The sequence below is a fragment of the Alteromonas sp. IB21 genome (assembly GCF_016405965.1).
Taxonomy (GTDB): Bacteria; Pseudomonadota; Gammaproteobacteria; order Enterobacterales; family Alteromonadaceae; genus Alteromonas.
In genome coordinates, this window is record NZ_JAEFCD010000003.1 from 115,344 (window position 1) to 205,156 (window position 89,813).

General features: G+C 44.3%; 87 protein-coding genes and 1 tRNA gene (1 of these 88 only partly in view). 42 read left to right on the forward strand and 46 right to left on the reverse strand.

All coding sequences use genetic code 11. The features are described from left to right. The 3 genes from hutU to JC525_RS03685 form a co-directional block, all read left to right on the forward strand. Positions 1-444 carry the 3' end of a urocanate hydratase gene (hutU, locus tag JC525_RS03675; RefSeq protein ID WP_233094955.1) on the forward strand. It extends 1,320 nt beyond the left edge of the window, so 444 of the gene's 1,764 nt are visible here — the last part of the coding sequence; its start codon lies beyond the left edge, outside the window; it ends in the stop codon at positions 442-444. A 2-nt stretch (positions 445-446) separates the two neighbouring features. Continuing rightward, positions 447-2,030, forward strand: coding sequence for a histidine ammonia-lyase (hutH, locus tag JC525_RS03680; RefSeq protein ID WP_198814572.1), 1,584 nt, complete (start codon positions 447-449; stop codon positions 2,028-2,030). 116 nt (positions 2,031-2,146) lie between these two features. Then, positions 2,147-2,626: a CreA family protein gene (locus JC525_RS03685; protein ID WP_198814652.1), complete on the forward strand. Its 480-nt coding sequence runs from the start codon at positions 2,147-2,149 to the stop codon at positions 2,624-2,626. Positions 2,627-2,824: 198 nt separating this feature from the next. On the opposite strand, the gene JC525_RS03690 is transcribed toward JC525_RS03685, so the two are convergent. Together JC525_RS03690 and JC525_RS03695 are read right to left on the reverse strand one after the other, a co-directional pair. Next, on the reverse strand, positions 2,825-3,592 hold the full coding sequence (locus tag JC525_RS03690) for a MipA/OmpV family protein (protein WP_198814573.1): 768 nt from the start codon (positions 3,590-3,592) through the stop codon (positions 2,825-2,827). A 109-nt stretch (positions 3,593-3,701) separates the two neighbouring features. Continuing rightward, the gene (locus JC525_RS03695; RefSeq protein WP_198814574.1) at positions 3,702-4,355 is read right to left on the reverse strand and encodes a sulfotransferase family 2 domain-containing protein; all 654 of its coding nucleotides are present in this window, start codon (positions 4,353-4,355) and stop codon (positions 3,702-3,704) included. A 320-nt stretch (positions 4,356-4,675) separates the two neighbouring features. Here JC525_RS03695 and JC525_RS03700 point away from each other — a divergent pair, with 320 nt between their 5' ends. After that, on the forward strand, positions 4,676-5,545 hold the full coding sequence (locus tag JC525_RS03700; protein ID WP_198814575.1) for a hypothetical protein: 870 nt from the start codon (positions 4,676-4,678) through the stop codon (positions 5,543-5,545). Between the two features lie 119 nt (positions 5,546-5,664). Here the strand turns inward: JC525_RS03700 and JC525_RS03705 are convergent, their stop codons facing one another. Then, complete coding sequence (locus JC525_RS03705) at positions 5,665-7,257, reverse strand: ABC-F family ATPase (protein ID WP_198814576.1); 1,593 nt, start codon at positions 7,255-7,257, stop codon at positions 5,665-5,667. A gap of 527 nt (positions 7,258-7,784) precedes the next feature. On the opposite strand from JC525_RS03705, the gene JC525_RS03710 reads away from it, so the two are divergent. The 4 genes from JC525_RS03710 (at position 7,785) to JC525_RS03725 (ending at position 10,780) form a co-directional block, all read left to right on the forward strand. After that, positions 7,785-8,165, forward strand: a complete 381-nt coding sequence (locus JC525_RS03710; protein WP_159118486.1) for a PA2779 family protein — start codon at positions 7,785-7,787, stop codon at positions 8,163-8,165. 4 nt (positions 8,166-8,169) lie between these two features. After that, positions 8,170-9,099, forward strand: a complete 930-nt coding sequence (locus JC525_RS03715; RefSeq protein ID WP_198814577.1) for a PA2778 family cysteine peptidase — start codon at positions 8,170-8,172, stop codon at positions 9,097-9,099. Between the two features lie 96 nt (positions 9,100-9,195). Then, entirely contained in the window at positions 9,196-9,600 is a 405-nt protein-coding gene (locus tag JC525_RS03720) for a hypothetical protein (protein WP_198814578.1), read from the forward strand. A 73-nt stretch (positions 9,601-9,673) separates the two neighbouring features. After that, positions 9,674-10,780 carry a mechanosensitive ion channel family protein gene (locus tag JC525_RS03725; RefSeq protein ID WP_198814579.1) on the forward strand — a complete coding sequence of 369 codons (1,107 nt, stop codon included), beginning with the start codon at positions 9,674-9,676 and terminating at the stop codon, positions 10,778-10,780. Positions 10,781-10,929: 149 nt separating this feature from the next. Here JC525_RS03725 and JC525_RS03730 read toward each other — a convergent pair whose 3' ends face one another. The 12 genes from JC525_RS03730 to JC525_RS03785 all read right to left on the reverse strand — a co-directional run bounded on the left by JC525_RS03730 (position 10,930) and on the right by JC525_RS03785 (position 19,408). Beyond that, positions 10,930-11,505, reverse strand: a complete 576-nt coding sequence (locus tag JC525_RS03730) for an outer membrane beta-barrel protein (RefSeq protein ID WP_198814580.1) — start codon at positions 11,503-11,505, stop codon at positions 10,930-10,932. A 147-nt stretch (positions 11,506-11,652) separates the two neighbouring features. Further along, positions 11,653-12,828: an MFS transporter gene (locus JC525_RS03735; RefSeq protein WP_233094956.1), complete on the reverse strand. Its 1,176-nt coding sequence runs from the start codon at positions 12,826-12,828 to the stop codon at positions 11,653-11,655. 856 nt (positions 12,829-13,684) lie between these two features. Continuing rightward, a complete protein-coding gene (locus JC525_RS03740; protein ID WP_198814582.1) occupies positions 13,685-13,891 on the reverse strand; it encodes a hypothetical protein in 207 nt (68 codons plus the stop codon). 14 nt (positions 13,892-13,905) lie between these two features. Then, the gene (locus JC525_RS03745) at positions 13,906-14,085 is read right to left on the reverse strand and encodes a hypothetical protein (RefSeq protein WP_198814583.1); all 180 of its coding nucleotides are present in this window, start codon (positions 14,083-14,085) and stop codon (positions 13,906-13,908) included. Positions 14,086-14,240: 155 nt separating this feature from the next. Then, positions 14,241-15,053 carry a tetratricopeptide repeat protein gene (locus JC525_RS03750; RefSeq protein ID WP_198814584.1) on the reverse strand — a complete coding sequence of 271 codons (813 nt, stop codon included), beginning with the start codon at positions 15,051-15,053 and terminating at the stop codon, positions 14,241-14,243. Between the two features lie 180 nt (positions 15,054-15,233). Beyond that, complete coding sequence (locus JC525_RS03755; RefSeq protein ID WP_198814585.1) at positions 15,234-15,458, reverse strand: hypothetical protein; 225 nt, start codon at positions 15,456-15,458, stop codon at positions 15,234-15,236. Positions 15,459-15,771: 313 nt separating this feature from the next. Further along, positions 15,772-16,182, reverse strand: coding sequence for a hypothetical protein (locus JC525_RS03760; RefSeq protein WP_198814586.1), 411 nt, complete (start codon positions 16,180-16,182; stop codon positions 15,772-15,774). 9 nt (positions 16,183-16,191) lie between these two features. Continuing rightward, entirely contained in the window at positions 16,192-16,500 is a 309-nt protein-coding gene (locus tag JC525_RS03765) for a helix-turn-helix domain-containing protein (protein WP_198814587.1), read from the reverse strand. A 13-nt stretch (positions 16,501-16,513) separates the two neighbouring features. Beyond that, positions 16,514-16,837, reverse strand: a complete 324-nt coding sequence (locus JC525_RS03770; protein WP_198814588.1) for a helix-turn-helix transcriptional regulator — start codon at positions 16,835-16,837, stop codon at positions 16,514-16,516. A 154-nt stretch (positions 16,838-16,991) separates the two neighbouring features. Beyond that, complete coding sequence (locus tag JC525_RS03775; RefSeq protein WP_198814589.1) at positions 16,992-17,810, reverse strand: hypothetical protein; 819 nt, start codon at positions 17,808-17,810, stop codon at positions 16,992-16,994. A 106-nt stretch (positions 17,811-17,916) separates the two neighbouring features. Beyond that, positions 17,917-19,164 (reverse strand): integrase domain-containing protein, encoded by a 1,248-nt coding sequence (locus JC525_RS03780; protein ID WP_198814590.1) that lies wholly within the window; start codon positions 19,162-19,164, stop codon positions 17,917-17,919. Between the two features lie 167 nt (positions 19,165-19,331). Next, positions 19,332-19,408: transfer RNA gene (locus JC525_RS03785), tRNA-Ile, on the reverse strand. Positions 19,409-19,726: 318 nt separating this feature from the next. On the opposite strand from JC525_RS03785, the gene JC525_RS03790 reads away from it, so the two are divergent. The 11 genes from JC525_RS03790 to JC525_RS03840 all read left to right on the forward strand — a co-directional run bounded on the left by JC525_RS03790 (position 19,727) and on the right by JC525_RS03840 (position 29,239). Continuing rightward, a complete protein-coding gene (locus JC525_RS03790; protein ID WP_198814591.1) occupies positions 19,727-20,536 on the forward strand; it encodes an MbnP family protein in 810 nt (269 codons plus the stop codon). A 198-nt stretch (positions 20,537-20,734) separates the two neighbouring features. Further along, positions 20,735-21,064 (forward strand): hypothetical protein, encoded by a 330-nt coding sequence (locus JC525_RS03795; protein ID WP_198814592.1) that lies wholly within the window; start codon positions 20,735-20,737, stop codon positions 21,062-21,064. A gap of 438 nt (positions 21,065-21,502) precedes the next feature. Next, complete coding sequence (locus JC525_RS03800; RefSeq protein ID WP_198814593.1) at positions 21,503-21,829, forward strand: DUF3718 domain-containing protein; 327 nt, start codon at positions 21,503-21,505, stop codon at positions 21,827-21,829. Between the two features lie 150 nt (positions 21,830-21,979). Continuing rightward, entirely contained in the window at positions 21,980-22,753 is a 774-nt protein-coding gene (locus JC525_RS03805; protein ID WP_198814594.1) for a LytR/AlgR family response regulator transcription factor, read from the forward strand. Positions 22,754-22,869: 116 nt separating this feature from the next. Beyond that, positions 22,870-23,274 carry a CidA/LrgA family protein gene (locus JC525_RS03810; RefSeq protein ID WP_198814595.1) on the forward strand — a complete coding sequence of 135 codons (405 nt, stop codon included), beginning with the start codon at positions 22,870-22,872 and terminating at the stop codon, positions 23,272-23,274. Beyond that, the gene (locus JC525_RS03815) at positions 23,267-23,977 is read left to right on the forward strand and encodes an LrgB family protein (RefSeq protein WP_198814596.1); all 711 of its coding nucleotides are present in this window, start codon (positions 23,267-23,269) and stop codon (positions 23,975-23,977) included. Before JC525_RS03810 ends, JC525_RS03815 begins: the two co-directional genes overlap by 8 nt. Positions 23,978-24,263: 286 nt before the next feature. Beyond that, complete coding sequence (locus tag JC525_RS03820; protein WP_198814597.1) at positions 24,264-25,259, forward strand: response regulator; 996 nt, start codon at positions 24,264-24,266, stop codon at positions 25,257-25,259. Then, positions 25,259-25,750, forward strand: a complete 492-nt coding sequence (locus JC525_RS03825) for a PAS domain-containing protein (protein ID WP_198814598.1) — start codon at positions 25,259-25,261, stop codon at positions 25,748-25,750. Before JC525_RS03820 ends, JC525_RS03825 begins: the two co-directional genes overlap by 1 nt. Positions 25,751-25,861: 111 nt before the next feature. Next, complete coding sequence (locus JC525_RS03830) at positions 25,862-27,610, forward strand: Lcl C-terminal domain-containing protein (protein ID WP_198814599.1); 1,749 nt, start codon at positions 25,862-25,864, stop codon at positions 27,608-27,610. Positions 27,611-27,612: 2 nt separating this feature from the next. Further along, positions 27,613-28,176: an Lcl C-terminal domain-containing protein gene (locus JC525_RS03835; protein WP_198814600.1), complete on the forward strand. Its 564-nt coding sequence runs from the start codon at positions 27,613-27,615 to the stop codon at positions 28,174-28,176. A gap of 268 nt (positions 28,177-28,444) precedes the next feature. Continuing rightward, on the forward strand, positions 28,445-29,239 hold the full coding sequence (locus tag JC525_RS03840; protein ID WP_198814653.1) for a DUF2884 family protein: 795 nt from the start codon (positions 28,445-28,447) through the stop codon (positions 29,237-29,239). Positions 29,240-29,344: 105 nt separating this feature from the next. Here JC525_RS03840 and hemW read toward each other — a convergent pair whose 3' ends face one another. The 4 genes from hemW to JC525_RS03860 all read right to left on the reverse strand — a co-directional run bounded on the left by hemW (position 29,345) and on the right by JC525_RS03860 (position 33,868). Continuing rightward, positions 29,345-30,484 (reverse strand): radical SAM family heme chaperone HemW, encoded by a 1,140-nt coding sequence (hemW, locus tag JC525_RS03845; protein ID WP_198814601.1) that lies wholly within the window; start codon positions 30,482-30,484, stop codon positions 29,345-29,347. Further along, positions 30,477-31,079: an XTP/dITP diphosphatase gene (locus JC525_RS03850; RefSeq protein WP_198814602.1), complete on the reverse strand. Its 603-nt coding sequence runs from the start codon at positions 31,077-31,079 to the stop codon at positions 30,477-30,479. The genes hemW and JC525_RS03850 overlap by 8 nt, the downstream gene beginning before the upstream one ends. Before the next feature lie 219 nt (positions 31,080-31,298). Further along, the gene (gene srmB, locus JC525_RS03855; RefSeq protein ID WP_198814603.1) at positions 31,299-32,531 is read right to left on the reverse strand and encodes an ATP-dependent RNA helicase SrmB; all 1,233 of its coding nucleotides are present in this window, start codon (positions 32,529-32,531) and stop codon (positions 31,299-31,301) included. Between the two features lie 188 nt (positions 32,532-32,719). After that, a complete protein-coding gene (locus tag JC525_RS03860) occupies positions 32,720-33,868 on the reverse strand; it encodes a CCA tRNA nucleotidyltransferase (protein ID WP_198814604.1) in 1,149 nt (382 codons plus the stop codon). 217 nt (positions 33,869-34,085) lie between these two features. Here JC525_RS03860 and JC525_RS03865 point away from each other — a divergent pair, with 217 nt between their 5' ends. Together JC525_RS03865 and JC525_RS03870 are read left to right on the forward strand one after the other, a co-directional pair. After that, a complete protein-coding gene (locus tag JC525_RS03865; protein ID WP_198814605.1) occupies positions 34,086-34,997 on the forward strand; it encodes an ExeA family protein in 912 nt (303 codons plus the stop codon). Next, positions 34,990-36,231: a general secretion pathway protein GspB gene (locus JC525_RS03870; protein WP_198814606.1), complete on the forward strand. Its 1,242-nt coding sequence runs from the start codon at positions 34,990-34,992 to the stop codon at positions 36,229-36,231. Before JC525_RS03865 ends, JC525_RS03870 begins: the two co-directional genes overlap by 8 nt. 172 nt (positions 36,232-36,403) lie before the next feature. Here the strand turns inward: JC525_RS03870 and JC525_RS03875 are convergent, their stop codons facing one another. From JC525_RS03875 to mutS, 9 genes are all read right to left on the reverse strand, one after another. Further along, positions 36,404-37,594, reverse strand: coding sequence for an HD-GYP domain-containing protein (locus JC525_RS03875; RefSeq protein ID WP_198814607.1), 1,191 nt, complete (start codon positions 37,592-37,594; stop codon positions 36,404-36,406). A 260-nt stretch (positions 37,595-37,854) separates the two neighbouring features. Further along, the gene (gene leuD, locus JC525_RS03880) at positions 37,855-38,460 is read right to left on the reverse strand and encodes a 3-isopropylmalate dehydratase small subunit (RefSeq protein WP_198814608.1); all 606 of its coding nucleotides are present in this window, start codon (positions 38,458-38,460) and stop codon (positions 37,855-37,857) included. 3 nt (positions 38,461-38,463) lie between these two features. Next, on the reverse strand, positions 38,464-39,864 hold the full coding sequence (gene leuC / locus JC525_RS03885; protein ID WP_198814609.1) for a 3-isopropylmalate dehydratase large subunit: 1,401 nt from the start codon (positions 39,862-39,864) through the stop codon (positions 38,464-38,466). 9 nt (positions 39,865-39,873) lie between these two features. Then, the gene (gene leuB, locus JC525_RS03890; RefSeq protein WP_198814610.1) at positions 39,874-40,971 is read right to left on the reverse strand and encodes a 3-isopropylmalate dehydrogenase; all 1,098 of its coding nucleotides are present in this window, start codon (positions 40,969-40,971) and stop codon (positions 39,874-39,876) included. After that, positions 40,972-42,531 carry a 2-isopropylmalate synthase gene (gene leuA, locus JC525_RS03895; protein ID WP_198814611.1) on the reverse strand — a complete coding sequence of 520 codons (1,560 nt, stop codon included), beginning with the start codon at positions 42,529-42,531 and terminating at the stop codon, positions 40,972-40,974. 430 nt (positions 42,532-42,961) lie between these two features. Further along, positions 42,962-43,702 (reverse strand): hypothetical protein, encoded by a 741-nt coding sequence (locus tag JC525_RS03900; RefSeq protein WP_198814654.1) that lies wholly within the window; start codon positions 43,700-43,702, stop codon positions 42,962-42,964. Between the two features lie 144 nt (positions 43,703-43,846). Continuing rightward, on the reverse strand, positions 43,847-45,139 hold the full coding sequence (gene eno, locus JC525_RS03905; protein WP_198814612.1) for a phosphopyruvate hydratase: 1,293 nt from the start codon (positions 45,137-45,139) through the stop codon (positions 43,847-43,849). A 59-nt stretch (positions 45,140-45,198) separates the two neighbouring features. Continuing rightward, on the reverse strand, positions 45,199-46,830 hold the full coding sequence (locus tag JC525_RS03910; protein WP_120960583.1) for a CTP synthase: 1,632 nt from the start codon (positions 46,828-46,830) through the stop codon (positions 45,199-45,201). Positions 46,831-46,966: 136 nt separating this feature from the next. After that, a complete protein-coding gene (gene mutS / locus JC525_RS03915; protein WP_198814655.1) occupies positions 46,967-49,570 on the reverse strand; it encodes a DNA mismatch repair protein MutS in 2,604 nt (867 codons plus the stop codon). A gap of 143 nt (positions 49,571-49,713) precedes the next feature. Between mutS and JC525_RS03920 the strand changes: the two genes are divergently transcribed. The 4 genes from JC525_RS03920 to JC525_RS03935 all read left to right on the forward strand — a co-directional run bounded on the left by JC525_RS03920 (position 49,714) and on the right by JC525_RS03935 (position 53,681). Continuing rightward, positions 49,714-50,253 (forward strand): CinA family protein, encoded by a 540-nt coding sequence (locus tag JC525_RS03920; protein WP_198814613.1) that lies wholly within the window; start codon positions 49,714-49,716, stop codon positions 50,251-50,253. Positions 50,254-50,373: 120 nt separating this feature from the next. Further along, entirely contained in the window at positions 50,374-51,420 is a 1,047-nt protein-coding gene (gene recA / locus JC525_RS03925; protein WP_198814614.1) for a recombinase RecA, read from the forward strand. Positions 51,421-51,679: 259 nt separating this feature from the next. Beyond that, complete coding sequence (locus JC525_RS03930; protein ID WP_198814615.1) at positions 51,680-52,501, forward strand: ABC transporter ATP-binding protein; 822 nt, start codon at positions 51,680-51,682, stop codon at positions 52,499-52,501. Next, positions 52,485-53,681 carry an ABC transporter permease gene (locus tag JC525_RS03935; protein ID WP_198814616.1) on the forward strand — a complete coding sequence of 399 codons (1,197 nt, stop codon included), beginning with the start codon at positions 52,485-52,487 and terminating at the stop codon, positions 53,679-53,681. Before JC525_RS03930 ends, JC525_RS03935 begins: the two co-directional genes overlap by 17 nt. Before the next feature lie 151 nt (positions 53,682-53,832). Here the strand turns inward: JC525_RS03935 and JC525_RS03940 are convergent, their stop codons facing one another. Continuing rightward, complete coding sequence (locus JC525_RS03940; protein ID WP_198814617.1) at positions 53,833-54,150, reverse strand: EscU/YscU/HrcU family type III secretion system export apparatus switch protein; 318 nt, start codon at positions 54,148-54,150, stop codon at positions 53,833-53,835. Between the two features lie 11 nt (positions 54,151-54,161). Beyond that, complete coding sequence (locus tag JC525_RS03945; RefSeq protein ID WP_198814618.1) at positions 54,162-56,780, reverse strand: flagellar hook-length control protein FliK; 2,619 nt, start codon at positions 56,778-56,780, stop codon at positions 54,162-54,164. A gap of 260 nt (positions 56,781-57,040) precedes the next feature. Here JC525_RS03945 and ccmA point away from each other — a divergent pair, with 260 nt between their 5' ends. The 10 genes from ccmA to JC525_RS03995 all read left to right on the forward strand — a co-directional run bounded on the left by ccmA (position 57,041) and on the right by JC525_RS03995 (position 65,418). Then, the gene (gene ccmA / locus JC525_RS03950; RefSeq protein WP_198814619.1) at positions 57,041-57,664 is read left to right on the forward strand and encodes a cytochrome c biogenesis heme-transporting ATPase CcmA; all 624 of its coding nucleotides are present in this window, start codon (positions 57,041-57,043) and stop codon (positions 57,662-57,664) included. Continuing rightward, positions 57,664-58,329, forward strand: a complete 666-nt coding sequence (ccmB, locus tag JC525_RS03955) for a heme exporter protein CcmB (RefSeq protein ID WP_198814620.1) — start codon at positions 57,664-57,666, stop codon at positions 58,327-58,329. The genes ccmA and ccmB overlap by 1 nt, the downstream gene beginning before the upstream one ends. Continuing rightward, positions 58,329-59,120 (forward strand): heme ABC transporter permease, encoded by a 792-nt coding sequence (locus JC525_RS03960; protein ID WP_198814621.1) that lies wholly within the window; start codon positions 58,329-58,331, stop codon positions 59,118-59,120. The genes ccmB and JC525_RS03960 overlap by 1 nt, the downstream gene beginning before the upstream one ends. Before the next feature lies 1 nt (position 59,121). Then, a complete protein-coding gene (ccmD, locus tag JC525_RS03965; protein WP_198814622.1) occupies positions 59,122-59,331 on the forward strand; it encodes a heme exporter protein CcmD in 210 nt (69 codons plus the stop codon). A gap of 74 nt (positions 59,332-59,405) precedes the next feature. Beyond that, positions 59,406-59,900 carry a cytochrome c maturation protein CcmE gene (gene ccmE, locus JC525_RS03970; RefSeq protein WP_198814623.1) on the forward strand — a complete coding sequence of 165 codons (495 nt, stop codon included), beginning with the start codon at positions 59,406-59,408 and terminating at the stop codon, positions 59,898-59,900. 2 nt (positions 59,901-59,902) lie between these two features. After that, positions 59,903-61,969, forward strand: a complete 2,067-nt coding sequence (locus tag JC525_RS03975; RefSeq protein ID WP_198814624.1) for a heme lyase CcmF/NrfE family subunit — start codon at positions 59,903-59,905, stop codon at positions 61,967-61,969. Beyond that, positions 61,969-62,625 carry a redoxin family protein gene (locus tag JC525_RS03980; protein ID WP_198814625.1) on the forward strand — a complete coding sequence of 219 codons (657 nt, stop codon included), beginning with the start codon at positions 61,969-61,971 and terminating at the stop codon, positions 62,623-62,625. The genes JC525_RS03975 and JC525_RS03980 overlap by 1 nt, the downstream gene beginning before the upstream one ends. A gap of 131 nt (positions 62,626-62,756) precedes the next feature. Next, on the forward strand, positions 62,757-63,179 hold the full coding sequence (locus JC525_RS03985; RefSeq protein ID WP_233094969.1) for a cytochrome c-type biogenesis protein: 423 nt from the start codon (positions 62,757-62,759) through the stop codon (positions 63,177-63,179). After that, on the forward strand, positions 63,176-64,459 hold the full coding sequence (gene ccmI, locus JC525_RS03990; RefSeq protein ID WP_198814626.1) for a c-type cytochrome biogenesis protein CcmI: 1,284 nt from the start codon (positions 63,176-63,178) through the stop codon (positions 64,457-64,459). The genes JC525_RS03985 and ccmI overlap by 4 nt, the downstream gene beginning before the upstream one ends. A gap of 2 nt (positions 64,460-64,461) precedes the next feature. Further along, entirely contained in the window at positions 64,462-65,418 is a 957-nt protein-coding gene (locus JC525_RS03995) for an MlaA family lipoprotein (protein ID WP_198814627.1), read from the forward strand. A gap of 163 nt (positions 65,419-65,581) precedes the next feature. Here JC525_RS03995 and galE read toward each other — a convergent pair whose 3' ends face one another. From galE to JC525_RS04035, 8 genes are all read right to left on the reverse strand, one after another. Further along, the gene (gene galE, locus JC525_RS04000) at positions 65,582-66,604 is read right to left on the reverse strand and encodes a UDP-glucose 4-epimerase GalE (protein WP_198814628.1); all 1,023 of its coding nucleotides are present in this window, start codon (positions 66,602-66,604) and stop codon (positions 65,582-65,584) included. Continuing rightward, positions 66,601-66,903, reverse strand: a complete 303-nt coding sequence (locus JC525_RS04005; protein WP_159118530.1) for a DUF6170 family protein — start codon at positions 66,901-66,903, stop codon at positions 66,601-66,603. The genes galE and JC525_RS04005 overlap by 4 nt, the downstream gene beginning before the upstream one ends. Positions 66,904-67,018: 115 nt before the next feature. After that, entirely contained in the window at positions 67,019-68,539 is a 1,521-nt protein-coding gene (locus JC525_RS04010) for a peptide MFS transporter (RefSeq protein ID WP_198814629.1), read from the reverse strand. A gap of 217 nt (positions 68,540-68,756) precedes the next feature. Beyond that, the gene (locus tag JC525_RS04015; protein WP_198814630.1) at positions 68,757-69,875 is read right to left on the reverse strand and encodes a capsule biosynthesis protein; all 1,119 of its coding nucleotides are present in this window, start codon (positions 69,873-69,875) and stop codon (positions 68,757-68,759) included. Between the two features lie 12 nt (positions 69,876-69,887). Beyond that, on the reverse strand, positions 69,888-70,562 hold the full coding sequence (locus JC525_RS04020) for an ABC transporter ATP-binding protein (protein ID WP_198814631.1): 675 nt from the start codon (positions 70,560-70,562) through the stop codon (positions 69,888-69,890). Next, positions 70,559-71,338, reverse strand: a complete 780-nt coding sequence (locus JC525_RS04025; protein ID WP_198814632.1) for an ABC transporter permease — start codon at positions 71,336-71,338, stop codon at positions 70,559-70,561. The genes JC525_RS04020 and JC525_RS04025 overlap by 4 nt, the downstream gene beginning before the upstream one ends. A 1-nt stretch (position 71,339) precedes the next feature. Further along, complete coding sequence (locus JC525_RS04030; protein WP_198814633.1) at positions 71,340-73,169, reverse strand: polysaccharide biosynthesis/export family protein; 1,830 nt, start codon at positions 73,167-73,169, stop codon at positions 71,340-71,342. A 13-nt stretch (positions 73,170-73,182) separates the two neighbouring features. Further along, complete coding sequence (locus JC525_RS04035) at positions 73,183-73,572, reverse strand: hypothetical protein (protein ID WP_198814634.1); 390 nt, start codon at positions 73,570-73,572, stop codon at positions 73,183-73,185. 485 nt (positions 73,573-74,057) lie between these two features. Between JC525_RS04035 and wecA the strand changes: the two genes are divergently transcribed. From wecA to galU, 4 genes are all read left to right on the forward strand, one after another. After that, positions 74,058-75,119, forward strand: coding sequence for a UDP-N-acetylglucosamine--undecaprenyl-phosphate N-acetylglucosaminephosphotransferase (gene wecA, locus JC525_RS04040; RefSeq protein WP_198814657.1), 1,062 nt, complete (start codon positions 74,058-74,060; stop codon positions 75,117-75,119). A 110-nt stretch (positions 75,120-75,229) separates the two neighbouring features. Beyond that, positions 75,230-76,117, forward strand: a complete 888-nt coding sequence (locus JC525_RS04045) for a glycosyltransferase (protein ID WP_198814635.1) — start codon at positions 75,230-75,232, stop codon at positions 76,115-76,117. Beyond that, on the forward strand, positions 76,114-76,989 hold the full coding sequence (locus JC525_RS04050; protein WP_198814636.1) for a glycosyltransferase family 2 protein: 876 nt from the start codon (positions 76,114-76,116) through the stop codon (positions 76,987-76,989). The genes JC525_RS04045 and JC525_RS04050 overlap by 4 nt, the downstream gene beginning before the upstream one ends. Positions 76,990-77,316: 327 nt before the next feature. Beyond that, entirely contained in the window at positions 77,317-78,210 is an 894-nt protein-coding gene (gene galU / locus JC525_RS04055; protein WP_198814637.1) for a UTP--glucose-1-phosphate uridylyltransferase GalU, read from the forward strand. Positions 78,211-78,335: 125 nt separating this feature from the next. Here the strand turns inward: galU and JC525_RS04060 are convergent, their stop codons facing one another. The 7 genes from JC525_RS04060 to queF form a co-directional block, all read right to left on the reverse strand. Further along, positions 78,336-78,650: a ComEA family DNA-binding protein gene (locus JC525_RS04060; protein ID WP_198814638.1), complete on the reverse strand. Its 315-nt coding sequence runs from the start codon at positions 78,648-78,650 to the stop codon at positions 78,336-78,338. Positions 78,651-78,986: 336 nt separating this feature from the next. Continuing rightward, positions 78,987-79,994 carry an isocitrate dehydrogenase gene (locus JC525_RS04065; RefSeq protein WP_198814639.1) on the reverse strand — a complete coding sequence of 336 codons (1,008 nt, stop codon included), beginning with the start codon at positions 79,992-79,994 and terminating at the stop codon, positions 78,987-78,989. Positions 79,995-80,239: 245 nt separating this feature from the next. After that, the gene (locus JC525_RS04070; RefSeq protein ID WP_198814640.1) at positions 80,240-81,850 is read right to left on the reverse strand and encodes a histidine kinase; all 1,611 of its coding nucleotides are present in this window, start codon (positions 81,848-81,850) and stop codon (positions 80,240-80,242) included. Positions 81,851-81,861: 11 nt separating this feature from the next. Beyond that, positions 81,862-82,236: a DUF3192 domain-containing protein gene (locus JC525_RS04075; RefSeq protein ID WP_159494226.1), complete on the reverse strand. Its 375-nt coding sequence runs from the start codon at positions 82,234-82,236 to the stop codon at positions 81,862-81,864. Between the two features lie 223 nt (positions 82,237-82,459). Further along, positions 82,460-83,824: a nucleotide 5'-monophosphate nucleosidase PpnN gene (gene ppnN / locus JC525_RS04080; protein ID WP_198814641.1), complete on the reverse strand. Its 1,365-nt coding sequence runs from the start codon at positions 83,822-83,824 to the stop codon at positions 82,460-82,462. 11 nt (positions 83,825-83,835) lie between these two features. Continuing rightward, entirely contained in the window at positions 83,836-85,392 is a 1,557-nt protein-coding gene (locus tag JC525_RS04085) for a GGDEF domain-containing protein (protein ID WP_198814642.1), read from the reverse strand. A gap of 74 nt (positions 85,393-85,466) precedes the next feature. Further along, positions 85,467-86,327 carry an NADPH-dependent 7-cyano-7-deazaguanine reductase QueF gene (gene queF / locus JC525_RS04090; protein WP_198814643.1) on the reverse strand — a complete coding sequence of 287 codons (861 nt, stop codon included), beginning with the start codon at positions 86,325-86,327 and terminating at the stop codon, positions 85,467-85,469. A gap of 144 nt (positions 86,328-86,471) precedes the next feature. Between queF and syd the strand changes: the two genes are divergently transcribed. Beyond that, entirely contained in the window at positions 86,472-87,017 is a 546-nt protein-coding gene (syd, locus tag JC525_RS04095; RefSeq protein WP_198814644.1) for a SecY-interacting protein, read from the forward strand. 17 nt (positions 87,018-87,034) lie between these two features. Here the strand turns inward: syd and JC525_RS04100 are convergent, their stop codons facing one another. Continuing rightward, entirely contained in the window at positions 87,035-87,244 is a 210-nt protein-coding gene (locus JC525_RS04100; protein ID WP_233094957.1) for a hypothetical protein, read from the reverse strand. A 419-nt stretch (positions 87,245-87,663) separates the two neighbouring features. Between JC525_RS04100 and JC525_RS04105 the strand changes: the two genes are divergently transcribed. After that, complete coding sequence (locus tag JC525_RS04105; RefSeq protein WP_198814646.1) at positions 87,664-88,029, forward strand: DUF3192 domain-containing protein; 366 nt, start codon at positions 87,664-87,666, stop codon at positions 88,027-88,029. 195 nt (positions 88,030-88,224) lie between these two features. Further along, positions 88,225-88,872: a GNAT family N-acetyltransferase gene (locus JC525_RS04110; protein WP_198814647.1), complete on the forward strand. Its 648-nt coding sequence runs from the start codon at positions 88,225-88,227 to the stop codon at positions 88,870-88,872. Positions 88,873-89,813: the final 941 nt, after the last annotated feature.

Consider the following 89,813-nt stretch of genomic DNA (forward strand, 5'->3'; position numbering starts at 1 on the left):
GATCACCTTGATTCGGGCTCAGTGGCTTCACCGAATAGAGAAACCGAGGCCATGCTTGATGGGTCAGATGCTGTTTCAGACTGGCCGCTACTAAACGCCCTGTTAAACACTGCGGGTGGCGCAACCTGGGTGAGCCTTCATCATGGTGGTGGTGTAGGAATGGGCTTCAGCCAGCATTCGGGCGTTGTAATTGTTTGTGACGGCAGTGATGAAGCGGCCGAGCGTATAGCACGAGTACTCCATAATGATCCTGCCACAGGCGTGATGCGTCATGCCGATGCAGGCTACGACATAGCGAAAGACTGCGCTGCTGCGAACAACCTCGACCTTCCTATGATAGATTGTGCCGGTAGCACTCAGGAAGGGAGTGGTACAGGTCTAAATCAACACGCAGTTAAAGCTTCAGATAAAAGGTCTGACAAACGTTCAGGCGGGGAGGCATAATCATGTCACATTCGTCTTTCTTTACTGATAGCGCTGGCGTTAAGCAGTTAAACCTTGTACCAGGCACATTGACCCTTGAGCAATTAAGAGAAGTGCATAGAAATCATATCCACTTGTCGCTGGATGAAAGTGCAATACCCGCTATAAACGCCGCCGAGCAAGTTGTACTCAATGTTATTAAAGAGAACCGAACTGTTTATGGCATCAATACGGGCTTTGGTTTGTTGGCTAATACGCGTATTAATGTTGATGAGTTGGAGTTATTACAGCGCAGTATCGTGTTATCGCATGCGGCCGGTACGGGCGATTTTATGCAAGAAGATACTGTCCGCCTGCTCATGTTATTAAAAATTAACTCTTTGGCCAGGGGGTATTCAGGCATTCGGTTAAGTGTAATAGAAGCGCTGATTACTTTGTTTAATGCACAGGTTTATCCCGCCATTCCTGAAAAAGGTTCGGTCGGGGCCAGTGGAGACCTCGCACCGCTAGCCCATATGAGCGTGGTGCTGCTAGGAGAGGGGGAAGCCTTTTTCAAAGGATCGCGAATTAGTGCGGCTAAAGCACTCGAAATAGCAGGTATGCAGCCTATTGCCCTTGCGCCTAAAGAAGGATTGGCGTTACTAAACGGTACGCAAGCGTCGACAGCGTTTGCGCTTCAAGGATTGTTTTATACCGAAAATGCCCTTCATAGTGCTATTGGCATTGGTGCGCTAACAGTGGAGGCGGCTCTTGGTTCTCGCGTGCCGTTCGATGCACGGATCCATGAAGTTCGCGGTCATAAGAGTCAGTGCGATGTGGCTGCCGCCTTTAGATTTCTTCTTGATACATCAGAAATTGGAAATTCTCACCAGCGATGTGAAAAGGTACAAGACCCTTACTCTTTGCGTTGTCAGCCACAGGTTATGGGCGCCTGTTTACAGCAAATGCGCTATGCCAAAGATATTCTAGAGGTTGAAGCCAATGGTGTTAGCGACAACCCTCTGGTCTTCGTTGAAAGTGGCAGCGATACTGCCACGCCAGCGGGAGATATTTTATCCGGCGGAAATTTTCATGCAGAAACTGTGGCGATGGCGGCAGATATGTTAGCAATTGCACTTTCTGAAATTGGCGCGCTATCAGAGCGCAGAATGTCGCTTATGATAGATACCCATTTGAGCGGCCTACCGCCGTTTCTCGTTGAAAATGGCGGAGTAAATTCAGGGTTCATGATTGCTCAAGTAACCTGTGCGGCACTCGCTAGCGAGAATAAAACCTTGGCGCACCCTGCATCAATCGATTCTTTGCCAACGTCGGCGAATCAAGAAGACCATGTATCCATGGCAACGTTTGCGGCGCGAAGGTTAAGAGATATCTTTGATAACGTAGCAGGTATATTGGCCATTGAATGGTTGGCGGCCTGTCAGGGAGTAGGTTTCAGAAAGCCGCTTGCAACAAGCGAAAAGCTGCAGGTGCTGATGCAGCTATTAAGAGATCAAGTACCGTTTTACGATAAAGATCGCTATTTCGCGCCGGACATTGAAAAAGCAAAGCAACTGATTAAGCAATGCGACCTTATGGATAAGACACAGTTAAACCTGTTAGGCTAGAATGATCCAAGCTTGGTATTTCGAGTAAACACAATGCAGATCATAAATAAGGTAACGGTGGGAAAAGTATGAAAACAAATGGACGTTGGTTCAATTCGCAAGAGGTTCGTACTTCTATGAATGGCACTTTTGTGAAAAGCTCCCTATTGGGTTTACTCGCTGCTTCAGTATTTACTTTAGCGGGCTGTAGCGACAGTGAAGTGGGCGATGTATCGCTAGGGCTTTTTACTACAAAAGATATTAAAATTGACGCGCTTCAAGACCCTGTAGTGACTGGCGTAACCTGTCATATTTCAAGTATTGAAGCGAACCTGGATTTGTCAGACCCGTCAGACAGTTCTATCGCGTGCAGACAAACTGGCCCCATTACCGCTGAAATGCTAGAGGCTATTGATAAATCTGATTCAGGTGAAGTGATCTTCAAAAAATCAAAAAGCGTGTTTTTCAAAAACATGAAGCTTAGAAGAATTTACGATGCCGATTCAAAAACACTGATTTATCTGTCTTACAGCACCAAAGAAACATCGGGCAGCTACAAACATAGCTTGTCTACCGTGCCGCTATGGGAAACGCTCGCGTTTAAAAAGCCCGTCTAATTTAACAAATTGCACTGACATTGTGGTTTTGTCAGCGATACCTGCTACTTGTTGTTCTAGGTACTACCACCATGCTCTCACTAGAAGGCATGGTGGTATACAACCTTTGAATGTCGCTTACATTGGATACCCTATTGCCAATCAAGATACATTATTGCTAGCTGATGACCAGTAAGTCATAGGAGACTCTAATACGAACTAGAAGAAGCGGGTGTATACCAGCATTGCATTAAGTGATGTGTCATCATCGGTTAATGGGCTGTCGCTAATACTGTCGTCAAAGAATGTCGCACCTAGCTCTAAGCGCGTCATGCCTTTGAAGAACTGCCGTGTAGACACTGCAATACGAATTTCAGTATTCAAGGCCCCATCACCATTATAAGCGCTGCGAAATGCAGTGGCTTCTTCTGGGCGAACGCCGTAGTAGTAATCTACATAGCTACTATCTTGGTAGTTTACGCCTATGGATGGCTCTATCATATACTGGTCTATTCTAAACTGCTTGCCAATGCGGGCTGATGCTTGATACCCGTCAAACTTGCCTAATATATCCGCGTTGGTGGAAAGTGAATAAATCCAGCTACCGGTATTGTAATTAAGCCCTATGCCAGCGGCGTAGCTAAAATCTCTGTTTTCCATGCCGTTAAAAACTGCACTGTCGTCTTCTTCATAGCCTGCAAAAACAGGCACAAGTTGGGCGTCTAGCGTAAAACCGTCTTGCTGGAAGAGTTGATAGCCCACAAAGGGGCCGTATACGCGAAGTTTTTCGCCCGTGTAGCCAATGATAGGTATTGGAACAATACGGTTGTCGAAATCGGTATACACGTCTTGAGACGCCGCCACGCCAAAGCCCCACATCCAGCCTTGAGGCTGTTGTGCATTTGGCGGTTGTTGAGCAAAGGCGGCCGCGGATAGTAATAATGATGAAGACAGGCTTGCTATGCCTAAATACGAAGAGAATTTCATGGTTACATTTCCTTTTTTAAAACAATACAGTTCAGGCTCAAGCTTCGATCAATATGCCGCACGTATTTAAGTACATGTTTCATTGTTGTGTGCGTTTTCCTTCACGTACCTATTCGAAAGCGTATTTTAATAACGCTATGTCTTTGGCGAAATGATCTGAAACTCGCTCAATTAATTCATCGTTGTAGTAACGGCGGTAATCTTCTCTGTTTTCAGCCTTTCTTTTATGGGGAAGTGTTTGAGTGGAAAGCGCTAAATGTGTGCATATATGTTTAAAGTCATTCTCTAGCTGTTCGTAATGCCCGATAAAATCGGTAAGTAAATGTCCACTGAGGTCCACAAGATAATCAGTTTGAAGCTGAAGCGAGGTATCTATGTGGTACTGATAAGGGCGTTCTTTATCAAACTTCCATTTCATAAAGCTTTCAAAGTCGTCTCGCCCTTGCATCACAGCCGGGCGTTCGCGTTTTATATGATGAAAAGAACTCACCTGTAAATCCCATGGATTTCTTACAATGGCAAACTTATAAAGTTGATTGAAGTAATCTTCAGGCAGCATCTCTTTAGCAGCGACGATACGCGAATGCCGAGGAAAGCGACTTGCAATTTTGTGCCCCGTAAGCTGGCTCATTTTATTACAAATAAATTGAGGTAGCGCATAGCGATGGCCCCATCGATACTTTGAAAGCGCAGCGCGCACGCTGGTACCTCCAGTTTTAGCAATATGCACAAATAAAAATTGCTTACTGTGTGATAAGAGCATTCTATTCCCCAATACGTATTAGAAAAACTTGGCTATCGATACACTCGGGCATGTTATCGGCGTTCCAATCCGATAAGTATGGCGAGCATTTATTACAGTGAGATTTATACGCTCCTATGCCTTTTTAATAAGCGGCAAATAACTCGCTTCCAATATAATGTGAACCACTAATCCAAAAAGAGGTGAAAACTAGTACCTCAACCGCGTACTTGTTCCGAACCACAATGCTGGAAATGGTCATAAACCCTTAGTGGCAGAAAAATGGTCTTTTAAATCAAAAAAGAGTATTAAATTGATGAGCTTTGAAATAAGGAAGTGAAATGAAGTTTGTGACAAAGTTGAGCATATTTATAACGGTATTAGCGCTTGTATCAGGATGTGTTTCAAAAAGAGAAATAGACTCTCAAACGCGCATACCTCCTCAGCCTAACCGCGAAGAGGCAATAAAATCAGACGATAAAACGCCGGTTAAAGACGTCGAAGGTACTGATAATGAAGACAATGGAGAGACTGTCGATGCGCAAAAGCCCATTATAGGGCTTGTGATCAATGCTAAAAAATTCCCCACCCACACGCATATTGGTTCAACCAAGTTCAACAACTTCACGAAAGAATATAATTATGACTGGCAGCTGCATGACACGGTTTTTACTATATTTGAAAAAGCAATAGAGCAAGGCAATCGGTTTGATGTACTTGATATTTCATCTACCGTTCAAAGTACAGGAACGCTTGATTTCGTAAAGAGCGAAGATGGAAATATGGTCTTTAACAACAATTTAGCGTCGATGAGAAAGTCGCTTTTAGATAAGGGTATAACTCGCATTATAGTTATCAAAGAAGCGCCAACCGTTGCCATAACAGAGTGCGGTACTTATGGGTGTTCTGAACACAAAAGTAATGGTTTCGGCCTTTTCACTCGAAGCTTTTTAGGAACGGATTACTATGTTGCTTCAGCGAGTTTCGATGTAAGTATCGAGGGTTTAGACGAGCCGATAGAGCTTTCGGCACTTCCTGACTTTGCCCAGTATAACGATGATGAATTTAAAAATAAGCGTATTGAAGAATTCGAAACGCCCGTTGATTTCGATGACGTCACCAATAAAGAATTGGCGCCGATCAGAAGTACAATTGTTGATTACTTCGAAGGGCTAGCTAAAAAGGTTAGTATGAATCTTTCTCGCCAATAGGGCATTGAAAGTGTATTTGGATACAGCGTTAGCTTCGAAAAAGGGCACGTGTATGAATCACGTGCCCCTTAAATTTTGAACTGGCGGCGGCTTGTATCGTCACCTTGTTGTAAAAGCCCCTACGCGTTCTCTTTATGCGCTAAGAACTCTTCATAATTACCGTCGAAATGATTAAGCTGCTTATCCTTGATTTCGATAATTTGCGTCGCTAGCGATGAAACAAACTCGCGGTCGTGGCTTACAAAAATAACAGTACCGTCAAATTTATAAAGGGCATTGTTCAAGGCTTCAATCGATTCCATATCCATGTGGTTAGTAGGCTCATCCATAACTAACACGTTAATGTCTTCAAGCATTAATTTGCCGAACAACAACCGGTTCTTTTCACCACCAGAGCACACCTGAACGCGCTTGTTAAAATCGTCAGACGTGAACAACAAACGGCCTAACATGCCTTTGATTTGAAGGTCATCATGCTTAGGGCTGCGCCATTGGCTCATCCACTCAAACATTGTGATATCTTCTGCAAAGTACTTGGCGTTATCCTGTGGAATGTAGCCAATGGCAGCATTTTCTGCCCATTTAAAACTACCTGAGGTGGGTTCAATGTCGTTAACTAAACATTTTAGCAGCGTAGTTTTTCCAGCGCCGTTTTCACCAATAATAGCCAAACGCTGACCGGCTTCCAGAAGCAGGTTCGCATCATCAAAAAGCGGAAGGCCTGGATAGCTATGGCCTAACTTTTCAAGGGTGATAGCAAGGCGGTGAAGCTTTTTGTGTTGCTTGAAGACAATATATGGCTTGCGGCGGCTAGACGCTTTCACTTCCGCGAGTTCAATTTTCTCAAGGCGACGCGCACGAGACGTCGCTTGCTTGGCTTTTGAAGCGTTGGCAGAGAAGCGCGCTACGAAGCTCTGTAGCTCTTCAATTTCAGCTGACTTCTTCGCATTTTCAGCGTGAAGCTGCTCTTGAACTAGCATGGCAGCTTCGATGTAATCATCGTAGTTACCCGGATATACACGCAGTTCACCATAGTCGATATCAGCCATATGGGTACATACAGAATTAAGAAAGTGCCTGTCATGCGAAATGATAAGCATGGTCGACTTACGTTTGTTAAGTTCGTCTGCCAACCAACTGATGGTGTAGATATCCAAGTTGTTGGTCGGTTCGTCAAGAAGCAGAATGTCTGGTTCAGCAAACAGGGCTTGCGCTAAAAGCACGCGCACTTTCTTGCCTGGCGCGACTTCTTTCATCAAACCGAAATGATAGCTTTCGTCTATGCCCGCAGAGTTTAGGATATCGCCTGCGCGCGCTTCGGCAGTGTAACCGTCCATCTCTGCAAATTGGGTTTCAAGATCGGCAACTCGCATGCCGTCTTCTTCGCTCATATCCGCTTTGCTATAAATGGCGTCACGCTCTTGTTTAACTTCCCAAAGCTCGCGGTCGCCCATGATCACGGTATCGACAACGCTGAATTCTTCAAATGCAAATTGGTCCTGACTCAGAATACCCAGCTTAGTGCCGGGAGACAAAGAGACATTGCCGGAGGAGGGGGTAAGCTTACCGCTTAGAATTTTCATAAAGGTCGACTTGCCACAACCGTTCGCGCCGATAAGGCCGTATCGGTTGCCATTGCCGAACTTTGCGGAAATATTTTCAAATAATGGCTTAGAGCCAAACTGCATTGTAATGTTTGCGGTGGTAATCAAAACAGGTATCCAGGGGTAAAACGATGAGAAGAGATATTAGCGATCAGTAGAGTCGCTAATATTTAAAAGCGCGCGCACTATAAGGAATTGGAGGCGACATGTCGAGGGAATTTTGAACAGTTTTTAGTTCCCTTGGCGATACAAAGTTGCATACTCCATTTTCACTGCGCATCACGATACATAAGCACATAGGAAAATAATGCATAAACGTAAAAATTTTACCCATTGCTTGAGTAAGCAGCTTTAGATTTATTCTAACGGTAGATTTTTTAATAACGGCTGAGCTTGAGAATACGCGATAGCCAAGCCGTTAAATACAAGGCTTTATTGAGGCGAGAAAATAAAAAAAGAACGCACTTAATGGCACGGTCTAAAATTTGCTACTAACTTAAATTGAGATGAAAACGCAGAACGCAATCGCGCCTGTGAAGTCAGTGCGAAGTTTTATGGAACCGTGCGTTAACTGCACCAATGACGCAGTTAACACAATGAAAAATAAAACTGGGCATTTTTAAAAAGGAAAACCTATGAAGTACTTGAAAAAAATCGCAATTGGTTGCTTTTCAGCAACGGTTTTAATGTCTGGCAGCGTGCACGCAGAGGCAATTAGTTCAGATGCCGTTATGCAAACTCAAGTTGCTCAGTATAATAAAACCCAGCTGATTAACATGGTTAATCGCTCTGATGTACAGAGCAAACTGATTAGTTTGGGCGTTGATAGCAATGATGCTATTGCTAGAATTAATGCTATGACAGATAGCGAGATTGCACAGCTAAACGATGAAATAAACCAAGCGCCTGCGGGCGGGATTGTTGGGGCGGTACTTACTGTCCTTGCAGTGATTGCTATTTTAGACCTAGTTGGTGTAACCGATGTATATCCGTTTATTCGCCCAGTGAACAGCTAATTGAATGAATGGCATTATTAAGAAAGCCTGCTATCTTGCAGGCTTTTCACTTTTTCTTATTTTGACTGGTTGCCAGTCTACCCCGCAAGCTGATCAGTTACGACAAGAGGGGCTTGCCTCCTTACCTGAATCTCATACTATTCACACAGTTCCATTTTTTCCACAGGAGCAGTATTACTGTGGGCCTACTACGTTATCTGAGGTGTTTGGATATTACGGAAGAAATGTTTCTCCAGACGAAATAGCACCTAAGTTGTTTATTCCAAACAAGGAAGGAAGTTTACAACTAGAAATGGTTACGGCCACGCGTCAGTATGGTCTTTTGCCATACACTGAACGCGGAACACTTTCTTCTTTACTGCAGTTTGTTAAAGACGACATACCGGTTGTCGTTTTCCAGAATTTATCTATACAGCTACTCCCTCAATGGCATTATGCCGTTGTTATCGGATTCGATAGTGAGAAAGGCTCAGTAACATTACATACTGGTGTAACGCCAAACCATGAAATGTCTCTAGAATTGTTTGAAAGAACGTGGGGGAGGGAAAATTATTGGTATTTGACGCCTGTACCTCCTGGAGTAACGTCGTCTGAGATGACGCCATTTACGTATGTAAGCGCTGCCTACGATATGCTAAAAGTTGGCGATAAAGAGCAGGCATTAGCTTTCTTAGAAACTGCGACAAATCAATGGCCAGATTATTGGTTGAGTTATTTTTTAGTTGCAAATCACTATCTTTCTGCTGATGAAGATGAAGCCGTACGTTGGTTTGAAAAAGGCTACAACGCGGGGAAAACGCAAAATGCTTATGTTCACAACTATATATTGGCTTTGAGGAAAAGCGGTGCAAGTGCAAAGGCCGACACGATTTTAACAGAGGCATTAGTGCAGTTCCCCAATGACGAAAAACTTATAGCTTTAAAGCGATCATAACAACTGTTGAGGTCGAACCACTCACTGCTAATGTACGGTTCCATTAGACAAAATTTGGTCTACTATTAAACCACGGTAGTAGGTTTCGTTTCGACTATGCAAAAGTATTTAAGCACTTCTTTTATTAATTATGATAACGGCATTGTTGTGTCGGAACTGCATGGCATTTTTAATCAGAAAAGCGCTGAAGAGTATCAAAAAGCACTTTTTTCATTAGTTATGAGCCTAAACAATCAGCCTTTTGCGCTGCTCGCTGACATCAGTAGTGTAGAAGGTGCTACGCCAGAAGCTTTCGATATTGTAAAACGCATTATTAATCGTCTGCCTGAATTCGGTTTGGTCGCCAAGGCTTATGTGTATAAAGGGCCAGTGATCAAAGGGATGATGTTTCAGCGAATTCCAGAGCTTAAGCAATTGGAATATTCCTTTTTTACCAACCGTAATACGGCCTCCGATTGGCTTACCAAAGAATATCAACGACAGATTAGTTCTCACTCCTAAAGAACATTTGGTGTAAGTCTTGCGTAAACATTAGTTCATGAAAAGCACAACACCTTGATAGGAGCCCTCACCAGTGAACAACATCAGTATTTTCGATAACGAGCAAACAGTTGCGATACTGGGGCTAGTTGGTGTTGTTATTGTGCTTTTCGCCATCAAGCGACTCATATTGGTGCGTTTGAAGGCAAAGGCGCGTTCAGAAACAAGCAGTATGTCAGATATATATCGGGTGCTCGTACTGTCTTTAAACGCGCCTTTAAACCTACTAATTTTAATTATTCTTGCACAGTTAGTTAAAAGCATCATTGCGATCTTTGGGGTTGAAAGCGAAGCGTCTATAAAAGCGCTTGATACGGCCATTGATGCTGGATTGATAATCACGCTAGTTCTCTTTTTCGAGAGATTTGTTACTTATTCACTGAAACGCTATCGTGATCAGTCGACTATTGTGAAAAATACCAGTGCTATCGCAGGTGGTGCTGTACGTGCTGTATTTGCCATATTAGCCATTCTCATTATTTTAAGCACCATGGGGGTGTCGGTAACGCCTGTGGTGGCGTCGCTGGGTATCACCTCTTTAGCGGTAGCCTTAGCACTTCAACCCACGTTAGAAAACTTCTTCTCAGGCATTCAACTTGTTATGGATAAGCCTATTCGCATCGGTGATTTCATAGAATTAGATTCAGGGGAGCAAGGGTTTGTTGAAAAAATAGGATGGCGCTCAACGTGGGTCAGAATGCTGCCCAATAATATTGTTATTATGCCTAACAGTAAGTTATCTAACTCGAAGTTAATTAACTATTACTATCCTGAGCGGGAATTGTCGGTGCCGGTCGAGGTCGGCGTGCACTACAGTTCAGATTTAGATCACGTGGAAAAGGTATGTTTAGACGTTGCCAATACTATTTTAAAAGAGCATGAGTACGGGGTAGATACCTTTAAACCCTTTGTGTTGTTTCATACCTTTGATAACTCAAGCATAAATTTAACGGTGATGTTGAGAACCCGTGAATACTTTAATCGATTCTTTATCAAAAGCGCGTTTATCAAAATGCTGAAAAAGCGTTTTGACGAAGAGGGTATTGTCATTCCATTCCCAATTACTGCCGTCAATATTGAGCAGGAAGGCGCCGCTAATTTCTTGTCGACAGCACATGAGCAAGGAAGGCCGCAAGGCTGAGCAGAGGTAATGACGTCAACGTAGCGCTTTGTGAATTACCGATTCGTACCGAATTATGTCATCGATGAGAGTTAATAACCGCTGAGCATAAAAAAGCCACGTTTAAAAACGTGGCTTTAATGCGTTTACTCTTTCCTACTGCTAGCGAATTAGAAAGTGTAGCGTGCTGAAACACCTAGCAGGTCTACATCATCAGCGATGACATAAGTTGCTCCGAATGAAAACTGCGGCGTAAAGAAATAGTCTGCGCCAATTTCAAAGGCAGTATCATCTTCTTCAATGTCGATATAACGAATAGCACCGCGCAATTCGAATTGCTCAGTAAGCATTGAACGAATACCTGCGGTAACGCCGTAACCGTTATCGTCTTCACCAGAAATGCCGTCTAGTTCTACATCTAAATTGACGTACTCATAAGTAACTTCGCCAAAAAAGTCTGTATTAGCGGTTAATCCATAACGGTAACCAATACCAGCTGAAGCATAATCTAAATCGATATCAACCCCAGCAACATCTTCACCAAGCTGACCGTAACGACCAGTAAGATATACGCTTTCGTTCAGAGATTTAAAGCCTTGAATTTGAAAGCCCGTTGGCTCGAAGTCGCCTGCGTCTTCAATGTCTGCTTGTACATATCCAGCTTTAACGAAGTCATAAGAAGGCGAAGCTGCGAAAGCATTTAAAGAGAGCGCGCCAAGAATACTGGCGATAATAGTACGTTTCATTGTTTCTAATATCCTTTTAACAATCATAACTTCCAACCACTTTTGGAAGCAACATCAATATGGGGATCAATTTAGGAAATCAAATGATAACGAATAAACACTTTGAAACAGGTACTCGTGAGGGCAAGAAAATTTTTACGGGTGTAGTTATTCTTTTTTCAATGATAAACAGATAAGGATACTAGCAAGGCTCAGTGCGGATGTGGTGTAGGCAAAAGAAGCTGTAGGATCTATTTTAAAAAGGGTTACCGCGTAAGCACCAATCGCAGCTCCTGTAAGATGAAAAAAGCCGGTCAATGCTGCTAAAAAGCCAGCAGAGGTACCAGAAAAACCAAGAATAATAGTGACACTGCACGGCATTGCTATGCCAATAAAAAAGAAAACAATGTAGCTGAACCCCAATACTATTGCTAAAGCATTTAGGTTCAGCTGCACAGCGAGAAACCAAAATACAAGCGACAGCACGAATATAGATAGGCTGGATAGTCGAAACTTCTGCAACACAGGAGTGGCTACCAAACGAATATTCATCACGCTGCCTAATACGAAGGATAGGGTTGCAAATAGCGAGTAGATTGAAAACATTGTTTTACTTAAACCGAACTGCTCCATCACCATAGAGGGCGCGGCCGTGATAAAGCTAAACACAATGCCATAAAGAAGCCCGCTCGCCATACCTACCGCGGCAATTTTTATAATTGATGCTTTGATAAGAACTAGTGTCTCGCTTAATACATTTTTTGAGCTAGAAGGAATATATTGCGCAACGGTAGACATTACCGATAAAAGCAGTAAAAGCGCTACCGCACCCATCATCAAAACGAAGTAAAAGATGGCAGTAGTACTGAAAGACTCACCAATCATCGTGCCCACGAGTGGAGCGATGGCAGGGGCAACAGCGAATGCAATATTAGTTAACGAGAGTGAGGTATTTAGCTGTTGTTCAGAAAATATCTGCCTCGATAAACCGCGGGACACAGACACACCTACACCGCCGCCAAGGCCTTGGATGATACGCCCAATAAGAAAGGTTTTTTCAGTGTCGGCGAAAACTAGCATAATCGTTCCTGCGCCGAACACCAAAATGCCGCACAGCAAAAGTTTTTGCTTGTTGACATAATCGCAGACGATACCAAAGACAAGCTGTGACATAGAGAAGGCGACAAGAAAAATAGCAATGCTCTTTTCTATAACGCCAACGCGACTGTTATACATTACCGCTAAATCGTAAAAAAATGGGCTATAAATACTCGTGGAAACTTGGCCCAATATAGAAAGTATGATGAAGGTGCCAGTTAGCAGATAGAAGGTATTGGAAGGCATTGACGACTTCATTAAATGACTAACCAGTATTTAAGTAATGAGTAAGGCAAATGCTACAGAGGTGATGTGACAGTTTCAATAAAGGCTAATTGCTATAGAAGCTAATACGTTATCGGTGAAACAATGTTGATTAACGTTGGTCAAAAATAATGAATTTGGACACTGCTTCGTGAAGAAAATGGTGGCCCACCCTCACCTGAATAAGGGTGGTAATATCTTGATTTTATTTGATAATGTTTTTTGCTTTTGTTGGTGGTGTTACATTCAGTGTTACATGGGGTTCTCGCTGGAAAGATGCCATTTTGTTCTAACTAGAAAAAAACTGTATTACTGCGAACGCTATAAAGAGTGGCTTAACCCATCCCCATAAAGTCAATATCTCTAACGAAGCCTTATCAACAGCAAGCCTAAGAAAGAGTAAGCCAAGAACCCATGAAAGGAACAGTGTTGCACAGAAAGCCAGACCTCCTACTTTCCAATCTTCGTTAATTCCTAAGTAAATCGCGGGTGCAAATAAAAAAAACACACCCCAAAAGTTTTGTACTAACCCCATTGGAAACAATCCCTGTTTTGTTGTTGGATATTTAACCTATCAAATTGTGCTATAGAAAAGCAAGCTCGAAGGCTTTATATTTACTACTTGTAAAGCTACTAAATGTTTATCATGAATAAAGTTTTCTGAAGCTCTTTATAGATATTGAGTTTTATTGAGTAGGAGTGTTATCGGATTGCGTTAGTGTTTCAATGTCAAGTTTTGACAAGTTCTAGAGTGTTAGGTTTTATCAGGTTAGTGCTTTGTTAGTGTTGGTTTGGATCAGGCTAGTAGCCTCGCCCTTTCATCACCCTTACCGTTTTCTTATCCTTGGTCACTACTCAACATTGATATTGATTCTTGCGCCTCTCTGAGCAAACTTACCGCTGTTTCTAGAGAGACAATAACATCTAGTGACGGGACTCTTATCGGACCTCTCTCGTCATTGTCTGGGATAGACAAGGCCAATAGATTGCATAAAATAACCTCTGCCCTGTCTATTGATGTAATGGCCTGTGTGGTTTCTTCCATAGAACCTACCAAGTTTAGAACAAGCGTCTTATTAGTCTGCGCCACAGTGACTCAGGCTTTGCTGCTTCTTTGTTCTGGCATTTCACTTTTTCACTGCGCCTTGATGCAACTACGGTAACGCCTTTGTAAGTAGCGATTGTTTTCCCACCCCCAACGCGCATACACATGAAGTCATCGTCTTTATCATCTTCCATAATCCACCAGCCTTAATTTTATAATGCTATAATCTTAGCAGCTCCAAAAGCAATTTACGTTCTGTACTCTAGCCCAGTTATCCTAAAGTTATCCCAAAAAGCCGTTGATTTGTGAACTTATCAACGCATAAACGCTACTTCATACTGAAGAATTATTATTTGAAGCAGACCTTTAATTCTTGGTCACAACGGAAAAATATAGGGCAGTCCATATTGGTCTGACATTGAGCATCATTATATGACCGTATGTTGATGCTATCACTAGAGGGGGGTGTGTAAGCAGGTGTTCCATAATTATTCACTGGTACCGCACATACACCTCTCGTTGAGTAGGGCTCTTTTATACATTTCTGCCCATAAGGGCATGAGTAATCGCTAAGGCAACCTCTATTGTTAGATTCACTGGTGCTGCCTGAAAAAGTTTGAGTCGGAGGGGTGTACTGATTAGTCGGAGTAGGCGCTTGATAATAACCCGTCAATGCGCTGGCAATTCCTGTTATCGCCAATCCCATTAAATAATCATTCTCTTGCTGTTGTTTCAACTGTTGTTGGTGTAGGTCAGAAGATGGTACATATTCACCAAGCCGAGAAAGGGCGCTTCGTGCTTTTTGGTGGTTCCATCTGGCAGCAAGCTGATACCAACTTATTGCACTCTCACGATAATTCAGTTTCATCTGAACATTAGCGAGCGCTACCATAGAATCAACCCGCCCTTGCTTTGCGGCTAAAACGTACCAGTTAGCGGCTTCTTCATACGAATGCTTTACACCTTGCCCATGCTCGAATAAAACGCCCATATTATGCTGGGCGTCAGCGTCACCGCTTCTAGCCTCTGGCAGCCAAGTATTTATGGCTAGCTGATAGTTACCTTGTTTGTAGTGTTCGTACCCTAGATTGACTGGTGAGACGCAACTAGTCAATGTTAACACAAACAAAGTAATACAAACGAAGAGCTTACATACATCCATGTCTTTTCCTTCTTAATAAATCCTTTTGTATTTTATAGAGGGTAAAGCTTTTATTGTCTAGTTTCAAAGCAAGAAGAGGTTTCTTCATTCATCAAGCAGCGTTAGCCCTAGTTAGTAGCGCATCCATTCGCGCTGGGGCTTCCAGAGCCGTTTCAATGAATCAAACGGCTTGTGAAGGCATTATGATGCTCTTGAGCGCTGTGCGCCATAACTGTTCTCATTTTGTAAGTCTAAATCGCAGGCATAAGCTGAATCTATCTCGTTAAACAGAAGCTCTATAGCGCCGTTAATATCACCTTGCTCAAAACTACCTTGGCCCTTTTCCAACGCAATTGCGCATACCTTGGCTAGACTTGCAGCGCGTTCTAAGTGAATTGATAGGTCTTTATGTGTAGTGGCCATCATGTTTCTCCGTTGTTTGATTTTAACTGTTTTTTAGTCGGTTAAACCTTCCCCAATTTCTGCCGCGCATTGTATTTACCCTCTTTTCATACTGTATCTTCGTTGGTTATAAAATGCTTATTGCGTGTAAGGTATGGTTATATATATAGATAGTTAAAAAATGATGTTGTATGTTAGCAAACACTTCCGCTTAAGCGCCCTAAAAATAGAAGTGGCTTTTTATACGACATCAAAAAATGAAGTTGTATAACTGCAACAACATCAAAATTTACGTATGTAGAGCCACTACAACACCAAAATTTGTGGGTTAAAAAATTTAAGCTGCTAATTTTGCACCGTTCTCTAATGAGAATTTCCGTGGTGGTGTTTTTGTTGGTTCTATGTCCATATTGAAGCCAGCAATGCTATCTATAGGTTGCCACGTTAGCGCATAGTAGTAAGGCTTTCTTGAGCCTTTAGGGTTCGTTTTGCTTACTAAAATCAACTCATTCTTTATCAACTCCTTAGTAGCTTTATATACCGTGGTGGCGGATTTAAAACCTCTGCTTTCAAGTTGTTCAGGTATAGCGCATAGTTTACCGTTGTTATGTTTAGTGTATTGCTTTGCAATCTCATAAAGCAGTGCTCTTGCGCTAAAGCTCAAGCTTATATAACTTGGGTTATCCATGACCGCTAGAGGAACGCCAGCAAAGCGGCCCTTATTCTTTTGCCTGTCATTGTTAGCCATAACGAACCCTTAACCTTTATTGCATTCGCCACTGCTGGTGGTTGGCTCGCTTATTAAGCAATATTCAGCGACGTTTCTATGTAAACGCCCATCCTGTGACCTGGCTTTGATGGGAGTTGTTGCAATAATAAAACCGCGCTCTCTTAATTCTTTAATGCGAGGGGCGGGGCTTATAAGCCCAAGTTTTTCTCTAAAATAAATCGTGTTAGTCTTAGCTTTCCTTAATTGCTCGACTATCTTTTGTCGGTCTCTTAAGGTGCTGGATGCAATACTATGGGGTGTATTTTGTTCTTGGCGGGGCAAAGTGCGCTTATTCATCGTCGGCCCTCCGTTATGCTGAAATACGTTGAATGAATGAACTAGCAAACTCTTTGCGTTTGTCCACCAGCAACGATACTAACGCCTTAATTTGTGTATCGTCTTGGCCTGCTGCGCGCGCCATTAATACGGCTGATACTTCATGCTCAAAGAAACCCACAGAGCGCCCACCAAGACTAAACGGTGGTGGCATTGTCTTGTCGTGAATGCGCTCATGTAAGCTAGTATTGCTTAAGCCTGTTTTGTCTCGAACTTCTTTTCTACGCAAAACAGTGGTACTGAATTGTGAGGACGTTTGTTGCAGTTGGGTTATTGGATTAACTTCTGTGTTCATCATTATTCGCCTATGTGTGTTGAGTTGACGATTACGATAAAACCATAAAGTTTTTTGTAAGTTGATAGGTCTGGCAACACTACCAACTTTGACTTTGGTAGTGTACCAACGCTCAAGCCCTCTTTCTCATAAGGATGTTTGGTGGCAATAGGAAAGGTTATACTTTTCTTTTCTCTATTGGTTGCCAAGGCTTCAATGATGGATGTTGCTTACCTCCTAGTGTGACTCCTTCGGGGGTAGAAACCTTGATTATCGAGCTAATTAGAGCATTGTTCTCTATACCTCGATCTCTCAGCAATTTCTCCAAATCAGTTTTTAAAGGTTTACACATATCATTCGGGAGTTCATGCCATGCTTGTTTATAGAGTGACAATGCCAAGTAAATATTGTCTGGGATTTGTTCTTCATCAAAGCCCAAGAGTGTTTCATTAGTTTTAAATGTGAATAGTTTTGAGATCTCCTCTAGACTTGTATTGTTGCTTTGACTCTCCTTTAAAGTCTCGCTAACATTTAACTCTGGGTAAGCCTTTTCAGACATTGAGCGTTCCCCTAGCTTGTATAGCCATATAGCGAAGCTTCTCTTTTTAATTTTTACTTCGTTTAACGGAGTGTCTGGGGTGTATCTGTATAGCTCAATTTCGGTGAACTCTGATGGTTGCTCAAATATCAAATCCTCTGGCAAGATATGACCATGGTTAGCGTGCTCACATTTCTCTAAATAATTGAAATGCTCGATCGCTATTTCCACAGAGTGATACAGTGCTTCTAATAGTTCCCGTGCAAGCGGCAATGCTTTTTCTGCCTTAGCAAGTTCGTTCGCTTCCTCTTTTGTCCAGTCAGGAAAGGAATCACCATCAAAAGCGGTGTCGACCGGTGTATTTTCTATAATACTCTCAATATGAGCGATAGATTCATAGTTGCCTACTACAAAGCAAACAGCCTCTTCGCATATCCAGCCATCGATATACCTATTCATTACAATGCTTATCCCAATAAGCCCCTAAATAATCCACTTAGCCAAGCCAGTAGGGTTCTGGCGGTTCGGGAGCTACCCTAGGCTAAGTGAAACCTTTTATGTTGCTCTATCCGTAAATTACTCTGAGTGTCTTGCTGCTATTTGCCAGGCTCATGTTGCCTGTGGCTGCCTGTTCAATATGAGCAGACCACCATTCCATAATTACTCGCCTGCGCTCTAGGTAATCAGAACGGTTATAAGCGTTTCTCACGCTATCCTTGTCAACATGCGCTAAACATACCTCGATTAACTCAGAATCAAACCTCTGCTCGTTTAGAGCCGTGCTTGCCAACGCTCTAAGGCCATGTGATACAAGCTCACCTTTAAAACCTATTCTCTTAAGCGCCATATTTGCAGTTTGTACATTAGCATGTCTATTTCGCCCTCTATGACTTGGGAATAAATATTCGCTACTTCCTCGCAAAGCTTTGAGTCTATCTATTAGTGCCAGTGTTTGAGGTGTTAAAGGAACAATATGCTCACGGTTTCGCTTCATGCGTTCTGCTGGAATTACCCAAACCTTATTCTCTAAATCGATTTCTTCCCATTTGGCTTTTGCTGTCTCACTAGGGCGCGTCATGGTGTGTAGCTGCCATTCAACGAGTAATCGAGTAACAATCATAAGGTTATGGTTCGTTAGATTTTGCATTAACTCAGGCAAGCGGTTGGGGCTTATGGTTGCCATTTTTTTAGGAGTTGGTGTGACAAAGTTTTTCGATATGTGCGCAATGGGGTTGTTTTCAATCTTGCCGCTATTTAACGCAAGTACCATTATCTCATTTATCACCCTGCACAAGCGCTTAACCGTTTCTAAACTGCCTTTAGCTTCAATAGGCCGCAATATGTTAATCACTTCTACTGGCTTTATATTTTTGACTGATACAGAGCCTAGTTTTGGTAATACATGGTTTCGTAACATTTCCATGTGTTTGTCTGCGGTTGCTTTTTTCACTTTTGAAAGCTTAAGTTGAAACCATTCATTTGTGATCACTTCAAATGTACAGGCTAATTCATCCTGTTTAATTTTAAGCTGCTCTTGAAAGTGTGCTTTTGGGTCAATGCCTAGGTCTAGCAAGCGCCTTGCCTCTGCGCGCTTTTCTCTTGCTCTTGCCAATGTTACATCGGGGTATGCGCCAAACCCTAAATTATTACGCTTTTTCGAAATGGGGTGTTGGTAGTTAAATATCCATGTTTTTGTGCTGGTGGGCTTAACACGAAGCGCAAGGCCTTTTCCGTCTGAAAGGTTATACTCTTTCGCTTTAGCCTTAGCTGTTTTTACTTCTGTATCTGTGAGTTGCTTCGTTGTCTTAGCCATTTAATGTAACACCGCTGAACAAGTTAAAAAGGTGATGTTACATTCGATGTTACATTAACCACCGATTTTAATCGAATGTCCTCGACACTGAGTGAAGCGAGAGTTGGGCGTTAGGCTTTGTTTTTAAAAGGATTTTTAACGTTATAGAATGTTTTGGAATGAAAAAATGGTGGCCCCACCCTGACTTGAACAGGGGACCTGCCGATTATGAGTCGGATGCTCTAACCAACTGAGCTATAGGGCCATTTGAAGATGCGTTTTATTACTGTTTTAGATAACGATAAAAAACGAACGCAAGTATAAGCAGTTTTAGCTACCTTGTCACGCCTAGGTTAGGGGTTTGTGATTTGTTTGCTTTATTTTTGTTCACTCGGTGGTTTGAATTACTCAGTGAGTTCACTTTATTGGGGTTAATAATGGTATTCTGTAACGAAGTACACAATGCCGTAGTCGGTTTTTATAAGCAGAACTCATAAAGCGATATTGTATGGTCCACCTTAATTAACAGATAACGCGGTATTCTTTTCCAACTGCTCGCTGATCACAGGAAGTAAATAATAAGATGAAAAAGTCTTTTTGCGCGCCCGTCATATCTTCTCTATTCATAGCTGTGCTCTTCTCGCTAGCTGGGTGTGATGTAATAAATTTTAAAGGAAGAGAGCCCGGTGAAATTCCTTTTAAATTAGTAGGTGTGGATACTGGCGCTTGCCCCATGATCATGAGCATAGGCCAGCAACGCTGGAATATAGACTATTTTGGTTTTTATCTTAGTAAGCCTGAGCTTCGCATCGACGGAAAATGGCAACGGGTGAAGTTTAAACAAACTCAGTGGCAGACGCCGAATGAAGCTTTATTGAAGTTTCATAATAAGTGCGTTAACCCCGATGACGCTAACAGCAAAATAGTATTGGATGTATCTGAACAACTTCTGAAATTATCAACTAACCTCCGTTTTACCATGGGGTTACCATTTGATATTAATCATGATAATCCATCAACTCAGCCATCCCCATTGAACGATTCTTCGATGTTTTTCAATCAACGTAACGGTCACATGTTTCTTAAACTCGATGTGTCCAAAAATGGAGAAGAGACCCATGAATGGTCTTATCATTTGGGAAGCGCAGGGTGTGAGTCGGAATCTGAAAGTACGCCTCCAGAGAGCTCTTGTGCTTTTACAAATCGCGTAGAATTCATCTTGCCAATGACTCAGCTCGATACCGATTTAGACTTAGAAGTTTCAGTGTCCAATATTGTCGCACAAGTTCCAATTAACGAAGCGCCAAGCTGTGTGTTCGCATCGTCTGAAATTACGCCATGTGACAAGCTGATTCAGAATTTGGTGCACAGACCGTGGATAAAGTGGCAGTAGGAAACTGACGGCGTTACGTTTATAGAAAATTATACGAAGGGCGAAAAATAGCCGTTTATTGCTCTGTATGACTAGTTTATACTCCGAAAATACATCAATTAAATGCCTATGTGTTGATTATTAACTTCGTGGTAGACTTTGGTACTTACAAGTTACGTTAATAATAAAAAAAGCAGGTAAAAAGTCGCGGAGACGAAAATGACTGAAAAACCTTTCATTACGAGTGGTCGAAATACCATCATTCATAAAATCAGAAAGCTTGACTTATTGGTTACAAACGGAGATGAAAATCCTCCGATACTTGTAACCTATAAAGGTATTAAGCAGTATGAAGGTCGAATTCCAGATAACAAACGCGAAGCCAAAGCGTTGGATATGGAATTGGTAGACGTTACCACTAGCGAAGTCTTTGGCGACGAAAAAACGTTAGTTTTTATACAAACATTAAATGGCAAAGAATACAAAGTTGACTACTCAAAAGTCGGTACGAGTATGTTTATCAAAATTCACCAAGACAGTATCTTTTAGCATATATCAAACATTAAGCGTAATGTTATTGCGCATCAAGACGGGGGCGAGTAGCCCCCGTTTTTTTTGCCTTATAGCAGCTCGAACCGGTTCAGCATTTTCTTCAGGCTAGGTTCAAGGTTATTGCAGTGTCAGATTTTAAGCTTCACTTCGCTACACGTCATAATTTTCACTTCAACAAACGTCAGACTTTTCCCTACACCCGAATGCTATTCTTTTTACGCGTTATCGATAATGTTGCAAAGTGTGTGTTAAGTTCGATTAACAACTGTTTAGACCGATGGTTAAACCTCCACTTTTGTGCGCTTGTCGCAACATCTCATATAGCGGTGTTTTAACGTTTTTATCGCGTAGTTTTCATAAAGTTTCACTAGTTTAATGATGCGGGGCTTATAGAGGTCGTCACCGCGTTGCCGAATACTATCAGAGGAACTTGTTATGTTTATGTCACGCCGTGTTACCCAACTTGCTTTAATTGGAATGACTCTGTCATTAACCGTTACTGCTGCCAGCGCAGCTTCCTACCCTCAGGAGCTAGAAAAAGATTTAATTGCAGTGTGCGAAGCGGTGAAAAGTGACAATCGCTTGAAGCTGCACCGAGCAGTTAAAGCCACAGGCCTTAATATGAAAAACCTGCACTCCGGCTTGGTGTGTAATGGGCAGGATATGATTACTTTTGCCGTGGCGAATGGTGCGGATGTCAACGCGCAGCATATTGCTCGCCGTATCAACGCGAGCCTACGTGTTTTAACTGCAAAACGTTGAGCAATTATCGATTAACCTAACCGTTGGGCTATGTAAGACGTAGCCCTTTTTTAAGCGTCTTATTTTTTACTTTTTTAATCATGACTTTTTTGAAAGTTAGAATTAAGAGTTGTTGCTACTAGTACTGTTCGCACCTGCAAGGGAACGCATATGATCGCACTGGTATTCTTACAATCTATTTCTATGCAAAGCGCGCTTTGTGAAATACTGAAAAAACATGGTCCATTCAGTCATATTTATAGCGCAGATTCGGTTGGCCATTGTTTGGCCCTAGCTGAAAAGTACCCTAATGCCATAGGGTTTTACTCGGTTGCTCGGTCAAGTAGAAATTTAGCATCAAGATATTGGTTAGCCGTAGGTAGGCGAGACGAAGAGGCCTTGTTAGCTTTTTCGTACAATGCATCAGGCTTTGTGAAGATCCCATTAGAAGAAGTACAGGTTTTACAGGCCATTGAATGTGTGAAAAACAAATATCGTTGCTACGAGCGAGATTTTCAATTTTCAAAACTTATTAAAGGTTTATGTAATCAGTACGGTGTCTCTGAACCCGCTCTGCTAGCAAGTTTAAGGCTGCAACTCTTTAAAAGCGCTCAGCCGGATGTAGTAGGGATCCGGGCTGAAAACGGATGGTGTTGTTTGAATCCTGAAGATATTAAATGGATTGAGGCTGCGGGGGATTATATGTGTGTTCAAACCTTGTCGGAAAACTATGTTGTTCGCACCACCTTATGTGACTTACTTAAACGACTGGGAGGGCGTTACTTTAGGCGGTGCAATCGCTCAGTCGCCGTTAATGCAATTCACGTCGCTCATGTAGAGCAAAAGTGCAGTCAGCAGCAAGTTGTGATGCAAAGTGGAGAGGCCTTCAAAATTACCAACAAATATTATTATCAGTTTTGGCAGAAAGATGCAGGCTATTCATAAAGCTAACGCTTGCGGCTAATTGTTCATATAAGACTATCGTACTGCTAGCGGTTAAATACGCTTCTGGTTACACTACATTGATTAACGTTGTAGACAAGTCACGGTAGGGAGTATGCGTGCGAAATGTCAGAGACACGATGGTAGGAGCGGCCTTAGTCTTTGCTGCTTATTATCTTGGCCTTTTAATAGTAACCGCAGCATCCCTTTCTATCCCCGGCCCTCTGTTAGGGCTTTTTATACTGCTTGGAGCTTTATTTTGCTTCCCACGGCTTGAACCTCATGTAGCGCGCGCAGTAACGTTTCCTTTAAAGCATATGTCATTACTTTTTATCCCTGCGGTATTAGGTGTGACCGTGTATTGGGGGGATATAAAAACGAATGCGTTGGCTATTGTGATTGCTATTGTCGTGGCGACGTCGTTTAGCTTGGGCATTACGGCGTGGCTCTCTCAGCGGCTTTTTAATGCTAAAGAAAGCGGTGATGTGGCTAACGTTAAGAATAACGGCGATACAGATGATTGAGGCGTTGTATAACACATTAAGCTATCGTGGTTTGTTCTGGCTTAGCGTTTCTATCATCAGTTACATGACAGCGCTGTGGGCCAATAAAACATGCCGTGGCCACCCTGCTGCACACCCAATTCTTATCACCGCGCTATTAGTGTCTATAGGGCTTTATTGTTCAAACACGCACGTTTCTGATTATCAACGTGCTGCCTCGTTACTGCATTGGTTGTTAGGGCCTGTCACAGTAGCGCTTGCCTTGCCTATTTATCGTCAATGGCAAAAGTTAAGGCACTATGGTTGGCGCTTGCTGGTGAGTATCATTTTTGGCGGCGTACTAGCCCCTGTTTCGGCGTGGTTAACGCTTTTTATATTCGATACGCCTAGTGCCATACAGTTTACCATGCTCGCCAAATCTATAACGACGCCCTTAGCGATGGAGTCTAGTGCACAGATAGGTGGGATCCCTGCGCTGGCGGCGGTTTTTGTTATCGTTACCGGTATCGTTGGGGCTGTCATGGCTTCAAGTATGTTTGCCCTATTTAATGTGAGAGACCGTCAAGCCCAAGGTATAGCGCTAGGTACCGTCGCCCACGCTATTGGCACGGCAAAGGCAATCCAAATGGGAGACGATGTAGCAGCTATGGCAACATTAGGCTTGTGTGTGAACGGTATTTTTACCGCGTTAGCTTTACCCGTCGTTGTCGGCTTATTCATTTAAGCCAAGAAGTGTTCGTATGCCTAACGCTTGAAGCAGGGAAAAAGGCAGGCATGGCTGTGATGATGCAAAACTCGCTGGCAATATTCTCCAAAAGTGCTATTCCTTAGTGAGGTGTTTCGTATCAATATATGCATGAGAGCAGATGTATAAAGATAGCGATGCTGACGTTAAACTTGTTTAGCCGCAAATCGAGGCTTCAGTTCAAAGCTGCATTGCCGATATAGTTTAGATTGCTACAAAATATCAGCGTCTGTTGGTTTCAAAAGCTAGGTGGTAAAAGAACTTAATGTTTTCTGTACTCGTTTGTGACGACTCGTTGGTTGCGCGAAAGCAAGTGGCAAAATGCCTCCCTCAAGATTGGGATGTTGCCGTGCACTTTGCGAAGGATGGGGATGATGCCCTCAAGGCTCTTGCTGAAGGGAAGGGTGATCTTTTGTTGCTCGACCTTAATATGCCTGTTCTCGACGGGTACGGCACGCTCGAGGCAATACGAGAAAAAGGGTTAAAAACAAAAGTAATTGTGGTGTCTGGAGATATTCAACCAGAAGCCCATGAACGTGTGACATCCCTAGGTGCTTTGGACTTTATTAGAAAGCCTGTCGATCCTAAAACGTTAGCAGAAGTCTTAGATAAATATAACATTCTTCATAATGACGAAGAGTTGCAGTTAGAAGCATCTCCCCTCGACCCTGATATAAGAGATTGCTATCAAGAAATCACTAATATCGCGATGGGGCAGGCTGGCGACCATCTCGCCCGTACCATGAACGTGTTTGTGGAGCTCCCGATACCCAATGTAAACCTCATTGAAGTTTCTGAGCTTCATATGATGCTTTCGGATATCGAAAGTCACGAACAAGTTACCGCTGTATGCCAAGGCTTTTTAGGTCCTGGAGTCAGTGGTGAAGCCCTATGTATTCTGAGCGATTCGAGTTTTGATGATGTGGCAAAAATACTCAACGTCGAAGGAGAAGTTGACGATCAGCTTCAGTTAGAGCTTTTAATGGATGCCGCGAGCATACTTATTGGTACGTGCTTAACAGGTTTGGCAAACCAAATGGACATTAATTTTAGTCAAGGCCACCCTATCGTTTTAGGGCAACACCGGGCTATTACTGAGATTATCGCCATGAACCAGATTAAATGGAAGCGTACGCTTGCCATAGAATTGAGTTACGGCTTGGAAGGATACAATGTGCAGTGTGATTTGATACTGCTATTTACCGAAGAATCGATGAAAATGATGAATTCTAAACTTGCCCACTTGTTGGAGGATTTTTGATGAGCCAACATTTAGATGAGTTATTAGAGTTTCATTGGATGATGGACATGCTCCAGACCGTTGATGTAGGGATCGTTGTCTTAGACAGAAGCTTTACTGTTAAAGTCTGGAATGGCTTTATGGAGAGTCATAGCGGTCTTCTACCTAGCGAAGTAAGGGATAAATCTTTATTTTCGCTATTCCCCTCTATTAAGCAAGATTGGTTTACTAAAAAAGCTAAGCCGGTCTTCGACTTAAAAACTCGCGCTTTCATGACATGGGAACAGCGCCCCTATTTATTCAAGTTTCCGAATTATCGGCCGATTACAGGAAGTGAATCGTTCATGTATCAGAACCTTACACTTTCTCCACTGACCTCGGCGACGGGCAAAGTGGATTATATCAGTATGATGATTTATGACATGACTGACGTAGCGGTAGGTAAAAAGCAGCTTGAGGCACTCCAAGTCACCATGTCTGAAGCGCAAGAAGCAAAAAGACGCTTCTCATAACCGCTGCACACTTTGCGCGTTAGCGACAAACGGCTAATCAGCGACACAACCTACATCAAGTTTTTACCAGACACTGTGTTTAGCGTAGTGCACATTACGGTGGGAGTATGTATGCAATTAAACGTGTTTTCAGTTTCAGATAGGTTTTCTGGCGCTTTAGGCCGAAGTTTATTTTTTATCGCAGGCATAATTATTTTGACTGCTTGCGGCGGAGGCGGCGGTGATGGCGATAACGCTAATGGCGGCGCCGGAAACCTCGTTGTCAACGCTGGTCCAGACGCCACGGTAACCGAGGGTGTTACTTACGCATTGAGTGCGCAGGTCAGCGGAGGCGACGGAGCATACACCTACAATTGGAGTGCTTCCCCATCATTATCTATTGCTCACGACGACACCAGCGTTTCTACCGCGAGCTTTGTTGCGCCACTGGTAAACAGTGCAACGCAGTACACAATCACGGTTTCGGTTAACGATCAAAGCGGTAATACAGCGAGCGACTTTACCGTAATAACCATTGCCCCAGTCAATATCCCTCCGCAAGCGAGCATTACTGTTCCACAAAGAGATGACCTTCCTCAAAATACGTTTCCTAGTAATGTAGAAGTTATCTTTGATGGCACCGCGAGTAGAGACCCAGACGCCACAGATGAAGCAGTGGCTGATTATACGTGGTCACAAACTGCCGGTATTAATGTGATTACAGGTGTTGAGACAAACCTGCCGACGCTGACCATTGTTACGCCAATAGCAAACGAAGAGCAGTCACTGTCTTTCGAGTTAGCGGTCACAGACAGTGAAGGGGCGTCCGATACTCAAACGGTTACCATTGTTGTGCAGTCAGAAACGGATACGCTACCAACGGTAAGTGCGGGTGTTTCTCAAGGTGTGTTTAGCGGTGAGATAGTAATACTTGAAGGAGAAGCGAGCACCAGCGTGCCTAATGCTATGCCTCTCACCTATAGATGGGAAAGAAGTAACAACGTTCCAGCGGGCTCAACAGTAGGCCGTCCTGTCGACGACAGCGACTCACGTTCAACCTTTGCTATCGCGCCTGCGGTTTCAACTTCTACAGTGGTTGCCTATACGCTGACAGTAACTGACGCTAATGGCAACAGTGTTGAAGATACGATAAACGTTCAAGTTCGCCCGATGCCTACGCCGCTTATCAACGATACTGGTTTTTTACAGCAAGCGACGGATAATGCGTTAACACAAGCGCAGCAAAATGAATTCCCAGGTCAGGACGGACAAAGAGGGGCGGATGTTGTAGAGCAAAATGGATTGATTGAAAAAGCCGGTCGCGGAAAAGCAGGCTTTGATTTCACCCGCTTAAACGCAAATGGTGATGAGCAGGATGCCGACGCTGATACCTGGTCTTGTGTACGCGACAACGTCACCGGATTAGTATGGGAAGTAAAAACCGACGACGGTACATTTCAAGATAAAGACTTCACTTACTCGTGGTTTAGCAATGAGGTAAACGGCGGCTTTGAAGGTGACGAAACGGGCGCTAATGGCACGTGCTTATTGACTAATTGCAATACTTCAGCCTATGTTCAAGCCGTAAATGCGCAAGGTTTATGCGGTTTTTACGATTGGCGCTTGCCTACTCACCATGAACTTTTCTCACTGATGCACCTAGGCATTGCTGCTGGTGTTGCTATTGATGAAGATTATTTCCCTAACACCGGTGAGATTTCCTCAGTGCCTTTGTGGTATTGGACATCAGTGCCAAGTGCAGATGGCGTAAACAGTGACGATGCTCAAAATGCGTGGGCATTAGACTTCGATTCTGGGGTTGATAACTTTCTTAATAAATCAACAGCTGGCCGAGTGCGTCTTGTACGAGCAGGGAGATAGTGATGAATAACCTAATGAAAGAAACGGCACTTACAAGCAAAGTACTGTCGTCAATTAAAACCCTATTGATTTCGACGCTTTTTACTTGTGTATCGATATCAACGTTTGCTCAGGAGTGTTTGTCGGACGGTTTAGAAACCACCCCCAATGATAACTTTGAGGCAGTGACAACGAGTACTTTGCTAGACACTACTACTGACCTAGTATGGAGGCGTTGTGCTGAAGGGCAAACTTGGAACGGCTCGACGTGCAGTGGCGAAGCGGTGAAGTATACTTGGCAGCAAGCGTTGAAATTGGCGCACGAAGCCAGCAATGAGGACTTGCTGGGGTGGCGGTTACCCAACGTCAAAGAATTAGCAACAATTACAGAGCGAGATTGTGTTCGCCCTGCAATAAATAGCTCTCTTTTCCCCGCCACGCCGCCAGATGATTTTTGGACATCAACGCCATCGGCGGATGATCCTGACCGCGCGTGGGTTGTCGCATTTTTTAACGCGAGTCATTCTATAAAAGAAAAAGACCGCTTTATTTACGTGCGTCTAGTTCGAACCTTCACTAACGAGTAAAGGTAGAAAACATGCGAGATAATTAGGCTTTAGCCTTTCGTTTACTATCTTGCGCTAAGACTTTTTATCACTAAAGCACGCTTTATAATGCGTGCTTTCTTTTTTCAGGTTAGCCCGCAAGGTGTCTCACGAAAATGTTTTGTCACTCTCGCGCTTGTTATGATACTCGCGGGTAGATGTTCTCGACATGTTCAACCTGATTTTTAGCACGTTAGACTCATGATGGCTTTTTATTTCGCAGTAAGCTAGCCACAATGACAGTATGAAAATGATATCGCGCCCAAAGGCAGGCTTTCTCACAATTTGTCTACTCGCTGGACTTAGCACGTCAGCGCAGGCTGAATATACCTGCAATATAGATTTTGCCTATGGTATTGCGGTTAACGACCAGCAGCTTCGTGTCATGGATAAAACCCGAACTGTGGTTCAGATTAACGGTCAAGACCAATTGTTCATTGGCGGCCGCTGGCAGACACTGAACGAACAAGAGCGGCAATGGCTACAAGAATATGCATCAGGGTTGCATTATGTAGTGCCGAAAATGATCATTTTGGCAACGGAAGGTGTCGACCTTGCTATTGATACTATTGAACATGTTTATTTGGGCTTAGTTGGTAGCGACCACGATAGTTATGAGCGTTTAAATGCCGCGATGAAGCGGGCTCAAAATCGCGTAAAAGACAAATTTAGACACGCAAGTAATCATTACTTTATAGGCCCCGGATCCTTAGAAAGCGTTGATGAGTTTGTGGATAGTGAAATTGAAGCTCAGCTTGAGGAAGCCATTTCCACTTCTGTTGGCGGTATACTTTCTGCCATCAGTGGTATTAATACCGGCAGTGGAGAAGTAAACCAGGAAAAGGTGGCTGAAATTACACGGCAACTCAACAATGTAGGGGAGCAGCTCGACGTTGGCGATAAGGCAACAACCCTGCGCAAAAAAGCAGAGTGGTTTTGCGAGAAGTTGAAAAGGCTTGATGTGGCTGAAGAAAACCTTCGAGCAAACGTACCGGCCTTCAAGCAATACAATATTATTACGCTGCATGAAAGCGAGACGAATTAAACCTAAGCCAAACTCGTTTTTCGCCAGCCAATATTTATCGTTCAGATAATACAAAGCCTGCATATCGCAGGCTTTGTATTATCATGCTGACGTGCCTAATAGACATTATACAAAGCACGAGAGTAGTGAGTTTAAATACCTGCGGCCCTTTGCGGTAACCTGCCAGTGGCTGTCCGAAATAGAAAGCAGTCCTTGCTGATGAGCGTCAGACAACGCATGCTCTACATCATCGCTTATTCCGATACCCGTAAAGTCGCTGAAGTCACGTATTGGACAAGGCTCCACCAAACGAAACCTGTTCATAAAGAACTCAAAGGGCAGATCTTCAGCACAAACTTGCGTCTGCGTATCTAAATACGGGCGGCTGATTTCCATGTAGCCCCTGGGGTGTTTTACCTTCACTGTACGATGGATTGTACCGTTTGTAGCGTCGGTAATTTTACCATGAGCACCACAGCCAATGCCTAAGTAGTCGCCAAAGCGCCAGTAATTGAGGTTATGACGACACTGATGCCCTGCTTTGGCATAACCTGAAATCTCATACTGATGATAGCCTGCACGCTCTAGAAGGCTGTGGCCTTTCTCTTGTATTTCCCAAAGGATATCGTCATCCGGTAGCTCAGGAGGCTTTGAATAGAAAGGCGTATTTGGCTCGATAGTAAGCTGATACCATGATAAGTGATACGGGTCTAATTCGATGCCCTGCTTCAGGTCTGCCATGGCATTCTCTACGCTTTGTTCGGGTAGACCATGCATAAGATCTAAATTAAATGTGGGTAGTCCCGCACTGTGTGCTTGTTTTGCCGCATTTTCAGCCTGGTTTTCATTATGAATTCGACCGAGTACTTTTAAATGCTTAGGCTGAAAACTTTGAATGCCCACCGATATTCGGTTTACACCTGCCTGATAAAAGCCTGCAAACTTACCGGCTTCAACCGTACCTGGATTGGCTTCCATGGTTATTTCAGCAGTGTCGCTTAAGTTAACTCGCTGCTTAACGCCGTTCAATATGTCGGCCATGGCCTCGCTTGAAAACAAACTGGGCGTGCCACCCCCAATAAAGATTGTCTCAACAGGGCGGTCGCCAATACGTTTGGCATCAATGGCTAAATCGTCCAACAAGTGCGCCACGTATTCTTTCTCGGGCAAATCAGACTTCAGTCCGTGAGAGTTGAAGTCGCAGTACGGACACTTTTGAACACACCAAGGAATATGGATGTACAGGCTTAGTGGAGGATTACGCAAACGTCGCTCTCATATTCTCAAGCAAAATCGCAAGGGCGTTGCCGCGATGGCTAATACGGTTCTTTTCGGCTTTCTCCAGTTCTGCCGCTGTACAGCCGTGAGTTGGCACGTGAAATACTGGGTCGTAACCAAAACCGTCGTTACCAGAGCGAGCCGTTAAAATTTCTCCTTGCCACTTACCTTGGCTTACTAATGGTACTGGGTCGTCGGCATGGCGCATAAATACCAATGTACAGAAAAAGTGAGCTTTACGCTGGGTCTCGCCATTAAGGGCGGCTAATAGCTTATCGATGTTGGTATCGTCCGTAGCATCCGCGCCAGCATAGCGGGCTGAATAAATACCGGGTGCACCGCCAAGGGCATCAACCACTAAGCCTGAGTCGTCAGCAATAGCGGGGAGGCCTGTTACTTGTGCCGCATTACGCGCTTTAATAATGGCATTTTCAACGAATGTTGTACCCGTTTCTGGTACATCAGATACACCTAATTCTTTTTGCGCCACAACGTCTACACCGTAATCTGCAAATAAGGATGCAAACTCACGCACCTTGCCTTGATTACCCGTGGCTAGAACAATTTTTTCTGGGAATTTCATTGTGCCAGACTCCTCATTTTTTCTCTGCTCCTGAAACAAGCTCGAATACATTAATCGAGTATTTGAGGCTATTCAGGACGAAGGTTGGGAGTGGTTTGAGCATACCCTCTGCCGCAGGGATGCGGCAGCGGAACGCACATGGATATGTTTACCGCGTGTTTGCGAAAGCCACTCCCAACCTTCGGCCATCGCACCACTCACCCTCAACGTGCTCGAGTTTTACTTTTTCTTCTTAGGCTTAGCTTTTGCCTTGGCTTTAGCTTTGTCTTTAGCCTTCACTTTTTTCTTTTTCGGGCCAATTTTAGGCGTTTTGTTTTTAGGGCGTAGCTCGTCAATGACGCGAGCCTTAAGCGGTTCGCCCATATAACGAGCAACTTTGGCCACCATGTCAAAGTCGTGGGCTTCAACCAAGGATATTGCGGTACCTTTGGCGCCAGCGCGGCCAGTTCTGCCAATGCGGTGCACGTAAACGTCGGCTTTGCGCGGCATGTCAAAGTTAATAACATGGCTTACGTTAGGTACATCGATACCACGGGCAGCCACATCCGTTGCCAACAAGATAGGTACTTCACCACTTTTGAAACGGGCTAGCGCCGCAATACGTTTGTCTTGTGGCATTTCGCCCTGTAGCCAGCATACCGGGATGTCTTTTGAGGCTAATAAGTCTTTTAGCATTTGAAGACGATCGCGGGTTTTTACAAACACAACTGCTGACGTCGTCGCTTCCTGCTTTAAAATATTCACTAGCAAGGCTAGCTTGTGGTTCATGTCATCAGCAAGGTGGTACCACTGATGAATTTTGTTCTTTTCTTTGCGTGACGGGTTCGCTTCAATCACTTCTGGGTTGTTGAGAATGTCATGCGCGAATGTCTTAACGCCTTTGCCTTCAAGCGTGGCTGAGAACAGAAGGTTCTGCTTGCGCCAGCGCGCCTCAGCGGCAATCTGGTTAACCACAGTCGAGAAACCCATATCCAACATGCGGTCAGCTTCATCAAGAATTAAACACTCAATGTCACGGCAATCCGCGGCTTCTTTCTCGATATGCTCAAGCAAACGCCCAGGCGTGGCTACAAGGATATCAAGGTTTTTGCTTAAGGTTTCTTTATCGGTGCCATAGTTAATACCACCAGTGATTACGCCGCACACAATTTGCGTGTGCTTGGTAATGGCAACGGCTTGTTCGTGAACCTGTAGTGCAAGTTCACGGGTGGGCGTTAAAATTAGAATACGCGTGGCGCCAGGCTGTTTACGCGGATAGTCGAGTAAAAACTGGCACGCAGACAATAAGAATGCTGCGGTTTTTCCCGTTCCCGTTGGTGCAGAGGCCAGAATATCTCGCCCGTCTAACGCATGAGGGATCACGAGTTCTTGAATGCTAGTTGGAGTTTCAAACCCCATATCGGCAACTGCGTGACACAGTGCTTCGTCTAATTCGAGTTCTTCGAAAGTCATAGTATAAAAAACGCTCTAAATGAATGGGGTGTATTGTAGCATTGCTACATCAAAACATAGAGAAAAAGTGGCGTTAAATTCGCAAACACTGCGCAAAGACAGTGGGCAGAGTCGCTAAGCAAAAACGCATTGTAAAAATATATTCTGACTCTTACTGGCTTGCTTTATTAACGAACAGGCGAGTTTATTTACTCACTAAGCGAAGCAATAGCAGCAAGCTTTGTTTGATTTAGCGCGTCTTTTATTTCGGGGCCTTTTACGCCCGTGGCAATGATGTCTTGCACATTCACTTGTTTGGCGGCTGCCAACGCATCTTCGATGCGCTTCTGTTGGTGTTGCCAATCAACGCCCTTGTTACGAGCATGAGGCGCGAAAGCGCTGAGTAATAAAGTAAAACGTTCCTCTCTTCGCCATGCATCACAGCCATTGAATAAGGTAAGTAAATCTGCGGGCGAGTTCTGTGTGTCTAGAAGAAAGTTTTTAAATTTGCAGGTAAGGATAACGATTTCACTGACTTGGTTCTGCACTTTTAGTCGGCTGCAAAGACGCTTTGCGTCCTCTTCATTAAGGTGAGAAAGCAGGGCTGTGAATCTTGTTATCAGCCTAGCGGTTTCTGAATCAGTATTTTTAACGAGGTTTTTACTTGCAGCCTTTTCTAGCTCCACCGCCGTTTTTAACGTTGCCAAAGCAGTATCTAAGTTACTTTTAAGTTCAGTAAACCAGTCATTAAGGCCGTGAGCCTCGTCTAACACGCTGAAAAAAACGTGCGGGGTTTTCTCTAGAAGGCTACGTTTTGTTTCTTGCCATACACGCTCTGCGCTTAGCGTACTTAACTCGCCGCTATCTGCCATTGATTGCATAAGTGCCATGGTTTCACTGGCGATAGTAAAGCCTAAATAGGCATAACGGGTGGCAAATCGAGCAACGCGAAATACGCGTAAAGGGTCTTCGCTGAAAGCTTCAGAAACGTGGCGAAGTAGGCGGTTCTCTAAATCTTTTTGGCCGCCGTAAGGGTCGATGAGTTTTCCTAGGTTGTCTTGCGCTATGGCGTTAACGGTAAGGTCTCGGCGCAGCAGGTCTTCCTCTAACGTTACAGTATTTGACGCATCGCACACAAATCCGGTGTAACCTTTTCCTGACTTACGTTCTGTGCGAGCAAGGGCATATTCTTCCTGTGTTTTGGGGTGTAAAAACACAGGGAAGTCTTTGCCCACTTGGGTAAAACCTTGGCTAATCATTTCTTCTGGTGTGGCGCCCACCACGACATAGTCGCGTTCTACAACTTTTCTGTTTAATAGTGCGTCACGCACTGCGCCACCAACGAGATATAACTGCATGCTATTCCAATGATTTGTTAGTCAATAATGCTTTTCAATTTGGAGAGTATCGACTTTGGGCGTGTTACAAAAATCAATACATCCACGCTAATAGTTGCGCAGTATAGCAATGTTACAAATAAAATTCGTAGCCACATCGTTATGCGCTTTCACTTCATGGTTGCCTCTGGTAGTTTAATCGCTGTCAAAATAAAAACAGATAGGCGCTTCAGCAACCATGTATTTGAACTATTTCGGGTTAAATGACAATCCTTTTTCGATTGCGCCTAACCCCGATTATTTGTATATGAGCCCAAGGCACAAAGAGGCGTTAGCTCATTTAACCTTTGGTCTTAGGGAAAGTGGCGGTTTTGTGATGCTCACAGGCGAGGTGGGTACAGGAAAAACAACGGTTTCACGAAAGTTATTACAGCAACTACCAGATAATACGCAGGTAGCCATGATCCTAAACCCTACGCTGTCAGCCCTTGAGTTGTTGGCAACGGTTTGTGATGAATTAGGATTGCCGTACACGCCTGAAAAAGCGAGCCTAAAGTATTTTACCGATCTTATTTTGTCTAAGCTGGCAGAAAACCATCAGTCTGGTGTAAATACGGTTTTGATGGTCGATGAAGCACAGCATTTGATGCCAGAAGTGCTTGAGCAGCTTCGTCTATTAACTAACCTTGAAACGAATCGAGAAAAACTGTTGAAGGTAGTGCTAATTGGTCAGCCTGAACTGCAACAGTTGTTAAAACGCAATGAATTACGCCAGCTTGCACAGCGCATAACCGCTCGTTATCACTTACTTCCTTTAACTGCACCAGAAGTAAGCGCTTATATAGCACATCGCTTAAGCGTTGCCGAAGGTGATATCAGTATTTTCAGTAAGTCTACGTTACGCGCGGTGCATCAAATTACCGGAGGAATTCCAAGAGTAATTAATTTGCTGTGCGATCGGGCATTAACCTTATCTTTCACTAAGCAGCATGCGGTTGTGCAAAAGCCAATTTTCTTGGCCGCGGCAGAGCAAATCTTAGGTGAGGATGTAGTAAGTCAGCGAGTACAGAGTCAGCGCAAGTGGTACTTGATGATGGCGTTTGCATTGGCGGTGTGTTGTGGTTACGGGCTAGGGAGTTTGTATGTCTAATATCGTTGCCATTGAAAGCTTAACGCCTGGCATGGTGATAGTTCAAATAACTAAACAGAACGGGCCAGTAAAAATAAGAAAGTCGGGCTTGGTGACCAGTGATGCCATGGTTCAAGGGCTGTCTGAGATGGGCGTACAGGAAGTTGAAATAGACCCTGAACAAACCGTTGAAATTGCCCCTGCGGCAACGCGCCACAGGACCCAAACTCAAGCGCTACTGCGTGGTGAGCACGACACTACCGCTAAGTTTGATAAATCGCTTAATGAGCAGTTTAATCGCAGTTTATTTTTACCAACGGTGGAAGGGTTACCATCGGCATGGAAGCTGTATACCAAGCAATTTGGGCTGTTTGCTGTCGTTATCCTTGTCGGTTTGTGTATTGGTTTTTCAGCTGCGACGACTGAGCGTTGGTGGCCGTTATTAGTATCGCAATCCCTTATTAGTGAGAATGTCACGAACAAAAATACGGATAAAAGCAAAACCGCCTCATCTGCCCCTGAACAGATCGCGGCACAAGGCGGCCGCAATGAAAATATCGAGCTGGTTAATGAGGTGAATGCTGCTTCAGAAACCCAATTAAATAGCCAGAATACAGGTCAGGGAAATAGTGCTAATGATGTAGCGAATGCACAAACCCAGTTAGGGCAAAACAACAATTCGGCTAACGGTGTGACTTATAATCAGCGAGACACAGCGAGCGAAGATTTTATTGCAGGGAACAACCAGCGTGGCAGTGTGAATGATGTAAATAACCCTGCACAAGCCACAAACCCTGCTTTTAACAGTGGCTATGAACAAACTCAGCAAACGGGCCAACCGCCAGGTGCAGTTTCACAGGATTATGAAGGAAAGGTGCTAAATGAAGGTGCCTCTCAATCAGATGTATCTGTTTCTCCAGAGCTGATGGCCCGCTTTAACGCGGCTGTTGAGGCGCTTGATACAAAAGCGCAAGATAACGAGCAACCAAGAGAAAATACAGTAACGGTAAAAGACGATATTCCTCGTGTTGATCAGTTACCCGTTCGTTTACTAACAAGGCTTCCATCGATGAACTTCAGTGCTCATATGTATGCGTCTCGTCCCGCAGACCGATGGGTGAGGGTCAACGGACGTCAGGTCGGCGAGGGGGATTGGATTGCCGATAGGGTGCAAATAGTAAATATTGAAGCCCAGCGCGTGGTACTTTCATTTGAAGATGAGCTTTTTACCATGGCAGCGCTGACAGATTGGTAATGGCTTATATCGGATAGAAAACTAACACCCGTTTTAAATGCGCGATGCTAAAAGACAAATAAAGCCTGATTCAATGCACTTTCAAAATCAGGCTTTTTTTTCCGCTCAGTGATGAATTTAACCTCAAGGAGAGACGTCATCAGGGCTTTGGTATAGACCCCTTACTGATATTTCATATTGGTATCTGGTTTACAAAAACATCTCTGAAAAACTTAGGCAAGTTCAAGCTAAACTCTTCTGGCCGCACGCCTGAAACAATCTCATCCTCATACAAGCTTAAATCAATGCGCTTAACCTCATTGAAGTGTTGAGAAGTAACACTGTAAAACGTCATAACGTGGGGGCTTACCGGATCTTTGGGGTTTATCTTACTTACAATACCAAGCTTGCCGCTTTTAAGCCTGACCAGCGAGCCAACCGGATGTACACCAATACATTGAATGAATTGTTTGACCAAGTCTTGATCTAAATTCTCTGCTGCAGTCAGGCGCTTAAGTGCTTGAGTCGGAGTAATACTCTCTTTATGTGAACGGTTAGATGTCATTGCATCATAGGCATCAACAATAGCCGCAATACGGGCATACTCAGAAATTTCTTCGCCAACTAAGCCTCTTGGATAGCCGCTTCCATCTATGCGCTCGTGATGCTCTTCGATTATCCGCAGGGATAAGTCGGATATGTCCCCACATTGCTCGACGAGGTCAACGCCTATTTGCACATGAGTCTTCATTACTTCCCAGTCGCCTTGGGCGAACTCGCCTTTACCGTTGCGAATTTCATCTGGAAGCGAAGACATTCCGATGTCCATCAGTAGAGTACCTAAGCTTACTTGTTCGATAATATCTCTGTCGTAACCAAGAAATTCGCAAAATATACCGCTTAGCACGCTACAGTTGATGCTGTGTTCAAGAAGATATTGGTCTGTGTCTTTGATCATGGTAAGACAGCTAAGCGCATCTTTATTGTCAAAAACACTTTCGATAAGACTATGTGACAGTGACTCCATGGGAGATAAGTCTTTTACCGCTCCGTTTTTAAGCGACTTTAAAAAATTACTTTGTATAGAGAGTGCGCTGCTATAGAGGTCGTTTGCTTGGTTGATGGAATCACGTCCCACAGGCTTAGCTTTGGGTTTAGGGACTTCTGATTCAACAGGTTGTTCTGGCTTATTTTCTTTTGTGCTGTGCTTTGACTTTGTAAGGTCCACCTCTACGCGTAAGATACCTTTTGATTTAAGGCTATCGATAATGGCTTGGGTCTTCACAATACCTTTAGAGCGCATTCTGAGCGAGCCAGTCTGTTCAAGCACTTGATTGACGTACATTCCCGGCTGCAATTCATCAATAGGCACCTGCTCTAGCATTATCTCTCCTGTGAGGCATATTACTGCCAAAACCATCTACTACAATAGAAACGAATAGTACGATATTCCAATAGAAAAAGTGAGGTGTTTACGCATCTTTCGTATAAATAATAGTGAATATAAGTTTTAGTTCAACGTTCTATCGACTGGCCGTCTGTAAGATACGGCGAGCTATCGGGGGCCGCACGGTTGAAACAAAAAAGAGCGCTATTTCAGCGCTCTTTTTGAACTTTGCTTATGAAAGAGTTTGAAACCCTATTTTATAACCACGCTGGCTGGTTTTTTTCAAATGCTTCAATTGCGTTGGTTAGCTCGAGCGTTTGCCCTATCGCGTCCAACCCCTTGATTAGGTTATTTTTATGATGTTCCGCTATTTCAAAGCTAAAGCTAGTTTCGTCAAAGCTTACAGTTTGAGCGGGTAAGTCTACGGTTATGTTAACCGCAGGATTAGCTTTTACCGCAGCAAACACTGCGTCCATTTGCGCGCTAGATAACGCCACTGGTACTAACTGGTTGTTAATACAGTTTCCGTAAAAAATGTCGGCAAAGCTGGTGGCAATAACCGTTTTAAAACCAAAGTCGGCAAGTGCCCACGGCGCGTGTTCACGGCTTGAACCACAACCAAAGTTTTCGCGAGCTAGCAAAATACTGGCGCCTTTGTGTTCTGGCTTATTCAATGCAAACGCCGGGTTTGGCTCTTTTTCTTCCAAATCTAAATAGCGCCAGTCGTGAAAGAGGTGCTTACCGTAACCAGCACGGGTTACACCCGTTAAAAACTGCTTTGGAATGATTTGGTCAGTATCGACATTGGCTTGATCAAGAGGCGCTGCGATGCCTGTGTGTTGTGTAAAACCTTGTTCAGACATAACTTACTCCTGATAATCTCTAACGTCAGCAAAGCGACCAGTAATCGCTGCAGCCGCTGCCATGGCTGGGCTAACTAAGTGTGTGCGTGCCCCACGGCCTTGACGGCCTTCAAAGTTACGGTTACTGGTAGAAGCACATCTATCGCCCGCCACCAATTTGTCATCGTTCATACCAAGGCACATAGAACAGCCTGGTAAACGCCATTCAAAGCCAGCGTCGATAAAGATTTTATCTAACCCTTCTTCTTCCGCCTGACGTTTAACCGCACCCGAGCCTGGTACCACGATGGCGGTAACCGAATCTGCGACCTTACCGCGCTTAGCAATTTGTGCAGCGGCGCGCATATCTTCAATTCGTCCGTTGGTACAAGAGCCGATAAATACGTGGTTTACTGAAACGTCAGCTAGCTTTTCGCCGGGTTTCAAGCCCATATAGGCTAATGCTTTCACTGCACTTTCTTTCTCAATCGGGTCGCTGAAATCTTCAGGTGCAGGTACAGGTGTGTTTACGCCAATAACCTGGCCTGGGTTTGTACCCCAAGTAACCTGAGGAGCAATATCTGCCGCTTCAAGTTCAACTACAGTGTCAAAGGTAGCGCCCTCTTCGGTGTACAGGGTTTTCCAGTAAGCGACTGCGTCTTCCCAGTCTTGGCCTTTAGGCGCGTATTCTCGGCCTTCAAGGTAAGCAAAGGTTTTCTCGTCCGGTGTAACAAGACCGGCTTTCGCGCCAGCTTCAATACTCATGTTACACACCGTCATGCGCTCTTCCATGCTTAAACCGCGAATAGCTTCACCCGCGTATTCAATGACATGACCGGTAGCGCCGGCATGGCCAATCTTCCCAATAATGGCAAGGATTATGTCTTTTGCGGTGATGCCAACAGGAAGCTTACCATTTACGTTGATAAGCATGCTCTTCGCGCGGCTTTGCTTAAGGGTTTGCGTAGCCAGTACGTGCTCTACCTGAGAGGTACCAATACCAAACGCCAGCGCGCCAAATGCACCGTGGGTAGCTGTGTGTGAATCACCACATACCACCGTCATACCCGGCTGGATCAAGCCCAATTCAGGGCCCATTACGTGCACGATACCTTGCTTTTGGTGACCCACTGGAAATAGCTGAATACCGTGTTCTTCACAGTTGGTCGCTAAGGTTTGTAGTTGAAGCGCGTTAGCTGGTCCACATGCGTCGATTGCCAGTGAACGGGTTGATATGCTGTGATCCATGGTGCCAACAGTGCGATCAGGGCGACGTACTTTACGGCCTTTTTCGTTAAGGCCAGCAAATGCCTGAGGTGACGTCACTTCATGAATTAAATGGCGATCGATATAAATTAAGCTGTCTTCACCAATTTGGTCGATAATGTGGGCTTGCCACACTTTGTCATATAAGGTCTTGGCCATGAGGTGTTTTTACTCCTGCGCCATTAATTGTTTAACGATTTCATCGCCGACTTGCGACGTACTTGCCGCTTGGCTGCGTTTGTCAGAAGGAAGTAACTCGCCTGTAAGTACACCTGCTTCTAGTGTTGCCACAACCGCTTTTTCGATGGCGTCTGCGGCATCACCTAAGTTCATGCTAAAACGCAGCATCATGGCGGCTGATAAAATTTGTGCGATAGGGTTTGCAATGCCTTGGCCAGCAATATCAGGGGCCGAACCGCCTGCTGGCTCATAAAGGCCAAAGCCTTCTTCGTTCATGCTGGCAGATGGCAACAAGCCCATAGAGCCTGTCATCATGGCGCATTCATCAGAAACGATATCGCCGAATAAGTTTGAACATAGCATTACATCGAACTGTGCTGGGTTCTTCATGATTTGCATGGTGGCGTTGTCGATGTATATATGGTCCAGCTCTACATCCGGATAATCTTTCGCTACTTCTTCTGCAATTTCACGCCATAAACGGCTGGTTACCAGTACATTGGCTTTGTCTACTGACGTCACTTTGCCGCGACGCTTTTGTGCTGCTTCAAACGCTGCAATAGCAATACGGCGAATTTCGCGTTTGCTATAGCGCATGGTGTCATACGCGAACTCTTCTTCGCCTTCACCTTCGCGGCCCTTTGGCTGACCAAAGTAAATGCCGCTGGTTAGTTCGCGCACAACTAGAACGTCTACGCCTGATTTTGCGATATCTTCGCGAAGCGGAGACAGGCTCTCAAGACCAGGATAAATACGCGCAGGTCGTAAGTTACTGAACAAGTCAAAATGGCTGCGAAGGGTTAATAATGCCGCGCGTTCTGGACGTTGTTCTAGTGGCAATGTGTCCCACTTAGGGCCGCCGATACTGCCAAACAAAATCGCATCGGCTTGCTCACAGCCAAGTAAAGTTTTAGAGGGCAACGCTTCACCTTCAGTATCAATGGCATAGCCACCCACAGGATATGCAGTGCGGTTCAGGGTGACGTTAAATTTCTTTTCAACAGCATCTAAAACCTTATTGGCTTCCTGCATAACTTCTGGGCCGATACCGTCTCCGGCTAATACGGCAATTGAATACTGGCTCATTTATACTCCTGCAACGCGTTCTTGTTGATTTTTTTGCTGATCAATTTGATCGGCTAAATATGTGTTGTTTAATACAAAGATAAGGGCTTTAACGCCGGCTTCCACAATATCTGTAGCCAAGCCGATTCCATGGAAACGACGGCCTTTATAGGTAGCGATAACGCTCACTTGCGCCAAAGCGTCGGCACCTTCACCTTTTGAATCTAATTTAAAGTCGACAACTTCTAAATCTTCGTGACCTAGTATAGACATGATGGCCTTATAAGCCGCATCTACCGGGCCGTTTCCAATACTAGACTGGGTAATCTCTTCAGTGCCCACTTTCATTTTAACGGTGGCGCTTGGAATGATTTCACGTCCAGAGTTAGCTTGAAGATAAAGCAACTGGAAATGTGCCTGGTCGTGTTTCTGTTTATCGAAGAACAACAAGGCTTCAAGGTCGTAGTCGTACACTTGGCCTTTTTTATCTGCTAACTTCAAGAATGCGTCGTATACCGCCTCTAAATCATAGTCTTCAGCTTTGTAGCCAAGTTCTGTTAATCGGTGTTTAATAACATGGCGTCCAGAACGTGACGTTAGGTTAAGATTGTTCTTATTAATGCCCACACTTTCTGGTGTCATGATTTCATAGGTATTTTGCGCTTTTAAGACACCGTCTTGGTGAATACCAGATGAGTGGCTAAACGCGTTCGCGCCAACAATCGCTTTGTTAGCCTGAACGGGCATATTACAAAGCTGGCTGACTAACTTTGAAGTACGTGAAATTTCGGTAGAGTTGATATTAGTGTCGAAGCCCAACATGTTCTTACGGGTTTGTAAGATCATGGCAATCTCTTCAAGTGATGCGTTACCTGCACGTTCTCCAATTCCGTTAATCGTACATTCGACCTGTCTTGCACCTTGTTCAACCGCAGCCAATGAATTTGCGACGGCTAAGCCTAAGTCGTTGTGGCAGTGTACGGAAATGGTTGCTTTGTCAATGTTTGGAACGCGGTTGAACAACTGCTGGATGATTCCACCGAACTCAGTAGGTGTGGTGTAGCCCACCGTATCGGGGATGTTAACAGTTGTCGCACCGGCATTAATAGCGGCTTCAACCATACGGCACAAGTAATCAATATGAGTACGGCCTGCATCTTCACACGAGAACTCCACATCGTCAGTGTATTGTCTGGCGTGTTTTACCGCGTTCACTGCCATCTCGACGATTTCGTCTTGTGATTTGCGAAGCTTAGCACCTACGTGAATTTCGGAGGTGGCGATAAAGGTGTGAATACGGAATTGCTCTGCCACACTTAACGCCTGACCACAGGCATCAATATCGCCCGGTAACGCACGAGATAAACCACAAACGATAGAGTTTTTAACTTCTTTGGCAATCATTTGTACCGAACGGAAATCACCCGGTGACGAAACAGGGAAACCTGCTTCTATGATATCTACACCTAAACGCTCGAGCGCCAGCGCAATCTGTAATTTCTCTTTGGCACTTAGGCTTGCAGGTAAGGCCTGCTCACCGTCTCGCAATGTGGTATCAAAGATTTTCACTTGATTTGTCATGACGCTCTCTCAGTTGAATAGTTAAAAAAAAACCCGTGCTTGGCACGGGTTTTTGTGAAATTAAATCGCTGGTCGCAATCTACCCGTGCAGTCTGGCTGCCATAAGGAGTAGAGATAGAAGAAGAAAACGAGTATGCATTTGCTGTTGTTTCTTTGCTGACCAAGTTGATAGCGACAATGTACCCATGTGGCATGAAGAGGTCAACCATTGTTTACAATAATGAGTATATTTTTCGTGTATAAAAGCTATCTTTTAATTATTTAGGATATTTATCCTAATCGGGATTTGAGTGAAAGGTGATTTTAAGGTGGAGAGCTTAGGGTCTTAGAGATTTTGTTGCTTTTTTCTCTTTAGGTAGGATGTTTCTACTAAAAAATATAAAATTTCTGTTTTCGGCATTTTGAGTTTTTATTCTCAATTAGTGCATATTTATTGGTCTTTTGGATTTAACGTGAAATTCTTCCAGTTTAATTGCGTCGACAAGCGCATTTCGCGAAGGGTTAATGCACGAGGTGAACGCTTTGACTTGAAGCTCCACGCGTGGCCACAGCATGCTGCGGTTACTATAGCCTTTGAAGGCCGCAGTAATATTTTACGCTCCACAGAAAGCGCCGTTGAAGCAGAGTCATCGTCTCGCTGTGTAGTGGAGTGAATACATTCACCTGTATTAGCAAACCATCCGTTTTTGTTTAAATGAAGCTGCGTATTGTCTTGATTAACCATATCAATAGAATCGAGTTCAATGTGCGTACCTTCAATATTTAAAACCAGAACGGGGACAACAAGGCCGTACTTGGCATTTTTTCGATACCAGGATTCCCGTTTTTCTGAATCATCTAAATGATTAATACCGGGGCATTTGGCCGATTGCTTGGCATACCAACTACCATTGTGTGTATCCACTCTTAGCGGCGATGGGTTAGATAAAGCCTCGTTATTTACCATATATCGAGCAATGGCTTTAACGTGATAGGGCAGGCCGCCCATTCGACGCTTAAGTAAAGAAAGGTTCGTTATTTGACTGTGTGCGAGAGAGATAACTTCCCTTTCGTACAAGGCAGTACATATTTCATTAAATTGAGGGTGGCTTCCACCTAGTTCACCAGCGTCACTAAAAAAGCCAACTTGAGTGTTGGTAGTAGAGTGGGAAAGTTCGTCGCCTGGAGCCATTAGGGTTATCAAATGCCTGTCTAGAGTCATTTAACACTACCAAGATTCAGCGTTTGATGCTACACGGTTTAATTAAACAGCGTGAAAAACAGACAAAAAAAGCCGCTATATTAAGCGGCCTTTCATCATTTTAATAGGGGTAACTTACTGGCCTTTGATTTCGCTACGGCCTTTGTAAGTTGCAGCGTCACCTAGTGCTTCTTCAATACGAAGTAATTGGTTGTACTTAGCAACACGGTCAGAACGACATAGTGAACCCGTCTTGATTTGGCCAGCCGCTGTACCTACGGCAAGGTCAGCAATGGTGGCGTCTTCTGTTTCACCAGAACGGTGAGAGATAACCGCGGTAAAGCCAGCATCTTTCGCCATTTTAATCGCGTTAAGGGTTTCAGTCAGTGAACCGATTTGGTTGAACTTGATAAGGATTGAGTTGCCAATGCCGTTATCAATACCGCGCTTAAGGATTTTGGTATTAGTTACAAACAAGTCGTCGCCAACTAGCTGTACTTTGTCACCAATCTTCTTAGTTAGGCTCGCCCAGCCGTCCCAGTCGCTTTCGTCTAGGCCGTCTTCAATAGATACAATTGGGTACTGTGCAGAAAGGTCTGCAAGGTAGTCGCCGAACGCTTCTGAATCGAAGCTCTTGTCTTCGCCAGATAGTACGTATTTGCCTTCTTTGTAGAATTCGGACGCCGCACAGTCAAGCGCTAGCGTGATGTCTTCATTCATTTTGTAGCCAGCATTTTCAACAGCTTCTACGATAACCGCTAGTGCTTCAGCATTTGAGCTTAAGTTAGGCGCAAAACCACCTTCGTCGCCAACCGCTGTGTTAAGGCCTTTTGCAGAAAGTACTTTCTTAAGTGCGTGGAAGATTTCTGCACCCATGCGTAGTGCTTCTTTGAAGCTCGTCGCGCCCACTGGCTGTACCATGAACTCTTGAATGTCTACGTTGTTGTCAGCGTGCTCACCACCGTTGATGATGTTCATCATAGGTACTGGCATTGAGTATTGACCAGACGTGCCGTTTAGGTCTGCGATGTGCTCGTAAAGCGCTACGCCTTTTTCAGCGGCTGCTGCTTTTGCTACGGCAAGTGAAACTGCAAGGATAGCGTTCGCACCTAGCGTTTCTTTGTTTTCTGTGCCATCAAGGTCAATCATGATGCCGTCGATATCAGCTTGGGCTAAAGCGTCTTTGCCGATAAGTGCTGGCGCGATGGTATCGTTAACTGCTGCAACTGCCTTTGTTACACCTTTACCTAGGTAACGAGACTTGTCGCCGTCGCGTAGCTCTAGCGCTTCGCGGCTACCCGTAGAGGCACCAGATGGTGCTGCAGCTCGGCCCATTACGCCTGATTCTAAATATACATCTGCTTCTACAGTAGGGTTACCGCGTGAATCTAAGATTTCGCGTCCGATAATGCGACTAATTTTCGCCATGTTTTTTCCTCAACAATTGAATGGGGCGCAACGGGAGAGAGCGCCCCTTTTATTAGAAATTAGTGATTTTCTTTCTGGTATTTTCCTGCCGCAGCAACGAAGCCAGTAAATAAAGGGTGTCCATCCCGAGGCGTTGATGTGAACTCAGGGTGGAATTGGCCCGCAATGAACCATGGATGATCAGGGATTTCCACTACTTCTACAAGTCGCTTGTCAGTGGACAAACCACTTACCTTTAATCCTGCCGCTTCTATTTGGTCGCGCAGGTTATTGTTCACTTCGTAACGGTGACGGTGGCGCTCGTAGATCTCAGCGTTGCCGTACATCTCGTGTACTTTTGTCCCTTCAATAAGGTGGCAAAGCTGGCTACCTAAACGCATGGTACCGCCAAGGTCTGATGTTTCAGTGCGCACTTCGGTCGTACCCGCAGCGTCTAACCACTCGGTAATAAGGCCAACAACTGGGTAAGGCGTTTCAGGGTCGAACTCTGTGCTGTTCGCGTTTTCCATGCCGGCAACATTACGTGCGTATTCGATAAGCGCTACCTGCATACCCAAGCAAATGCCAAGATAAGGGACTTTATTCTCACGGGCATAACGGGCTGCCGCAATTTTACCTTCAATGCCGCGTTCGCCAAAGCCGCCAGGTACCAAGATAGCATCTAACTGCTCTAGAATTTGGGTACCTTTGCTTTCTACATCTTGTGAATCAATATGGTGGATATTCACAGTTAGGCGGTTTTTAAGTCCCGCGTGTTTGAGCGCTTCATTAACAGACTTATAGGCGTCAGGTAGCTCTACATACTTGCCTACCATACCAATGTTTACTTCAGCCGTAGGGTTTGACTCAGCGTAAAGCACTTGTTCCCACTCAGATAAGTCGGCTTCTTCACACTCAAGACCGAAGCGGTCAACAACCAACTGATCCATACCCTGAGCTTTAAGTGCGGCAGGAATACGGTAGATACTGTCTACGTCCTTCAAAGAGATAACGGCTTTGTCAGCAACATTAGTGAAAAGCGCAATTTTAGAGCGCTCACTGGCCGGCAGTGCACCTACCGAACGACAAACAAGGATGTCTGGTTGAATACCAATAGAGCGAAGCTCTTTCACTGAGTGCTGCGTAGGCTTAGTTTTTACTTCACCCGATGCAGGCATGTAAGGCACAAGTGTTAAGTGCATGAACATAGCGCGTTCACGGCCCACTTCAGTACCAAGCTGACGAATAGCTTCTAAGAAAGGTTGTGACTCGATGTCACCTACGGTTCCGCCCACTTCAACAATAGCCACATCATGACCTTCAGCACCTTCGATAACGCGGCGCTTAATTTCATTGGTAATGTGTGGGATAACCTGAATGGTAGCTCCTAAGTAGTCACCGCGACGCTCACGCTTCAGTACTTCTTCATATACACGACCGGTAGTGAAGTTGTTGCGCTTAGTCATGCGGGTGCGAATAAAACGCTCGTAATGGCCTAAATCAAGGTCGGTCTCAGCGCCGTCATCGGTAACAAATACTTCACCATGCTGAATAGGGCTCATTGTGCCAGGATCGACGTTGATATAAGGATCGAGCTTTAACATGGTAACGGTGAGACCGCGAGCTTCCAGAATTGCGGCTAACGATGCTGCAGCAATACCTTTACCTAGCGATGAAACTACACCACCGGTGACGAAAATATAATTTGTCATGCGAAACCTAGAACGTTTGGGTTGTATGATAAATATAGGCCGAGTTTAGAACAAAACCAGCTACACTTTGGACGGGGCGATAGTATACGCAAATTCATGTGGGCAGACAATCAATTTGCCCACATGATGCACAATTTTACGATTGGCTTAAGCGCTTGAGTGTGTAAATCAGGTCAAGCGCTTGGCGCGGTGACAACTCATCGGGTGATAAGTTTTCAAGAGCTTCTACCACGGGGTGTGGTTTGTCTGGAAAAAGCATCTCCGCTTGGCCTTTAGCTTTAGACCCGCTGCTGTCAGAGGTTTTCGGCTTACTCATTGGAGCCGTTGGCTTGCCTTGCGCGCCTTCTGACTCGCTTTCGCCATTTATCATAAGGTGAGACGATTCCAATACGGCCAGCTTTTGTTGGGCTGCTTTTATCACCGCTTTAGGGACGCCAGCAAGCTGAGCTACTTGTAAACCAAAGCTCTTGCTAGCAGCGCCCTCAGAAACGGTATGCATAAAGCGTATGGTATCTTCAAACTCCATCGCATCTAAGTGCACGTTTACGACGCCATTTTGCGTTTCTGGCAGTTCAGTAAGTTCGAAGTAATGCGTGGCAAAAAGCGTATAAGCGTTAAGCTGCTTCGCCAAGTAACTCGCGCAGGCCCACGCTAGTGATAAACCATCATAAGTACTCGTGCCACGGCCTATTTCATCCATTAACACCAGTGAATTTTCGGTAGCGTTATTAAGAATGTTCGCCGTTTCTGTCATCTCAACCATAAAAGTAGAGCGGCCAGAGGCAAGGTCGTCCGAGGCGCCAATACGGGTGAAAATACGGTCGAGCTTACCTATGTGAGCGTTTTCAGCAGGCACAAAGCTTCCGATACAGGCCAACAAAGCAATGAGTGCGGTTTGACGCATGTAGGTTGACTTACCACCCATGTTCGGGCCGGTTATGATCAGCATGCGGCGTTCGCTATCAAGTTGCAGTGGGTTGGCAATGAAGGGGTCTTTCATCACGTTCTCAACCACAGGATGGCGACCGGCATCATAGGTAAGTGCACATTCTTGACTTAAATGTGGGCGATGCCAGTCAAGGGAGGCAGCTCGTTCTGCAAAACAGCACAGCACGTCAAGCTTAGCTAGCGCTGCAGCGGTTTCAATCAAATTGTTGAGGTATGGCGCAAAATTGTCAAACAAGGCTTCATAAAGCTGCTTTTCAAGAGCAAGCGCAGCGCCTTGGCTGCTAAGCACTTTATCTTCGTGTTCTTTAAGTTCTGGCGTTATGTAGCGCTCGGTGTTTTTAAGCGTTTGTCTGCGAATATATTCTGCAGGTGCCAGAGCACTGTTCGCTCGGCTAATTTCAATGAAAAAACCGTGCACTCGGTTATAGCCCACTTTCAGCGTAGAAATTCCCGTGCGTTCTCGCTCCCGCTGCTCCATGGCGTCTAGATAGTCAGTTGCGCCTTGCGATAGCTTGCGCAGTTCATCAAGCTCTGCGTTGTAGCCCTCTGCAATCACGCCACCGTCCCGTATAACTACAGGAGGGTTATCGATAATGGCTTCGTTTAACAGGGCTTGGAGTTCGGGGTAAGTGCCAATAGTTTCGCTAATGCTTCTGATTTGCCCTGTATCGAACCGAGCTAAAGCATATTGTAAATCTGGCAGTGCGTTAAACGCATTTTTTAGGCGTGCAAAGTCACGTGGTCGCGCAGAGCGAAGGGCTAAACGCGCCATAATACGTTCTATATCGCCAATGTGCTTTAACGCGGTGCGAATATCTTGAGGGTCATCATTAATGAAAGTTTCAACAGCATCTAAGCGGCTGTGGAGTTCATGCTGGTCGGTCAGCGGCGAGTGAATGATTCGCTGAAGCATACGGCTGCCCATGGCCGTGGTGGTAGTATCCATCACGCTGAACAGGGTATTTTCCTGTCCGCCAGACAAATTATGGGTAAGTTCTAAATTTCGGCGCGTGGCCGCATCTAGCTGTACGCGACTGTCTTGCTGTTCCGTCTGAATGCGGCGTATATGCGGCAGAGCCGTGCGCTGGGTATCCTTTACATATTGTAAAACACAGCCCGCGGCGCCCAGTCCTTTTGTTACGCCTTTTATACCAAAACCTTCTAATGTTTTAGTTTCGAACTGAGCGTTTAACTGCTCTGTGGCAGTATCAATGTCGAATTCCCATTCAGGGCGGCGTCTTAGCCCTTTGCGGTTTTCTATAAGTGGTAAACTTTCAAACCCTTCTGGATAAAGCAGTTCCGCAGGGTTTACTCGCTGTATTTCAGCTAATAGGCCTTCATCGCTATCGCTCTCAAAAATAACAAAGCGACCGCTGGTAACGTCCAACGTTGCCAAACCATAATGCATGCTATGACCGCATACCGCGGCAAGAATGTTATCGCGGCGCTCTTCCAAAAGTGCTTCGTCGGTAACTGTACCAGGCGTAACAATACGTTGTACTGCGCGTTCAACAGGACCTTTACTGGTTGCAGGGTCGCCTACCTGCTCGCAAATGGCTACCGACTCTCCCATTTTTACAAGGCGTGACAGGTAACTCTCTACCGCGTGATAGGGAACACCGGCCATCGGGATAGGTTCACCGCCGGACTTACCTCTGGCCGTTAGCGATATATCCAGTAATTCCGCAGCTTTTTTCGCATCGTCATAAAACAACTCGTAGAAGTCGCCCATGCGATAGAACAATAGAATATTCGGATGCTGCGCCTTAATAGTCAGGTATTGGCGCATCATGGGAGTATGTGATTCCAAAAAAAGCCTCTGCGATTTTGTTGCTGGGTTTAATGCCTGTTGAGGAGAATAAATGATAAACTCACGCCCACTAAGATCAAGCGAAGATCTGATAAAGCACAACAGGTGTAATTAGGTATATCCAAATGAGCTCAACATTTTCAACTGATTCGACAGTAAACGCCACCCCTTTGATACTTGATAGCGCATTATCTGCTCAGGTGCAGGTATTAGGTGACGCACTAAAGGCAAAAGGCTGGACCGTGTCTAGTGCTGAGTCTTGTACAGGCGGGGGGATAGCTTTTGCCTTTACCAGTGTGGCTGGCAGCTCTGATTGGTTTAATCAATCGTGGGTGACGTATTCAAATGATGCAAAGCAAAACGTGCTTGGCGTAACCGAACAATCGCTTGTTGAATATGGGGCTGTTTCGAAGCAAACGGTAAAAGAAATGGCGGCTGGCGTGCGCCGCAACAGTGGGGCGCAACTAGTTGTAACCGTTAGCGGTGTTGCTGGGCCTGGCGGAGGCACAGAAGAGAAGCCAGTGGGAACCGTTTGGTTTGGCTTTTTGTGCGGCGAGCGCGAGGCGCAAATTAAACAAGTATTCAGCGGCAATCGCCACGAAGTACGCCAGCATGCTATTACCTTTGCTATCACTCACTTGGTTAAAATGTTGAGTGAAAATTAAAAACACTGGTTGAAACTGTATGCTTGTACAGTATAGAATGTGATCATTATTTGATACCGTCATTAAACGAATAGGCGATGTCAAAACAGAATTTAACCGCAAATCCTAGAGGATATATACGTGGACGATAACAAATCAAAAGCTTTAACTGCCGCAGTAGGCCAAATTGAGAAGCAATTTGGTAAAGGCGCTATCATGCGCTTAGGCGACAACCAAGCCATGGATATTGAAGCGATTTCTACTGGCTCACTTACCATTGATATCGCCCTAGGTATAGGCGGTTTACCGTGTGGTCGTGTGGTAGAAATTTATGGCCCTGAATCATCAGGTAAAACCACGCTTACACTGCAAGTTATTGCTGAAGCGCAGAAAAAAGGTAAGACCTGTGCCTTCGTTGATGCTGAACACGCCCTAGACCCAGTATACGCTGAAAAGCTAGGCGTAAACATTGACGAACTATTAGTTTCTCAGCCTGATACTGGTGAGCAAGCGCTAGAAATTTGCGACATGTTGGTACGCTCTGGTGCGGTAGATGTGGTTATTGTTGACTCCGTCGCTGCGCTTACACCGAAAGCGGAAATTGAAGGCGACATGGGTGATTCTCACGTTGGTCTTCAAGCGCGTCTCATGTCACAAGCATTGCGTAAGCTTACAGGTAACATTAAGCGTTCAAATACTTTGTGTATCTTCATTAACCAAATCCGTATGAAGATTGGTGTAATGTTCGGTAACCCAGAAACCACTACCGGTGGTAATGCGCTTAAGTTCTACTCTTCAGTGCGCTTAGACATTCGCCGTATCGGTGCTGTCAAAGAAGGCGATGAGGTAGTAGGTAACGAAACCCGCGTGAAGGTAGTGAAGAACAAAGTTGCACCTCCGTTTAAGCAAGCCGAATTCATGATCCGCTACGGCGAAGGTATCAGTAAGGAAGCAGAACTCATCGACCTAGGTGTTAAGCAAAAGCTTGTTGATAAAGCTGGCGCTTGGTACAGCTACAACGGCGACCGCATTGGTCAAGGTAAAGCGAATGTAATGAAGTTCCTTAAAGAAAATCCTGAAATTGCGAACGAGATTGAAACAAAAATTCGCCAAGAGCTATTGCTTCCTAAGACAGTGAAAGCTGAAGAAGTGGTTGCTCCGCAAGAAGACGACGTGCTTCCTGAATAAAATCAGCGCGTTAGTTTTTAAGAAACCCACCTCATGGTGGGTTTTTTTATGCCTCATGTCTGTATTATTTTGTAAGACATATTTACTAACATTTATTATAAGCTTGAAACTTGTACTACTAAAAAAAAGAAGGAATGCTGTAATAAATTTCGGTACGTGCAGACTATAAAAATAAATAAGGCGTACTTTGCTTTTTGTGCAAAAAAGCCCACAACAATAACGAACAGTTAACTGTTTAACTGAAAGAAGAGGAAAGGGAATGATTGAAATATCAGGTCTCGCCAAACGCTTTACGGTGGAAAACCCGAAAAAGCTTAGCGAACAAGAGAAGAAGGACCCCCGTTTAAAAGGTCGTTATTTCCAATCAGTAAGGGACGTGTCGTTTACTTGCGACAAGGGGCAGGTTCTAGGACTGCTTGGTCCTAACGGAGCGGGTAAAACCACAACATTACGCATGCTTTCAACGGCACTTAAACCAGACAGTGGTAAAGTGCTAATTGGTGGTGAAGACGTGCTGTCTAACCCAAATATTGCGCGAAAGAAGATTGGTTTTCTTTCCAGTTCTACAGGTCTGTACGGTCGTTTAAGCGGTCGAGAAAATATTAGTTACTTCGGGGAATTGCATGGCATTTCAAAAAATGTGATTAATGCCCGTATTGAGGAGTTAGCTGATTTGTTAGATATGCAAACCTTCCTTGATAGACGTGCTGAAAATTTCTCGTCAGGCATGAAACAAAAAGTGTCTATTGCGCGTGCGGTTATTCACGAGCCTGAATTGGTGGTTCTCGATGAGCCTACCACGGGACTTGATATCATGGCGACCAGTACAGTAATGGAGTTCATTCAGCGTCTTAAGGATAAAGGTACGCCGGTGATTTTTTCAACTCACCATCTCGACGAGGTCCAAGCGCTTTGCGACAAGGTAACGGTTATTAACCAAGGCGAAACCGTGTTTAACGATTCGCTTGCAGCATTTAGCGCGTTGTCTGGTAATGAAGTATCTGGCGGGCAAATGCATAAGAGCTTTCTAAAAACACTCTCAATGGATGTTAAGGAGATGGGCAATGTGGTTAATCTTTAAAAAGGAATTCAAAGAGCTATTACGCGATAAGAAAACCATCATATTCATGATTGGTCTACCGCTTCTATTGTTTCCAGCCATTTTTGGCGTGGCCTTTTTCTTTATGAGCTCTGCAGCAGATAAAGCGGAAAACGAAGTGCTGAAATACGCAATCGTTGGTGAGGCTTATGCACCTGCAATTGTGCAGTCCTTTAATAGTGCCTCTGATAAGTTTGAATCAGTTCCAATAGGCAATGAGACTGACTATGCCAAACTCATTAAGAACGAGACCCTAGACTTCGTTTTGGTTATCCCTGAAACCTTTGACAGTGATGTTTTGAATTCAGGTCAGCATAAGATTGCCCTTTATCTCAACGATGCAGGCCTAAATAAAGTCATGGGGCGTGTTTCTGAAATTATTGATGAGTATACCGATGCATTTCAGCAGACGGCTTTTGCTCAGCTTAATCTTGATGAAACACAACAGGAAGCACTATTGCAACCTATTAAAATTGAAAAGCAGAACGTTGCTGACGATCGCGAGGTATGGGGTGAACGACTTGGAGGCATGCTGCCTTACTTCATCTTTATACTGTGTTTACAAGGAGCAATGGCCCCTGCAGCAGACTTAGGAGCAGGTGAAAAAGAAAGAGGCACTTTAGAAACCTTGCTTATTTCACCGATGGATCGCCACAAACTCGTACTAGGTAAATTCTTTACGGTGGCAGCAGCAGGTATTGTAACAGCGCTTATAACGGTTTCCTCTATGGCAATGTGGGGGCTGGTGCTATCGCAAGGCATGGCCGTTGAATTTGTGGTAAAGATAATGTCTATGATTGGTCTTGTAGACTTCTTATTGATCTTTTTAATGTTAGTGCCTGTGGTGGCAGTATTTGCAGCTGTATTATTATCGCTATCTATTTATGCCCGTTCTTTTAAAGAAGCCCAAAGCTACATGGGTTCGCTCATTATGGTAGTTATCTTCCCTGTCATTATCGCAATGATGCCAGGCGTAGAGCTTAAAGGTGGCTGGGTGTGGGTGCCGCTCACTAACGTGGCCCTTGCGATGAAAGAGCTGTTTAAAGGCACCATGGATTACTTTGCGCTGTTTGGTATTTTTACCTCAACAGCGGTAATCGCGACAGGGCTGATTTTCTTCTGTATCCATTGGTTTAACAAAGAAAAAGTGCTGTTTAGGTAGATTCAAGAAAGTTAAAGGGCCTGGATAAGAGCTCGCCTAAAGCGAGCTCTTTCATATTAGGAAGAAATGGCGCTAAGTGAAGTGCTTTGCAATTAGCCATTCTCTTATTAAAAAAATTTAGGCAGGATAAATAAATCATTGGGCTTTTCCTTCACACTTCAAAATCTACACGTTTAATAATGCCTTCCCACCCAGGAGGAATTTTCCCTTGCAACACGTAAGAATAAGCAAGAAGTTCTGCAATAACATAATAAAGTGACTCAGGGATATTTTGCCCTACGTCCAGTGTCGCGAGCACTTCGCTTAAATAGGGATCTTCGTGAATCAATATCCCAGTTTCCTCAGCCATGGCAATAATTGCCTCGGCTAAATCTCCATAGCCTTTGGCGACGACTTTCGGTGCATTTTTCTTGTCTCCCCCCTCGTACTTAAGACCAATGGCACGCTTTGTTTTTTGTGAGTCAGTCATAAATTACCCGCTTAAACCCGCGTTTCAAAAATTTGGTGGGGACGGGAATTGAGCGTGTCAGGTATATGTCCCCGTTGGTAGCTGGTGTTTTCAACGACGAGCCCGAGTGAAGTGAGGCGCCGCTGCAAGTAGGGCAGCGTATCTCCAATTCGCCTCAATATTTCATCGTTCGATGCATACAAGTCTAACGTTATTGTATTTTTATCAATTTTAGACTTCGCCAATACCTGCCCGCTATCACCAATGTTTAGTTTCATTGTAACGTTCCACAGAGAACGCTGGCCGGCTTGTTCTTGTTTATGGTTTTGCCCACCTTGCTCTCGCTTTATCAGAAGTTCTGGCGGCGTCTGATGCTGTGAAAGCGACGGTAGTACATAGTAAAAACTGTCTTGCCCTTGAATACGGCTGTCGACGTTGGCTATTTTATTTTGCTGGTGGCTAATAAGTAAGGTTTTAAGATGAGAGAGTAACTGCTGTCGACCGTCTAACTGATTCATATCTTGGCTAATGCGGCTAGGCTGTGAAGTGATACCCATATTCGCTAATGTTTTTGAAACAATGGAGTCTGGCGCATCTATTTGTGCTTTTAAGCTCGGCTGTCTTTGCATTGCACGGCCAGCTAATGCTAGTTGGACCATAGCAACAAGCCCTTGAACGAAGCTAGATGAGTTTGCTGGTGAGGTTAAGCTTACAGGCGTGGTAACAAGCGCTTGGGTAGATATGAGCTGCTGCAAACGTTGTGATAAACCTTGTTCGCTCATATCGTTTGCTACTTTTTTTGACAGCGCTTTGATTTCTTCGTTAGCAGTTAAGGTTTCACCAACTGGGCCTTCATTTCCTTTTGGACTAGCGAAGGACAAGCTTGTATCAGAAATAGGGGGAAGCGCGCCTACTGACTTATTTTGCAAGGCGGTTAATTGCTGAATAATATTGGAAAGTAAGCCGCTCGATAAGCCTTTAGTCTGCGTACTTAACGCCTGAGCGAGTGCCAAAAGAGAAGATTTGCCTGCGTTGTCTTTTACCACGTTACTCTGCGTGGCGAGTGTTTCGCCATGAACAGTATCCTTAGTTTGTGACGTGGTACTTTTGAGCGCAGAGGCCAGTTGCTCATTAGTGGGTTTGGGCGGCCCAACAAAGTCGGTCGTAGATACTCTAATTTGAGAAGGCTTTGCGTTGAGTACGTCCAGGCCTTTTAAATGCTGGAGGATTTTATCAACATGCTGAGCATCTAAAGCGTTTGATACGCCGGCGTTTGTCGTTAGTTTCCCGTTCTCCACAATGGCGATCAGCTCGCTTAGCGCCTTATTAGTGCTGCCCGTTTGACTGAGCAATATCCGAGAGAGGGTAGTGATGGCATTGTGAACATCACTACCCTTAAGTAGTGTCGGTGCTTCACTTCGCAGGTTTTGCAAGGACGGCGACGCATCGGCAACACGATTTCCCACCCTGCTTTCCGCTTCTTTCGCTATTGCGTTGGGTAGTTGTGAAAGAGTGAGTTTATTTACTTGATTGTGAGTCAAAGCAGGAAGAGAAAATGGAGATACGCTGTTTTTAGGTAAGCTTATTTGCATTAATGCACTGTGTTGTGCTGTGCGTATTGCCAGCTTGCTATCAGTCAACGTCAGCGCAGAAATAGCTTTTAATACATTTGAGTTCGTGTTTGGATTTTCAAACAGCGCATTAAGGCGTGTAGAGTTTTTGGCGCTGTGCTCTATCGCTATTCCACCTTGCTTAAGTGCGTGTTCAATGAGCGTAAATTGCAAGTTGGTGCTCACATTTTTTTGCGTGACGATAGCGGTTTTGCTTGTGCTGCTGGTTGCGAGTGTACTCTGAGCACGACTATCAGTATTGGCGCTATTGTTTGCAATAGAATGAGCTTGGGAAATTTGCAAGACGATATTGCCGTTGCTTCCTCGACTTAGCCCAAGTACTACCTGTCGACCAATCAACTTTTGAAGCGCCGCCTTGGTACTGCTATCAACGTTTTCCGTGTTGATATCAGTAAGCGCAACGAATTGGTCTTTTGAGATAGCAAGCATGAGTTGTCCAAAGCTTTCATTTTTAGTGGAGAGTGACAGCTGACCTTTAAGCGTTACTGCTGCGGTATTTGCAGCAAGCGCCTGAGCTACAGCTTTAAGCAATTCCGCTTTATCTGATGCAGACAACGACACACTTTTTTGAAGTAGACTGGTTGAGAGCAGCAAGGCAGATGGGGTGTTAGACTGCTCTTGCGGTATTTTTTCAGAGCGGTGTGAGTCATGGGAACCAGAGCTTTGGGGCAAAAGAGCAAGCTGTGTGTTATTCATCGCTTGCTTTGAAATTTTGGCGCTTACCTCTGCGGGTAAAACGACGTTAAGCATTTGCGCTGAGACTGACTGAGCGGTGTTTGATGATGTGCTTATAGATAGTACCCGCTCAGGTAATCGTTCAATTATTACTTTCGCAGCATTATCGATTGAGGCAGCCTGCGTCAGAGTAGGATTGGTAATAACAGGAGTCGTATTTCGACGGCCGCCTTGATTAGCTACGTCAGCGTTTTCACTTAATTGTAAGGATGCGGGGGCAGGTGCAGAAGGGCCAGTTGACTGACTCAGGGCTGCTGCCAATAGTGATGATAATGGAGTTGTCATAATTAAAATATCGGCACGGTCGCACTTTTCCTTACTAATTTAAGTATAGCAAAGCGCTTGAGAGCTGTTCCGCAACAAAAAAAGCGCGTAAATATGTACAGCGAAAGAATTCATCCTCAAGTGAGAATTGCTTCAGGAAAAACGCCTTTGTCGTTGAAGTAAATCATATTTAATCGGAATTCGCGACTGCGAAAAAGCGTTCATGTGGTAGACTAGCGCCATTTTTCAGAACCTTTTTTTTAAGTTGGAGTGCCTAGGCAGTGTTAGAGGCGTGCGGATTAACGTGCAGCAAACGAGACAGAACCCTTTTTGAAGGGCTTTCACTAGTGGTAAATACTGGTGAGTTGCTGTATTTGCGCGGTCCTAATGGTGCAGGAAAAACCAGCTTACTTCGCATTCTCACTGGTCTGAGTGCACCCGATGCAGGAACAGTTTTACACAACGGAAGAGACATATCAGTAGATAAATCAGGCTACTACCGAGACCTTTTTTATCTTGGTCACAAAAGCGGCACTAACGGTAGCCTTTCTGCTTTGGATAATTTGTCTTTTTGGTTGGCCCAGCACAAGGTGTCTGTGGACGTTAATGTGCTTTATGACGTGTTGGAGAAAGTAGGTCTAGTTGGGCTTGAAGACATACCTGTTCGATATCTATCTGCAGGGCAACAGCGTCGCGTAGCGCTTTCACGATTGTGGTTAAAGCCTGCCAAGGTTTGGATACTCGATGAGCCTTTTACCGCGCTAGATGTAAAAGGGGTCCACATGCTTGAATCAAGTATGAAAGATCATGTTGCCAAGGGCGGTCTCATTGTTACTACTTCTCATCAGCCATTATCTGAAACTGCCGGTAAACACTGTGTATTTGATTTGGAGTACCGGTTCTGATGTCGCTCTATCACGGAATATTTAAACGTGACATGCAAATTGCGTTTAAGCAAAAAGCGGAATTGGTGCAGCCACTGATGTTTTTACTCATGGTGGTGACCTTGTTTCCTCTAGGCGTAAGCCCGTCTCCCGACACCCTTCAGCGTATTGGGCCTGGGGTGATTTGGATTGCTGCGATTTTGTCTTCTTTAATGGCGATGGAAAGGCTCTTTCGCGATGACTTTCAGGATGGTTCACTCGAGCAATACATACTTTCGGGTATGGCATTACCCGCTGTGAGCGCGGTAAAAGTTGCTGCTCATTGGCTGGTTAGTTTTGTTCCTCTGTTGCTGTTGTCGCCGCTGCTAGCCGTGTTTTTAAATTTAACGGTCGATATGTATATCGCGCTTGTATTGACTTTGTTGCTGGGCACGCCATTACTTTCTTTAATTGGTGCCATTGCGGTAGGGCTAACCGTAGGATTACAAAAAGGCGGAGTACTGTTGGCATTGCTACTTATCCCCGTCTTTATTCCGTTACTGATATTTGCCACGTCGGCTGTGGATTCTGCCGCACTGCAATTACCTTATCACGCGCAACTTGCTATTATCGCCGCCATGCTTTTACTGGCCACAGCGTTAGCGCCGTTTGCCATAGCGTATTCTTTAAAAGTGAGTCAAAACTAATGTGGAAGTGGTTACACCCTTACGCTAAAACAGAGCGAGCATATCAGCTTTGTTTAACATTACAGCCTTGGTTTTGGGCTGGTGCATTACTTTGTTTGAGCATAGGCACCGTATGGGGGCTCGCATTCGCGCCTCAAGATTATCAACAAGGAGATTCATTTCGAATCATCTATATTCATGTGCCTAGCGCTATCTTGTCGATGGGGACCTATGTTGCTATGGCAATAGCAGCCTTAGTAGGTATGGTGTGGCAGTGGCGCACAGCCTATATGAGTATGATTGCCATGGCCCCAATTGGCGCAGTAATGACATTTATAGCGCTCTTTACCGGTGCAGCTTGGGGGAAGCCCATGTGGGGCGCGTGGTGGGTGTGGGATGCACGTCTTACCTCGGAGCTTATTTTATTGTTTTTGTATATGGGGGTTATTGCCCTTTATGGCGCATTTGAAGACAAGCAGCAAGCAGGTAAAGCGGCAGGCGTGATGGCACTTGTAGGTGTGGTAAACATCCCTATTATTCATTATTCGGTAGAATGGTGGAACACTTTGCATCAAGGGGCCACCATCAGTAAATTCGACAACCCGTCAATTGCGCCAGAGATGCTGTGGCCGCTGTTAATTAACCTTTTAGGTTTTGCTTTGTTTATTGGTGCGGTGACCACAGTGCGTCTACGCAATGAAATAGTATTACGGGAAATGCATAGGCCTTGGGTTCAAACTCTTGCTAAGGAGCAGCTAGCCAATACACAGCAAAGAAGAGCAGCCAACCAAAATATGACGGAGGGCAATTAGTATGCAGTTTGAATCGTTTGCCGCTTTTATCAATATGGGTGGCTATGGGTTTTACGTATGGCTGTCGTTTGGCGTTACTTTTGTGGCCATGGGCATTATTGCTATTCAGAGTTTTATTAAGCACCGCCACCTCTTAAAGCAGGTTGTAGTGGAGCAAGAGCGCAAAGCGCGTATAAAAAAAGCGCGAAAACAACAGCAAGCCAGTACATAGTATTGACGTGGTAAGTGTACATAGCCTTAACTTGCGTTTTTATCGTTTATTAGTTTTTTCGAAGTGAGAGTTGCATGAACCCGAGACGAAAGCAGCGACTAGCCGTAGTGGGAATTATCGGTTTTTTAATAGTAAGCGCAATTGGACTGATGCTTTACGCCCTAAACGACAGTATTGACCTTTTCTATACGCCTAGTGAAATCATTGAAGGCAAAAATGGCCAAAAGCCGCAAGTGGGTCAGCGCCTTCGCATAGGCGGCATGGTGGTACCTGGTAGTGTAAAACGGGATCAAGAAAGCTTGGCGGTGAGTTTTGATCTTATCGATACAGGCCCAAAAGTAACGGTAACCTACAATGGCATTCTTCCTGATTTGTTTCGGGAGGGGCAGGGTATTGTGGCCACTGGCGTACTCACAGACGCAGGCGCGATTAAAGCGCAGGAAGTGCTGGCGAAGCATGACGAAGAGTACATGCCCCCAGAGCTCGCTGAGAAGATGAAGGGCATTAAGCACGTGAAGCCTGAAAATATGCCAAGCTACGAGACGCCAAATAGCGCTGGGGGCAAATAATCATGGTCCCTGAAATTGGAAATATTGCGCTAACCCTTGCGTTAGTTTTGTCTATTTTATTGGCGGTTTATCCCCTGTGGGGTGCGCATCGTCAGCATGAAACGCTGATGGCAACCGCAAAGCCATTGGCAATTGGGCTGTTTCTATTCACGCTTATTGCTTATGTTTGCTTAACCTACGCTTTTGTTACTGACGACTTTAGCGTGGCTTATGTGGCACAGCACTCAAATAGTCGGCTTCCCATCTATTATAAAATCACAGCGGTATGGGGCGGCCACGAGGGCTCTTTTCTGCTATGGGTACTGATGCTTTCAATTTGGACAGTAGCAGTGGCGATATTCAGCAAGGGTATTCCACTTGCTATGGTTGCAAGGGTACTGTCTGTGCTCGGCATGGTGGGTATTGGGTTCTATCTTTTCATGCTCCTCACCTCGAACCCCTTCGACAGCATGTTGCCATTTTTCCCAGTCGACGGGCGAGATCTCAATCCATTGCTACAAGATTTTGGCATGATCATTCATCCGCCAATGCTTTATATGGGTTATGTGGGGTTCGCAGTAGCCTTTGCTTTTGCTATATCAGCGTTGATTTCAGGGCAACTAGACTCGACATGGGCACGCTGGTCTCGACCTTGGGTTATTTCTGCTTGGGCGTTTCTAACGGTAGGTATTGCGCTTGGCAGCTGGTGGGCATACTACGAACTCGGTTGGGGCGGCTGGTGGTTCTGGGATCCAGTAGAAAACGCATCGTTTATGCCTTGGCTAGTTGGAACGGCTCTCATGCATTCCTTAGCGGTAACTGAAAAACGAAAAGCGTTTAAGTCGTGGACGGTACTTCTGGCTATTGCTGCATTTAGTCTAAGTTTATTGGGTACTTTTTTAGTGCGCTCTGGCGTAATTGTGTCGGTTCATTCATTCGCAAGCGATCCAACCCGTGGCCTTTTCATTTTGGGCATACTCATTGTGCTTAGTGGCTTTGGATTGTTACTTTACGCTCTGCGTGCGTCATCGCTTAAAAGCCCTGGTCGCTATCAAGCGTTTTCTCGCGAAGTGCTATTAATGGGCAATAATGTCTTTTTATGTGCCGCTACCCTCGTTGTCCTGCTGGGTACTTTGCTGCCCCTTGTTCACAAAGAGCTCGGCTTGGGTAGTATTTCAGTGGGTGCACCTTTCTTCAATCAAATGTTTACGTTATTGATAGTGCCGTTTGTATTGATGTTAGGGCTTGGTCCGCTTACGCGTTGGAAACAGCAGAAAGCCAGTGAACTGCAAAAACAACTATTAGTCGCAGGCGGTATTGCGCTAAGCGCAGGTGTGCTGGTGAACTTTGCCTACGATGAACCCACCTATATGGGTATGCTGGGCATGGTGTTGGTGTTTTGGATATTGGTCACGACGGTACAAGAAGTGATGCAGCGTGTATCGGCGATGCCATCAGGTAGCACCGAAAATGCATCGGTTATGGCGAAACTGCGTAAGCTGACCCCAAGCCATTGGGGCATGGTGCTAGGCCATGTGGGCTTTGCTATCTGCATTATCGGAATTACGCTTGTCTCGAACTATGAAATGGAAAGAGATATTCGTATGGACATCGGCGATACGGTTTCCCTTGGCGGATATGACTTCAGTTTTAGAGATGTGCGCAAGGTGCAAGGTCCCAACTTTGAAGCGGATAAAGGCGTTTTCGACGTTTATAAAAACGGAGAATTGGTTGCGCACCTAGAGCCTGAAAAGCGTTTATATATCGTACAGCGTATGCCAATGACAGAAGCGGCCATTCACTCCAACCCAGCTAGAGACCTGTTTATTGCGATGGGTGAACCTTTAGATAATGGCGCCTGGGCTATTCGTATTTATATTAAGCCATTTGTTGTTTGGCTTTGGGCAGGGGCAGTAGCCATGGCCATAGGCGGCATCTTTTCCATTAGCGACAAGCGTTACCGCATGGCGAAAGTGAAAAAGATAAAACGAGTATTTGGCGGTAAAGATGACGTAAAAGTATCGTCAGCTAATGGTCAAGCATCACTTACAGGCGGTGTATCTAATAGTTCAGTGAAAGGAAACGCATAATGAAAAAAGCACCACTTGTTGCCATTCCATTAGTGCTGTTTTCTTTGCTGGTAATCTTTCTATTCAAAGGGCTTTTTTCAGACCCACGAGAGTTAGATTCTCAGGTGCAGGATAAAACTCTGCCAGCATTTTCACTACCAGATTTAATGCAGCCAGATGTTACCTATACCCCTGATGATTTAAAAGGAAAGGTAACCATATTGAATGTTTGGGGAGTATGGTGTGTCACATGCGCCGTTGAGATGCCTTATCTTACTCAGCTTAAAAATGAGCAAGATGTTCACATTGTGGGTTTGTATTTCGACCAGGACTTAGACCCAGACTTCGGCACAAAAACACTAAGCCGGGTTCAGCAAGAAGTGACAGAAATGCTCAGTCGCTATGGCAACCCGTACGCGTACAATATTTTCGATGTGTACCGCGATACGTCGCTGGATCTGGGGGTGACCGGTGCGCCTGAGCATTTTGTTATAGACGCTGATGGCATCATTCGTATGCATCATGTAGGTGATATTAACGAACGGGTTTGGAACTCGAAAGTGGGGCCGCTTTATAAAAAGCTGGTGGCAGAAGCGTCTGGTAATGAGGGTGAACAAAAAGAAGTAGATGTTGAGGCTGTGATGAGCAATAACATGAATGCGCAGGAGGGCGAGTAATAATGCTAGCGAAAAATGTGATGCATTACAGTTACGTGCCGGTCAACGCCAATGTTGCAATTGAGAGTAAGAAGAGCCGAACTATCAACAATGCCATCTTGAAATCCACTGTGCTAAACATTTTGGTGTTCATGTTTGTATTGAGTGTCTTTACGGTTAACGCGGCTGAAGATAAGTTTTCATTCGATACACCCGCACAGCGTGAGAGCTTTTTAACGCTTACTGCTGAGCTACGCTGCCCTATGTGTCAGAACCAGAATATTGCTGATAGCGATGCCATGATAGCGCACGATATGCGTCGAAAAGTCTACGCGCTATTGAAACAGGGCAAATCTGAACAAGAAGTCATTGATTTTATGAAATCTCGCTATGGCGACTTTGTGCATTACCAACCGCCTGTCACGGCAGCTACGCTGTGGCTTTGGGCAGGCCCGGTATTATTTATTTTTATTGCCCTAATTGTGGTGGTTAGACGCAAATCGATTGCGCCACCAGTGGATATGGCCGCGAAGCTAGCCAAAGCAGATGAAATGTTGGAGCGAGAGAAAGAATGAGTTGGTCTGAGTTTTATATTATTGTTTCAGGCTTAATCACGCTTGTTCTTCTAATTATTGCTTTTCCTTGGTTACGCAACAAAAACCATGCAAAACAAGACAGTTTAAGCAATACCCAAATTGTTAAGCAGCGTTTAGCAGAATTAGACAGGGAAGTCACTGAAGGGCTTATCAGTGAGCATGATAAGCGCCAAGCAGTTGACGAACTTAAATTGGCCTTGGTAGATGAAAGCGCGTTTCAATCACACAAGACGGGCAATGCAGCCCTCCCTCTTGCGATAGGTGGCATACTGGCCATCGTTTGTGGCGTGATTGTGTATTCGCAGGTCAATCAAATGGAAGGCGTGGTTAGAGCGAACAAGGCTATTGAAACATTACCAGAGCTGAGCCAGCAGTTGGCGAGCGGCAACGCTAACAATTTAACCCAGCAAGATATTGCAAGCCTTGCACTTGCGATACGTCAGCGACTGCGCGAAGAGCCCTCAGACGACACAGGCTGGATGTATTTTGGCAGGTTAATGCTGAGCATAGGCCAAGAAGTACAGGCGATTGAAGCGATTGATAGAGCGGTTAATTTAGCGCCTTCTAATTCTGCTAATCGTATTACCCTCGCTCAAGCGTTGATGACTACCGGAGATGTCAACAACTTGGAGCGAGCACAGTCGATTTTATTGAGCTTGCTTAGCGATAATCCTCAGAATGATAACCTTGCCCTCATGATGGCAGTGGTGTCTGCTCAACTTGGTGACCTTGATAATACCCGGCGTTTTTATCAGCAGGTCGAAGGTAAGTTACCTGCAGATAGCGATATGGCGCAGCGCTTAGTTGCCCGTATTCAAGAATTGGAAGGTAATACAAGTGAGATGGCTGCGTTACAAAATACTGAGCAGCCACAGGCTACCAGTGGCGAAAATAAAAACAGTGGGGGAGATACTGGCTTTGAGGTTACTGTTAACTTATCTGAAGAAGCCAGCGAATATGCCCCCAAAGACGGCTTTTTGGTTGTTTTCGCTCAAGACGCTAACTCGGATAATAGAATGCCGGCTGCAGTGGTTAAGTTGCCTATAAATGACTTTCCCATTTCCGTAACATTAACAACAGAGAATGCCATGATGCCACAGTTTACACTTGCAACACTGTCTGATGTGGTAGTGACAGCAAGGCTCTCTGAAGACGGTAATGTGGCCGTTTCACAAGGAGAGTGGCAGGGTAGTGTGAATGCAAGTGTGACCGCCAACGAACTCTCTTCACTACGTATTATTATTGATAAGGAATTATAAGTATGGAGTTGTCTAAGTCACTCGTTATCGGGTTGATTGTAGCCGCAAGTTTTCTAGGTGGTTGTGCGAGCAACCATACTCAAGAGCAAGCTGAAGGGGCGGGTGCTAATGCTGCGGTAGTAGATACGTCCGACCCACGCGACCCGTTTGAACCTGTCAACCGTGAAATTTGGGATTTTAACTGGGATGTATTAGATGCGTATATTTTACGCCCTATAACAGTTACTTATGTGACGGTTATGCCTCAGCCTGCACGTACAGGGTTAGTGAACATCACAGATAACCTGCAAGAGCCTGCTAATTTTTTGAATAATATTTTTCAAGGTAAAGTGGATGATGGCCTAGACAGCCTAGCCCGCTTCCTGATTAACACTACAGTGGGCCTAGTTGGCACTTTCGATGTCGCATCGAAAATTGGGATAGAGCGTAAACGTGAGCAGTTTGGTGAAACGTTAGCAGTATGGGGCTTAGATACAGGGCCTTTCTTAATGCTTCCATTTTTAGGCCCCAGTGATCCTCGCAGTTTTACCGGTGATTATGTGGACGGTTTTGCGTTTCCAATGTCTCTGCTTGAAGGTTCTGTTAACTTAGCTCGTATTGGTTTTTCTCTTCTTGAAGCGAGAGCGCAGCTATTAGACCAAGAAGCGCAGCTAGAGCAGTCTGTAGATGATTATGCTTTTGTAAAGAATGCTTATTTTGAAAACTTGGAATTTCGCGTTACCGATGGAAAAAGCGGTGATAAAGCGATAGATGATGATCAACTCGATGACTTTGCTGACTTTGAGGCTATGTTAGAAGGCAGTGAGTTTGACGGCTATGAAGAACCGGCGGAAGAGTTGAATCAAGAAGCTACAGAGGATACGACTGACGAAACCACTGAACTAAAAGGAAAGTTGGGCGAAGAAAGTGAGAAATCTAAGCGACTAGGAAAGGACCGCGAAGGGAAAGACGGTAAATAAACACTCCTCTGATAGAGCAGGTAGCCTAAAAGTACTCATTATTTAGGGCTCCGTGAGCTTATTATCTGCAACACCCAATACAAAAATGCCATGCTTGTTCGCATGGCATTTTTATTTATAGCATGTGAAATATGCCTAGTGGCACAACCTGTGTACTGGTTAATTAATCCTTTGGATAGCCCATCGGGTTTTGAGACTGCCAGTTCCAAGTATCTGCACACATGTCCTCTAAACCTTTTTCAGCATGCCAGTTGAGTTCTGTAGCAGCTTTAGTCGGGTCAGCATAACAGGCCGCAACGTCGCCACTTCTGCGCGGTGCAATCTTATAAGGTACGGTTTTACCCGAGCCTTTTTCAAAAGCCTTAATCATTTCGATTACAGAATAGCCTTGGCCTGTACCTAGGTTGTATTTATCTAAACCCATGTTAAGGTTTAAGCGATCGAGCGCTTTTAAGTGACCGTTGGCAAGGTCTACAACGTGGATATAATCGCGTACACCTGTACCATCAACGGTATCGTAGTCATCACCAAATACGCTCAGTTGCTCTAGCTTACCGGTAGCTACCTGAGAGATATACGGCATCAAGTTGTTTGGAATGCCATTAGGATCTTCGCCGATTTGGCCAGACTCATGTGCACCCACCGGGTTAAAATAGCGAAGCAATACAATGTTCCAGTCGCTATCCGACACATAAAGATCGCTGAGCATATGCTCTACCATCAGCTTAGACATACCGTAAGGGTTAGTTGGTTGCCCTGTTGCCATGTCTTCACGTAGCGGTAGTGATGCTGGGTCGCCGTAAACCGTAGCGGACGAGCTAAACACAATGTTCTTTACATTATGCTTCTGCATGGCTTTGCACAGTGTCAGCGTGCCGTACACGTTGTTTTCATAGTAGGAAAGAGGCTTTTGCACAGATTCGCCTACGGCTTTTAACCCTGCAAAATGAATGACGGCAAAAATGTTATGTTCGCTGAAAATATCATCAAGCACAGCGGTGTCGCGGATATCACCTTGAACAAAAGTAACTGACTTGCCTGTTAACGTTTCTACGCGACGAAGCGATTCAGCACTTGAATTAGCTAAGTTATCCAGCACGACTACGCCGTAATTTTGTTCAAGTAACTGTAAAACCGTGTGGCTACCTATATAGCCCGCACCACCAGTAACTAAGATGGTTTTCATGCATTCTCCTTGCTAGACGGTTGCGCGATGTACTTTGCGCATATGGAATATTGAATAGGTTTTATAACCAATGGGTAAACTAAAAATACCACAAAAGCCCAAAGTAACGATGTCCAATTTGATGCGGTTTGTAGAATTAGCACAAACACAGGAACAATAACGAGTAATTTAAGAACATTGAGCAGCGTTTTTTCTGGAACAGAGAGTCGTTTTGCCGCCTGGTCGAGCAACTTTACGCGCTCTGCAAGTGGAAGACCCTGTAAGGCAGGAATGTTTCTAGTAGAAAAATAAAACTTCATAGGTTTACTCACAGCCTTTAATACGAAAACCTTAAATAAAAAAACCGCCGGAACGTTACGTTGCGGCGGTTATTGTAGGGTAATTGTTCAGCACTTAAAACATGCGAGCAACGAATTACGCTTTTTCTTCAATACCTGCTTTTTCCCAGAAACGAGATTTAAAGCTCATTAAGCCAATCACGATAGCAATGGCAATGCTAAATAGGGCAATTTGAAGATACAGATCTGGCATTTGCTCTACGTTTTCAGGGTCGAAGTTACCTGACAACAGACCAGCAATAATGTTACCGATAGAGTAAGTCAGTACGAATACCCCCATCATTTGGCCTGCAAAACGCTTGGGCGACAGTTTACTTACAGCGCTTAGTGCGACTGGGCTTAAACAAAGCTCACCAACCGTATGTAAGAAGTAAGTAGTAACTAGCCACATAGGTGCCACTTTAAGCCCCTGGGCAGCGTATTGTGACGCCATAAACATCACTAAGAAACCCGACGCCATAATTACGATACCTACTGCACACTTAATGGTGTAAGACGGGTCAATCATTCGCTTAGCAAGGTTAATCCAAAGTGCCGCGAAGAAAGGCGACAAGATGATAATAAATAGCGAGTTCGATAGTTGGAACCAGACGGTTGGAATTGCGTCCATACCGAATAGGGATGTAATTAGCGAGCCGCTTTCAAGTACGCGGTCTGTATAGTTCTGTGCGAATAGGTTCAATGAGGAACCTGCTTGCTCGAAACCAGACCAGAAACAGGCTGATGCAACGCACACTAAAAATAGCGCCCACATGCGCTTTTTCTCGTTGTCGCTCAACTGACCTTTGAAATAAATAAAACCAAAGTAAGCGAAGAAAATAACGGTAAATACAACGGCAACTTGTTGAGCAAGAGCGACAGGCTCGATAACAATGGTGCCCATGTGCGCAAGCACAATTACAACAACTGCAAGCGCGACAACGGCCCATACGCCCATCCAAGCGCGCTGCTTAGCCGCACCTTGATATGGGTTTGCTGGTGCGACAGAGTCAGCCGATAGCGAACGATTACTAAAGTAATATTGAATTAAGCCAATAGCCATACCAATAGCAGCAGCACCAAACGCGTAGTGCCATCCCCAGTTCTCTTGTAAGTAACCAGTGACAAGGTATGCGATGAGTGAACCTATATTAATACCCATGTAGTAGAGCGCGTATCCACTGTCACGACGGCCATCGTCATCGCCATATTGCTGACCAACCATCGCCGAGATGTTGGGTTTAAGCAAGCCTGTACCTGAAGCAACAAGGATAAGGCCAACAAAAAATAGGTTTTGTAAGTCTATAGCAAGTACAACGTGGCCTGCGAAGATGATAATACCGCCATACCACACGGCGCTTTTACCACCAATTAAGCGGTCAGCTAACCAACCACCCGGTAGGCCTAAAAAGTACACCGCACCTGTGTATAGACCGTAGATAGCGCCAGCAGTTGCAACAGTAAAACCCAAGCCTTGGGTTTGTAGGCTCGCTGTCATGAAAAGAACAAGTAGCGCGCGCATACCGTAGTAACTCATGCGCTCCCACATTTCTGTAAAGAATAGCGTTCTTAGGCCCCCTGGATGGCCGAAAAAGCTAGTATCGTTAGATGGTTTCATAATTATATTTTAATTCCATATTGCTTATGGTTGTTATTGTAGAGCACTTATAGGATAGGCTCTTTGATTATAGTCCGTAAGGCGGATAGCTTCTTATACTAGAGCTTGCTTAAAGACACAAGATTTGGGCGACAAACTTCACTAAAGCAGTGTCAATCGACTAAGTATTGAACGACTTAGTCGATTGAACTATTGGTTTGCTAGACAGGTGGGAGCACTAAAGCTCACGGATAGTGGCAACGACAATGCGTATGATGCCGTAAATAAGCAATAGCGATACACCGAATAATACGAGGTTGTAAATAACCGTCGGATAAGCGTTGTCATCTGGAAGGGTAGGCGATTCTACGGTTACCAAATGTTGGAGCTTTTGGTATGCCTCGACGCGCGCGTTTTCCAGTGTAATAAGCGATGAAGAGTACGCTTGAATTGCGAGCTGTAGCTGAACCTGAAGATTGCTGTATCGTGCCATGAGCTCGCTAACAGATAAAGCCTCACTTTCACCTTCAGCCGTACTAATACGCTCTTTCTGCTTCTCGACTTCCCTTTGAAGTGCCGCTATGTCTCGCTTTATATTGATAATTTCTGGTGCGGCATCAGACATCATGGTCGACATTGTACTTAGCTCAGCCTTCTTTTGTGCAAGCGTTGCCTGAAGGGAAAATGCGATTTGCTGGAAAGCTGCGCCTTCGGCTGAAGGGTCAAGTACATTGTACTTGGATTGGAAGCTTAAAATTTCTGTTTTGGCCTGCTGTAGCTTTTGCTCAACAATTTCGTGTTCACCTTTAGCAAAAGTGAGTTTCGATTTAGCCAAGTCATTGTTGATGTTGTTAATGAACTCTTCTGCCTTATCCACAATGGCTTGGTTAATTATTTTTGCATATTCAGCGTCGAATGCCCGTGTACGCAAGCTAATTACAGACGACGCGGAGTCTACGCTCACTTCAATATGGTCAAGATAAAACTTGTAAAAATCTTCCTGTTTATGCGAAGAAGAAAGGCCGCTAAACATATCTGCTTTATCAGACATATAGTGCTCGCGAAGTCCTATCGTTTCATCAAGATACTTGATCATATCTGCGGATTGAATGTAGGCCTCAACTAGCTGACTTTCAGTTCCACCTGAGCCACCTGAAACGCCCGCGGCCATGAGAAGAGATGATGGGTCGAAACTGCTCCCGCCATCGCTGGATTTTACTATTAACTGACTTTTACTTTCATATTGAGGCGCTGCCCAAACAACGAGGTACAAGGCATACAGAACCCAAGGTAAAACGAGGATAAGTGTTTTGTGCTTGCTGAGAAGGGCATTGAGCTGTGTAAGAGATTTTTCCACTGTGTTTTGAACCTATTTAAGTGATTTCTTATTGTCTGCATCCTGCGTATAAACGTCGATGCCTTCTTCGAGATCGTGATAATAAGTGAGTTTGCCGTCGTCAATGATGACAGCGGATGTACAAAATTCCCGGATTTGATCAAGCTCATGGCTTACCATGATTACGCCCGCTTCCTCACTTTTTTCTTTAAGTGATAAACGTGCCTTTTTTCTAAATAGTGGGTCGCCAACCGATGTCGCTTCATCAATAAGGTAAATATCAAAATTGATATTCATGCAGCACGCAAAGACTAATTTCGCCCTCATGCCTGAAGAGTAAGTACGAACCGGAAGATCAAAGCGCTTTCCCAGTTCAGCGAACTCTTGTACTTTCTCTTCATAATCAGGAAGGGAACTAACGTTGTTAATTCGTCCAACAAAACGCGTGTTTTCACGTCCGGTCATTTGAGGATGCACGCCAGTTTGAAGCGCAACGGGCCAAGACATCGCCTTATTTGTCAAAACACGCCCTCTATCCGGGTATTCACTTTTAGCCAGCATTCGAAAAAGTGTTGATTTACCCGCGCCATTCTTACCTAAAATAGCAACATTATTTTCGGTAGGAAAATCAAAATTCAGGTTTTTGAATATGTATTGAGGTCCCATTTTACTGGGGTAACTCTTGGTTAAATTCTCTATTTTTATCATCGAGATAACACCTTCTTCCAGGTGATGTGGTACATCGATAGGCTTAAGAATAGGAATGCGATAGTTATTTCAATAACAAAATTTAGCGACACCCCTTTAGTGCCATAAGATTCAAAACAAGCATATCGAGCAAGTTCGTTAAAGTGTACCAAAGGGTTCCACGTCAAATATGGCCAGTACTCTTCGGGCAAATCTTGTAGGCTAAAAAATACGCATGAGATAAACATCAACGGGCGGGTCAACATTGATTTAATTTTATCTACTTCCGGAACAAAAGCGGCGGCAATGGCAAAAATCATCCCGATGGATATGGAAAATACCCACAAAAGAAGGAACAGACATATCAATAAAAGTGGGTCATTGACGGTAAATGTTTCGCCCATTAAATAAAGTGCGAGGCTTAGCAAAGCCACAACTACCACTTTAACGGAAAACTCTAGAAAGCCGGCGGTGAGTATTGCTGAAATAGGCTGTACTTGCCTAAATGCGTAAAGAGGTTTATTCCGACGGACAGAGGTTGATACAGATTGTAAACACGTAGTAAGGGATTGTAGACCCACCATTCCAATCATCATAAACAAAAAGAGAGGGATAGAGTGAATGTCATCGCCACTTATTAGCCCTCGTAAATACGATAATGCAAATATAAAGGCAAACGGCTCCAGGAATGCCCATCCCAGCCCAAACTTATCGTTAAATTTGCTTTGAAGCTCACGCAGGAAAAGCGCGAAAATCACGCCTCGCCATGCGTAAAGCTGGTCTTTAAACGTTACCATGCTAGTTTGTGGCTACGTTAGCTGCAATTGCAATCTGGTAAACGATTTGCGTGATATCTTTAACAGCTTGAAGTAGCTTAGTGTCGATCGTTGGCAAAACAATAATCTGATCACCCGGCTCTAGCTTGCTGTCATTGCTAGATAGAAACGAATCGTTAATACTGGTAAAAGTAACGTTACCGTTTTTACGAACAATTAGTATGCGTTCATCTTCAGCTCGTTCGGTAAAACCGCCAGCCCATGCTACATAGTCCTCTGTGGTCGCGTCTGGGTTAAACACCACCGATTGTGGAAGCAATACTTCGCCACCCACGTGAACCAAATCTGTCACCTCTGGAATTACAATCGTATCGTTAGGCTCAAGTAGAATATTCGCAATTTCACCATTTTCTGAAACTACCACTCTTCCTTGAGGCTCAACTTGGCGCGCACGAGCAATAAAGTCAGCAACGAGTTGCGCTTCTTGTGCACGAATAGCCCCTTCACCTGTTGAACTGATTGGTGCGGTGAACATACTGCGCTCAAGACGTCGTAACCCTTCCTCAATAATCTCTTTTTGCTTTATTGCTACACTTTCCCTTAGAAGGTAAATGTTCTGAGTGTCGGAAAGCGTTGTGTCAGCTTCAATATGGTCAAGCACATCGATAAGTCGCGCGCCTTTATCTACCATTACTTGCGAAGCGCCTGCAAAGGCACCCGCTACATTGATACGATAGATTTGTGGTTCGTGGTCGGCAATATACTCCACTGTATCGCCAGCCCTCAACTCAAGAGAAGCGAAATCTTCAACACTTAAATATCGTGCGAACTGCTTATTGTTGCGAATACCTGAAACAGAGGCATGAGAGGCAGATTCTCCCGGACGTGCAAAGTAGTTGACTACATCGCCGTTGAGTTCTTCGTTTGAAAATTCGAAGGTAAAGCTATTGCGAGCGCCGGTTTCAACAACAATAGTGTTGCCTATTGGGTGCACTAAAATGGTATCTCCATCTTTGAATGAAATTTCAGGGAGCTTACCGTTTCTGAAAAATGCATATAAATCTGCTGAAGCGACGACTTTTCCGTCTCTTACAATATCTATTTGTCTGAAACTACCCCGCTGAAAGTCTATACCTCCAGCGCGTTTTAAGTAATAGAGGACGCTGTCTGAAGCAAGGCCAGCATACTGACCTGGTCTTAGAACTGGACCTGAAACATACATTGAAACTGGCGTCGATGTCAGCAGGTTCACGTATACATTAACGTCGTTTGTGTAGACTTGTCTGATTTTGGCGGTCACCGTTTGATTTACGCTACCTGCCGGCGTGTTTGCTATGCGAACTGGACCAATATTCGGAATAAATATGTTCCCTTGGTTATCAACGGTAACCACATCAGAGAAGTTTACTGCGCCCCAAAGCCAAATCGAAATCTTATCCCCAGGTGCAATTAAGTAATTGTCGTTTAAACCAGAACTGCGCTCTGACTCAAAGCCACCGATAAACAAATTAGCGGCAAAGGGCGGGTTTTCCATAGGCGCTTGCGCTGGAAAAACGGTATCAATTGTAGGCTCACCAGGAAGATTGACGCCATTTCTTGGTTGTGTTGAAAACTGGCCCATCGCGCTCGCCGAACTCGTTGCGCCAGGTAACGTACGCTGCGTTGATATACTAAGAGGGGAAACTGATTGTGCCGTTGTACTATTTTGAGACTGTTGCGCCCTTTCTCTAAGTTGTTGTAACTGTTCTACGCTTTGTGCAAGTGAACTGCTGATAGATAAGCTGCAAAACAGCCCAGTGTAAGCGACGAAAGAAATGCTTTTAATAATTGTTCCGATGTCCATAAACTTCATTTACTTATTCACCTTACGCATTAGTAGAAGCAACCAGAGGAGAAATCACTCGCCATTGCCCATCACGCTGGCAAGTGGTTATTTTTTTCTGTGTTGCAGAAGCGCTGATTTCACCTTCTTGTAAAGAAAAGCGAATACATTTATTGCCTGTTGCCGAGACATAATGTTTAATCGCAGTGTACTCACTGCCGTCAAAACGTATTGAAAATGAAGTTTTAGAATCGAAATATACATTAGCTTTTGGAATATTTATTGCAAGCTCTTTGTCTGGTGCAAGCGAGTAGGCGAGCGAAGAATGCACCAAAGGAATGTCAGCTTTGGTAACTGTGGGGGAGTTTGTGCACCCGGAACCGAACACAATAATTGCGAACGGCAACATAAAACGTGTGAAGTGTTTGAACATTAGCTTTCATATCCATATAGCAATTTCGCGCTAGAATAACATAAGTTTTGAAAAAAGCATGTTTGCCGTCTCAATTGCTACATAGTTTAAAGCATTCGAATCGCGTCCATATGATTGTTAACGTGTAAGCTAATAAGTTAGTCGTCAATGAGATGGCGACAGCCTCAACTTGGATAACCTTTTCATAATTGGGTTAGCAAATGTGCTTTTACAGCAAATGGCTTGAGTTCGGCGATTTTAAATATAAAAAAAGGCTGTTTTTAGGGGGTATTTTTATGATTAAGGTGGTTACTCAACCAAATGTTTTATATCATTACAAAGTTTTCTATCCACAATTTAAAAAAACGCCCTCGTCGCACTGGTAGAAATGGAAGTTGTAAAAAAATGGAAGCAAGGTTTAAGTTTTTAATGATGTTTTTGAATGCACTGATCGATATGAAAGCGAAACACGTTTTCTGCGTCGGTGACGAGAGGTCGTGTCTTTTATGCTAACGTATTTGCAGTTTGTTCCACTGTTTACTGCATTTTTTGTTGCGCTAATTCTTTTAGTAGTGATGACGCCATTGGCACATCAATTTGGTTTAGTCGATCAACCTTCTGCGCGCAAACGCCATGCTGGTATCGTGCCTCTAACCGGAGGTGTCGCAATATTTATGGCCGTGCTAGTGGCAAGTGTTGCGACAGATGTTTGGATGAAAAACAATCCTTTGTTTTTCACTGCTTCTGCGTTTATTGTTTTACTCGGTATGTTAGATGACCGCTTTGATTTGAGTGCAAAAGGCCGTTTGATGTGTCAATTTGGTGTTGCGGCAATCATGGCTTGGAGTGCTCAAAACTACATTACGTCGTTAGGCAATATTTTTGGTTCAGGTGACGTGTTGCTTGGGTTTGGCGGTTATTTCTTTACCATTATTTGTGTTGTCGGCGTTATCAACGCGTTCAACATGATAGACGGTATCGATGGCTTGGCAGGTGGAATGAGTCTAGTCATTTTGCTCACGGTTTCTGGCTTTCTAATTTTTACAGGGAACGGCGCGTCCATAATGGAACCCCTTATTATCGTAGCCGCTATCGTTCCATTCCTCGCCTTTAATTTAAGTTGGAAAGGTTTCAGAGGAAATAAGATTTTCATGGGTGATGCAGGGAGCATGTTTGTCGGTCTTACTATTGTTTGGCTGCTCGTGGACCATACCCAAGGAGAAGCAGCCGCATTTAGACCGATTACCGCCGTATGGTTGGTGGGATTGCCTCTGATGGATATGGCTGCGATCATGTATCGTCGGGCGCGAAAAGGTCAATCTATGCTTAAACCGGATCGCCAACACCTTCACAATATTTTCATGCGAGCTGGACTAAGCAGTAGGAAGTCACTGGTGGCAATCCTAATTTTAAGTGCGTGCTACTGCCTCATAGGTATTCTTGGTGAAGTTTATCAAGTAACAGAAGCAATAATGTTCTGGGGCTTTATTAGCTTGCTAATTGTTTACAGTCTTGTAATCCAGCACATCTGGAGCGTACTTCGTTTCGTTAAGCGTCTAATAGCTTAGATTAGTAAAACCGTAGCCGTCTGGATAAAATCTCTGTAACATATCTCAAGTAAAAGCGCATTCATTAGCGCTTTTATTTTCTTCGTTACTTATTTTGCTGGTAAAAATACTTGATAAATCAATTCTCTATTCTCCACAATAAAAATAAAAAACAGCATGTTGAATCGATTGTAGCCATGGCGGTTTATCAAGCTGATAATACAAGCTGGATCAGCGAAGCGGTAGAGAGTATTTTAGCGCAAACCTACACTGATTTTTTGTTCATGATTGTGGTGGATGGGCCTGTTCCGCAAGTTATTACAGACGCGCTTAATGAAGCCGCAGCGAGCGATGATAGGGTGATTATAGGGCAAAACAGTCATAATATCGGTTTAGCGAGCAGTATGAACTCTGCTATTGAGTTCGCTATGCAGTTTACTCCCTCTTTTTTCGTAAGGATGGATGCTGACGATGTATCTGAAGAGCATCGATTGCTGCGCCAAATCACGTATTTAAAGAAGCATAGTAATATATCTATCTTAGGGTCTGCACTAACCGAGATTAACGAAAGTGGTGATAAAGTAGGTGCACGTGTAATGCCTGCTTCCCACCGACAAATAGTGCGTATATTGCCTCGCCGCTGCTCGCTAAATCATCCTACTGTCGTAATCAGGTTTAATGTCTTTACGGACGGCCATCGCTATGACGGTGAGCTGCTTAACACGCAAGACTACTTTCTATGGATAACGTTGGCGTCGAAAGGATACGTATTTAGAAACTTAAAAGACAGACTGCTCAAATTTAGGCGAGTAAACAATTTTTACAAACGCCGAGGTTTAAGTAAGTCACTTAATGAATTTAAGGCTCGTCTATATGCGATTACCAAGCTCAGACAGTTTTCACCCTACAATTTTATATATGCCTGTGGCGTACTGTCATTACGTCTAATGCCGGGGAAAGTGGTTAAGCTTGCCTACAAACTGGATAGGCACTTATTAGAAAGGTTTGGTAAACATTGATTACTGGTATCGTCATTGTATTGTTTAATCCAGACGTTAATCACGTGAGTGGAATCCTCGAAGCTTTCCCGTCATCAGAGTGGGATGTAGTGCTGGTCGATAACTCCCCAGTGCGTACTCAAAGTTTCGCCTCCTCTCAGGTAAAGTATATCCATTTTCCAGAAAATGTTGGTATAGCAAAGGCTCAAAACGTTGGCCTAGAGGCGCTTTTTGACCATGGCGTTGAATACGCGTTTTTGCTCGATCAAGATAGTTTCTTTTCGCCGGTTATCGCTCGTGAATTGCTATCACAGTTTTTGGCACTTGAAAAATCATGCCCAATCGCAGCGATAGGTCCTTCTATTCATTGTCAGTTCTCGGATTGTGTCGAACAGGGCGTGCTGCAAAAAGGTAAGCAGGTTTCCGATTCGCTTAAACAGGTCAAACAAATTATAGCTTCAGGTATGCTGATTTCTCATCGCGCTTTTAAAAAGGTGGGGGGAAAAGAGAACGCGCTGTTCATCGATGGCGTTGATCATGAATGGTGCTGGCGTGCTAGAGCAAAGGGCATGGTAATTTACCAGTCGCTTAGCGCCTGCATGCCTCATCGGCAAGGGGACAATCGAATAAAAGTGTGTGGTGTCACTTTTAAGCAAGGGGCACCTATTCGACTTTACTATCAATTTCGTAACGTGCTCATTTTAGCCCGTCGTCCCTATGTCCCTCTTTATTGGAAACTTCGTCATGTTTTTGCAATACCACTTAGGTACATTGTTAACCGGTATTGTTTTGATGAAGGTAAAGAAAGGGGCTGCTTCATGCGCGCTGGGTTTAAAGATGGCGCTCTTCATCGCACAGGGTCTTTGGACGCAAGACAAAACGGCAGTAGTTGAAGAAAGTAACGAGTAATAAAAGCGTTAGTCAAAAGCAACACATAGGTTAACGCCCCTGCTGCTGCGTAAAATAATCTTATGCATGCTTTCACTAATTTGGTGCATTAAGTATTATTAATCCCACTAATGGTGCTATTAAATCGAGATTTGCGCGGTTTTGCCCACGATCAATACATGAATGCTCTAAAACGGTAATTGGAACATCGATTGCATTAGTTTCAGATATATAAAAGAATTAATGCAAACAGATTTTTGCTTGAGACGCCAAATGACAATGATGTGTTGTCTTAAGCGTGAAATTAGGATTTTAAAAAAGGAATATTAACTATGAGTCAGGTAAAAAAAGCGGTAATCCCTGTGGCTGGACTTGGAACGCGAATGCTTCCAGCAACAAAAGCAATTCCTAAGGAAATGCTTCCAGTGGTGGATAAGCCGTTAATACAGTATGTAGTAAGTGAATGTGTTGCTGCAGGACTTAAAGAAATTATCCTTGTAACACACGCAAGTAAGAACAGTATTGAAAATCACTTTGATACTTCGTTTGAACTTGAGGCTACGTTAGAAAAACGTGTTAAACGTCAGCTTTTAGAAGAAGTTCAGTCGATTTGTCCGAAAGACGTGACGATTATGCATATTCGTCAGGGGGTTGCGAATGGTTTGGGTCACGCGGTACTTTGCGCTCGCCCACTTATCGGTGATGCGCCATTTGCTGTAGTCTTACCAGACGTTATTATCGATGATGCTGCAAGTAATCCGAAAAAAGATAACCTTGCCGATATGGTCGCTAAGTTTAATACTAGCCGCGTAAGTCAAGTAATGGTGGAGCAAGTGCCAGAAGAGGAAATCTCGAAATTCGGTATTGCCGATCTTGACGGCGCAGCAATAACGCAGGGGCAGTCAGCTAAGATCCATAAAATGGTAGAAAAGCCACCTCTTGATGAAGCGCCATCTGACCTAGCGGTAGTAGGTAGATACGTGTTATCCGAGAAGATTTGGGACCTGCTAGAGTTTACTCCACCAGGTGCAGGTGATGAGGTACAGCTTACTGACGCCATTGACGCGTTAATGAAACTTGAACAAGTAGACGCTTATTACATGAAAGGTAAGAGCCATGATTGTGGAAGCAAACTAGGCTATATGAAAGCTAACGTTGAGTATGCACTTCGTCACCCGTCACTTGGCGCTGAGTTCAAAGAGTATCTGGCTTCTGTAATAAAATAATGTGGGTGAGTGCTAAGGCTCAATTATAAATCAAGTCTACACTCACAATTGTCACTAGTTTATAAAATGCGCCTTTAAGGCGCATTTTTATTGACTAGAAGGCTTTAAACTTTCGAGCAAGCTACCTATTTCACCATCACAAAGCTTTCTATTTTACTTAACATTTTTTCACCAATGCCTTTTACTTGGGTAAGTTGCGCGACTTCGAGAAATGGGCCTACTTCTTCGCGATATTCAATTATGGCTTTCGCTTTAGATTGTCCCACACCCGGTAAGGTTACCAGTTGCTCAATGGTGGCTGAGTTTAAATCTATTCGCTGCTGTAGGCGTGCAGTTTCGCTTCCATTACTGCTTTCTCCACTCAAGTCCTGAGCGTTAACTGCCGGTGCTTGAAGGGCTAAAGCTGAAAGTACGAGTAAACCTGATATTAACTTTTTCATCATCTTTCCTTGTATGCAATGCTAAAAACATTTTCGCCTTTAATGATGCTATGTTTTAGCTGTTTGGTATGTGATTTATGTACTCAAAGCGCACTGACGTTTTATGGTCAAATGCATGGCTGAACTTTTTTAATCCTTATCAAGCTTTCACTACTGCTAGGCCAAGTAAATTATAAAGTCCGGCACGCTGACGAGGTACAATTGAGATAATAAATAGGAATGACGAAAGCGGAAGTCCAGTTTTAGTACAGTTTGTGAGGCGTGAACTGGAATGGAAAAACAAAAAACGGGCTATCAAGCCCGTTTTTAGTATTACTTTTTTGAAAGCAGAGTCACTTATAAACGATCTAAAAGTGCCTGTGTAAATTCAACAGTACCTGCTTCGCCACCAAGGTCGCGGGTGGTTCGATCTCCTGACTCAATAACGTCTTTCAATGCTGTGCGAATTTTTTCAGCTTTGTCACCCATGTTTAGGTACTCAAGCATTTGCGCTGCAGCCAGGATAACTGACGTTGGGTTAGCTAGGTTTTTACCAGCGATATCTGGAGCAGAGCCATGAACCGCTTCAAAAATTGCACAGTCTTCACCGATGTTTGCGCCAGGCGCCATACCAAGACCACCCACAAGACCCGCGCACAGGTCTGATAAAATATCACCGAACAGGTTGGTAGTCACAATTACGTCGAACTGGTGCGGATTCATAACAAGCTGCATACAGCAATTATCAACAATCATCTCAGCCGATTCGATGTCTGGGTAGCGCTCACCAACTTCACGTGCAACTTTAAGGAAAAGACCTGACGTTGACTTAAGGATGTTAGCTTTGTGAACTGCTGTTACCTTTTTGCGACCTTCGCGACGGGCTAGTTCATAGGCGAATGTTACGATTTTTTCAGCGCCGTCACGGGTAATCTTACTCATCGCTTCAGCTTCGTTGCCGTCTTCAGACACAACTTGGCCAAGACCTGAATACATACCTTGCGTGTTTTCACGAACAGTAATGATATCAATGTCTTCGTAACGTGCTTTGGTGCCTTTAAAAGAAATTACAGGACGTAGGTTCGCATAAAGCTTAAACTGCTTGCGAAGACTTACGTTAATCGAGGTGAAACCTTCACCCACAGGTGTAGTGAGTGGGCCTTTAAGTGCAACCTTGTTTTTTGCGATTAAATCTAATGTTTCTTGAGGTAGAAGCTCGCCATGTTCTTCCAGTGCGACTAAACCTGCGTCGGCATAGTCGTAGGCAAAGTCACAGCCAACCTTATCTAGAATTTTTGTGGTTGCATCGATAATGTCCGGGCCTATGCCGTCACCGCGAATGACTGTAATACGTTGCTGAGTCATGTGGAGGGATCCTCTGGTAATTCTGTTGTCAAAATCGTTAGGTTTGTTTGGTTTTTTTGGCACAGTACGGGCCAAATTCTGCTTGCTTAATTTATTATAATTGAAATTGTAGGGAAAAACGGTAAAGCACTGCAAAAGTTGCTGTATTTTATACGATAGCCGGCGCAAGTTATAGCCATTCGTAAAGATAAATTTAAACCAACTGCAAGGCCGAAAGGTGTCTTACAGGACTGGAAGGCTAAAAACTAAATGGAAAGAGGGCAGTAAAGTAAGTGTGCGTTAGCATCGAGTGCTTTTAGCACTTCTTCTTCGTCTAAACTTAAAATACGCAATATGGTTTTTACTTCGATATTTTTTAGTAATGTGTAGAAGTCCTGAGTCAGCAAACATGATTTTGCTAATGAAAACCCAAGCAGAATAATGGCTTGTTCTTTTTGCAACGACTTAGGTACATCGCTGGTTGACTTGTTGCATTGGTGAATAACGGCGCGCCATGTCGAGCTTTGATGCCAACTTCCAGCGAGTTCAGAGGCTATTGCAAGCCAAGGTGTGCTTGATTTTACCTTGAATGCGCTGTTGACGGTTACGTTTTTAGTTTTATCAACGGGAAGCGACTGGGCCACTTTGAAGCCAGGTAACGTAAAAAGCGGCGAGCAAACAAACGTCATGCTTAATGCGGCTGACTGAGGCGAAAATTTTGTACTGGCTACTTGAGCAAAGTGGCTGGCAAATGAGCAAGCGAGTAGGGTGACTTGTTTGCACATAGCCATGAGGGGAAAGTGATTTTGCGTCAACCTTTCTAATAATGCGAACTGTACAAGCATATCGCCAACACGCTCAATACCGTAAGTTAACACCGCCTGCTTTAAACTTTTTACAGGAAGCTGGAGTCTATTATCTTGGCTCGCGGTATGTACCAGAAATTGATTGAAAGTTGGCACTTGCTCAATTTTCTCGCAGAGCGCCGGAATATCTACATCAGGTTTTTGTAACGAATCGATAATGCCCAGTAACGCTTTAGGGGGGTGCTGCATAGCGAAGGTGAAAGGCAAAAATGACGTACCTCCCTGGCTTAACCTCGCCTTGGCGGTGTCAGTGTAGAGAGCGACAAAATGCTCGAATGGAACCGACAATTTAACTGGGCTATGAATTGATGAGAGCGGGATCCACTTGCCATCTGTACCTTCGTTACTCAAGGTAAATACAAAAGCATGGCTCTGTTGTCTATCTACTATCACGCCTGGGATTCCGTTTGCGTAGACTTTTGCTCCTGGTAGAGGATACTCAAATAACGGCATCAAAGAGGCTATATAATGCCTGTGCTGAACAGGAAGACGAGGTGCAATTAGCGTGAAAAGGGCAGTGTGTTCCGTTTTGCCCGATTTGAAAGCAAACACACCTGCCAGTAAGCAAAGGCGTTGAGCAATATTAAGTCTTTTATCTGCGATATAGTTTATTTGTCTTTCAGACTGGAAAGCTTTTTGTAAGCGAAGAGTATCCAACCAAATTGTCAGATTATGCTGTCGTAAAAACCGAATAACCTCAGCGATGTTGCGTTTATCTTTTTTAGAATCAGATAACCAATAGGTCGCGAGCAATGACCCGATTATGTGCTGCAGATAGTGGTCGTTGAAACGGCAAAGTTTTCCAAATAATGCTAACAGTAAAAGTTGTTGAGTGCCTTTTGGAAGATCATTATTTATATGAATCAAAGATGCAGGGATAGCCGGGTTTCCATTTACCAGAGCAAGTATGCGTTTGGCACTTTTTAACCAATGGTTTATGCGTTCTTCAACATTGAGCGAAGCATCGCCCTGGTTTGCAAGTCGCTTAAGCGTGGAAATGATATCGCCCACTCCCCATCCTTTTAACTTTTTTGGTAACTGGAATAGGCTCCTTCGCCCCAGGCAATTAGCTTGTCGTTCTCAAACAACAATGGGGTACATTCGTCTTGCGTAGTTAAGCCATCTGCACGCACATGCTGCGTTCGAAAAAACATGACCTGGATAGCCGTCGAACCTTGGCGCTTGGCTTCCGTGATATCTGGTGACCCAAGTAGTGCAAGAACTTCTTCTCGCGTACTGCCAAGTTTTAGCTTAGTAATCTGAACTCGATTATATTCTTCACGATCTTTCCAATCCATGTTTTCTGGCTTATCGGGGTAGAAAGCGATAACCATAAAAACAAACACCGCATAAAGCGCGACGCCAGCTAAAATTAGACGAATAACCTTGGTATTCATGACCGTTACTTCTCAATTCTCTGTTCTTGAAAGCATGCTGGAAGCATGGATGTCATATTGGACTTGTTGACCTTGTATTTACCGCAAAAGCGATCGAGCCTTAAAGTCGGGGTTCGATGTGCTTCACACACTTAACGACAACACTCTTTCTACCAGTGTACCGCAAAACGCGCGGGAAACATAAGTGGTAATCGTAAGCAAATACTTCTTACATAACGTGCTTTTAGTTCGTATCCTTCACAACGTAACAGGGTTCATAAGCACTACCTGGTAATTTCATTCTGTGTTGCTTTACAAAGGACTCTAACAATACATCCACCTTTTTCATCAGGGTGTTATCACCGGTGAGTTCAAAAGGTCCGTGCTTTTTGATTTGCGCAATGCCCTCAGCCTTTACGTTACCAGCCACGATTCCGGAAAATGCTTTTCGCAAGTTAGCTGCAAGCTCACTTTTACTTTGGTCGAGATGGAGTTTAAGGCCAGACATACTTTCATGGGTTGGGATGAAGGGTTGCTGAAAATCGTGCTCAATTTTCAATGACCAATTGAAACTAAAGGCGTCTCCCATTGCCCCTCTAAACTCTTTCACCTTTTCAAGTTCTGAACACAAAGTACGAGCCACTGCTTCAGGGTCATTGACGATTATTTGATACTTTGACTGAGCTTCAGCACCTAAGGTAGCGCCAACAAATTCATCAATAGCTTCAAAGTACTCCTCACTGCCCGCTGGTCCGGTTAATATAAACGGGAAAGGCTGTTGGGCATTACGCTCGTTCATTAGAATGCCAAGTAGGTAAAGTAGCTCCTCTGCGGTACCTACACCTCCTGGGAAAACAACGATGCCATGCCCTAACCGAACGAATGCTTCTAAACGCTTTTCAATGTCAGGCATGATTATTAATTCATTTACTATAGCGTTAGGCGGCTCAGCTGCAATGATGCTCGGTTCAGAAATACCGATATAGCGCCCTGCTTTATGACGCTGTTTGGCATGACCTATTGTCGCGCCTTTCATTGGGCCTTTCATGGCTCCGGGCCCACATCCCGTGCAAATGTTCATATCGCGAAGACCGAGCTGATAGCCAACTTCTTTCGTATATTTGTACTCAGTTTGATTTATGGAGTGGCCGCCCCAGCAAACGATGGTATTGACACCATCATTGCCCTCAAGTGCTTGGGCATGACGGAGCATGTCAAATAGCATGTCTGTAATTTCGCTGCCTTCAGCGGGGGCTGTTTGATGAAGAAATGCGTACTTGTTTCCCATGTAAAGCAAATCGCGAAGTACTGCGAACAAGTGTTCATGCACTCCGCGCACTAGCTTTCCATCAACAAAGGCAACTTCAGGGGGATTGATCAACTCAATTTTAACCCCTCGCTCACGACGAATCAGTTTAATTTCAAAGTTTTCAAAAGGTGCGAATAGCGCTTCAAAATTGTCTTCGTCTACGCCGCTGTTTAACACTGCTAGGCAGCAATTTCTGAACATATCGAAGAGTTCGCTATTCGCGGCATCTTGAAGACGAGCAACCTCTACTTGAGAGAGTTGGCTCATCCAGCCAACAGGGTTAAGCTGTACCTTTTTCATAAATCTACTTCCTATGAACCAGCGCTTAGGTCAGTGACAACAAGATTGCGGCCGTCGCGTTTTGCTTTGTAGAGATATTCATCGGCCCGTTCAAATACAGATTCCGTGGTGTCCTTTTCTCCGAAGCAAGTCGCGCCAAAAGAAGCGGTAATCTTTACTTTTTCTTGTTTAAACTTAAACGGCATAGCTGCTAGTTTAGTTCTGATGCCGTTAAGTTTTTTGTCAATATCTTGTATTGTCATTTCCGGCAGCAACATCACAAACTCTTCTCCTCCCCATCTAGCGATAAATTCATTGACTGAGAGGTTTTGTTTAAGAAATTTGCTAACAACCTGCAGCGTTTTATCGCCCGCGGCGTGTCCAAACCTGTCGTTTATAGATTTGAAAAAATCGATATCGACAACGGCCACGGCCAATAAGCCGCCGTTCACTTTAAAATTGCTATATGCGGCTTCAAGTCGCTCATTGTAAGCTTGCCTGTTAGGTAAGCGAGTTAGCGTGTCCATTCGACTTTGCATGGCTTGTTCAGCAATCTTCTTCTTATAAGCACTGGTTTGCTGCTGCAGTGTATCAATACGAGATTGCATAGCCGAGAGTAAGGCCAACAATCTCTCTTGGCCTTGTTGATCATTATTTTGCTGCTCGCTTAGCGTAGTCGCTAGCTCTTTAACACAGATTTGAGTTTGCTCTTTCAACCGCTCAAAAGACTGGCTTTCAGATACTGCCTCTTCAATATGGCTAATATGACGAATGAGTTGTTCGTTGCCAGCGCGTCTTTGTTCAAACTGGGATTGACTGCTTTCTATGGTAGTGTTCACATCACTGCTCACTTCACCAAGTGAACGATGGAGGCTTTGGATAACCTTCCCCGTCAAACTTGCCTCTGACATCGCGTCCTGCACTATCATGCGTAAAATCACGACGCAGCTTTTGAGTAACTGGTCCTCATCCATGCCTTCATCAAGCCGTTGCTTGATGTCGTTTAGCTGCTGGTCGTCAGGCTTCTTTTGTGCGTAAGAGGCGATTAAGTGGTTTAGCTCAACCAGAATAGAGCGATAGTGGGGGTTATCGTCTTTGATAGACCGAACTTGGCCGTTGCCGCTGGCTTTGGCGTCGTGCTCAGGCATCGCGACTGGCGATAGTCCAACCATTTCCTTGTTAAGCGCAATGCGGTGCAGCGCTATGGCTTTAGCGTATAACTTATAGATGCTGAAAATATCGGTGACAGGCTGATTGAGCTTAATAAGCTCTTGGGTGGTAAGCCCCTTGAGTTCATTGTCTTCAAAGACAATTTTCTGCAGTTGTTTCATCGCATCCTCTAACGAAGAAACAGTATCAACACCGTATTTTCTCAGTGTTATTTCTTGATGCTGCAGCGATGTGTTCAACTTTTCGATGCTTACCGCGGCCAAGCTGAAATTAGGAGTGCCGGAAAGATGCCCTCTCAATATTTTAAGCTCAGCATCTATCTTATTGGAAAAGCCCTCATAAAAAGCGGAGAGCTTCACGATAAACTGACAAAGAAGCATGTTACTTTGTTTTAGGGTTTGTAGTTGTTTTGCTTCCATATTCTCGTCTTTATTTCAATTCGCTTAGAGGCGGAATTTCAGCTAACCCAGTGAGCGTAAACGCACCGCTATTTCTACTGGCGTGCTTGGCGATGGTTGGGATAAGGCGCTTCATAATTTGAACGGAATGGGTTTATGTCCAATCCACCTCTTCGTGTGTATCTCGCACAAACAGTTAACTTGTCAGGGCTACATTTACGCATAATGTCGCTGTAAATGCGTTCAACACACTGCTCGTGAAACTCATTGTGCTGTCTAAAGCTAATTAAATATTGTAAGAGCCCTTCGTGGGCTATCGCCTTTCCTTCATACTTTATTTGAATACTAGCCCAATCTGGTTGACTTGTTATTAAGCAATTAGACTTAAGTAAATGAGAAACGAGTGTTTCGTTAACGTCTCCGCGATTTTTATCGACAGTCAGGTATTGTGTATTAGGTGAATATTCATCGGCAGTTATGTCTAGCTCATCCAACAAGATGCCATCGAACTCTTTAAACTGCAGGTCAGAAAATTGCTGTGGCAAAATCAAGTTTACGTCCACTGGTTGTCCCGCGCATGCAGATAAATCAGTCTGCAATACGTTTTTTACGTCATTGGCAGAGGTAAACTTAGTTTGATTAAAACTGTTCAAGTAGAGTTTGAACGACTTTGACTCTATTAGGTTCTCTGACGTTATTGGAACACGGCACTCTAAAATAGCGACACAGGGTTTTCCCTTTGGATTTAGCCATGAAAGTTCGAAGCCAGTCCATGTATCTATACCTGTAAATGGCAGTTGGTTACCATGCAGATTTAGCGTGTCACGGCTAAGGCTGCGCGGCACACCCTGCAATAGACTTGGATTGTATTCAAACTCGTAGTCAACCTGTTTACCCAAAGAAAGGTTATCAGGTGCAGAGATAATAATTTTTTTAGGTGGGTTGTCAGTCGACATAAGAACCTTTTATATATCTACCAGAAGGCGAGGGAAATTTGCGCTAAATCGATCTGGGTTCGAGTAGCGAAGCACCGTGGCCTTTGTATTGACTTAACTGTTTAGTTGTATAGTGTACCCCAAAAATACGCAGGTAACGTCACAATGGCTCTAACAATTTCAGAACAATTAAATAAATTTGTATCATCTTATGTCGAAGAAGCGAAAAGCGAAGGGCTTAAGATTGTTTTTGATAGCGAATGGCCATCCCCTTGCTATCAAGAAGTAGTATCGGATGGTGATTTTGTAAGATGGGAGCCAACAGTACAAACACCGAAGCTCTCTTTCGATAACGTGGAAGAAGCGATGTCGTTGAAGCTGCATCCAGATTATTGTAGTTACTTTACTGCTTATTACAGCGACAACCTAAAAGCTAAAGCCCCCCAGGGTAACTGCGAACTGCTCCAGGTATTCAACCAAGCAGATTTTGAGCGACTTCAGCAAAACTTAATTGGTCACTTATTAATGAAGCAGCGGCTAAAGCAAGCTCCTACCTTATTCTTTGGGCTTACTGATGAAGAGGATTTTATTCTAACGATCGTAAATGACAGTGGTGAAGTTGCCCTTGAGCAGGTAGGTAGAGAACCAACAAAAATTCTTGCACCTTCACTCGCTGAGTTTATAGCGCAGCTTACGCCCATTACAACGTAAAGGCTCTTATCGTTGCGTTATCTTTTTTCGTTAACCAGCTGCTGCAAAACCCGCTTAAGCTCATCTACTTCTTTTTCTAAATTTTCAATTCGCTCGTAAAGGTGGTCACTCCTACTGGGCGGTAATTCAGGATGTGGTGGTGCCGATGCGCTTCCTTCATGTCTATCCAAGGCGGGTTTGTTAGCGTTAAAGCGTTTAATGGCTTCAATCGCTTCGGTTACTGACACTTTAAACGGCGCCTTTGCCCGCAAAATTCCTACCGTGGGCGTTTTGCCTTCATTATGCATTTGAAGACACAGAGCGTGTAGGTGTTGTAAGTTCGAATTATTCATAATAAAAGAATGTTAGGTTGAAACTTAAATTAGTTTAGCTTGATAAGGTGGTTAATTTCACCAAAAAATTAGCATTTTCGCTAACTGTTAAACACGCCTGGCTATGGTTTTTTATTAAAACCTATAAATATCAATGGTATAAAATTCTGGTCTTATTCTTGTTTACCTTGTTTCAATCAATTTATACGCGCTTAGTCGGTGTTGAAAGGGGAAGGTGTGGGCTCCATGTCGCATCAAGCTGTATTTTTAATATCTCACTAAAAGTCGCATCAAAAAATTGTAAACTACTACACAAATAAAAATAAGGAATTCACATGAAAACTATACTTCTTTCTGCTGCTTTGGCCTCTTCACTCCTTTTGTCGGGCTGTGTTGTATCTGTCGGCGGGGGCTCAGACAGTCATTATGGCGCTGACTGGGAAGATAGAGAGTTTAACAATCGCAAGCACATCGCAAACCTCGAAAAGGGTACAAGCTATGAAAGTGTACTCAGAAAAATGGGTGTAGCAGACTTCAACGAACTGTTTGAAAAGCAAGATGGCACTTACCGCGTGCTTTATTATCGAACGCAAAAAACCATGGGTGATGGTATTACGACGAAGGATGAATGCACGCCGCTAGTATTCAGAGATGGAAACCTCGTTGGATGGGGGGATAGTGCTTACGGTTTAATGCATTAATCATTCTTAGAATTAATGCGTCTCGTACTGCTTTATGTATTTTGTTAATAAAAAGTTAACATTTTAGGGGTTTTCGCGTAGGGTAAAGTTTGAACAGGTGAAATGGTCGATAGCGTTGTTGAATCTAGAGATCGTAATTACTCATTTCACTGTAATGGTTAAGCCACTAAAAAACTTTGCGTTTGAGGAGCCCCTATGAGTAACGAAGCGATGGATGGTGCGTTAGCCCCTCTTCAAGAAACTGTCAAAGCAATATATCTAACCGTAGACGATCTCAAAGTTGCCGCCTCTATTCTCTACAATGCTTATGTAGACGACCCTCTATTTATAGATATTTTTCAAGCTGAGAAAGAAGGTTACGAGAACCGTCTTCGTTCCGCCATACGCGAGGAATTGAACGCATTTTGGGTAGCAGAACAACCTATGATCGGTCTTTTTGATGAAGACAGGTTAATTGCAGTTGCTTGCTTGACAGCGCCCGACGCAGCATTCGGCTCTGGTCGATATTGGCACTGGAGACTAAGAATGTTGCTAACGGCGGGGTTATTTGGCACCAAACAGATGCTGGAGAAAGAAGAAAAAGTCAGGTCACTGGTGCCCGCTGATAATTTTCATATGCTCAGCTTTATTGCGGTTCATCCCGATTATCAACACCATGGTCTTGGCCATATATTACTTGGTGCTATTGACAGCGTAGTCGAGGAAGATGAAAAGAGCGAAGGGGTATCAGTATTTGTTACGATTGATAAACACCGTTCATTTTTTAACGACGATAACTATCAAGTTGTCGGGCAGTTAAGCCTTTCTCACGTTAACGGCGATGTCATGTTTCGTCGCACGTGATTCTTTTCTATCTTATGTTGTTCGTTTTTTAAACCATTCCTGCCATCATAATTTTCGTAACGTTAAATTTATGACAGAGTTTGTAGGATATCTCTTACAAACTCTGTGCGTGATCTTACCTAAATTCGTCAATAAAAATTTAGACAAAAGTATAAAAGTATTGATTCTATTGGCTTTTTTAAAGACTAGTCAAAAGTAGTAAGAAAAACTGTTTAAAATTACTGTAATTCAACATGGCGGTAATATTTGAAAGGAATACTATATACATGTCACAAGGAAACACGACGAGTCACGGATTGAGTAAGGAAAGCGATAGGACAACTTAAGGATAAGATTCTCATAGGGCAGTGAGAGGATGGAAAAGGAAGGCAGAGAGGAAACTGCAATGATAGGGACATTAAAGGAATATTAAGGATTAAGGATATTTAGTGTGATAGGGCATCACGACAGGATGTAGCAAAGGAATAGGGATAAATGCTAGCAAGGAGCTAGGCGGCATGGAGCCAACGGCAAGGAAAAGCTCCAGTAGGATTCTGAGTTTGCATGGACGAGCAAACCAAGGATGAATAAGGGACATGCTAAAGTATTAGCAAAGCTGTAGCAGGATGTACAGCATTTGATGGACGAAGGAAAGGAATGTCAGCGGAGCCTGATGAGGACAGCCTCAGGATGAGGAACACTGTATAAAGGATGTGCAGTAAAATAGGAGCAAGGGAAAGGGACCTACGCATGGATGGGTAGCTCGCACAGGAAGGCGCGAGAGTAGATGGAAAGGGGCGTATACGGATTTTAATCGGGAAGATTTTAGTCGCAAAGGATCGCGGAGAAGGATACTCAAAATTCCAGGAAAAAGGGGAGCCGTCAGGTTCCCCTTTTTTTTTTGATGTGTCCCGTCCTGAAATACGTTGACATAAAGAGGATTTCTTTATGACAACTTCAAG

Coding starts and splice junctions, on each gene's coding strand:
- hutH (WP_198814572.1), top strand. CDS start 447: ATGTCACATTCGTCTTTCTTTACTGATAGCGCTGGCGTTAAGCAGTTA.
- JC525_RS03685 (WP_198814652.1), top strand. CDS start 2,147: ATGAATGGCACTTTTGTGAAAAGCTCCCTATTGGGTTTACTCGCTGCT.
- JC525_RS03690 (WP_198814573.1), bottom strand. CDS start 3,592: ATGAAATTCTCTTCGTATTTAGGCATAGCAAGCCTGTCTTCATCATTA.
- JC525_RS03695 (WP_198814574.1), bottom strand. CDS start 4,355: ATGCTCTTATCACACAGTAAGCAATTTTTATTTGTGCATATTGCTAAA.
- JC525_RS03700 (WP_198814575.1), top strand. CDS start 4,676: ATGAAGTTTGTGACAAAGTTGAGCATATTTATAACGGTATTAGCGCTT.
- JC525_RS03710 (WP_159118486.1), top strand. CDS start 7,785: ATGAAGTACTTGAAAAAAATCGCAATTGGTTGCTTTTCAGCAACGGTT.
- JC525_RS03715 (WP_198814577.1), top strand. CDS start 8,170: ATGAATGGCATTATTAAGAAAGCCTGCTATCTTGCAGGCTTTTCACTT.
- JC525_RS03720 (WP_198814578.1), top strand. CDS start 9,196: ATGCAAAAGTATTTAAGCACTTCTTTTATTAATTATGATAACGGCATT.
- JC525_RS03730 (WP_198814580.1), bottom strand. CDS start 11,505: ATGAAACGTACTATTATCGCCAGTATTCTTGGCGCGCTCTCTTTAAAT.
- JC525_RS03735 (WP_233094956.1), bottom strand. CDS start 12,828: ATGCCTTCCAATACCTTCTATCTGCTAACTGGCACCTTCATCATACTT.
- JC525_RS03740 (WP_198814582.1), bottom strand. CDS start 13,891: ATGGAAGAAACCACACAGGCCATTACATCAATAGACAGGGCAGAGGTT.
- JC525_RS03745 (WP_198814583.1), bottom strand. CDS start 14,085: ATGGAAGATGATAAAGACGATGACTTCATGTGTATGCGCGTTGGGGGT.
- JC525_RS03750 (WP_198814584.1), bottom strand. CDS start 15,053: ATGGATGTATGTAAGCTCTTCGTTTGTATTACTTTGTTTGTGTTAACA.
- JC525_RS03755 (WP_198814585.1), bottom strand. CDS start 15,458: ATGATGGCCACTACACATAAAGACCTATCAATTCACTTAGAACGCGCT.
- JC525_RS03760 (WP_198814586.1), bottom strand. CDS start 16,182: ATGGCTAACAATGACAGGCAAAAGAATAAGGGCCGCTTTGCTGGCGTT.
- JC525_RS03765 (WP_198814587.1), bottom strand. CDS start 16,500: ATGAATAAGCGCACTTTGCCCCGCCAAGAACAAAATACACCCCATAGT.
- JC525_RS03770 (WP_198814588.1), bottom strand. CDS start 16,837: ATGATGAACACAGAAGTTAATCCAATAACCCAACTGCAACAAACGTCC.
- JC525_RS03775 (WP_198814589.1), bottom strand. CDS start 17,810: ATGAATAGGTATATCGATGGCTGGATATGCGAAGAGGCTGTTTGCTTT.
- JC525_RS03780 (WP_198814590.1), bottom strand. CDS start 19,164: ATGGCTAAGACAACGAAGCAACTCACAGATACAGAAGTAAAAACAGCT.
- JC525_RS03790 (WP_198814591.1), top strand. CDS start 19,727: ATGAAAAAGTCTTTTTGCGCGCCCGTCATATCTTCTCTATTCATAGCT.
- JC525_RS03795 (WP_198814592.1), top strand. CDS start 20,735: ATGACTGAAAAACCTTTCATTACGAGTGGTCGAAATACCATCATTCAT.
- JC525_RS03800 (WP_198814593.1), top strand. CDS start 21,503: ATGTTTATGTCACGCCGTGTTACCCAACTTGCTTTAATTGGAATGACT.
- JC525_RS03805 (WP_198814594.1), top strand. CDS start 21,980: ATGATCGCACTGGTATTCTTACAATCTATTTCTATGCAAAGCGCGCTT.
- JC525_RS03815 (WP_198814596.1), top strand. CDS start 23,267: ATGATTGAGGCGTTGTATAACACATTAAGCTATCGTGGTTTGTTCTGG.
- JC525_RS03820 (WP_198814597.1), top strand. CDS start 24,264: ATGTTTTCTGTACTCGTTTGTGACGACTCGTTGGTTGCGCGAAAGCAA.
- JC525_RS03825 (WP_198814598.1), top strand. CDS start 25,259: ATGAGCCAACATTTAGATGAGTTATTAGAGTTTCATTGGATGATGGAC.
- JC525_RS03830 (WP_198814599.1), top strand. CDS start 25,862: ATGCAATTAAACGTGTTTTCAGTTTCAGATAGGTTTTCTGGCGCTTTA.
- JC525_RS03835 (WP_198814600.1), top strand. CDS start 27,613: ATGAATAACCTAATGAAAGAAACGGCACTTACAAGCAAAGTACTGTCG.
- JC525_RS03840 (WP_198814653.1), top strand. CDS start 28,445: ATGATATCGCGCCCAAAGGCAGGCTTTCTCACAATTTGTCTACTCGCT.
- JC525_RS03850 (WP_198814602.1), bottom strand. CDS start 31,079: ATGAAATTCCCAGAAAAAATTGTTCTAGCCACGGGTAATCAAGGCAAG.
- srmB (WP_198814603.1), bottom strand. CDS start 32,531: ATGACTTTCGAAGAACTCGAATTAGACGAAGCACTGTGTCACGCAGTT.
- JC525_RS03860 (WP_198814604.1), bottom strand. CDS start 33,868: ATGCAGTTATATCTCGTTGGTGGCGCAGTGCGTGACGCACTATTAAAC.
- JC525_RS03865 (WP_198814605.1), top strand. CDS start 34,086: ATGTATTTGAACTATTTCGGGTTAAATGACAATCCTTTTTCGATTGCG.
- JC525_RS03870 (WP_198814606.1), top strand. CDS start 34,990: ATGTCTAATATCGTTGCCATTGAAAGCTTAACGCCTGGCATGGTGATA.
- JC525_RS03875 (WP_198814607.1), bottom strand. CDS start 37,594: ATGCTAGAGCAGGTGCCTATTGATGAATTGCAGCCGGGAATGTACGTC.
- leuD (WP_198814608.1), bottom strand. CDS start 38,460: ATGTCTGAACAAGGTTTTACACAACACACAGGCATCGCAGCGCCTCTT.
- leuC (WP_198814609.1), bottom strand. CDS start 39,864: ATGGCCAAGACCTTATATGACAAAGTGTGGCAAGCCCACATTATCGAC.
- leuB (WP_198814610.1), bottom strand. CDS start 40,971: ATGAGCCAGTATTCAATTGCCGTATTAGCCGGAGACGGTATCGGCCCA.
- leuA (WP_198814611.1), bottom strand. CDS start 42,531: ATGACAAATCAAGTGAAAATCTTTGATACCACATTGCGAGACGGTGAG.
- JC525_RS03900 (WP_198814654.1), bottom strand. CDS start 43,702: ATGGCTCCAGGCGACGAACTTTCCCACTCTACTACCAACACTCAAGTT.
- eno (WP_198814612.1), bottom strand. CDS start 45,139: ATGGCGAAAATTAGTCGCATTATCGGACGCGAAATCTTAGATTCACGC.
- JC525_RS03910 (WP_120960583.1), bottom strand. CDS start 46,830: ATGACAAATTATATTTTCGTCACCGGTGGTGTAGTTTCATCGCTAGGT.
- mutS (WP_198814655.1), bottom strand. CDS start 49,570: ATGATGCGCCAATACCTGACTATTAAGGCGCAGCATCCGAATATTCTA.
- JC525_RS03920 (WP_198814613.1), top strand. CDS start 49,714: ATGAGCTCAACATTTTCAACTGATTCGACAGTAAACGCCACCCCTTTG.
- JC525_RS03930 (WP_198814615.1), top strand. CDS start 51,680: ATGATTGAAATATCAGGTCTCGCCAAACGCTTTACGGTGGAAAACCCG.
- JC525_RS03935 (WP_198814616.1), top strand. CDS start 52,485: ATGTGGTTAATCTTTAAAAAGGAATTCAAAGAGCTATTACGCGATAAG.
- JC525_RS03940 (WP_198814617.1), bottom strand. CDS start 54,150: ATGACTGACTCACAAAAAACAAAGCGTGCCATTGGTCTTAAGTACGAG.
- JC525_RS03945 (WP_198814618.1), bottom strand. CDS start 56,780: ATGACAACTCCATTATCATCACTATTGGCAGCAGCCCTGAGTCAGTCA.
- ccmB (WP_198814620.1), top strand. CDS start 57,664: ATGTCGCTCTATCACGGAATATTTAAACGTGACATGCAAATTGCGTTT.
- JC525_RS03960 (WP_198814621.1), top strand. CDS start 58,329: ATGTGGAAGTGGTTACACCCTTACGCTAAAACAGAGCGAGCATATCAG.
- ccmD (WP_198814622.1), top strand. CDS start 59,122: ATGCAGTTTGAATCGTTTGCCGCTTTTATCAATATGGGTGGCTATGGG.
- ccmE (WP_198814623.1), top strand. CDS start 59,406: ATGAACCCGAGACGAAAGCAGCGACTAGCCGTAGTGGGAATTATCGGT.
- JC525_RS03975 (WP_198814624.1), top strand. CDS start 59,903: ATGGTCCCTGAAATTGGAAATATTGCGCTAACCCTTGCGTTAGTTTTG.
- JC525_RS03980 (WP_198814625.1), top strand. CDS start 61,969: ATGAAAAAAGCACCACTTGTTGCCATTCCATTAGTGCTGTTTTCTTTG.
- JC525_RS03985 (WP_233094969.1), top strand. CDS start 62,757: ATGTTTGTATTGAGTGTCTTTACGGTTAACGCGGCTGAAGATAAGTTT.
- ccmI (WP_198814626.1), top strand. CDS start 63,176: ATGAGTTGGTCTGAGTTTTATATTATTGTTTCAGGCTTAATCACGCTT.
- JC525_RS03995 (WP_198814627.1), top strand. CDS start 64,462: ATGGAGTTGTCTAAGTCACTCGTTATCGGGTTGATTGTAGCCGCAAGT.
- galE (WP_198814628.1), bottom strand. CDS start 66,604: ATGAAAACCATCTTAGTTACTGGTGGTGCGGGCTATATAGGTAGCCAC.
- JC525_RS04005 (WP_159118530.1), bottom strand. CDS start 66,903: ATGAAGTTTTATTTTTCTACTAGAAACATTCCTGCCTTACAGGGTCTT.
- JC525_RS04010 (WP_198814629.1), bottom strand. CDS start 68,539: ATGAAACCATCTAACGATACTAGCTTTTTCGGCCATCCAGGGGGCCTA.
- JC525_RS04020 (WP_198814631.1), bottom strand. CDS start 70,562: ATGATAAAAATAGAGAATTTAACCAAGAGTTACCCCAGTAAAATGGGA.
- JC525_RS04025 (WP_198814632.1), bottom strand. CDS start 71,338: ATGGTAACGTTTAAAGACCAGCTTTACGCATGGCGAGGCGTGATTTTC.
- JC525_RS04030 (WP_198814633.1), bottom strand. CDS start 73,169: ATGAAGTTTATGGACATCGGAACAATTATTAAAAGCATTTCTTTCGTC.
- JC525_RS04035 (WP_198814634.1), bottom strand. CDS start 73,572: ATGTTCAAACACTTCACACGTTTTATGTTGCCGTTCGCAATTATTGTG.
- wecA (WP_198814657.1), top strand. CDS start 74,058: ATGCTAACGTATTTGCAGTTTGTTCCACTGTTTACTGCATTTTTTGTT.
- galU (WP_198814637.1), top strand. CDS start 77,317: ATGAGTCAGGTAAAAAAAGCGGTAATCCCTGTGGCTGGACTTGGAACG.
- JC525_RS04060 (WP_198814638.1), bottom strand. CDS start 78,650: ATGAAAAAGTTAATATCAGGTTTACTCGTACTTTCAGCTTTAGCCCTT.
- JC525_RS04065 (WP_198814639.1), bottom strand. CDS start 79,994: ATGACTCAGCAACGTATTACAGTCATTCGCGGTGACGGCATAGGCCCG.
- JC525_RS04075 (WP_159494226.1), bottom strand. CDS start 82,236: ATGAATACCAAGGTTATTCGTCTAATTTTAGCTGGCGTCGCGCTTTAT.
- ppnN (WP_198814641.1), bottom strand. CDS start 83,824: ATGAAAAAGGTACAGCTTAACCCTGTTGGCTGGATGAGCCAACTCTCT.
- JC525_RS04085 (WP_198814642.1), bottom strand. CDS start 85,392: ATGGAAGCAAAACAACTACAAACCCTAAAACAAAGTAACATGCTTCTT.
- queF (WP_198814643.1), bottom strand. CDS start 86,327: ATGTCGACTGACAACCCACCTAAAAAAATTATTATCTCTGCACCTGAT.
- syd (WP_198814644.1), top strand. CDS start 86,472: ATGGCTCTAACAATTTCAGAACAATTAAATAAATTTGTATCATCTTAT.
- JC525_RS04105 (WP_198814646.1), top strand. CDS start 87,664: ATGAAAACTATACTTCTTTCTGCTGCTTTGGCCTCTTCACTCCTTTTG.
- JC525_RS04110 (WP_198814647.1), top strand. CDS start 88,225: ATGAGTAACGAAGCGATGGATGGTGCGTTAGCCCCTCTTCAAGAAACT.